Origin of the sequence: Pseudomonas sp. R2-7-07, assembly GCF_003852355.1 — a bacterium.
Lineage (GTDB): Bacteria > Pseudomonadota > Gammaproteobacteria > Pseudomonadales > Pseudomonadaceae > Aquipseudomonas.
Genome location: NZ_CP027759.1, coordinates 5,261,736 through 5,375,871, shown reverse-complemented (window position 1 = coordinate 5,375,871; position 114,136 = coordinate 5,261,736). Strand labels below are relative to the sequence as shown.

104 protein-coding genes, 2 pseudogenes and 1 riboswitch (1 of these 107 running past the window's edge) are annotated in these 114,136 nt (G+C 61.4%); of the genes and pseudogenes, 51 read left to right on the top strand and 55 right to left on the bottom strand.

The features are described 5' to 3' along the window. The 3 genes from C4J86_RS24750 to ahcY all read right to left on the bottom strand — a co-directional run. Positions 1-345 carry the start of a hypothetical protein gene (locus tag C4J86_RS24750; RefSeq protein WP_124364770.1) on the bottom strand. Its footprint begins 738 nt before the window's first position, so the window shows 345 of its 1,083 coding nt (coding positions 1-345); its start codon is at positions 343-345; its stop codon lies off the left edge, out of view. Positions 346-422: 77 nt separating this feature from the next. Further along, positions 423-1,268, bottom strand: a complete 846-nt coding sequence (gene metF / locus C4J86_RS24745) for a methylenetetrahydrofolate reductase [NAD(P)H] (protein ID WP_124372135.1) — start codon at positions 1,266-1,268, stop codon at positions 423-425. A 179-nt stretch (positions 1,269-1,447) separates the two neighbouring features. Further along, positions 1,448-2,857 (bottom strand): adenosylhomocysteinase, encoded by a 1,410-nt coding sequence (gene ahcY / locus C4J86_RS24740; RefSeq protein WP_124364768.1) that lies wholly within the window; start codon positions 2,855-2,857, stop codon positions 1,448-1,450. Between the two features lie 21 nt (positions 2,858-2,878). Continuing rightward, a riboswitch (S-adenosyl-L-homocysteine riboswitch) is annotated at positions 2,879-2,985 on the bottom strand. Positions 2,986-3,183: 198 nt separating this feature from the next. Here ahcY and C4J86_RS24735 point away from each other — a divergent pair. Then, positions 3,184-3,588: an acyl-CoA thioesterase gene (locus C4J86_RS24735; protein ID WP_124364767.1), complete on the top strand. Its 405-nt coding sequence runs from the start codon at positions 3,184-3,186 to the stop codon at positions 3,586-3,588. A 144-nt stretch (positions 3,589-3,732) separates the two neighbouring features. Continuing rightward, a complete protein-coding gene (locus C4J86_RS24730; RefSeq protein WP_124372134.1) occupies positions 3,733-4,623 on the top strand; it encodes a formate/nitrite transporter family protein in 891 nt (296 codons plus the stop codon). An 18-nt stretch (positions 4,624-4,641) separates the two neighbouring features. Here the strand turns inward: C4J86_RS24730 and C4J86_RS24725 are convergent, their stop codons facing one another. Then, on the bottom strand, positions 4,642-5,967 hold the full coding sequence (locus C4J86_RS24725) for a cation:dicarboxylate symporter family transporter (RefSeq protein WP_256681366.1): 1,326 nt from the start codon (positions 5,965-5,967) through the stop codon (positions 4,642-4,644). 34 nt (positions 5,968-6,001) lie between these two features. Next, entirely contained in the window at positions 6,002-6,415 is a 414-nt protein-coding gene (locus tag C4J86_RS24720; protein ID WP_124364765.1) for a VOC family protein, read from the bottom strand. A 91-nt stretch (positions 6,416-6,506) separates the two neighbouring features. Between C4J86_RS24720 and C4J86_RS24715 the strand changes: the two genes are divergently transcribed. Beyond that, positions 6,507-7,388, top strand: a complete 882-nt coding sequence (locus C4J86_RS24715) for a LysR family transcriptional regulator (RefSeq protein ID WP_124372133.1) — start codon at positions 6,507-6,509, stop codon at positions 7,386-7,388. A gap of 20 nt (positions 7,389-7,408) precedes the next feature. Here the strand turns inward: C4J86_RS24715 and C4J86_RS24710 are convergent, their stop codons facing one another. Further along, complete coding sequence (locus C4J86_RS24710) at positions 7,409-8,644, bottom strand: sodium:proton antiporter (protein WP_124372132.1); 1,236 nt, start codon at positions 8,642-8,644, stop codon at positions 7,409-7,411. Positions 8,645-8,832: 188 nt separating this feature from the next. On the opposite strand from C4J86_RS24710, the gene C4J86_RS24705 reads away from it, so the two are divergent. Next, complete coding sequence (locus tag C4J86_RS24705) at positions 8,833-9,219, top strand: MAPEG family protein (protein WP_124364762.1); 387 nt, start codon at positions 8,833-8,835, stop codon at positions 9,217-9,219. A 59-nt stretch (positions 9,220-9,278) separates the two neighbouring features. Here C4J86_RS24705 and C4J86_RS24700 read toward each other — a convergent pair whose 3' ends face one another. Genes C4J86_RS24700 through ubiE form a run of 9 tightly spaced genes read right to left on the bottom strand, consistent with a single transcriptional unit; the run spans position 9,279 to position 15,235 of the window. Continuing rightward, complete coding sequence (locus C4J86_RS24700) at positions 9,279-9,986, bottom strand: 16S rRNA (uracil(1498)-N(3))-methyltransferase (protein ID WP_124372131.1); 708 nt, start codon at positions 9,984-9,986, stop codon at positions 9,279-9,281. Then, positions 9,983-10,774 (bottom strand): twin-arginine translocase subunit TatC, encoded by a 792-nt coding sequence (gene tatC, locus C4J86_RS24695; RefSeq protein WP_124364760.1) that lies wholly within the window; start codon positions 10,772-10,774, stop codon positions 9,983-9,985. The genes C4J86_RS24700 and tatC overlap by 4 nt, the downstream gene beginning before the upstream one ends. Beyond that, the gene (gene tatB, locus C4J86_RS24690; RefSeq protein ID WP_124372130.1) at positions 10,771-11,157 is read right to left on the bottom strand and encodes a Sec-independent protein translocase protein TatB; all 387 of its coding nucleotides are present in this window, start codon (positions 11,155-11,157) and stop codon (positions 10,771-10,773) included. The genes tatC and tatB overlap by 4 nt, the downstream gene beginning before the upstream one ends. A gap of 10 nt (positions 11,158-11,167) precedes the next feature. Next, entirely contained in the window at positions 11,168-11,446 is a 279-nt protein-coding gene (locus tag C4J86_RS24685) for a twin-arginine translocase TatA/TatE family subunit (RefSeq protein WP_124364758.1), read from the bottom strand. Positions 11,447-11,471: 25 nt separating this feature from the next. Beyond that, positions 11,472-11,804 carry a phosphoribosyl-ATP diphosphatase gene (locus tag C4J86_RS24680; protein ID WP_124364757.1) on the bottom strand — a complete coding sequence of 111 codons (333 nt, stop codon included), beginning with the start codon at positions 11,802-11,804 and terminating at the stop codon, positions 11,472-11,474. 2 nt (positions 11,805-11,806) lie between these two features. Next, positions 11,807-12,199, bottom strand: a complete 393-nt coding sequence (gene hisI / locus C4J86_RS24675; protein ID WP_124372129.1) for a phosphoribosyl-AMP cyclohydrolase — start codon at positions 12,197-12,199, stop codon at positions 11,807-11,809. Between the two features lie 41 nt (positions 12,200-12,240). Then, entirely contained in the window at positions 12,241-13,845 is a 1,605-nt protein-coding gene (gene ubiB, locus C4J86_RS24670) for a ubiquinone biosynthesis regulatory protein kinase UbiB (protein ID WP_124364756.1), read from the bottom strand. After that, complete coding sequence (locus C4J86_RS24665; protein ID WP_124372128.1) at positions 13,842-14,465, bottom strand: SCP2 domain-containing protein; 624 nt, start codon at positions 14,463-14,465, stop codon at positions 13,842-13,844. The genes ubiB and C4J86_RS24665 overlap by 4 nt, the downstream gene beginning before the upstream one ends. Beyond that, positions 14,465-15,235 (bottom strand): bifunctional demethylmenaquinone methyltransferase/2-methoxy-6-polyprenyl-1,4-benzoquinol methylase UbiE, encoded by a 771-nt coding sequence (gene ubiE / locus C4J86_RS24660; RefSeq protein ID WP_003171186.1) that lies wholly within the window; start codon positions 15,233-15,235, stop codon positions 14,465-14,467. The genes C4J86_RS24665 and ubiE overlap by 1 nt, the downstream gene beginning before the upstream one ends. Before the next feature lie 144 nt (positions 15,236-15,379). Here ubiE and C4J86_RS24655 point away from each other — a divergent pair, with 144 nt between their 5' ends. From C4J86_RS24655 to C4J86_RS24645, 3 genes are all read left to right on the top strand, one after another. Continuing rightward, positions 15,380-15,655, top strand: coding sequence for a polyhydroxyalkanoic acid system family protein (locus C4J86_RS24655; protein ID WP_124372127.1), 276 nt, complete (start codon positions 15,380-15,382; stop codon positions 15,653-15,655). Positions 15,656-15,760: 105 nt separating this feature from the next. Then, entirely contained in the window at positions 15,761-16,183 is a 423-nt protein-coding gene (locus tag C4J86_RS24650) for a phasin family protein (protein WP_124372126.1), read from the top strand. Between the two features lie 12 nt (positions 16,184-16,195). Beyond that, positions 16,196-17,077, top strand: a complete 882-nt coding sequence (locus tag C4J86_RS24645; RefSeq protein WP_124372125.1) for a phasin family protein — start codon at positions 16,196-16,198, stop codon at positions 17,075-17,077. A gap of 104 nt (positions 17,078-17,181) precedes the next feature. On the opposite strand, the gene C4J86_RS24640 is transcribed toward C4J86_RS24645, so the two are convergent. From C4J86_RS24640 to C4J86_RS24595, 10 genes are all read right to left on the bottom strand, one after another. Continuing rightward, positions 17,182-17,802 carry a TetR/AcrR family transcriptional regulator gene (locus tag C4J86_RS24640; protein WP_124372124.1) on the bottom strand — a complete coding sequence of 207 codons (621 nt, stop codon included), beginning with the start codon at positions 17,800-17,802 and terminating at the stop codon, positions 17,182-17,184. A gap of 28 nt (positions 17,803-17,830) precedes the next feature. Next, positions 17,831-19,513 (bottom strand): class II poly(R)-hydroxyalkanoic acid synthase, encoded by a 1,683-nt coding sequence (gene phaC / locus C4J86_RS24635; protein ID WP_124372123.1) that lies wholly within the window; start codon positions 19,511-19,513, stop codon positions 17,831-17,833. An 89-nt stretch (positions 19,514-19,602) separates the two neighbouring features. Beyond that, positions 19,603-20,448 (bottom strand): poly(3-hydroxyalkanoate) depolymerase, encoded by an 846-nt coding sequence (gene phaZ / locus C4J86_RS24630; protein WP_124368646.1) that lies wholly within the window; start codon positions 20,446-20,448, stop codon positions 19,603-19,605. 149 nt (positions 20,449-20,597) lie between these two features. Further along, positions 20,598-22,277 carry a class II poly(R)-hydroxyalkanoic acid synthase gene (gene phaC, locus C4J86_RS24625; protein ID WP_124372122.1) on the bottom strand — a complete coding sequence of 560 codons (1,680 nt, stop codon included), beginning with the start codon at positions 22,275-22,277 and terminating at the stop codon, positions 20,598-20,600. 248 nt (positions 22,278-22,525) lie between these two features. Next, on the bottom strand, positions 22,526-22,903 hold the full coding sequence (locus C4J86_RS24620) for a gamma-butyrobetaine hydroxylase-like domain-containing protein (protein ID WP_124368644.1): 378 nt from the start codon (positions 22,901-22,903) through the stop codon (positions 22,526-22,528). A 149-nt stretch (positions 22,904-23,052) separates the two neighbouring features. Continuing rightward, positions 23,053-24,390 carry an ATP-dependent protease ATPase subunit HslU gene (gene hslU, locus C4J86_RS24615; RefSeq protein ID WP_124364746.1) on the bottom strand — a complete coding sequence of 446 codons (1,338 nt, stop codon included), beginning with the start codon at positions 24,388-24,390 and terminating at the stop codon, positions 23,053-23,055. 37 nt (positions 24,391-24,427) lie between these two features. Further along, complete coding sequence (hslV, locus tag C4J86_RS24610; protein ID WP_003171209.1) at positions 24,428-24,958, bottom strand: ATP-dependent protease subunit HslV; 531 nt, start codon at positions 24,956-24,958, stop codon at positions 24,428-24,430. 255 nt (positions 24,959-25,213) lie between these two features. Next, positions 25,214-25,915 carry an SPOR domain-containing protein gene (locus C4J86_RS24605; RefSeq protein ID WP_124368642.1) on the bottom strand — a complete coding sequence of 234 codons (702 nt, stop codon included), beginning with the start codon at positions 25,913-25,915 and terminating at the stop codon, positions 25,214-25,216. A gap of 1 nt (position 25,916) precedes the next feature. Beyond that, complete coding sequence (gene argS / locus C4J86_RS24600) at positions 25,917-27,653, bottom strand: arginine--tRNA ligase (RefSeq protein WP_124372121.1); 1,737 nt, start codon at positions 27,651-27,653, stop codon at positions 25,917-25,919. Positions 27,654-27,888: 235 nt separating this feature from the next. After that, entirely contained in the window at positions 27,889-30,108 is a 2,220-nt protein-coding gene (locus tag C4J86_RS24595) for a primosomal protein N' (RefSeq protein WP_124372120.1), read from the bottom strand. 251 nt (positions 30,109-30,359) lie between these two features. Here C4J86_RS24595 and rpmE point away from each other — a divergent pair, with 251 nt between their 5' ends. The 3 genes from rpmE to C4J86_RS24580 all read left to right on the top strand — a co-directional run bounded on the left by rpmE (position 30,360) and on the right by C4J86_RS24580 (position 32,867). After that, on the top strand, positions 30,360-30,596 hold the full coding sequence (gene rpmE, locus C4J86_RS24590) for a 50S ribosomal protein L31 (protein WP_003237330.1): 237 nt from the start codon (positions 30,360-30,362) through the stop codon (positions 30,594-30,596). A 14-nt stretch (positions 30,597-30,610) separates the two neighbouring features. Next, positions 30,611-31,417 (top strand): thermonuclease family protein, encoded by an 807-nt coding sequence (locus C4J86_RS24585; RefSeq protein ID WP_124372119.1) that lies wholly within the window; start codon positions 30,611-30,613, stop codon positions 31,415-31,417. Positions 31,418-31,598: 181 nt separating this feature from the next. After that, complete coding sequence (locus tag C4J86_RS24580; protein ID WP_124364741.1) at positions 31,599-32,867, top strand: malic enzyme-like NAD(P)-binding protein; 1,269 nt, start codon at positions 31,599-31,601, stop codon at positions 32,865-32,867. 198 nt (positions 32,868-33,065) lie between these two features. Here the strand turns inward: C4J86_RS24580 and C4J86_RS24570 are convergent, their stop codons facing one another. After that, a complete protein-coding gene (locus C4J86_RS24570; RefSeq protein ID WP_372239272.1) occupies positions 33,066-35,528 on the bottom strand; it encodes a penicillin-binding protein 1A in 2,463 nt (820 codons plus the stop codon). A gap of 220 nt (positions 35,529-35,748) precedes the next feature. Between C4J86_RS24570 and pilM the strand changes: the two genes are divergently transcribed. The 11 genes and pseudogenes from pilM to C4J86_RS24510 all read left to right on the top strand — a co-directional run bounded on the left by pilM (position 35,749) and on the right by C4J86_RS24510 (position 51,804). Continuing rightward, a complete protein-coding gene (gene pilM, locus C4J86_RS24565; RefSeq protein ID WP_164487788.1) occupies positions 35,749-36,405 on the top strand; it encodes a type IV pilus assembly protein PilM in 657 nt (218 codons plus the stop codon). Then, positions 36,402-36,953 (top strand): PilN domain-containing protein, encoded by a 552-nt coding sequence (locus C4J86_RS24560; RefSeq protein WP_124372115.1) that lies wholly within the window; start codon positions 36,402-36,404, stop codon positions 36,951-36,953. Before pilM ends, C4J86_RS24560 begins: the two co-directional genes overlap by 4 nt. Then, on the top strand, positions 36,950-37,918 hold the full coding sequence (locus C4J86_RS24555) for a pilus assembly protein PilP (protein ID WP_124372114.1): 969 nt from the start codon (positions 36,950-36,952) through the stop codon (positions 37,916-37,918). Before C4J86_RS24560 ends, C4J86_RS24555 begins: the two co-directional genes overlap by 4 nt. A 141-nt stretch (positions 37,919-38,059) precedes the next feature. Beyond that, a pseudogene (locus C4J86_RS24550) lies at positions 38,060-39,313 on the top strand (type IV pilus secretin PilQ); the annotation flags it as partial. Between the two features lie 4 nt (positions 39,314-39,317). Beyond that, the gene (aroK, locus tag C4J86_RS24545; RefSeq protein ID WP_124372112.1) at positions 39,318-39,836 is read left to right on the top strand and encodes a shikimate kinase AroK; all 519 of its coding nucleotides are present in this window, start codon (positions 39,318-39,320) and stop codon (positions 39,834-39,836) included. Positions 39,837-39,961: 125 nt separating this feature from the next. Beyond that, on the top strand, positions 39,962-41,062 hold the full coding sequence (gene aroB / locus C4J86_RS24540) for a 3-dehydroquinate synthase (RefSeq protein WP_124368632.1): 1,101 nt from the start codon (positions 39,962-39,964) through the stop codon (positions 41,060-41,062). Between the two features lie 10 nt (positions 41,063-41,072). Then, positions 41,073-42,644, top strand: a complete 1,572-nt coding sequence (locus tag C4J86_RS24535) for an SPOR domain-containing protein (protein ID WP_124372111.1) — start codon at positions 41,073-41,075, stop codon at positions 42,642-42,644. A gap of 349 nt (positions 42,645-42,993) precedes the next feature. Then, positions 42,994-47,439, top strand: coding sequence for a glutamate synthase large subunit (gene gltB / locus C4J86_RS24525; protein ID WP_124372110.1), 4,446 nt, complete (start codon positions 42,994-42,996; stop codon positions 47,437-47,439). A gap of 32 nt (positions 47,440-47,471) precedes the next feature. Continuing rightward, a complete protein-coding gene (locus C4J86_RS24520) occupies positions 47,472-48,890 on the top strand; it encodes an FAD-dependent oxidoreductase (protein ID WP_003171228.1) in 1,419 nt (472 codons plus the stop codon). A 242-nt stretch (positions 48,891-49,132) separates the two neighbouring features. After that, positions 49,133-50,200 (top strand): uroporphyrinogen decarboxylase, encoded by a 1,068-nt coding sequence (gene hemE, locus C4J86_RS24515; RefSeq protein WP_124372109.1) that lies wholly within the window; start codon positions 49,133-49,135, stop codon positions 50,198-50,200. Between the two features lie 500 nt (positions 50,201-50,700). Continuing rightward, the gene (locus tag C4J86_RS24510; protein ID WP_124364728.1) at positions 50,701-51,804 is read left to right on the top strand and encodes a GlxA family transcriptional regulator; all 1,104 of its coding nucleotides are present in this window, start codon (positions 50,701-50,703) and stop codon (positions 51,802-51,804) included. Here the strand turns inward: C4J86_RS24510 and C4J86_RS27170 are convergent. From C4J86_RS27170 to C4J86_RS24480, 6 genes and pseudogenes are all read right to left on the bottom strand, one after another. Beyond that, positions 51,803-51,922: pseudogene (locus tag C4J86_RS27170) on the bottom strand (outer membrane lipoprotein carrier protein LolA); the annotation flags it as partial. The gene C4J86_RS24510 and the pseudogene C4J86_RS27170 overlap by 2 nt on opposite strands. Beyond that, positions 51,919-52,182 carry a hypothetical protein gene (locus C4J86_RS24500; RefSeq protein WP_124372108.1) on the bottom strand — a complete coding sequence of 88 codons (264 nt, stop codon included), beginning with the start codon at positions 52,180-52,182 and terminating at the stop codon, positions 51,919-51,921. The pseudogene C4J86_RS27170 and the gene C4J86_RS24500, both read right to left, overlap by 4 nt. A 224-nt stretch (positions 52,183-52,406) precedes the next feature. After that, positions 52,407-52,898 carry a thioesterase family protein gene (locus tag C4J86_RS24495; RefSeq protein ID WP_124372107.1) on the bottom strand — a complete coding sequence of 164 codons (492 nt, stop codon included), beginning with the start codon at positions 52,896-52,898 and terminating at the stop codon, positions 52,407-52,409. Between the two features lie 27 nt (positions 52,899-52,925). Beyond that, entirely contained in the window at positions 52,926-53,891 is a 966-nt protein-coding gene (locus C4J86_RS24490) for an L-carnitine dehydrogenase (RefSeq protein WP_124372106.1), read from the bottom strand. A gap of 144 nt (positions 53,892-54,035) precedes the next feature. Next, positions 54,036-54,923, bottom strand: coding sequence for a 3-keto-5-aminohexanoate cleavage protein (locus C4J86_RS24485; RefSeq protein ID WP_124372105.1), 888 nt, complete (start codon positions 54,921-54,923; stop codon positions 54,036-54,038). 72 nt (positions 54,924-54,995) lie between these two features. Next, positions 54,996-55,940 carry a choline ABC transporter substrate-binding protein gene (locus C4J86_RS24480; protein ID WP_124372104.1) on the bottom strand — a complete coding sequence of 315 codons (945 nt, stop codon included), beginning with the start codon at positions 55,938-55,940 and terminating at the stop codon, positions 54,996-54,998. A 193-nt stretch (positions 55,941-56,133) separates the two neighbouring features. Between C4J86_RS24480 and C4J86_RS24475 the strand changes: the two genes are divergently transcribed. After that, complete coding sequence (locus tag C4J86_RS24475) at positions 56,134-57,078, top strand: GlxA family transcriptional regulator (protein ID WP_124372480.1); 945 nt, start codon at positions 56,134-56,136, stop codon at positions 57,076-57,078. Between the two features lie 151 nt (positions 57,079-57,229). Here the strand turns inward: C4J86_RS24475 and C4J86_RS24470 are convergent, their stop codons facing one another. The 3 genes from C4J86_RS24470 to C4J86_RS24460 form a co-directional block, all read right to left on the bottom strand. Further along, positions 57,230-58,378, bottom strand: a complete 1,149-nt coding sequence (locus tag C4J86_RS24470; protein ID WP_124369216.1) for a DDE-type integrase/transposase/recombinase — start codon at positions 58,376-58,378, stop codon at positions 57,230-57,232. Between the two features lie 171 nt (positions 58,379-58,549). Further along, positions 58,550-58,966 (bottom strand): DUF3010 family protein, encoded by a 417-nt coding sequence (locus C4J86_RS24465; protein ID WP_124372103.1) that lies wholly within the window; start codon positions 58,964-58,966, stop codon positions 58,550-58,552. 40 nt (positions 58,967-59,006) lie between these two features. After that, positions 59,007-59,408 carry a lysozyme inhibitor LprI family protein gene (locus C4J86_RS24460; RefSeq protein ID WP_124372102.1) on the bottom strand — a complete coding sequence of 134 codons (402 nt, stop codon included), beginning with the start codon at positions 59,406-59,408 and terminating at the stop codon, positions 59,007-59,009. A gap of 218 nt (positions 59,409-59,626) precedes the next feature. On the opposite strand from C4J86_RS24460, the gene C4J86_RS24455 reads away from it, so the two are divergent. The 6 genes from C4J86_RS24455 to C4J86_RS24430 all read left to right on the top strand — a co-directional run bounded on the left by C4J86_RS24455 (position 59,627) and on the right by C4J86_RS24430 (position 67,380). Next, entirely contained in the window at positions 59,627-60,604 is a 978-nt protein-coding gene (locus tag C4J86_RS24455) for a dipeptidase (RefSeq protein ID WP_124372101.1), read from the top strand. A gap of 52 nt (positions 60,605-60,656) precedes the next feature. Then, positions 60,657-61,187 carry a DUF5943 domain-containing protein gene (locus tag C4J86_RS24450; RefSeq protein ID WP_124368619.1) on the top strand — a complete coding sequence of 177 codons (531 nt, stop codon included), beginning with the start codon at positions 60,657-60,659 and terminating at the stop codon, positions 61,185-61,187. A 15-nt stretch (positions 61,188-61,202) separates the two neighbouring features. Next, entirely contained in the window at positions 61,203-63,263 is a 2,061-nt protein-coding gene (dgcA, locus tag C4J86_RS24445) for a dimethylglycine demethylation protein DgcA (protein WP_124364718.1), read from the top strand. 172 nt (positions 63,264-63,435) lie between these two features. Continuing rightward, entirely contained in the window at positions 63,436-65,379 is a 1,944-nt protein-coding gene (dgcB, locus tag C4J86_RS24440; RefSeq protein WP_124372100.1) for a dimethylglycine demethylation protein DgcB, read from the top strand. Further along, on the top strand, positions 65,379-66,599 hold the full coding sequence (locus C4J86_RS24435; protein WP_124372099.1) for an electron transfer flavoprotein subunit alpha/FixB family protein: 1,221 nt from the start codon (positions 65,379-65,381) through the stop codon (positions 66,597-66,599). Before dgcB ends, C4J86_RS24435 begins: the two co-directional genes overlap by 1 nt. A gap of 10 nt (positions 66,600-66,609) precedes the next feature. After that, a complete protein-coding gene (locus tag C4J86_RS24430) occupies positions 66,610-67,380 on the top strand; it encodes an electron transfer flavoprotein subunit beta (RefSeq protein ID WP_124372098.1) in 771 nt (256 codons plus the stop codon). A 688-nt stretch (positions 67,381-68,068) separates the two neighbouring features. Here the strand turns inward: C4J86_RS24430 and gbcA are convergent. Further along, on the bottom strand, positions 68,069-69,364 hold the full coding sequence (gbcA, locus tag C4J86_RS24425; protein ID WP_124368614.1) for a glycine-betaine demethylase subunit GbcA: 1,296 nt from the start codon (positions 69,362-69,364) through the stop codon (positions 68,069-68,071). A gap of 284 nt (positions 69,365-69,648) precedes the next feature. Here gbcA and gbcB point away from each other — a divergent pair, with 284 nt between their 5' ends. Continuing rightward, complete coding sequence (gbcB, locus tag C4J86_RS24420) at positions 69,649-70,749, top strand: glycine-betaine demethylase subunit GbcB (protein WP_124372097.1); 1,101 nt, start codon at positions 69,649-69,651, stop codon at positions 70,747-70,749. 137 nt (positions 70,750-70,886) lie between these two features. Here gbcB and C4J86_RS24415 read toward each other — a convergent pair whose 3' ends face one another. The 3 genes from C4J86_RS24415 to C4J86_RS24405 form a co-directional block, all read right to left on the bottom strand. Next, a complete protein-coding gene (locus tag C4J86_RS24415) occupies positions 70,887-71,420 on the bottom strand; it encodes a transposase (RefSeq protein ID WP_124372096.1) in 534 nt (177 codons plus the stop codon). 85 nt (positions 71,421-71,505) lie between these two features. Continuing rightward, positions 71,506-71,706 (bottom strand): hypothetical protein, encoded by a 201-nt coding sequence (locus tag C4J86_RS24410; RefSeq protein ID WP_124368612.1) that lies wholly within the window; start codon positions 71,704-71,706, stop codon positions 71,506-71,508. Positions 71,707-71,899: 193 nt separating this feature from the next. Further along, complete coding sequence (locus tag C4J86_RS24405; RefSeq protein WP_057723604.1) at positions 71,900-72,940, bottom strand: low specificity L-threonine aldolase; 1,041 nt, start codon at positions 72,938-72,940, stop codon at positions 71,900-71,902. A gap of 90 nt (positions 72,941-73,030) precedes the next feature. On the opposite strand from C4J86_RS24405, the gene C4J86_RS24400 reads away from it, so the two are divergent. The 8 genes from C4J86_RS24400 (at position 73,031) to fdhA (ending at position 82,950) form a co-directional block, all read left to right on the top strand. Next, positions 73,031-73,759, top strand: a complete 729-nt coding sequence (locus C4J86_RS24400) for a TraX family protein (RefSeq protein ID WP_124372095.1) — start codon at positions 73,031-73,033, stop codon at positions 73,757-73,759. 237 nt (positions 73,760-73,996) lie between these two features. Continuing rightward, a complete protein-coding gene (glyA, locus tag C4J86_RS24395) occupies positions 73,997-75,250 on the top strand; it encodes a serine hydroxymethyltransferase (RefSeq protein ID WP_124372094.1) in 1,254 nt (417 codons plus the stop codon). 22 nt (positions 75,251-75,272) lie between these two features. Further along, the gene (locus tag C4J86_RS24390; RefSeq protein ID WP_010207084.1) at positions 75,273-76,523 is read left to right on the top strand and encodes a sarcosine oxidase subunit beta; all 1,251 of its coding nucleotides are present in this window, start codon (positions 75,273-75,275) and stop codon (positions 76,521-76,523) included. Positions 76,524-76,538: 15 nt separating this feature from the next. Further along, entirely contained in the window at positions 76,539-76,841 is a 303-nt protein-coding gene (locus C4J86_RS24385; protein WP_124372093.1) for a sarcosine oxidase subunit delta, read from the top strand. Beyond that, positions 76,838-79,855 carry a sarcosine oxidase subunit alpha gene (locus C4J86_RS24380; RefSeq protein ID WP_124372092.1) on the top strand — a complete coding sequence of 1,006 codons (3,018 nt, stop codon included), beginning with the start codon at positions 76,838-76,840 and terminating at the stop codon, positions 79,853-79,855. Before C4J86_RS24385 ends, C4J86_RS24380 begins: the two co-directional genes overlap by 4 nt. Before the next feature lie 94 nt (positions 79,856-79,949). After that, the gene (locus C4J86_RS24375; protein WP_124372091.1) at positions 79,950-80,582 is read left to right on the top strand and encodes a sarcosine oxidase subunit gamma; all 633 of its coding nucleotides are present in this window, start codon (positions 79,950-79,952) and stop codon (positions 80,580-80,582) included. 120 nt (positions 80,583-80,702) lie between these two features. Then, positions 80,703-81,560 carry a formyltetrahydrofolate deformylase gene (gene purU / locus C4J86_RS24365; protein WP_124372089.1) on the top strand — a complete coding sequence of 286 codons (858 nt, stop codon included), beginning with the start codon at positions 80,703-80,705 and terminating at the stop codon, positions 81,558-81,560. Between the two features lie 190 nt (positions 81,561-81,750). Then, positions 81,751-82,950: a formaldehyde dehydrogenase, glutathione-independent gene (fdhA, locus tag C4J86_RS24360; RefSeq protein ID WP_057723611.1), complete on the top strand. Its 1,200-nt coding sequence runs from the start codon at positions 81,751-81,753 to the stop codon at positions 82,948-82,950. Positions 82,951-83,089: 139 nt separating this feature from the next. On the opposite strand, the gene C4J86_RS24355 is transcribed toward fdhA, so the two are convergent. After that, positions 83,090-83,548 carry an anti-sigma factor domain-containing protein gene (locus C4J86_RS24355; RefSeq protein WP_124372088.1) on the bottom strand — a complete coding sequence of 153 codons (459 nt, stop codon included), beginning with the start codon at positions 83,546-83,548 and terminating at the stop codon, positions 83,090-83,092. A 125-nt stretch (positions 83,549-83,673) separates the two neighbouring features. Here C4J86_RS24355 and C4J86_RS24350 point away from each other — a divergent pair, with 125 nt between their 5' ends. Next, on the top strand, positions 83,674-84,246 hold the full coding sequence (locus C4J86_RS24350) for a DUF2780 domain-containing protein (protein ID WP_124364702.1): 573 nt from the start codon (positions 83,674-83,676) through the stop codon (positions 84,244-84,246). On the opposite strand, the gene C4J86_RS24345 is transcribed toward C4J86_RS24350, so the two are convergent. Then, positions 84,243-85,130, bottom strand: a complete 888-nt coding sequence (locus C4J86_RS24345) for an acyltransferase (RefSeq protein WP_124364701.1) — start codon at positions 85,128-85,130, stop codon at positions 84,243-84,245. The genes C4J86_RS24350 and C4J86_RS24345 overlap by 4 nt on opposite strands. 171 nt (positions 85,131-85,301) lie before the next feature. Between C4J86_RS24345 and C4J86_RS24340 the strand changes: the two genes are divergently transcribed. The 4 genes from C4J86_RS24340 to creD are packed head-to-tail and all read left to right on the top strand — an operon-like array spanning position 85,302 to position 89,359. Continuing rightward, positions 85,302-85,817, top strand: a complete 516-nt coding sequence (locus C4J86_RS24340) for an ATP-dependent zinc protease (protein WP_372238155.1) — start codon at positions 85,302-85,304, stop codon at positions 85,815-85,817. Between the two features lie 9 nt (positions 85,818-85,826). Further along, positions 85,827-86,495, top strand: coding sequence for a two-component system response regulator CreB (gene creB / locus C4J86_RS24335; RefSeq protein ID WP_124372087.1), 669 nt, complete (start codon positions 85,827-85,829; stop codon positions 86,493-86,495). After that, positions 86,495-87,934 (top strand): two-component system sensor histidine kinase CreC, encoded by a 1,440-nt coding sequence (gene creC / locus C4J86_RS24330; RefSeq protein WP_124372086.1) that lies wholly within the window; start codon positions 86,495-86,497, stop codon positions 87,932-87,934. The genes creB and creC overlap by 1 nt, the downstream gene beginning before the upstream one ends. A gap of 51 nt (positions 87,935-87,985) precedes the next feature. Beyond that, positions 87,986-89,359: a cell envelope integrity protein CreD gene (creD, locus tag C4J86_RS24325; RefSeq protein WP_124372085.1), complete on the top strand. Its 1,374-nt coding sequence runs from the start codon at positions 87,986-87,988 to the stop codon at positions 89,357-89,359. Between the two features lie 174 nt (positions 89,360-89,533). On the opposite strand, the gene C4J86_RS24320 is transcribed toward creD, so the two are convergent. The 8 genes from C4J86_RS24320 to C4J86_RS24285 form a co-directional block, all read right to left on the bottom strand. Further along, complete coding sequence (locus tag C4J86_RS24320) at positions 89,534-90,163, bottom strand: glutathione S-transferase N-terminal domain-containing protein (RefSeq protein ID WP_124372084.1); 630 nt, start codon at positions 90,161-90,163, stop codon at positions 89,534-89,536. Positions 90,164-90,326: 163 nt separating this feature from the next. After that, on the bottom strand, positions 90,327-90,509 hold the full coding sequence (locus C4J86_RS24315; RefSeq protein WP_124372083.1) for a hypothetical protein: 183 nt from the start codon (positions 90,507-90,509) through the stop codon (positions 90,327-90,329). Then, a complete protein-coding gene (locus C4J86_RS24310; RefSeq protein WP_124372082.1) occupies positions 90,506-91,609 on the bottom strand; it encodes a PepSY domain-containing protein in 1,104 nt (367 codons plus the stop codon). The genes C4J86_RS24315 and C4J86_RS24310 overlap by 4 nt, the downstream gene beginning before the upstream one ends. 63 nt (positions 91,610-91,672) lie before the next feature. Then, on the bottom strand, positions 91,673-94,102 hold the full coding sequence (locus C4J86_RS24305; protein WP_124372081.1) for a TonB-dependent siderophore receptor: 2,430 nt from the start codon (positions 94,100-94,102) through the stop codon (positions 91,673-91,675). Positions 94,103-94,312: 210 nt separating this feature from the next. Continuing rightward, on the bottom strand, positions 94,313-95,281 hold the full coding sequence (locus C4J86_RS24300) for a FecR domain-containing protein (protein ID WP_124372080.1): 969 nt from the start codon (positions 95,279-95,281) through the stop codon (positions 94,313-94,315). After that, positions 95,278-95,796, bottom strand: a complete 519-nt coding sequence (locus C4J86_RS24295) for an RNA polymerase sigma factor (protein WP_124364692.1) — start codon at positions 95,794-95,796, stop codon at positions 95,278-95,280. The genes C4J86_RS24300 and C4J86_RS24295 overlap by 4 nt, the downstream gene beginning before the upstream one ends. 182 nt (positions 95,797-95,978) lie before the next feature. Then, positions 95,979-96,686, bottom strand: a complete 708-nt coding sequence (locus tag C4J86_RS24290; protein WP_124372079.1) for a PolC-type DNA polymerase III — start codon at positions 96,684-96,686, stop codon at positions 95,979-95,981. Beyond that, complete coding sequence (locus C4J86_RS24285; RefSeq protein WP_124368596.1) at positions 96,683-98,605, bottom strand: putative nucleotidyltransferase substrate binding domain-containing protein; 1,923 nt, start codon at positions 98,603-98,605, stop codon at positions 96,683-96,685. Before C4J86_RS24285 ends, C4J86_RS24290 begins: the two co-directional genes overlap by 4 nt. Before the next feature lie 246 nt (positions 98,606-98,851). Here C4J86_RS24285 and C4J86_RS24280 point away from each other — a divergent pair, with 246 nt between their 5' ends. Both C4J86_RS24280 and C4J86_RS24275 read left to right on the top strand, forming a co-directional pair. Beyond that, the gene (locus C4J86_RS24280; protein WP_124372078.1) at positions 98,852-99,298 is read left to right on the top strand and encodes a response regulator; all 447 of its coding nucleotides are present in this window, start codon (positions 98,852-98,854) and stop codon (positions 99,296-99,298) included. 129 nt (positions 99,299-99,427) lie between these two features. Next, positions 99,428-99,802: a hypothetical protein gene (locus C4J86_RS24275; protein ID WP_124372077.1), complete on the top strand. Its 375-nt coding sequence runs from the start codon at positions 99,428-99,430 to the stop codon at positions 99,800-99,802. A gap of 67 nt (positions 99,803-99,869) precedes the next feature. Here C4J86_RS24275 and C4J86_RS24270 read toward each other — a convergent pair whose 3' ends face one another. After that, positions 99,870-102,047, bottom strand: coding sequence for a malate synthase G (locus C4J86_RS24270; protein WP_124372076.1), 2,178 nt, complete (start codon positions 102,045-102,047; stop codon positions 99,870-99,872). Between the two features lie 267 nt (positions 102,048-102,314). Here C4J86_RS24270 and C4J86_RS24265 point away from each other — a divergent pair, with 267 nt between their 5' ends. After that, on the top strand, positions 102,315-102,827 hold the full coding sequence (locus C4J86_RS24265) for a glycine cleavage system protein R (RefSeq protein ID WP_124372075.1): 513 nt from the start codon (positions 102,315-102,317) through the stop codon (positions 102,825-102,827). A gap of 222 nt (positions 102,828-103,049) precedes the next feature. On the opposite strand, the gene rarD is transcribed toward C4J86_RS24265, so the two are convergent. From rarD to C4J86_RS24240, 5 genes are all read right to left on the bottom strand, one after another. Next, positions 103,050-103,934, bottom strand: a complete 885-nt coding sequence (rarD, locus tag C4J86_RS24260) for an EamA family transporter RarD (protein WP_124372074.1) — start codon at positions 103,932-103,934, stop codon at positions 103,050-103,052. 171 nt (positions 103,935-104,105) lie between these two features. Next, positions 104,106-105,080, bottom strand: a complete 975-nt coding sequence (locus tag C4J86_RS24255; protein WP_124372073.1) for a serine/threonine protein kinase — start codon at positions 105,078-105,080, stop codon at positions 104,106-104,108. A 167-nt stretch (positions 105,081-105,247) separates the two neighbouring features. Beyond that, a complete protein-coding gene (locus C4J86_RS24250) occupies positions 105,248-107,146 on the bottom strand; it encodes a PhoX family phosphatase (RefSeq protein WP_124368590.1) in 1,899 nt (632 codons plus the stop codon). A 79-nt stretch (positions 107,147-107,225) separates the two neighbouring features. Further along, the gene (locus C4J86_RS24245) at positions 107,226-107,990 is read right to left on the bottom strand and encodes a TOBE domain-containing protein (protein WP_124372072.1); all 765 of its coding nucleotides are present in this window, start codon (positions 107,988-107,990) and stop codon (positions 107,226-107,228) included. A 57-nt stretch (positions 107,991-108,047) separates the two neighbouring features. Then, positions 108,048-108,785, bottom strand: coding sequence for a ComF family protein (locus tag C4J86_RS24240; RefSeq protein WP_124372071.1), 738 nt, complete (start codon positions 108,783-108,785; stop codon positions 108,048-108,050). A 92-nt stretch (positions 108,786-108,877) separates the two neighbouring features. On the opposite strand from C4J86_RS24240, the gene bioB reads away from it, so the two are divergent. From bioB to C4J86_RS24210, 6 genes are all read left to right on the top strand, one after another. Further along, on the top strand, positions 108,878-109,933 hold the full coding sequence (gene bioB / locus C4J86_RS24235; RefSeq protein ID WP_124364680.1) for a biotin synthase BioB: 1,056 nt from the start codon (positions 108,878-108,880) through the stop codon (positions 109,931-109,933). Positions 109,934-110,062: 129 nt separating this feature from the next. Next, a complete protein-coding gene (gene bioF, locus C4J86_RS24230) occupies positions 110,063-111,244 on the top strand; it encodes an 8-amino-7-oxononanoate synthase (RefSeq protein WP_124372070.1) in 1,182 nt (393 codons plus the stop codon). After that, entirely contained in the window at positions 111,237-111,968 is a 732-nt protein-coding gene (locus C4J86_RS24225; RefSeq protein WP_124372069.1) for an alpha/beta fold hydrolase, read from the top strand. Before bioF ends, C4J86_RS24225 begins: the two co-directional genes overlap by 8 nt. After that, entirely contained in the window at positions 111,961-112,773 is an 813-nt protein-coding gene (gene bioC, locus C4J86_RS24220) for a malonyl-ACP O-methyltransferase BioC (protein WP_124372068.1), read from the top strand. Before C4J86_RS24225 ends, bioC begins: the two co-directional genes overlap by 8 nt. Continuing rightward, complete coding sequence (gene bioD / locus C4J86_RS24215) at positions 112,770-113,450, top strand: dethiobiotin synthase (protein WP_124372067.1); 681 nt, start codon at positions 112,770-112,772, stop codon at positions 113,448-113,450. The genes bioC and bioD overlap by 4 nt, the downstream gene beginning before the upstream one ends. A gap of 106 nt (positions 113,451-113,556) precedes the next feature. Continuing rightward, positions 113,557-113,838, top strand: a complete 282-nt coding sequence (locus C4J86_RS24210; protein ID WP_124364675.1) for a pyrroloquinoline quinone biosynthesis protein PqqE — start codon at positions 113,557-113,559, stop codon at positions 113,836-113,838. Positions 113,839-114,136 lie beyond the last annotated feature (298 nt).

Below are 114,136 nucleotides of genomic sequence, written 5' to 3'. Positions count from 1 at the left end.
CGTCAGGGGGGAACGGTGGAAAAACGTGTCGGTGTCGATCAGCAGCGCTACCGGCGACTCTTGCAACACCTGGCGCAGCACAACGTGCTTGGTGCGAAAGTGATAACCGTGGGGTTCACTCCAGCGCTTGCGAGTCGCCTCGTCCAGCGGGCGTACACGCACCGGCAGCAGGCGATAGGGTTCGGGGTTGTCGCTGAAGACCTGGATGTCCACGGCTGCATCAGGGGTGTCCTGCAGGAATGCCAATGCGCTGGCGATGCTGAATACCGCTTCCTGGTGGTAGGTTTCGGCGCCGAAGACGAGGTAGACCAGCTGCGGACGGGAAGAGGAAGACACTGTATTCATGGACTGCGGGGTTCCGTGTGTATGTGAAGCACAAAGGCCCTCGTTTGAACGAGGGCCTTGGCACAACCGGGCAAGCCTTAGCGTGGCAGCTTGAGGTTGTTCCAGATGGCAAGGCTGGGTTCAGCCTGGTTCAGGGTATAGAAGTGCAACCCTGGCGCACCACCTTGCAACAATTGCTCACACATCTCGGTGATGACCTGCTCGCCGAACGCCTGGATGCTTTTGACGTCGTCGCCATAAGCTTCCAGTTGCTTGCGCACCCAGCGTGGGATTTCGGCACCGCAGGCGTCGGAGAAGCGCGCCAGCTTGCTGTAGTTGGTGATCGGCATGATGCCCGGCACGATCGGGATGTTCACACCCATGGCGCGTACACGCTCGACGAAGTAGAAGTAGCTGTCGGCGTTGAAGAAGTACTGGGTGATCGCGCTATTGGCGCCGGCGTTGGCCTTGCGTACGAAGTTCTTGAGATCGTCTTCGAAATTGCGCGCCTGGGGGTGCATCTCCGGATAGGCGGCCACTTCGATGTGGAAGTGATCGTCGCTTTCTTCGCGGATGAAACTCACCAGGTCATTGGCGTAGCGCAGCTCACCGCTGGCCATGCCCATGCCGGAGGGCAGGTCGCCACGCAGGGCGACGATGCGCTTGATGCCGGCGGCTTTGTATTGGGTCAGCAGGCTGCGCAGGTCAGCTTTGCTATCGCCCACGCACGACAAGTGCGGAGCGGCGGGAACTTTGACTTCACTTTCGAGCTGCAGCACGGTGTTGATCGTGCGGTCACGGGTCGAACCGCCGGCGCCGTAGGTGCAGGAAAAGAAGTCGGGCTGGTAGCTGGCCAACTGCTTGGCAGTGGCCATCAGTTTTTCATGCCCAGCATCGGTCTTGGTCGGGAAGAACTCGAAGCTGTAGCGACGGTCTTGGGACATGGTCATACCCTTGGAAACTCATAAAGCCGGGAGATGTACACCGTCAATGTGGGAGGGGGCTTGCCCCCGATAGCGGAGTGTCAGTGAGTAAATATATCGACTGACCCACCGCCATCGGGAGCAAGCCCCCTCCCGCATTAAAGCCCGCTCCCCCACAGGGAGAGTGGGCAGCAGGCATATCAGTAGCGGTAAGCGTGCGGCTTGAACGGACCTTCAACGGTCACGCCGATGTAGTCGGCCTGGGTCTTGGTCAGTTGGGTCACTACGCCGCCGAAGCCGCGGACCATTTCCAGGGCCACTTCTTCGTCGAGTTTCTTCGGCAGTACTTCCACGGTCAGGCGCTCGGCTTTCTGGGCAGGCGACAGGTCGGCGTACTTCTGTTGGAACAGGAAGATCTGCGCCAGTACCTGGTTGGCGAACGAGCCGTCCATGATGCGGCTTGGGTGGCCGGTCGCGTTACCCAGGTTCACCAGACGGCCTTCGGCCAGCAGGATCAGGTAGTCGTCGTTCTGCGGGTCGAAATCGCCCGAGCCGGTACGGTGAACCTTGTGCACCTGTGGCTTCACTTCTTCCCATGCCCAGTTCTTGCGCATGAAAGCGGTGTCGATCTCGTTATCGAAGTGGCCGATGTTGCAGACCACTGCGCGTTTCTTCAGCGCCTTGAGCATGTTCGCGTCGCAGACATTCACGTTACCGGTGGTGGTCACGATCAGGTCGATCTTGCCCAGCAGCGCCTTGTCGATGCTCGCTTCGGTGCCGTCGTTGATGCCGTCGATGAACGGCGAAACTACTTCGAAACCGTCCATGCAGGCTTGCATGGCGCAGATCGGGTCAACTTCGGAGACCTTGACGATCATGCCTTCCTGACGCAGGGACTGGGACGAACCCTTGCCCACGTCGCCGTAGCCGATCACCAGGGCTTGCTTGCCCGACAGCAGGTGGTCGGTGCCGCGCTTGATGGCGTCGTTCAGGCTATGACGGCAACCGTATTTGTTGTCGTTCTTGCTCTTGGTCACCGAGTCGTTGACGTTGATGGCCGGGATTTTCAGCTCGCCCTTGGCCAGCATGTCCAACAGGCGGTGTACGCCGGTGGTGGTTTCTTCGGTCACGCCGTGGACGCGGTCGAGGATCTGCGGGTATTTCTTGTGCAGCAGCTCGGTCAGGTCGCCGCCGTCGTCGAGGATCATGTTGGCATCCCAAGGCGCGCCATCCTTGAGGATGGTTTGCTCCAGGCACCACTCGTACTCGGCCTCGGTTTCGCCTTTCCAGGCGAACACCGGAATACCGGCGGCGGCGATAGCGGCAGCGGCCTGGTCTTGAGTCGAGAAAATATTGCAGGACGACCAACGCACTTCGGCACCCAGGGCAACCAGGGTTTCGATCAGCACGGCAGTCTGGATGGTCATGTGGATGCAGCCGAGAATCTTCGCACCCTTGAGCGGCTGCTCAGCGGCGTACTTGCGACGCAGGCCCATCAGGGCTGGCATTTCGGATTCGGCGATAAAGGTTTCGCGACGGCCCCAGGCGGCGAGGGACATGTCGGCGACTTTGTAGTCGTTGAATTCTGCAGGCGTAATTACAGCGCTCATGAAGAGCCTCCATTCGTAGTGTGCGAATGGGCGCCGTTGTGCGTTTAGTATCAAGCCAGGTGAGCCAGGCCAGACAACGCCCCATCCGAGCCTGACAGGCCAAGCCTGCTGCAGCGCCCCTCGGACAGGTGGCGGGAGAACGGTACCTACGGAAGATGACCGTTTTGAAACGGGGGCGATTATAGCTGTGTATGCGGCACTTCCCAAGCCTTTCTGTCGGCTACATGAGGATCGCTCATGGGGGTGATAGGCAATGGCTCATAGAGCTTGGGCCCGGGCTCTGCCATGATATTGGCCATCATTGGGCAACACGCATTGGAGTGACCATGAACTTCCACACCCGCAAATGGGTAAAACCCGAAGACCTCAACCCCAACGGCACCCTGTTCGGCGGCAGCCTGCTGCGCTGGATCGATGAAGAAGCGGCGATCTACGCGATCGTGCAATTGGGTAACCAGCGCGTGGTGACCAAGTACATCTCCGAAATCAACTTCGTCAGCGCCTCACGCCAGGGTGACATCATCGAACTGGGCATCACCGCAACCGAGTTCGGCCGCACCTCCATCACCCTGACCTGTGAAGTGCGTAACAAAATCACGCGCAAGAGCATCCTGACCGTCGAGAAAATGGTCTTCGTCAACCTCGGTGAAGACGGGCTGCCAGCGCCTCACGGCCGCACCGAAATCAAATACGTGAAGGATCAGTTCGAAGGCGACGGTCTTTCCGAGTAACAGCGTGGCGGTGTAAATACTGTCTTCAAGAATCCGATGGAGTTGGATCAAGGCCTGGAAGATTGCGCTTTAGTTGCCTGGCCACTGAACAGCCACGGTGGCGGCGTGTCGTAGCTACACGCCCCCCTTGGACACCGGAACATCATGGCCACCGACGAAGCAGGCAAAACCCCCAACCTGTCCCACGAAGAGCAGCAGGACGTAGACAAGAACCAGCCGCCCCGCGCCGCGGTGCTGCATGAAATCATCCGTACTCAGGGCGACCAGGAGCTGGAGCGCAACGTCGCGGCGTTGTGGTGGTCTGCCTTGGCTGCCGGGTTGACCATGGGGCTGTCGCTGATGGCCATGGGCTTGCTCAACTCGCGCTTGCCGGACGGCGAAGCGTTCAAGGTCATCGCCAGCTTTGGTTATTGCGCGGGGTTCCTGGCGGTGATCCTCGCGCGCCAGCAACTGTTTACCGAAAACACCCTCACTGCCGTGTTGCCGGTGATGAGCAAACCGACCCTTTCCAATGCCGGGCGCCTGTTGCGGCTCTGGACGGTGGTGCTGGTGGGCAACCTGTGCGGGACCTTGCTGGTGGCTTATGTGATGTTGCACCTGCCGATCTTCGATGCAAAGACCGACCTGGCCTTCCTCGAAATCGGGCGCAAGATCATGGAAAACGATGCCGGCCAGATGTTCGCCAAGGGCATCGTTTCCGGCTGGATGATCGCCACCATGGTGTGGATGATCCCGTCGATGGAAAGCGCCAAGATGTTCATCATTATTGTGATCACCTACCTCATGGCGCTGGGGGACTTTACCCACATCGTAGTGGGTTCGGCGGAAGTGTCCTACCTGGTGTTTGCCGGCGAACTGTCCTGGCATGACTTCTGGCTGGTATTTGCCGGCCCGACCCTGGCCGGCAATATCATCGGTGGCAGCTTCATCTTTGCGTTGATCAGCCATGCGCAGATTCGTAGCGAAGGCAAGGTGCTTTCCGGGGCTCACGTCGGCGCAGCGGAGCAGCGTCCTCAAAGCAAGGAAAAGCAATGATGCAGCCCCGCACAAGGCTCAAATGCGAGCTTTGCGGGGCGTTCCGGGAACCTTCAGGCCTTGGTCCGGTACGTCGGCGAGATTGGCCGCAGGCGTGCTGTCAGGTGCCTTCAATTGGTCTTCCCACCGAGCAATTACCAACGGCGCCAACGCGTTACCCAGCACATTCAATGCCGTGACTGGCATATCCATCAGGCGATAAACGCCTGCAATGATCGCCACGCCCTCTACGGGGAGCCCCGCTGCAGTCAACGTCGCGGTGAGGATGATAAACATGAAGCCTGGCACGCCCGCTGCGCCCTTCGACGTCAACACCATGATCAATATCAGCATCCCCTGATCGGCCAGGCTCAAGTCGATGCCATACGCTTGGGCGATGAACAATGTGCCCAGTGCAGCGAACAGCGATGCGCCATCCAGGTTGAACGAGTAGCCCAACGGGATAACCATGCTGGTAATAGGGCGTGGCGCGCCGTAGCGCTCCATCTTCTCGATCAATTGAGGCATCACCGTCGCTGAGGCGGCACTGCTATAGGCCAGCAGCAATTCACTGCGTATTTCTCGCACCAAATGGAAAAAACCGACACCCACCAATCGAGCGACGGCACCCAATATGCACAGGGCAAATAACAGCACTGCGACATAAGTCGTGCCGATCAGCTTGGCCAACGGCAGCAGGGCACTGAGGCCAAAGCTGGCGACGGTGACCGCTATCAGTCCGAAAATGCCTATCGGCGAGTAGTGCATTACCAGGTGGGTGACTTTGAACATGGTGTCTGAGATGCCCTGCATCACACTGATCAGAGGAGCCTTGCGCTGCTCAGGCAACATAGACAAGGCGCAGCCGAACAGGATGGCGAAAAACAGCACCGACAGCAGCTTGCCCTGGGACATGGCCAACACGATGTTATCCGGCACGATCGCCAATAGCGTCTGGCCCAGATTCTGCGTTGTGCTGTTGGCAGCCAGCCCTGTTACGGGTGTTGGCAAAGTGCTGCCGAATTCCGCGCCCGAGCCGGGCGCGACGACATTACCCACAATCAGGCCGAAGACGATTGCAATACTGGTGATCGTGAAGAAATAAACGAGGGTCTTCACGCCGACACGTCCCAAGGCGGCGGGATTTCCCATGCCGGCAATGCCGACCGTCATGCAAGCGAAGACCAGAGGCACGACGATCATCTTCATCAGCTTGATAAACAGGTCGCCTGCCGGTTGCAGCAGGTTTTCAATGAACCAGGACTTATGTTCGGGAAACTGGTTAAGAAGGATACCGACGATTATTCCGGCTGCCAGACCGATCATAATCCGGGTGACGAGGCTGGTTGGTTTTTTGGTGTTCATGCAGGTGACCCTTATTGTTGTAGTTGTCAGGGGTTTATTGAGCGAACAGTCCAGCGAAGTCCTTGAAGCCTTTCACTTCGATGGGATTGCCGCTGGGGTCGAGAAAAAACATCGTGCGCTGTTCGCCCGGCTCGCCGGCGAAACGAACCACCGGCGGGATCTCGAAGGGCGTGCTCATTTGAGTGAGACGCTCGGCCAGCACCAGCCACTCCTCCAGCGGTAACACCACACCGAGGTGCGGCATCAGCACATGATGGTCCCCCACCAGGCCGGTACGCGTCGTGGGGAAGGGCGTGCCCAGGTGCAGTGAAAGCTGGTTGCCGAAAAAATCGAAGTCGATCCAGGTCTCGCTGCTGCGGCCTTCTGCACAGCCCAAAACATCTCGATAAAAAATGCGCGCCTTGTTTAAGTCATAAACATGGTATGCAGCGTGGAAGGGTCTGTTCATGAGCGGAATCTCTGTAGGGGGATCCTCAAATTAAACAGGCTGCGCATCCGGGTAAAACGGGTTCGCGTTGGTCTGAGCGAAAGGAAAATTTATGGATATTCGATTCCTGAGAAGCCTGGTCGCGGTCATTGAAACCGGCTCCATTGCTGCGGCGGCGCGACGCGAAAACCGTACCGCAGCGGCGATCAGCCAACGGGTCAAGGCGCTTGAGCGGACGCTGGGGTGCACGCTGCTTATGCGCACGGCGCATGCCGCGTGGCCGTCGGACCAGTGCCTGCTGTTGTTACCAAAAATTCAGGCAGTCATCGAGCAGGCGCGCGAGTTGCAGGAGGACCTGAGTCAGGATGGCTTATCGGGAGAGATCAAGATCGGCGCGATTTCAACGGCATTGACCGGCGTCTTGCCAAGAACGATCGAGCGACTGGCACTTTCAGCACCGGAGCTGAAGCTGAAGATCACACCGGGTGACTCCAGAAGCCTCTATGAGAGATTGCTTGCCCGCGAGTTGGACGCGGCGATTCTTGTCAGACCGCCGTTTGAGCCGCCCAAGGCGTTAGCAACCACCTTGTTGCGGGCCGAACCCCTGATTCTGATTGCTCCCGCTGAGTGTGACGCGCAGACCTTCGAAGCATTGCTGCGCGAGCGGCCATTCATTCGCTATGACGCCCGTTCGTGGGGTGGGCAGATTGCCCAGCGTTTCCTGGATGAACAGTCCTTTGCTCCGCAGGTATTGTGTGAGCTGGATGCCTTGGAAACCATCGTCATGCTGGTCGCCCAAGGCATGGGTGTGTCACTGGTACCGCAGTGGTCGGGGATGTCGAGCCGTGGCCTATGTGTCTTGCCGGTCGACGACGCGTCGCGCTATTCGCGGGATCTGGTTGTCATGCACAGCTCGATGCCGCGCCGCCCACTGGCGATGCGGCACCTGCTTGAGCATCTGTGCAGAGCGCCCGTAGGCAAACTTGTGGTGTAGAAATGTAAATGCTCAGGGGCTCACTGCGACTCGGCTACGCGCTTTACGACCCGGCCAATGGTCAAGCCTTGCAACAAGATCGACGACAGCACCACGATATAGGTGATGCTCAGCAATAAGTCGCGCTCCGGGCCCAGCGGCAATGCCAGGGCCAGTGCTACCGAGACGCCACCGCGCAAACCGCCCCAGGTCAGGACGCGGATGGTGCCGCGCGGTACCGTGCGCCAGCGCCGCAGCAGCAGGATCGCCGGGGCCACGGTCAGCAGGCGTGACAGCAGGATCGCCACAGCGAGCAAACTGGCCGCCAATACGTGCAGCCAGTTGAACGGCAACAGCAGCAGTTCCATGCCGATCAGGGCAAACAGCAGGGCGTTTAGCATGTCGTCGAGCAACTCCCAGAAACCATCCAGATAGCGCCGAGTCATGTCGTTCATCGCCAGCTTGCGGCCCAGGTTGCCGATGATCAGCCCGGCCACCACCATCGCAATCGGTGCCGAGACGTGCAGTTCAGTGGCCATCGCCGAGCCGCCGATCACCAGCGCCAGGGTCAGCATGACTTCAATCTGGTGCTGCTCGATGCTCTTGATCATCAGGTATACGAGGTAACCGATCAGCCCACCGAACACCACACCGCCAATCGCCTCATGGGCGAACAGCATGGCCGTGGCGCCTACGGTCGGTGTTTCACCGAGCTGCGCGATGCCCAGCAGGACGGTGAACACCACCACTGCGGTGCCGTCGTTGAACAGCGATTCGCCGACGATCGTGGTTTTCAGCGGTTTCGAGGCGTTGGCGGTACGCAGCACGCCCAGTACCGCAATCGGGTCGGTCGGCGAGATCAGCGCGCCGAACAGCAGGCAATACAGGAAACTCACGTGCCAGCCGAACAGGGCGAAGATGTAGTACGCCAGGCTGCCGATCACCAGGGTAGCGATCAATACGCCAAAGGTCGCCAACAGGCCTATGGGCCAGCGGTAGCTGCGCAGGTCGCTCAAGTTGACGTGCAACGCACCGGCGAACAGCAGGAACGAGAGCATCCAGTTCATCAGCAAATCGCCGAAGTCGATCTGGCCGATCAATTGCTGGATGCGCTCTTCCAGGCCGGGGTAGCCGATGAAACTGAGGCCTTGCAGGATCAGCGAAAACAGCAGTGCAGTGACCATTACGCCGATGGTGGGCGGCAGGCCGATAAAACGAAAGTTCACATAGGTGAGCAGGGTGGTGAGGCAAATGAAGGCGGCGACAAGTTCAAGCATCCGGGGTCCTTGGGACGGGGAAATGTAGGTGCACAGCGTGCGTCGGGACGTTGTTTAGTATAAACAGGTGCCCTTACAGGAAAGAACCTTTCGGCCGATCATGGCTCATAGCTTGAACGTCGGCGCCGATCGGCCTGTGAGTGATGACGCTCTGACTGCCTTGATAAAACCAAAAAAGGGAATGACTGATGACAGTGGCTTTCTGGTGTGTGTTGATCGCAATCTTTCTGCCGTACCTGTGTACCGGTGTGGCCAAGTTCAGCGGCGGCAAGTTCGGGCCGCGGCATAACCACGACCCGCGTGCGTTCCTGGACACGGTCGAAGGCGTTGCCAAGCGTGCCCACAATGCGCAACTCAACAGCTTTGAAGTCACCCCGGCCTTTGCGGCGGCGGTGATCATCGCCCACCTGGCCGGCACGGCCGAGCTGGTGACCATCAATGTGCTGGCGGTGCTGTTCATCACCAGCCGCCTGCTGTACATCATTTGCTACCTGGCGGACTGGGCGCTGTTGCGTTCGCTGGTGTGGGCCGTGGGGATGGCGTTGATCGCGAGTTTCTTCTTTGTCTCGATCTGACGGTTAACGCACATACCTTGTGGGCGCTGGCTTGACTGCGCTGTGCATAGGTTATTGGGTTAGAACAACCGGGCAAGCAAGGCAGTCACGGCGGTTTCCACCCGCAGGATACGTGCGCCAAGCTGCACCGGTTGCAAGCCGGCCTTGGTCAGCAGCTCGACTTCATAGGGTATCCAGCCACCTTCCGGCCCGATCGCCAAGGTCACCGGTTCCTCCAGGCCTCGGGGGCAGGGCGGGTAGTCGCCGGGGTGGCCGATCAGGCCAAGCGTGCCCTCGGCCATGGCCGGCAGGCGGTCTTCAACGAACGGCTTGAAGCGTTTCTCGATAATGATCTCGGGCAGTACCGTGTCCCGCGCCTGTTCCAGGCCCAGGATCAGTTGCTCGCGGACCGCCTGCGGCTCGAGGAACGGCGTTTGCCAAAAGCTTTTTTCCACCCGATAACTGTTGACCAGCACCACTCTCGGTACGCCCATGGCCGCGACGGTTTGCAGCACCCGGCGCAGCATCTTCGGGCGTGGCAGCGCCAGCAGCAAGGTCAGCGGCAGTTTGCTCGGCGGCGGCTGGTCGAAGCTGACCTGCAGCTCGGCCTCGCTGTCTTGCAGGCGCAGCAACTGCGCATTGCCCATCGCCCCGCCAATACGCCCGACCCGCAGGTTGTCACCCACCTCGGCGCGATGCACTTGCTGCATATGCACCAGGCGCCGATCACGCAGGATCACCCGGTCGGCCGCAATAAAATCGGCCTCTTCGAGCAGCAGCAGGTTCACGGCTGGGTCGCTGGCGGCTGGTCGTCGTCGGCAGCCTGATCATCCGGGTGTTCGCCACGCTTGCTGATCAAGCCGCTGAACAGGATGCCGATTTCGAACAACATCCACATCGGCACGGCCAGCAGGGTCTGGGAGAAGATGTCCGGCGGGGTAAGGATCATGCCGACCACGAAGCAGCCGATGATCACGTACGGGCGGATCTTCTTCAGGTACTTCACATTGACCACGCCGATCCACACCAGCAACACCACCGCCACCGGGATTTCGAAGGCCACGCCAAAGGCGAAGAACAGCGTCATCACGAAGTCGAGGTAGCTGGTGATGTCGGTCATCATCTCCACGCCGGCCGGGGTGGCGGCGGCGAAGAATTTGAAGATCAGCGGAAACACCAGGAAGTAGGCGAACGCCATGCCGGTGTAGAACAGCAGGATGCTCGACACCAGCAACGGCACGGCGATGCGTTTCTCATGCTTGTACAGCCCTGGCGCGATGAAGCCCCAGATCTGATGCAGGATCACCGGGATCGCCAGGAACAGCGAGACCATCATGGTCAGCTTCAACGGCGTCAGGAACGGCGACGACACGTCGGTGGCGATCATCGTCGCGCCAGCTGGCAAATACTGGCGCAGTGGCGTGGAGACGAAGGTATAGATCTGCTGGGTAAAGGCGAACAGCCCGGCAAAAATGATGAAGATGGCCGCTACGCAACGCAGCAGGCGGGTACGCAGCTCGGTGAGGTGCGAGACCAGCGGCATGTGCTGGTCGTTTTCCGGTTTATCAGCGCTCATGGGGCTCGCGGCGGCAATGTAGGGTCATGGGGCGCGGGCGACGCAACGGGCGTCGGCGCAGGCTCTGTCGGGGTGGTTGCGGCTGCTGGCGCGATGCTGTGTTCGACTACAGGTTCCGCAGATTTGGCGGGCTCCTGCACGGGCGACAGAATCTTGCGCGTTTCCTGCTCCAACGACAGGATATGTTCGTTGTGCAGCTGCCGACGGATCTCGTCGGCACCGATTTCCCGTTCAACTTCCTGTTTGATCGCGTTGAAACTGCGTTTCAGGCGCCCGATCCACAGGCCGGCCGTGCGTGCTGCACCGGGCAGGCGTTCCGGCCCCAATACCAGCAGGGCCACGAGGCCGACGAGCAGCAGTTCAGAGAAGCTGATACCAAACATTAGTCAGTGCTCACGAGTCTTTGCGGGTCGGCTCTTCGACTTTTTCAGCCTGCACGTCGAAGGTACGACGCTCGGTGATCGGCTGGGCGGCCTGAGGGTGCACCGGTTGGGCTGGCGGAACCGGATTCACCACCGGGTCGGCAGGTTTTTCGTCATCGTTCATGGCCTTGCGAAAGCCCTTGATCGACTCACCCACGTCGGTGCCGAGGTTTTTCAGTTTCTTGGTGCCGAACACCAATACCACCACCACCAGAATGACGATCCAGTGTTTCCAGTCGAAAATACCCATGCTGCAAATCCTCGATAAAAGTTATTCAGGCGGACGGGCGCGAGGCCTTCTCGGCGTGCCCGGACAGGCCGAAGCGACGGTCCAGTTCATCCAGCACGGCCTGTGGATGCTGCCCCAGCTGGGCGAGCATGACCAGGCTATGGAACCACAAGTCGGCGGTCTCATAGATGACATCGCTGCAATCGCCGCTGATCTGCGCATCCTTGGCGGCAATAATCGTCTCGACGGATTCTTCGCCGAGCTTTTCCAGGATCTTGTTCAGACCCTTGTGATACAGGCTGGCGACGTAGGAGCTGTCGGCATCCGCGCCTTTGCGCTCTTCCAGCACCTGGGCCACACGGTTCAGGGTATCGCTCATGTTCAATGTCCTGCCGAATAGATGGCGTGCGGGTCTTTGAGTACCGGTTCCACCACCTTCCATTCGCCGTTCTCGAGCACGCGATAGAAGCAACTGTGACGGCCGGTATGGCAGGCGATGCCGCCGACCTGTTCGACCTTGAGGATCACCACGTCGGCATCGCAGTCCAGGCGCAACTCATGCAGTGTTTGCACATGCCCGGACTCTTCGCCCTTGCGCCACAGTTTGCCACGCGAACGTGACCAGTAGATGGCGCGCTGCTCAGCGGCGGTGAGGCTCAGGGCCTCGCGATTCATCCAGGCCATCATCAGCACGCGCCCGGTCTTGTAGTCCTGGGCAATGGCCGGCACCAGGCCGTCACTGTCCCACTTGATCTCGTCCAGCCAGTCTTTCATGTTCGGCTCCGGCAATTTGCGACAGTGTATAACCGGATGGGTTATCGACGCACGATCAGATAAACGCCCACGGCCACCATGATGCCGGCCGGCCACTGGCCCAGTTGATTCAACGGGCCGCCAATCGCCAGCATGACCCCACCCACCAGATGCGCGGCACCGAGCAGGCGCAGGAACCAGTCATCCTTGCGCTTGCGCCACGGCGGCTCGGGATCCTTGGCGTGCGGCTGGGACATGCGCTCCAGCAAATCGCGGGTCATGTTGGCCAGGTGCGGCAGCTGTTCCATCTGGCTGTGCAGGTTGCCCAGCATGGTTTTCGGGCTCATCCGCTCACGCATCCAGCGTTCCAGGAACGGCTGCGCGGTGTTCCACAGGTCGAGGTCCGGGTACAGCTGGCGGCCCAGCCCTTCGATGTTGAGCAAGGTTTTCTGCAGCAGCACCAACTGCGGCTGCACTTCCATATTGAAGCGCCGCGCGGTCTGGAACAGACGCATCAGCACCTGACCGAAGGAAATATCTTTTAACGGTTTTTCAAAGATCGGCTCGCACACGGTGCGGATCGCCGCTTCGAATTCGTTGAGCTTGGTTTCCGCCGGCACCCAGCCCGAGTCGATGTGCAACTGCGCCACGCGGCGGTAGTCACGCTTGAAAAAGGCGAACAGGTTGCGCGCCAGGTAGTCCTGGTCTTCCGGCGTGAGACTGCCGACGATGCCGCAGTCGATCGCAATGTATTGCGGGCTCCACGGGTTGACGGTGCTGACGAAGATATTGCCGGGGTGCATGTCGGCGTGGAAGAAACTGTCGCGAAACACCTGGGTGAAGAAAATCTCCACGCCGCGTTCGGCCAGCATCTTCATGTCGGTACGCTGGTCGGCCAGGGTGGCGAGGTCGGTGACCTGCACGCCGTAGATGCGCTCCATCACCAGCACTTTGGGGCGGCACCAGTCCCAATACACTTGCGGCACGTACAGCAGTTGCGAACCTTCGAAATTGCGGCGCAACTGGCTGGCGTTGGCGGCTTCGCGCAGCAGGTCGAGTTCGTCGTAGATGGTTTTTTCGTAGTCGGCCACCACATCCACCGGATGCAGCAGGCGCGCATCTGCAGAAAAACGCTCGGCGGCGCGGGCGAGAATGAACAGCCACGCTAGGTCCTGGCCGATGATCGGCTTGAGGCCCGGGCGGATCACCTTCACCACCACTTCTTCGCCGCTCTTGAGCTGCGCGGCATGCACCTGCGCGACCGACGCTGATGCCAGCGGCTCGACATCGAAGCGGCTGAACACCTCGGTGATCTTCTTGCCCAGCTGCTCTTCGATCAGCTTCATCGACACCTGCGAATCGAATGGCGGCACGCGGTCTTGCAGCAGCATCAGTTCATCGGCGATGTCTTCGGGCAACAGGTCGCGGCGCGTCGATAGGATCTGCCCGAACTTGATGAAGATCGGCCCCAGGTCCTGCAATGCCAGGCGCAGGCAGGCGCCTCGGCTCAGCTCCAGCTTTTTACGCGGCAACCAGCGCCACGGCAGCACATAGCGCACCGCCAGCAGGAACCATGGCAGGGGCAGGGCAAACAGCAGGTCATCGAGGCGGTAGCGGATTACGACGCGCTGGATACGAAACAAACGGCGGACGGCGAGCAGCTTCATGCGTTATCGCTTGGATCAAGGGAACGGCTCAGGCGCTCGAAGCGGGCCTCGAGGCGTTCCAGGTCGATTTTGGCCTTGTCGAGCTCACGAAAGCGCGCTTGCGCTTCCCGTTGCCCGACCAGGGTGCGCGATTCTTCGCTCAGGTATTCGGCGAGGTTCTGGTTGAGGCTGGCGAACCCTTGCTGGTACCAGCGCGAACGGCTGCGCAGGTGACCGCTGATCAACTGGGTGGCGACGGGGCCGATCCAGCGTGACAGTTCGTATTCCCAGTCCAGCTCCAGGTCTTGCAGCACGGCGGCCAGGTCCATCAGCACCGCGCTGTCACCTTCCAGCGCCACTTCGGGGCTGTGCAGGATAGCGGTCTTGTTGCGGCTCAGCGCCAGGTGCAACAGGCTGGAGGCTGGCGCACGCAGGGTGCAGTCGGCCTCGGCGGCCCATTGCGTTGCGAGCAGCAGGCCTTCATCGCTGGGCAGGATAAACAACTGCACGGCGGGGCTGCGGCAATCGACGGCGATGACTTTGCCGGTCAGGTGCGCAAGCCGCGCCAGGGCGGTGCTGTCCAGGCGCAAGACACGGTTGAGGCCGTGTTCGACGCTTGCCAGAAGGCCTGCGAGCAACATCAGGGCTTGATGCCGCGGTGCAGGGCGACGATGCCCGAGGTCATGTTGTGGTAGGTCACGCGGTCGAAACCGGCTTCCACCATCATCGACTTCAGGGTTTCCTGGTCGGGGTGCATGCGGATCGATTCGGCCAGGTAGCGGTAGCTCTCGGCGTCATTGGTGATCAGCTTGCCCATCAACGGCATGAAGGCGAACGAGTAGGTGTCGTACACCTTGGACATCAGCGCGTTGGTCGGCTTGGAAAATTCCAGCACCAACAGGCGGCCACCCGGCTTGAGCACGCGCAGCATCGAGCGGATCGCGTCTTCCTTGTGGGTGACGTTGCGCAGGCCGAAGGCGATGGTCACGCAATCGAAGTGGTTGTCGGGAAACGGCAGCTTTTCGGCGTCGGCCTGGACGAATTCGATATTGCCGGCCACGCCCTTGTCGAGCAGGCGGTCACGCCCAACCTTGAGCATCGAGCCGTTGATATCGGCCAATACCACCTGGCCGGTCGGCCCCACGAGCTTGGAAAACTTGGCCGCCAGGTCACCCGTACCGCCGGCGATGTCCAGCACGCGATTGCCGGTGCGTACGCCCGACAGTTCAATGGTGAAGCGCTTCCACAGGCGGTGCATGCCGCCGGAGAGCACATCGTTCATCAAGTCGTACTTGGCGGCTACGGAGTGGAACACCTCAGCGACTTTTTCCGCTTTCTGGCTTTCCGGGACGTTCTTGAAGCCGAAGTGAGTGGTGGGTTCGGCATCGCTGCCTTTGCGCTGATCAGTCATATCGCTGTCACCAAAAGAGAATGCGGGACATGATAATCCCCAGGGCCTGCTTTGTCTTGGCAAGGCTGAAGGTAAGATAGGTGCTTATCGAGACCTTTTGCCGCATCGAAGGTTTCCAGGCACTTATAGAGAGGAGTCATTGCAATGGCCCGTATAACCGTTGAGCGTGAGCATTCCCTGGGTAAAGAAGGCGCCCGGGCCAAGGCCGACCTGCTGGCGCAGAAACTCAAGGATAAATATGGCCTGGAGTCGTCATGGTCTGGCGATACCTTGAACCTCAAGCGGTCAGGCGTTAAAGGCACCGTTCTGGTCGCCGATGATTCATTGCGTATCGAGGTGGAACTGGGCCTGTTGATGTCGGCCATGAGCGGTACCCTCAAATCCGAAATCGAAAAAGCCGTGGATAAGGCATTGGCCTGATGTGATGACGCTTAGGGTGCCGATTCTAATTTTTCACCTTACTTTGTGCCCAAGCCCTCAACTCCTGCGGGCGGTTCCTCCACCCAATTTTGCGTGAGGTGCACCATGGCCAAAGTTATTTTGAAGAAAAAAATCGACAGTCAGACCACTGCCCTGAGTGAGGTCAAAGGCTATGCCCGCAAGATCTGGCTGGCGGGTCTTGGTGCCTACGCCAAGGTCGGCAGCGAGGGTGGCGAATACTTCAAAGAGCTCGTTAAGAGCGGTCAACATGTTGAAAGTAAAAGCAAAAAAGTTGTGGTTGAACAACTTGATGCCGCCAACAGTCAGATTGACCAAGTAACGAGTAACGTCTCCAGCATCAGCCGCCGGGTTGAAGTGCAACTGGATAAAGTTGAAAAAGCTTTTGACACACGTGTTGCAAGTGCCTTGAATCGAATCGGCATTGCGTCTAAACATGACGTGGAGACACTCTCTGCTAAGCTCGAAGAGCTGACGGCATTGCTCGAACGTGTCGCGCGTAAACACTAAGGAGACATCGGGATGGCTGTTAAAAAAACTACTCAGAAAGAAAGCAGCTCGTGGGTCGGGGAAGTTGAAAAATATTCCCGAAAGATCTGGCTTGCTGGTTTAGGCGTGTACTCGAAGGTTAGCAGTGACGGTGGCAAATACTTCGAGACGCTGGTCAAGGACGGTGAAAAAGCCGAGAAGTTGACCAAGAGCACCGTTGGCAAAAAAGTTGATGCGGCCAAGGCCAGCGCAGGTTCTGCCAAGTCGAGCATTTCCGACACTTGGAGCAAGTTGGAAGAAACCTTCGACAAGCGTCTCAACAGTGCTATTTCGCGACTGGGCGTGCCGAGCAAAGCTGAACTGAAAACGCTGCACAGCAAGGTCGACACCCTGACCAAGCAAATCGAAAAACTCACCGGCGCGAAAGCGACTCCCGTGAAGGCGGCTGCTGCAAACCCTGTAGCCAAGCCTGCCGCTAAAACCGCTGCGGCCAAACCCGCTGCGAAAGCCGCTGCCAAGCCCTTGGTTAAAGCTGCCGCCAAACCTGCGGTGAAGGCTCCAGCCAAAGCGGCTGCAAAATCGGCCGCCAAGCCTGCGGCGAAAACTGCAGCTGCCAAGCCGGCCGCCAAGTCTGCTGCAAAACCCGTAGCCGCCAAAGCTGCCGCTAAACCCGCAGCCAAGGCCGTCGCGAAACCTGCCGCTAAGCCTGCAACTGCAAAAGCCGCAGCCAAACCTGCCGCCGCGAAGCCTGCGGCAAAATCCGCTGCTAAGAAGCCAGCGGTAGCGAAAAAACCAGCGGTAGCCAAGCCTGCTGCTGCGGCAACCGCTTCCACAGCCAACTCAGTGTCCGCACCGACCCCCGCTGCTGTGGCCCCGACTGCTACGTCGACGCCGACGCCATCCAGTCAGTCCTGAGTTTTTCCAGGACACAAAAAATGCCCGGCCTGCAGAGGTCGGGCATTTTTTATGGCGCTGTATTTAAAAGATCATTTCCACGCTCCCGCGTGGGAACGATCTGTTCAGTCAGTGTTATCCAGGTATTTGAGCGCAAACCGCTCGGTCGCCTGCCGCGCCGTCGGCAGCAGATGCGGGGCCACCAGCATCATGATCTGGTAAATCACCACCTGCACCTCGCCATCACGGTCGAGAATCCGTTGGTAATCCAGGGAAAACAGCAGCGTCATGGTGATCTGTTCCACCAATTGGCCGAGCGCCTGTGTATCGCTGACCAGTTGCCCCGCCGCCTTCAACCGTGCCAGCAAAGAGGCCAGGGTGCGCTTGAGCGCCGTGAGCAGGCTACGAATGCCTTTCGCCAGCTTCGGCAAACGCCCGGCCAGGTTCGACAGGTCCTGGAACAGGAACCGGTAGTGGGCCATGCGCTCCACGATCAGGTGCAGGAACAGCCAGTAATCCTCGGGCTCCAGTTGCGCGTCGGCGGGCGGATCGAGCAAGGGCGCCAGCTCAGCCTGAAAGCGCTCGAACAACCCAAGCACCAAAGGCTCTTTGCCGTGGAAGTGGTAATAGAGGTTGCCGGGGCTGATCCCCATTTCGTTGGCCACTTCCATGGTCGACACGTTCGGCTCGCCCTTGCGATTGAACAGTAGCAGGGCACACTCAAGGATACGGTCGCGGGTCTTCATCCAGCCTTCTTAAGTGGGATCGTTGAACTCAGCGCACGCGCACGTAGGTGCCTGGCGCCGCTTCCATCGGTGGGTAATTCTGGTTGCCCAGAGCAGTGAGGGTTTCGCGTTGCACGCCCGAACGTTGCTGGACCCACGCCAGCCACTGCGGCCACCAACTGCCTTCGACGTGATGGGCGTCGTAGTACCAGGCGCGCGGGTCGCTGCTCAGCTTGGGGTTCTCGACGTAATTGGCCTTGGGGTTGCCGGGCGGGTTGAGGATGCTCTGGATATGCCCGCTGTTGGACAGCACGAAACGCCGCTCACCGCCCAGCAGTTGGGTGGAGCGATACACGGCGTCCCATGGCGTGATGTGATCGTTGATGCCGGCCACGCTGAAGCTGTCTACCGTGACCTTGCGCAGGTCGACGGGGGTACCGCACACCTCCAGGCCCCCTGGATGGCTCAGCGGGTTGTGCTTGAAGAAATCCAGCAGGTCGCCATGCAACGCGGCGGGCAGGCGCGTGTTGTCGTTGTTCCAGTACAGGATGTCGAAGGCCGGCGGTTCCTTGCCCAGCAAGTAGTTGTTGACCCAATAGTTCCAGATCAGGTCATTGGGGCGCATCCAGGCGAACACCTTGGCCATGTCGCGGCCGTCCAGCACGCCTTTCTGGTAGGAGCGACGCTTGGCGGCTTCAAGGGTTTGCTCATCGGCGAACAACACGGCCGGGCTGTCGATCTGGCTGTCGAGCAAGCTCACCAGATAACTGGCGCTGGCGACGCGCCGCAGCTGGCGCTTGGCTTGCAGGTGGCCTTGCAGCGCCGCAATGGTCAGGCCACCCGCGCAGGCGCCCATCAGGTTGACCTCGCGCGCGCCGGTGATCGCGCGGCAGACGTTGAGCGCTTCCTCCAGCGCGGCCACGTAGGTGGACAGGCCCCACTCGCGATGGCGCACATCCGGGTTGCGCCAACTGACCATGAAGGTCTGCAGGCCGTTTTTCAGGGCGTATTGCACGAAGCTGTTGGCCGGGCTGAGGTCGAAGATGTAGTACTTGTTGATTTGCGGCGGCACCACGAGCAAGGGCTTGGCGTATTGTTTTTCGCTCATGGGCTTGTACTGGATCAGCTCCAGCAGTTCGTTGCGAAACACCACTGAGCCCGGGGTGGTGGCAACGGTCTTGCCCACTTCGAAGGCATGCTTGCTGACCTGGCGCGGCAGGCCGTTGTTGTGCAGCAGGTCTTCGAACAAGTGACTCACGCCGCGCACCACACTGTTGCCGCCGGAATTGAGCAGCTCCTTGATCGCCAGCGGGTTGAGCAGGGTGTTGGACGGGGAGACGGCATCGTTGAGCAGAGTGAAGGCGAAATGTGCGCGAATGCGGTCATCCGCGCTGAGGGCGCTGTCATCAATCCAGTTGCGCGTCTGCTTTTGCCAGCTCAAGTAGGCCTGCAGGCTGCGCCGGTACAGGGGGTTGAGCTTCCAGGTGGGGTCGCTGAAGCGGTTGTCGTTGGGGTTGGGTTCATGCACGGTTTCACCCAGCAACACCCGGCCCAGTTGGCCGCCCAGGGCCAGGGCGTGGCGTGCGGTGTGCATCGGGTTGCGCATGCCATGTGCCGCGACGGTGCGCAGGGTCGACAGCAGATCCTGGCCGCGCAAACCGGTGATCGCATTTTGCGCGTTGATGAACGCAGCAGGGGTGGGCGCCGGGTTCGTCACGGGTCTTTCTCGCATGAGCCAACACTCCTTCGTCAAGCCATCAAAAGGCACGCCAATTCAGAACCATAGTCGGTTCCTGGCAAGTTGCGCGGTGGTGCGATCCTTCACACCGCCGGGCGCGGATGTATCACGGCGCGCAGGCGCTCCTCCTCGAGAAACTTCATGATGATCGGCGCCACGGCTTCCGCCCGGGTGATCAGGAATAAATGGCCGTCATCGATGATGTGCAACTGCGCATTGGGGATGCGCCAGGCGAGCAGGCGCATGTTGATCAGCGGGATCAGCGGGTCGTCGTCCCCGGCCAATACCAGGGTGGGCTGACGGATCTTGTGCAACCAGTGAATGCTGGTCCAGCCCAGCCCCGCGAACAGTTGCCAGTAGTAGCCCAGCTTGCCGGCCGAGCGCACTTTGCTGGCATGTTCGGCGGCCAGCTTGGCATCGCGGCGAAACGAGCCGCCATAAATCATCGGCGCAATACGCACCACGTGGGACGGTTGGATATAACGCCTGGGGCTCGCCATCAGCCACAGCACTTTCGGCTTGCCCGGCACCATCACCGCACCCGCCGCCGTGGCCGCCAGGATCAGTTTTTTGCACCGTTCCGGGTAGTCATAGGCAAACTGCTGCGCCAGTGCTCCGCCCCACGACACGCCCACCGCGTTCACCTGGCCATAGTCCAGGTAATCGAGCATGCGCGCCGTGAGCTTGGCCAGGCCGGGGAAGCGATAGGGCCGGTTGGGCGTGGAGGAACCGCCCACGCCCGGCACGTCGAAGGCGATCACCTCCAGGTCCGGGTCCAGGGCCTGCACGAACGGAAACACCAACTCCAGGTTGGCGCCGATGCCGTTGAAGATCAGCAGCGGCGTCAAGTGCGGCTTGCCCGGTCGTACCGCCGTGCGGATGGCTTGGCCATCCAGGTCGATAGTGCGGAAGATGAACGGTTGCGGCATGCTCAAGCCCTGTGAAGTATTACAGGAGAAATGGGGGCAAAATGTGGGAGGGGGCTTGCTCCCGATGGCGGTGTGTCGGTCAGCACACCTGACACTGATCCATCTCTATCGGGAGCAAGCCCCCTCCCACATTTAGATCTCATTCCAATCTACCGCTCATGTACATAGGTGCCTGGCGCCGCTTCGGCGGCAGCATAGGTCTTACTGCCTAGTGTCGTAGGAGCTTTTTTCAACTTACCCGCCCGCTCCGCCTGCCACACCTGCCAGTGCAGCCACCACGAATCAGTATGCTTGGTCGCGTTTTCCTGCCACTCCAGCGCAGTGCCCCCCAACCCCTCGCTGGTCTGGTAGCGCGACTTGGGATTGCCCGGAGGGTTGAGGATGCTCTGGATATGCCCGCTGCTGGACAGCACGAACTCCACTTTGCCGCCAAACAATTGCGCCGACTTGTAGCAGGATTGCCACGGCGTGATGTGGTCATTGGTGCCGGCCAGTGAATAGATATCGGCCGTGACTTGCTTGAGGTCGATGGGCGTACCGCACACTTCCAGGGCGTTGGCGCGCACCAGCGGGTTGTTCTTGAACAGCTCGATCAGGTCGCCATGGAAGGCGGCCGGCAGGCGCGTGGTGTCATTATTCCAGAACAGAATGTCGAACACCGGCGGCTCGTTGCCGAGCAGGTAATTGTTGACCCAGTAATTCCAGATCAAGTCGTTGGGCCGCATCCACGCGAATACCTTGGCCATGTCGCGGCCTTCAAGCACGCCGGCCTGATAGGAATGGCGCTTTGCCGCTTCCAGCGTCTGTTCATCGACGAACAGCGCCACCTGGGTGTCCAGCGTGGTGTCCAGCACACTCACCAGCAGGGTCAGGGCGTTGACCTTCTTCTCGCCCAGCGCCGCGTAGTGGCCCAGCAGCGCAGTGCAGGTGATGCCGCCGGAGCAGGCGCCCAGCATATTCACGTCCTTGCTGCCGGTAATCGCCCTGATCACATCGACCGCTTCCTTGAGCGCCTCGATATAGGTCGACAAGCCCCACTCGCGCTGGGCCTTGGTGGGGTTGCGCCAACTGACGATAAAGGTCTGCTGCCCATTGCGCAGGCAGAAACGCGCCAGGCTCTTCTCCGGGCTCAGGTCGAATACATAGAATTTGTTGATCTGCGGCGGCACCACCAGCAGCGGGCGTTCGTGCACCTGCTCGGTGGTCGGCTTGTACTGGATCAGCTCCAGCACATCATTGCGAAATACCACGGCGCCGTCGGTGATGGCGAGGGTCTTGCCCACTTCGAAGGCGCCCATGTTGACCTGGCTCGGCATGCCGCCGTTGTGCACCATGTCTTTTGCCAGGTGGGACAGGCCGTCGAGCAGGCTTTTGCCACCGGTTTCAAAGAAGCGTTTAACCGCCGCCGGGTTGGCTGCGCTGTTGGTGGGGGCCATGGCTTCGGTCATCAGGTTGATCACGAAGTGGCCACGGCTGATGTCCTGTTCCGACAGATTGCTGTCGCCGATCCAGTCGTGCAGTTCCTTGCGCCACGCCAGGTAAGTCTGCAGGTAGCGCTTGTAGAGCGGGTTCTGGCTCCAGGCCGGGTCGTGGAAGCGGCGGTCGTCGCTTTCCGGCACCAGCGCCGATTTGCCGAACATCACGTTCTTGAGCTCCACCCCAAAATGGGCGACGTGTTTGACGCTGTGTAACGGTTGCTTGATGGCTTGGGTCAGCACCATCTTCGCCGAGGCCAATAGATCCTTTTTGCGTAACGCGATGATCGGGTTCAACCCCAGGGTGTTTTCCGAGGCCTGGCGTTTCAAGTCATCGTTATTCTTGTTACTCATCTACGACGCTCCATTGTCCGAAAGACGAGTACCGGCGATTGCTGCGCACCCATTTCGATACACGACACCAGCCTGGTACTGCGACTCGGGTGACCGTTGATACCGCATCGTCAAATGCAGGGAACTTGCCAGTTCCATTGGTTACCCGAGTTTAATTTTTTTCGCAAGCAGGCCAATCGTTGGCCACCAGACAGGGCATTCAAGCAGATGAAATTAGAAAATGCCCTCTAAAGAGCAAGAAGCCTGGGCTAGAGCATCAGGCGCACGACCGACTGACTCGGGTCGCGGGTTTTTCCGGCAGCTTTCAGTTCGGCCAGGTAATCCGCCCACAGCGCGTCCTGACGCACGGCCAGTTGATACAGGTAGTCCCAGGTGAACAGCCCGCTGTCATGGCCGTCGTCGAAGGTCAATTTCAGTGCGTACTGGCCGGCCGGTTCCAGCTTGATCAACTTAACGTTGAGCTTGCCAAATTGCAGGATGGGTTTGCCGTGGCCCTGGACCTCGGCGGAGGGTGAGTGCACGCGCAGGAATTCGGCGGGCAACTGGTAAACCTCGTCGGGGCCGTAGGTGAGGCCGAGGGTGTTGGAGGTTTTGTGCAGGTTTACAGCAGTAGGAAACTTGGCCATATGAGGTACTCCTGAATAAACCGGCTTAACAATGTGGGAGGGGGCTTGCTCCCGATAGCGGTGGATCAGTCAGCTTATCTGTAGCTGACCCACTGCAATCGGGGGCAAGCCCCCTCCCACATTTGAAGCAAAGCAGTTCTGTGTGAGGCTTACAGGATATACCGCGACAAGTCTTCGTTCTGCGCCAATTCACCCAGGTGGCTGTTGACGTAATCCGCGTCGATCTTGATCGCCACGCCATTCTGCAAACCAGCCATGTCGCCAGCGCTGAACGACACTTCTTCAAGCAGGCGCTCAAGCAGCGTGTGCAGACGCCGCGCACCGATATTCTCGGTCTTCTCGTTGACCTGCCAGGCAATCTCCGCCAGGCGCTTGATACCGTCTGCCTGGAATTCGATCCCCAGACCCTCGGTTTTCAGCAGCTCACGATACTGCTCGGTCAACGACGCATGCGGCTCGCTGAGGATGCGCTCGAAGTCGCCCGGAGTGAGCGCCTTGAGTTCCACGCGGATCGGCAGGCGACCTTGCAGCTCCGGCACCAGGTCGCTTGGCTTGCTCAGGTGGAAAGCACCGGAGGCGATAAACAGGATGTGGTCGGTCTTGACCATGCCCAGCTTGGTGTTCACCGTGCAGCCCTCGATCAGCGGCAGCAGGTCGCGCTGTACGCCTTCGCGAGATACATCGACACCACCGGAGTTGCCGCGCTTGGCGACTTTGTCGATCTCATCGATAAACACAATGCCGTGTTGCTCGACCGCTTCCAGGGCCTTGGCCTTGAGTTCTTCCTCATTCACCAGGCGCCCGGCTTCTTCGTCGCGCACCAGTTTCAGCGCCTCCTTCACCTTGAGCTTGCGGCTTTTCTTCTTGCCCTTGCCCATATTGGCGAACAGGTTCTGCAACTGGCTGGTCATTTCTTCCATGCCAGGTGGCGCGGAGATATCGACGCCGGACACCTCGGCCACTTCAATCTCGATTTCCTTGTCGTCCAGCTGGCCTTCACGCAGGCGCTTGCGAAACAGCTGACGGGTGTTGGAGTCCGACGATGGCGCGGCGTCTTCGTTGAAACCCATGCGTGCCGGTGGCAGCAAGGCATCGAGGATACGTTCTTCGGCGGCGTCTTCGGCGCGGTGGCTGACCTTGGTCACCTCCTGCTCGCGCAGCATTTTCAACGCGGCGTCGGCCAGGTCGCGAATGATCGACTCGACGTCGCGGCCCACATAGCCCACTTCGGTGAACTTGGTGGCTTCGACCTTGATGAACGGTGCATTGGCCAACTTGGCCAGACGCCGGGCGATCTCGGTTTTACCAACACCGGTCGGGCCGATCATCAGGATGTTCTTTGGCGTTACTTCAACGCGCAACTCTTCGGGCAGTTGCATCCGGCGCCAGCGGTTACGCAGCGCAATGGCAACGGCGCGCTTGGCATCGTCCTGGCCGATGATATGGCGATTGAGTTCATGGACGATTTCGCGGGGAGTCATGGACATAGTGTTTGGCGGCCTCAAGCGGGAATAAGCCTACGGCTTACTCGGCGAGGTCCTGCTCCTCAATGGTCTGGTTGTGGTTGGTGAACACGCAGATATCGCCGGCGATACCCAGCGCGGTCTCGACGATTTCACGCGCCGACAGATCGGTTTTCTTCAACAGCGCGCTGGCCGCAGCTTGTGCATAGCCGCCGCCCGAACCCATGGCGATCAGGCCATGTTCAGGTTCAACCACATCGCCGTTGCCGGTGATGATCAAGGACGCGTCTTTGTTGGCGACCGCCAGCATGGCTTCAAGACGGCTGAGGGAGCGGTCGGTGCGCCATTCCTTGGCGAGTTCGACGGCGGCACGCACCAGGTGGCCCTGGTGCTTTTCAAGCTGGCCTTCGAAACGCTCGAACAGGGTGAAGGCGTCGGCGGTCGCGCCTGCGAACCCGGCGAGCACCTGGCCGTGGTACAGGCGACGCACTTTCTTGGCGTTGCCTTTCATCACGGTATTACCCAGGGAAACCTGGCCGTCGCCGCCCATGACGACTTTGCCGTGGCGACGTACTGAAACGATGGTGGTCAAGGGGAGAGTCTCCACGCAGCGGGGCGAAAATGCCCTGATGGAAACTGATATGGGGGTGGTCGGGATGATTTCAACCTTGGGAGGTCGGGACGGACGAATGGTGTCTATGTGTCTGACATAGGTTCCAGAACACCCCAAAACCAATGTGGGAGGGGGCTTGCTCCCGATAGCGGTGTGTCAGCCAATGAATCTGGTGACTGATACCGCCATCGGGAGCAAGCCCCCTCCCACATTTTGATTGTTGTTGAGCTAGAGTCAGCGGCTCTGGCGCTGTTGTAACAACAGGTTGCTAAACCCTGCTCCGGCCAATTGCTTCTGCGCCACGGTCAACTGCTCGCGGTTGCTGAACGGGCCTACCAGCACGCGATACCAGGTCGCGTCCTTCACCGTGCCGGATTCCACCGTCACCGCTTGACCCAACAGAATGATCTGCGCCCGCACACGATCGGCATCCGCCTGTTTCGGGAACGAGCCCGCTTGCAGGAAGAACTTGGTCACCGGCGCCGCCTTGGTCTCTGCCACTGGAGGTGCCGGCGGCGGGGTGATCCCGGCCAGCGCGGCCTGCGCGCGCGCCGTGTCGATTTTCGCCGCTTCCGCAGGCGTCACCGGCGTGGTCGGCACTTGCGGCGTCGGCAGGGTTTTCTCCGGCACGGCGTCGGGCGGCACGATCACTTCCGATTCCGGCAGCAGTGTGTAGAAATCGTACTTGGGCTTCACCGGCGCCGTCGGGCTTGGTGCGGTCTTGTTGGCCTCGGCGATCTTCGTGGCTTTCTGCTGCTCCTGTTTGACGCGCTTGACGTCATCGCCCTGGCCGGGCTCCAGCTTCATCAGAAATACCACGAATGCGCCGACCGTGAGGCCGATGGCCATCCACAGCCAACCCGGAATCGGCTGCTTGGCCGGGGCCTGATAGCGGCTGGCGCCGCGCTTGGGTGCAGGTTTTTTCTTGGCGGCCAACTTACATGCGCTCCAGAGTTTCCAGGCCCAACAGCTCCAGGCCTTGCTTGAGGGTCCGTCCAGCCAGTGCGGCGAGGCGCAGGCGACTGTGCTTCTGGGCTTCATCGTCGGCGCTGAGGATCGGGCAGTTCTCGTAGAAGCTGGAGAACAGGCCGGCCACTTCGTACAGGTAGGTGCAGAGGATATGCGGGGTGCCTTTCTCGCCGACGCTGTTGAGCACTTCGCCGAACTGCGCGAGCTTGGCGGCCAGTTCCTGCTCCTGGGGCGCGTCCAGCACGATCTGGCCTTCGACTTCGCTGAAGTCCTTGCCCAGTTTGCGGAACACACCGGCCACGCGGGTGTAGGCGTACAGCAGGTATGGTGCGGTGTTGCCTTCGAAGTTGAGCATCAGGTCGAAGTTGAAGCTGTAGTCGCTGGTGCGATGCTTGGACAGGTCGGCGTATTTCACCGCGCCGATGCCTACCACGCGGGCGATGTTGCGCAGGTCGGCCTCGGCCAGCTCAGGGTTCTTTTCCTTCACCAGGCTGTAGGCGCGTTCCTGGGCTTCGGTCAGCAGGTCGATCAGCTTCACGGTGCCGCCGTCACGGGTCTTGAACGGGCGGCCATCGGCACCGTTCATAGTGCCGAAGCCCATGTGTTCCATGTGCATCGGGTGGGTGACGAAGCCGGCGCGGCGCGCCACTTCGAACACCTGCTGGAAATGCAGGGCCTGGCGCTGGTCGACGAAATACAGCGCGCGGTCGGCCTTGAGCACGCCGCTGCGGTAGCGCACGGCGGCCAGGTCGGTGGTGGCGTAGAGATAGCCGCCATCGGCCTTGACGATGATCACCGGCAGCGGTTCGCCGTCGGCGGTCTTGAATTCTTCAAGGAACACGCACTGCGCGCCGTTGCTCTCGACCAGCAGGCCTGCGGCCTTGAGGTCGTTGACCACGTTGATCAGGTCATCGTTGTAGGCGCTTTCGCCCATCACGTCGGCCATGGTCAGCTTGACGTTGAGCAGTTCGTAGATTTCCTGGCAGTGGGACAGCGAGATATCGCGGAAACGACCCCACAGTTCCAGGCATTCCTTGTCGCCCGCTTGCAGCTTGACCACCAGGCTGCGCGCGCGGTCGGCGAACTCTGCGGATTCGTCGAAGCGCTTCTTGGCGGCGCGGTAGAAGTTTTCCAGGTCGGCCAGTTCGTTGCTGGTGATCGGGTTTTCCTGCAGGTACGCCATCAGCATGCCGAACTGGGTGCCCCAGTCGCCCACGTGATTCTGGCGGATCACGGTGTCGCCGAGAAATTCCAGTACCCGCGCCACGCCGTCGCCAATGATGGTCGAGCGCAGGTGGCCAACGTGCATTTCCTTGGCCAGGTTCGGTGCCGACAGGTCGATGACCACGCGCTGGCTGGCGCCGGCTTTGCGTGCGCCGATGCTGGCATCGGCCAGGGCGGCATCCAGGCGCGACGCCAGGGCCTGGGTGTTCTGGAAGAAGTTGATAAAGCCTGGGCCGGCGATTTCGGCCTTGGTGACACTGGCGTCGGCCGGCAGCGCCGCGATGATTTTTTCCGCCAGGTCGCGGGGTTTCATGCCCGCGGGTTTGGACAGCATCATCGCGATGTTGCTGGCGAAGTCGCCGTGGGTCTTGTCGCGAGTGTTCTCCACTTGGATCGCCGGCGACAGGCCTTCAGGCAACACACCTTCGTTGACGAGTTGGGTGAGGGCTTGCTGGATCAGCTGGCGAATGGTGTCTTTCATGGTGTTCTCTTTCGACCGCAAGCGGCGGCGCGCGATGCGCAGGTGGAAAAACTGGGCATTATCCGTGGCGAGGGCGGGCTTGCCAACCGTTCCAGACCTGTGGAGCTGTTTAAGGGCGTTGTGCCCCTGTAGGAGCGAGCTTGCTCGCGAAAAACCCGAGGGCGCCGCGTGAAATCAGGATACCGCGTTATCGTTAACGTTTTTCGCGAGCAAGCGCGCTCCTGCAGGGGACGGCTTAATACAAATCTACCGGGTCTACATCCAGCGACCATCGCACTTGCCGGCCGCTGGGCATTTGCTCCAGGGCAAGCAACCAGCTACTTAATAGCCGATGCAGCGGTGCGCGGGACGTTGCCTGCAAGAGTAACTGCGCCCGATAGCGCCCGGCGCGGCGCTCCATCGGTGCCGGCACCGGGCCGAGCAGTTCGATGCCGCTCAGACCCAGTTCGGCGAGCAAACGTTCGGCGGCGCTGCAGGCTTCGTCGAGAAAACCTTCAGCCTGGCCCGGTTTATGCGCCTCGGCGCGCAGCAGTGCCAGGTGCGAAAACGGCGGCAGCCCGGCGGCGCGGCGTTCGCTCAATGCCTGCTCGGCGAAGGCAAAGTAACCTTGCTCGGTCAGTTGAATCAGTAGCGGGTGGTCGGCCAGGTGTGTCTGGATAATCACCCGGCCCGGCTCTTCGGCGCGCCCGGCGCGGCCGGCGACCTGCACGATCAACTGCGCCATGCGCTCGCTGGCGCGGAAGTCGCCGGAGAATAAACCACCGTCGGCATCCAGGATCGACACCAGGGTCACCCGTGGGAAGTGATGCCCTTTGGCGAGCATTTGCGTGCCAACCAGAATGCACGGCTGGCCTTTCTGGATGGTGGCGAACAATTGGTTCATCGCGTCTTTGCGCGAGGTGCTGTCGCGGTCCACCCGCAGCACCGGGTAATCCGGGAACAGAATGCCCAGGCGCTCTTCGGCGCGCTCGGTGCCCGCGCCGACCGGGCGCAGGTCGACCTTGCCGCATTGCGGGCAGTGGCGCGGCACAGGCTCGACATGGCCGCAGTGATGGCAGCGCAGTTCGCCGTAGCGCTGGTGCACGGTCATGCGTGCATCGCAGCGTTCGCATTCGGACATCCAGCCACAGTCATGGCACAACAGCGTCGGCGCAAAGCCACGGCGATTGAGGAACACCAACACTTGCTGGCCGGCGGCGAGGGTCTGGCCGATGGCTTGCTGCATCGGGCCGGAAATACCGCTGTCCAGCGGACGGCTTTTTACATCCAGGCGCAGGAAACGCGGCTGCTTAGCGCCACCTGCGCGCTCATTCAGGCGTAGCAGGCCATATCGGCCGGTGTAGGCGTTATGCAGGCTTTCCAGGGAAGGCGTGGCCGAGCCGAGCACAATCGGGATGTCTTCCTGGCGTGCGCGTACCAGCGCCAGGTCGCGGGCGTGGTAACGCAGGCCTTCCTGCTGTTTATAGGAGCCGTCGTGTTCTTCATCGATGATGATCAGCCCCGGATTTTTCATCGGGGTAAACAGCGCCGAGCGGGTGCCGATGATGATGTCGGCTTCGCCGTCCCGCGCCGCCAGCCACGACTCCAGGCGCTCACGGTCGTTGACCGCCGAGTGCACCAGCGCGATGCGGGCGTTGAAGCGCTGTTCGAAACGCGCCAGGGTTTGCGGGCCGAGGTTGATCTCGGGGATCAGCACCAGCGCCTGTTTACCGGCTTGCAGGGTTTCGCGGATCAACTGCAAATAGACTTCGGTCTTGCCGCTGCCGGTAACGCCGGCCAGCAGGAACGCGTGGAAGCTGTCGAACCCGGCGCGGATCGCTTCATAGGCGGCGCGCTGTTCGGGGTTCAACGGCAGCTCCGGTTGCGCCAGCCAGTGTTCGTGGCGCGGGTCGGGGGCATGCTTGCGGATTTCCACCTGCACCAGGCCTTTGGCGAGCAACAGGTCGAGGCTGTCTTTGCTCAGCATCAGCTTGCTCAACAGCTGATGGGCGACGCCATGCGGGTGCTGGGCCAGGGTGGCCAGGGCTTCACGCTGGCGCGGGGCGCGGGCGATGCGCGGGTCATCCAGGCGAGCGCCGGGCGTCATCGACCAGAACCGCTCCTGGCGCGCTTCGGCCAGTTCGCCCTGGCGCAGCAGCACCGGCAGCGCCCAGCTCAAGGTATCGCCCAGGCTGTGCTGGTAATACTGCGCGGTCCACAGGCACAACTTGAACAGCGCGGGCGGCAGCGGCGGTGTGGCGTCGAGGATGGCGATGGCCGGCTTGAGTTTTTCGGCGGGCACTTCGCTGTGGTCGGCGACTTCCACCAGGATGCCGATCATCTCCCTGCGCCCGAACGGCACGCGCACGCGCATGCCTGGCTCCAGCTGCGCACGCGGCACGCCGGCCGGGGCCCGATAATCGAACAGGCGGCGCAGGGGCGAGGGCAGGGCTAGGCGCAAAATGGCGTCGGGCACGCGAGAAGTCTCATCTATAAAGGCAGGCGGTGGCGCAGGGGCGGGAGCCTAGCAGACCGACGGTGGAGGTGTCCCGTCTCTGCTGCAGGAAGGAGAGACTTGCGCAGGCGCCGGGATTTTCTGATGAAAGGGAGTACTCGGCCGTCACCGCCGCTTGCGCGATTGAAAAGGTCTGTTAGAATTCGCGGCCTAATTACGTGCGGTATTCGACAATAGTGTCGAGTGGCGGCACGCTAGCCCGAGGAAGTGCCATGAAAGCCGATATCCATCCAGCGTACGAAACCATTGAAGTCACCTGCAGCTGCGGCAACAAGTTCGAGACTCGTTCGAACCTGTGCAAGCCACTGGGTACTGACGTATGCAACGAGTGCCACCCGTTCTACACCGGTAAGCAGAAAACTCTGGACACCGGCGGCCGTGTACAGCGCTTCGCAGATCGCTTTGGTGCTTTCGGCAAGAAGCCTGCTGCTGCTACTCCAGCAGAGTAAGGCTCAAAGGCCTTATGGGCTTTTGCCAGCTGTTGAAAAAGGCGTCCCTTGTGGGCGCCTTTTTTGTGCCTGGGATTTGGTTCGGCGCAGCCCAGGCCCAGGTGTTTTGCCCGGCGCCGGCCTCCGTGGCGCGTGTAGAAGTACAGCGCGTGGTGGACGGCGACACCGTGCGCCTCAAGGATGGCCGCAGCGTGCGGCTGATCGGCCTCAACGCCCCGGAAACTGGCAAGAAGGGCCGCGCTGACGAGCCCTTTGCCATCGCCGCCCGCCAGCGCTTGCTAGCCTTGGTGAGCGCCAGTGGAGGACGCGTCGGGCTGGTGCCGGGTCGCGAGGCCAAGGATCGCTATGGGCGCACCCTGGCGCACCTTTACAGCGCCGACGGCAAGAACCTGGAAGCCCAATTACTGGCCGAGGGCCTGGGTTTTCAGGTGGGTGTCGCGCCCAACGTCGACCTCGTTGCCTGTCAGCAGGCCGCTGAGCACACGGCGCGCCAGGCAGGGCTGGGCCTGTGGCGGCAATCGCCGGTGCAAGGGGTGGCCCGGCTCAAGCAGTCCGGCTTCGCCCTGGTCAGCGGCCGTGTCAGCAAGATCGAACGCAATCGCGGCGGAATCTGGATCGAATTGCAGGGTTCACTGGTATTACGCGTTGCGCCCGATCTGGCCCATCAATTCGACACTGCCATGCTCAATGGTCTGCAAGGCAAGACAATCGAGGCGCGTGGCTGGGTTCAGGATCGCTCTCGGCGGAGTGGGCACAAAAACGACCAGGCACGCTGGCTGCTGCCGATCACCGATCCCGGCATGCTCAAATTAGCGCAATGATAAAAAATTGTAGACATTTTTTAAGTCGATTGTGAACAGTCAAGCCCTTGTATCCCGTGGCTTTAGACTAAAGTACGCCGTTGCAGGGCCTTGACACCTGTGACCGACCAGTCTTGTAGGGGCTTTACGACACGCGTATCCTCGGCGGTCCGTCGACCAACAGTAAAAGCGGAATGCCGATATGTCTGATTTGAAAACTGCCGCTCTCGAATACCATGCCAATCCTCGTCCAGGAAAGCTGAGTGTAGAGCTCACCAAAGCCACTGCCACCGCCCGCGACCTGTCGCTGGCCTACAGCCCTGGCGTTGCCGAGCCCGTACGTGAAATCGCCCGCGACCCCGAGCTGGCGTACAAGTACACCGGCAAGGGCAACCTGGTTGCAGTGATTTCTGATGGCACCGCGATCCTGGGCCTGGGTAACCTCGGCCCACTGGCTTCCAAGCCGGTCATGGAAGGTAAGGGCGTGCTGTTCAAGCGCTTTGCCGGCATCGACGTTTTCGACATCGAAGTCGACTCCGAAAGCCCGCAGGCCTTCATCGACACCGTCAAGCGCATTTCCATCACCTTCGGTGGCATCAACCTGGAAGACATCAAGGCACCTGAGTGCTTCGAGATCGAAAAGGCCCTGATCGAACAGTGCGACATCCCGGTATTCCACGATGACCAGCACGGCACCGCGATCGTTACTGCGGCCGGCATGATCAACGCCCTGGAAATCGCTGGCAAAACCCTGAGCGAGGCGAAAATCGTCTGCCTGGGCGCCGGTGCTGCGGCCATTTCCTGCATGAAGCTGATCATCAGCATGGGCGCCAAGCTGGAAAACATCTACATGGTCGACAGCAAGGGCGTGATCCAGTCCGAGCGCACCGACCTGAACCAGTACAAGGCGATGTTCGCCCACCCGTCCTCCAAGCGCACCCTGGCGGATGCCCTCGACGGTGCCGACGTGTTCGTCGGCCTGTCCGGCCCGAACCTGCTGAGCGCCGAAGGCCTGAAGTCGATGGCGCCGAACCCGATCGTGTTCGCGTGCTCCAACCCGGATCCGGAAATCTCCCCGGAACTGGCGCACGCCACCCGCAGCGACGTGATCATGGCCACCGGCCGTTCGGACTACCCGAACCAGGTCAACAACGTGTTGGGCTTCCCGTTCATCTTCCGTGGTGCCCTGGACGTTCGCGCCAAGCGCATCAACGAAGAGATGAAAGTAGCGGCCGCCAACGCCCTGCGTGAACTGGCCAAGCTGCCGGTGCCGCAGGATGTATGCGACGCTTACGGTGGCGCCAAGCTGGAATTCGGGCGTGAGTACATCATTCCCAAACCAATGGATAAGCGCCTGATCACCCTGATCTCCGATGCCGTGGCCAAGGCTGCCATCGAGACCGGTGTGGCAACCCTGCCGTATCCGAAGAACTACCCGCTCAAAAGCGTGGATGATGTGTTCAACGGCTAAGCCGTTGTAGCGCACCAACAAAAAGCCCCGGCTCTCGCGAGTCGGGGCTTTTTTGTGGCTGATCGTTCCCACGCTCCGCGTGGGAATGCACCCCGTGACGCTCCGCGTCACATGTGCTTGGCCACAAAGCCGTGCGCGCACCCTGGACGCAGAGCGTCCAAAGCGGCGTTCCCACGCGGAGCGTGGGAACGAGCGTCATCAGAACAGATCGATCGGCGCACCTTCATCTGCCGGCAGCGGGCTGCCCGGTGCAACCCCGTTGCCCAGCTCGTTGACCGACGGCGGCGTGTCTTCGCTCTTGAACAGTTCGAAGTAGGCGTTCGGCGTGCTTGGCGAGGCTGCGCGGCCGCTTACCGGGTCGATGCGCAGGCTGAGGATGCCTTCCGGTTCCGGCTGGGTGTGCAGCGGCTTGTCTTTCAGCGCCGCGCCCATGTAACTCATCCAGATCGGCAGCGCGACGGTGCCACCAAATTCGCGACGGCCCAGGCTTTCCGGCTGGTCGTAACCGGTCCATACGGTGGTCACATAGTCGCCGTTGTAGCCGGAGAACCAGGCATCCTTGGATTCGTTGGTGGTACCGGTCTTGCCGGCGATGTCCGCGCGGCCGAGGGCCAATGCGCGTCGGCCGGTACCCTTCTTGATCACGTCTTGCAGGATGCTGTTGAGGATATAGGTGGTGCGGCCGTCCACGATGCGCTCAGCCACTGCCGGTGCTTGCGGCTCGGCCGGCGCGGGGGTATTTGCTGCAGGCGTCGTGCTTGGGGTCGGCTCGATGGTGATGCCGCCGTTGCTAGGTGCGGCAAGACCATCGGTCGCCGCCACACCATTGACCACATCGCCGGGCACCCGTGGCGGGTTGGCAGTGAACAGGGTGTCGCCATTGCGGCTTTCGATCTTGTCGATCAGGTACGGCGAGATTTTGTAACCGCCGTTGGCAAAGGTGCTCCAGCCAGTGGCGATTTCCATCGGCGTGAGGGTGGCGGTACCCAGGGCCAGGGACAAGTTCGGCGGCAGGTCAGACTTGGCGAAGCCAAAGCGGGTCATGTAGTCGATGGTCTTGCCCACGCCCATTGCTTGCAGCAGGCGGATCGACACCAGGTTGCGCGACTTGTACAACGCCTCGCGAATGCGGATCGGGCCGAGGAAGGTGTTGGTGTCGTTCTTCGGGCGCCAGACTTTGTCCAGGTACTCATCGACAAACACGATCGGCGCGTCGTTGACCAGGCTGGCGGCGGTATAGCCGTTATCCAGCGCGGCACTGTAGACGAATGGCTTGAAGCTCGAGCCCGGCTGGCGCTTGGCCTGGGTGGCGCGGTTGTAGTTGCTCTGCTCGAAGGCGAAGCCGCCGACCAGGGAGCGGATCGCACCGTTTTGCGGGTCGAGGGACACCAGGGCGCCCTGGGCGACCGGGACCTGGCTGAATTTCAGGCTGTCATCCGCCTGGCGCTGCACGCGGATCAAATCGCCCACCTGCGCCACATCAGACGGCTGCTTGGGCATCGGGCCCATGCTGTTGGTATTCAGGAATGGGCGCGCCCATTTCATGCTGTCCCACGCCACATGCGCTTCGCCGGTGCGGGTCAGCACTTGCACGCCGTCTTTCTTCACCTGGGTGACGATGGCCGGCTCCAGGCCACTGATGGAGCGCTGTTTGCCCAGCTCGGTGGTCCAGGCGCTCAGGGTCTTGCCCGGCAGGCGCGATTCAGGGCCGCGATAGCCGTGGCGCTGGTCATAGGTGATCAGGCCTTCGTGCAGCGAATGGTTGGCAATTTCCTGCAAGTTGCTTGGCACGGTGGTAGTGACACGGAAACCCTCGGTGTAGGCCTCGCTGCCATACCGGCCGACCATCTCGGCACGCGCCATCTCGGCGATATACGGCGCATTCACTTCCGGCGTCGGCACGTGATAACTGGCGTTCAACGGTTCGGCCACCGCGCTTTCGTAAGCCGCCTGGTCGATCTTGCCCAGCTTGTACATGCGTCCCAGGATCCAATCGCGCCGCTCTTTGCTGCGCGCCGGGTTGGCCAAGGGGTTGAAGCGCGACGGCGCCTTGGGCAGGCCGGCAATCATCGCCATCTGCGCCAGGCTGGCATCACGAATCGACTTGCCGTAGTACACCTGGGAAGCCGCCTCAATGCCGTAGGCGCGGTTGCCCAGGTAAATCTTGTTGACGTACAGCTCGAGAATTTCATCCTTGGTCAGCTGACGTTCAATCTGCAGCGCCAGCAGGATCTCGGTGGCCTTGCGCGAAAAACTGCGCTCGCTGGTGAGGAAGAAGTTCTTCGCCACCTGCATGGTGATCGTGCTGCCGCCGGATTGAATGTGTCCGCTTTTTACCAACTGCGTGGCTGCGCGTACCAGGCTGCTGGGATCGACGCCGTAGTGGTTGGCGAAATTATCGTCTTCGGCCGACAGCAACGCGCTGATGAAATTGGGTGGAATGTCGGCGAAACGGATCGGGGTGCGGCGCATTTCGCCGAACTCCGCGATCAGTTTTTCATCGCTGCTGTAGACCCGCAAAGGAATCTGCAACTGGATACTTCTGAGAGCCTCTACGGACGGCAAACCCGGACTAAGGTAGAGGTAGGCCCCGCTGAGTACGAGCAGCAGCCCGCAGACGATCGCGACAATGGAGTACCCGAAAAACTTCAGCAGACGAATCAAGGCTTTTGGATTTCCAGAGAAATGAAAGAGTTATGCGTCGGGGCATGCATGGCAAACGATGGATCGACCCGGGCAGCAGATAAAAAGCGGGAAAAAACGCTGGGCATTAAAGCATTTTCGCCTTCGGGCGTCATTCGCGCGGCTCAAACAAGTCGACCGAATGCACGCTGCCCGGCGGCAATCAGGCGGTAAGACAGGCAAAGCTTTAGGGAGTTTTATGGGAAAGGGATTTTTCAGTCGCAAACTCGACGTCGTCCTCGGCGTTGACATCAATGACCAGGGTATCAAGCTGGTCGAGCTGGGCCGTTCGGCGCAGGGTTTCAGTATTCAAGGCTATGTCACGCAGGTATTGCCGGCACATGCGGTGGTCGATGGCACATTGCTTGACCTCGATGGCGTAGGGCGGACGCTGCACCAGGCATTAGCCCGCTTGCACAGTGGCACCAGGCACGCGGCCGTCGCGGTGGCGGGCCCTTCAGTCATTACGCGGGTGATCGAAATGGATACGGGCCTGGGCGACGAAGAGATGGCCTGGCAGATACAGATGGAGGCCGACCAGTACATTCCTTATCCTCTGGACGAGGTCGCCATCGATTTTCAGGTGCGCGGGCCGTCGCCCCAGGAAGCGGGGCGGGTCGAGGTGTTGCTGGTGGCGTGCCTGCGTGAGCAGGTCGAGGCCCGCGAGGCGGCGCTGGCCCTGGCCGGGCTGGTGACACAGGTAGTGGATGTCGAAGCGTTTGCATTGGAGCGCGCTTGCCGTCAGGATTTTGCCAGCTTCACGCCGGGTCATCGAGTCGATGGCGCACAATGGGCCGTCGATGCCCAGGGGATGGGAGTGGCTTGCGGGTTAGCCCTGAGGAGTTTCGCTGGATGACACGAATCAATCTTTTGCCCTGGCGCCGAGCACTGGCGGAGCGGCGCCGCAAATATTTCCTGGCACTGTTGCTTGTATTTGCCTGCCTGGCGCTCGCGGCGGTGTGGCTGGCTGACCAAGTGATCGACCAGGCGATAGACCGGCAGGTCACCCGCAATGTGCGCCTGAACGGGGACGTCGCCGTGCAGGACTCACGCATCAAGACCATCGACGACCTGCAGGAGCGAAGCCAGCAATTGGCGCAGCGCATGAAGGTCGTGCAGGACCTGCACGATGCGCGCTCTTCCGGTGCTCGGCTGTTCGATCAGTTGGCTCGTGCAATGCCCGATGGCGTTCATCTGCATGAAGTGGTCGCAAGTGGCGATACGATCAGCATCCGCGGCAGTGCCGACAGCAATCAGGATATCGCCCAGTTGATGCGTCGGTTGGAGGCGTCACAGGGTGGCCACTCCGCGCGGCTCGAGCGGGTGCGGGCAGAGGGCGAGCGCGGCGATCACGAGTTTCAGCTGATGGTGCGTCAGGGGGAAACCATCGAGGCGCAACCATGAGCCTGCCCAGGCTCGACTTTTCCGCGCTCTCCTACAACGCTGCAAAATGGCCCTGGCCTGGGAAGGCCCTGCTTGGCTGTGCGCTGGCCGGCCTGGTGCTGTTGCTTGGAGAGGGGGTTTACCTGGGGGCTTCGCGGGAGCGACTCCACGGCCTCGAGGCGCGGGAACAGGCGCTGCAAGCGCAGCTCGAAGAAAAAACCGGCTTGGCCGCCGAGCTTGAGGCGTACACCGAACAAGTCAGGGCGATGGAAGAGACTGTCGCGGGCCTTCAGGGGCAGCTGTCCGGTGAGTCCGCCGTGCCGGGCTTGCTGGAAGACATCGCTCGGCTGGCGGTTGCCAAAGGCGTCTGGATCGAGGGCGTCGCGGTGCTGGATGAGGCGTCGCTGCCGTTCCATGTCGAGCAGCCCTTGAAGATTGCCGCTACGGGGCCCTATCACGACTTGGCCGCGTTCGTCAGCGCCCTGGGCGGGTTGCAGCGCATCGTCACGGTGCATGACGTGGCGGTGCGGCCTGAAGGGCCATTGTTACGTCTTGACCTGCTGGCCAAGGCGTATCGAAGTGCGTCCCCAGGCGGCAGCGCCCATGCGGTCGTCCCGGCTCCGCGCTTTGTTTATGACTCATCATCCCTGCGCGACCCGTTTCAACGCCCTGCCTTGCAAGCGGAGCACACGCCTGGGCGAGCGGCCCTTGCTCCAGACCTCACTCGGCCTCGCGGGCCGCTGGAGGGCATCGCAATCGAGCAGTTCGCCATGGTCGGTACGCTGTCGGGCGGTGGACGGACCTACGCGCTATTGCGTGCCGGACCGACAGTGCATCGGCTGGCGGTTGGTGACTACCTCGGGCCGGATCATGGCCAGGTCATGTCCATCCAGGACAGTCATGTCGAGCTGATCGAGCGCTTTCCCGATGAACAGGGCCTCTGGCTGGAGCGCCCGCGAACCCTGGTACTGAACGTCAACTCATAACGGAATCAAACCATGAAAAGGATTTTCTCGTGCTTCGGTGTGGCGCTATGGATAGCGTTCACGGCGCCGAAGGCTGCTGCTGTACCCAATCGCCTTGGCCTGATCCACTTGCCGCCGCCCGAAAGCGCATCTTCGGTCGGCTACACCGGCGACAAGCTGAATCTCAACTTCCAGAACATCGATTTGCGCGCAGCGCTGCAGCAAATCGCCGATGTCGCAGGCCTTAACCTGGTGGCCGGTGACGAGGTGCAAGGTTCGATCACTCTGCGGCTCAAGGAGGTGCCTTGGGACCAGGCGCTGGACCTGGTGCTGCAAGCCAAGGGGTTGGACAAACGGGTGAAGGCCGGCGTATTGCTGGTGGCGCCTGCCGACGAATTGGCCGCTCGCGAACTGCTGACGTTGGAGGCGCGCAAGCAGATGGCTGAGCTGGCACCGTTACGCCGGGAGTTGCTGCAGGTCAATTATGCCAAGGCAGCGGACCTGGCCAAGCTGTTCCAGTCAGTGACCGGCTTTGAAGGCGCGACCGACGAGCGCGGCTCGGTGGCGGTCGACGACCGCACCAACAATATCATCGCCTACCAGACTGGAGAGCGGCTGGAAGAACTGCGGCGGATCGTGGCGCAGTTGGATGTGCCGGTGCGCCAGGTGATGATCGAGGCGCGCATCGTCGAGGCCAATGTCGATTACGACAAAGGCCTGGGCGCACGCTGGGGTGGGCGGCTCAATCGCGGCAATTGGAGCGCCGGCGGTATCCCCAAGCCCCAGGCGGACGGCGCGCAGCCACCAGAGAACCCGCCCAGCTCACCCTTCGTCGACCTGGGTTCGCTGACCGGCACCTCGGGCCTGGGACTGGCCTTTATCACCGACAACCTGCTGCTGGACCTTGAGCTGACCGCCATGGAAAAGTCCGGCAACGGCGAAATCGTCTCACAGCCCAAGGTGGTCACCTCGGACAAGGAAACCGCGCGCATCCTCAAGGGCACCGAGATCCCCTACCAGGAATCCACGTCCCAGGGCGCAACCTCGGTGTCGTTCAAGGAAGCCTCGCTGTCATTGGAGGTCACGCCGCAAATCACCCCCGACGATCATGTGATCATGGTGGTCAAGGTCACCAAGGACGAGCCCGACTATCTGAACAAGCTCAACGATGTTCCGCCGATCAAGAAAAACGAGGTCAATGCCAAGGTCCTGGTCAAGGATGGCGAGACCATTGTCATCGGCGGGGTTTTCTCCAATACCCAAAGCAAAGTGGTAGATAAAGTGCCATTTTTAGGCGATGTGCCGTATCTTGGCCGCCTTTTCCGGCGCGATGTGCGGGCGGAGAAAAAATCCGAGCTGCTGGTATTCCTGACTCCGCGTATCATGAATAACCAGGCGATTGCTGTGAGTCGTTGATTCTGTGCGAAATTTGATTCTTGTAGGGCCGATGGGGGCTGGAAAAAGCACCATCGGCCGTTTGCTGGCCAAAGAGCTGCGCCTGCCATTCAAAGATTCCGATAAGGAAATTGAATTGCGCACGGGTGCCAATATCCCATGGATCTTCGATAAGGAAGGCGAGCTGGGCTTTCGCGACCGCGAGCAGGCAATGATTGCCGAACTGTGCGGCTGCGATGGCGTGGTATTGGCCACCGGCGGTGGCGCGGTGATGCGCGATGAAAATCGCCGCGCCCTGCACGCCGGTGGTCGCGTGGTGTACCTGCATGCCTCGGTGGAGCAGCAGGTGGGCCGCACCGCCCGTGATCGCAATCGCCCGTTGCTGCGCACGGCCAACCCGGAAAAAACCTTGCGAGACCTGCTGGCGCTGCGCGATCCGCTGTATCGGGAAATCGCCGATCTGGTGGTGGAAACCGATGAACGGCCGCCGCGAATGGTGGTGGTCGACATTCTTGAGCGCCTGCAACGGCTACCACCCCGTTAAAGCCTGGCCGCAAATGCGCTATTCTCGGCGGCGCGCCATGACCTCGCGGGGTGTGGCGTAGAGCCATCAGGCAGCGTCTGATCCAGGCGTTACCGGTCGTCAAAATATCTTCAACGCGGGGACACATGCAGACACTTAAGGTCGATCTAGGCGAGCGCAGCTACCCGATCCATATTGGCGAAGGCCTGCTGGACCAGCCCGAGCTGCTCGCACCGCATATTGCCGGTCGGCAAGTGGCGATCATCTCCAACGAAACGGTGGCGCCGCTGTATCTTGAGCGTCTGAGCCGCAGCCTGGCGGCGTACTCGGTGATCTCGGTGATCCTGCCCGACGGCGAAGCCCACAAGAACTGGGAAACCCTGCAACTGATTTTCGATGGCCTGCTGAGCGCACGGCATGACCGCCGTACCACCGTGGTCGCCCTGGGCGGCGGTGTGATCGGTGACATGGCCGGCTTCGCGGCCGCCTGCTACCAGCGTGGCGTGGACTTTATCCAGGTGCCGACCACGCTGCTGTCCCAGGTCGATTCGTCAGTGGGCGGCAAGACCGGTATCAACCACCCGCTGGGCAAGAACATGGTCGGCGCGTTCTATCAGCCGCAGGCCGTGCTGATTGACACCGCAACCCTCAACACCCTGCCACCCCGCGAGCTGTCGGCGGGCCTGGCGGAAGTCATCAAGTACGGGCTTATCTGCGACGAGCCCTTCCTGACCTGGCTGGAAGAGCACATGGACGCCTTGCGCGCCCTCGACCAGGTGGCACTCACCGAAGCGATTTCCCGCTCCTGTGCGGCCAAGGCGTTGGTGGTGAATGCCGACGAACGGGAGTCCGGTGTACGGGCCACCCTGAACCTGGGCCACACCTTCGGCCATGCGATCGAAACGCACATGGGCTATGGTGTGTGGCTGCATGGGGAAGCCGTAGCGGCTGGCACCGTGATGGCATTGGAGATGTCGCAGCGCCTGGGCTGGATCAGCGTCCAGGAGCGTGATCGCGGTATCCGTCTGTTCCAGCGCGCCGGTTTACCGGTGATTCCGCCGTCTGAAATGACCGAGGCGGATTTCCTGGAACACATGGCGATAGACAAGAAAGTGATCGACGGTCGACTGCGACTGGTGCTGTTGCGCCACATGGGCGAAGCGGTGGTGACCGACGATTATCCGAAAGAGATTTTACAGGCCACGCTGGGAGCGGATTACCGCGCCCTGGCCCAGCTTAAAGGTTAATAAGATCCCGATGACTAGTTTGCATGCCGACGAGGCGTTCCTCGGCCACTACCACCTGAGCCACGACCCTTTCGCGCCTCGGGTGCCTGGTTTCAAATTCTTCCCTGCCCAGCGCAAGCCGGTACTGGGGCAATTGCACCATCTCGCGCGCTACAGCCAGTTGCTGCTGGTGGTGACGGGGCCGTTGGGCAGCGGCAAGACCTTGCTGCGCCAGGCGCTGGTTGCCAGTACCAACAAGCAATCGGTGCAGAGCGTCGTCGTCTCGGCCCGTGGTGCCGGTGATGCGGCGGGCGTGTTGCGCCAGGTGGCGCAAGCGTTGGACGTGGCCAACCCTGAGCCGAACGCGATTCTCAAACAGGTGGTGCAACTGGGCCTGACCGGCCAGGAAGTCTATCTGTTGGTGGATGACGCCGAGCAGCTCGACGAATCTGCCCTGGAAGCCTTGTTGGCGCTGGCGGCGGGTACCCCGGAAGGACGTCCCCATGTGTTCCTGTTTGGCGAGTCGTCGCTGATCGCCGATCTGGAGCAGATCAGCGGTGAGCAGGAGCTGTTCCACGTCATCGAATTGCAGCCGTATGAAGAAGAAGAGACCCGCGAATACCTGGCTCAACGTCTCGAGGGCGCGGGGGCGGGTATCGAACTTTTCTCCGCTGCGCAGATCTCTGATATTCACGAAAGCTCCGATGGCTGGCCTGGCAACATCAATCAGGTTGCCCGCGATGCAATGATCGAAGCCATGATTGCCAGCCGCTCTGCGGTCAAGCGTCCAAAGATGGGGTTCACTATGCCTAAGAAGCACGTATTGGCTATTTCTGCCGTTGTCGTGGTCGCTGTTGCCGCCGCCTGGTTGATCCCAGGCCGCAGCAAGGCACCAACAACTGCCGGCGCGCCAACCGAACAGGCGCAGTTGCCACTGGGCAAGCCCACGCCAAATGTCGAATTCGCCAACTCCGGCCAACCGACCAACCTGCCGATGGTCGGCCAACCTGTGATGCGCGGCCCGCTGGCCGAAGAAGCCGGTGGCATCTCCGAAGGCGACGACGGCGTGCCGGTGGAAGGCTCCAGCGCGACACCGCCAACCGTGACCACCACCGCGCCACCTGCGGGCGTGCCTGCCGGTACGCCAGCGACTCCCGTTGCACCGGTTGCGCCAGCTGCCAAGCCGACCCCGGCGCCGACGGTTGCCACAGCCAAGCCTGCGCCTGCGCCGGTGACCAAGCCCGCGCCAACGCCTGCTCCAGCGGCCAAGCCTGCGGAAAAACCGGCGGCCACCGTTGCCAAGGCCGGCGCTGCCGGCAGCAGCTGGTACAGCAGCCAGCCCACCGGCAACTTCGTGGTGCAGATACTCGGCACCAGCTCCGAGGCCAACGCCCAGGCGTTCGTCAAAGAGCAGGGCGGCCAGTATCGTTATTTCAAGAAAGTGCTCAACGGCAAGCCGCTGTATGTGATCACCTACGGCAGCTTCCCAAGCCGCGCCGCAGCCGATTCCGCCATCAAGGCCTTGCCAGCGAAGGTTCAGGCTGGTAAACCTTGGCCTCGCACTGTTGCCAGCGTTCAACAAGAACTGGCAACAACTCGCTGAAGATCCGGCGGCCTTACCCAGGCCGCCCTCCCGGCACCTCAAAAAACTACAACAGCGTGCAGCCCTGAAGGCCGCGCGCTTTGTGGTGTCTGCGTCACGGTAGCTTTTGAGTCGTAGCGGTCAGAATTAAAAAAGTTTTGACTAGCACAGCATATCGCTTTAAACCTTTCATAAATGCGACATAGATTTGCGACATTTCGTCGCTAAATTTGTGAGCGTCTGTGACGGTGTGTACAATGACCTCCCTTTTGCCCCCGCTAAGCCGGCGTACGTTCGGCGTGGAAGGTAACCGGTTGAATTGAAAAGAAATTTGCCTCGATATAAGAGGCAGCCTGGTGAGAAAGTGTCTATGAAAGCAGGTCTGTACCAACCCGATGAATTCAAGGATAACTGCGGTTTCGGCCTGATAGCCCACATGCAGGGCGAGCCCAGTCATACCCTTTTGCAAACGGCCATCGAGGCCCTGACCTGCATGACCCACCGCGGTGGGATCAACGCCGACGGCAAGACCGGTGACGGTTGCGGCTTGCTGATTCAAAAGCCCGACCAGTTCCTGCGCGCGGTCGCCAACGAGCACTTCGCCGTCGAACTGCCCAAGCAGTACGCCGTGGGCATGGTGTTCTTCAACCAGGACCCGGTTAAAGCCGAAGCCGCTCGCGAGAACATGAACCGCGAGATCGTTGCTGCCGGCCTGCAACTCGTCGGCTGGCGCAAAGTGCCGATCGACACCAGCGTACTCGGCCGCCTGGCCCTGGAGCGCCTGCCGCAGATCGAACAGGTGTTCATCGCAGGCGACGGCCTGAGCGACCAGGACATGGCGATCAAACTGTTCACGTCCCGTCGTCGTTCGTCGGTGGCCAACGCCGCCGATACCGACCACTACATCTGCAGCTTTTCCCACAAGACCATCATTTATAAAGGCCTGATGATGCCGGCGGACCTCACCGCCTTTTATCCGGACCTGAGCGATGAGCGCCTGCAAACCGCAATCTGCGTGTTCCACCAGCGCTTCTCCACCAACACCCTGCCAAAATGGCCGCTGGCCCAGCCATTCCGCTTCCTCGCCCACAACGGCGAGATCAATACCATTACCGGCAACCGCAACTGGGCCGTGGCCCGTCGCACCAAGTTCGCCAACGACTTGATGGACCTGGAAGAGCTCGGCCCGCTGGTCAATCGCGTGGGTTCCGACTCCTCCAGCATGGACAACATGCTCGAACTGATGGTCACCGGCGGCATCGACCTGTTCCGTGGCGTGCGCATGATCATTCCGCCAGCGTGGCAGAACGTCGAGACCATGGACCCCGACCTGCGGGCGTTCTATGAGTACAACTCGATGCACATGGAACCGTGGGACGGCCCGGCTGGCGTGGTCATGACCGATGGTCGCTACGCGGTGTGCCTGCTCGACCGCAACGGCCTGCGCCCGGCGCGTTGGGTCACCACCACCAACGGCTTTATCACCCTGGCGTCGGAAATCGGCGTTTGGGACTATAAACCTGAAGACGTGATTGCCAAAGGCCGCGTAGGCCCTGGCCAGATCCTCGCCGTGGACACCGAAACCGGGCAGATCCTCGATACCGACGCTATCGACAACCGTTTGAAGTCCCGTCACCCGTACAAGCAATGGCTGCGCAAGAACGCCCTGCGCATCCAGGCGACCATGGAAGACAACGACCACGGTTCGGCTTTCTACGACGTCGACCAGCTCAAGCAATACATGAAGATGTACCAGGTCACGTTCGAAGAGCGCGACCAGGTGCTGCGTCCGCTCGGCGAGCAAGGCTACGAGGCGGTCGGCTCCATGGGCGACGACACGCCGATGGCCGTGCTGTCCCAGCGTGTGCGCACGCCGTACGACTACTTCCGCCAGCAATTCGCCCAGGTGACCAACCCACCGATCGATCCGCTGCGCGAAGCGATCGTGATGTCCCTGGAAGTGTGTCTGGGTGCCGAGCGCAACATTTTCCAGGAATCGCCGGAGCACGCTTCCCGTGTGATCCTCAGCTCGCCGGTCGTTTCCCCGGCCAAGTGGCGCTCCTTGATGACCCTGGAGCGTCCGGGCTTCGACCGCCAGATCATTGACCTGAACTACGACGAGAGCCTCGGCCTTGAAGCCGCTGTGCGCAACGTCGCCGACCAGGCCGAAGAAGCCGTGCGCGCCGGTCGTACCCAGATCGTGCTGACCGACCGTCATATCGCCCCAGGCAAGCTGCCGATCCATGCCGCCCTGGCAACGGGCGCGGTGCATCACCGCCTGACTGAAAAAGGCCTGCGTTGCGACTCCAACATCCTCGTGGAAACCGCCACCGCCCGTGACCCGCATCACTTCGCCGTGTTGATCGGTTTCGGCGCCTCGGCTGTGTATCCGTTCCTTGCGTACGAAGTGCTCGGCGATCTGATTCGTACCGGTGAGGTGCTGGGCGACCTCTACGAAGTGTTCAAGAACTACCGTAAGGGCATCACCAAAGGCTTGCTGAAGATCCTGTCGAAGATGGGCATCTCCACCGTCACCTCCTACCGTGGCGCGCAACTGTTCGAGGCCATCGGCCTGTCCGAAGAAGTCTGCGAGCTGAGCTTTCGTGGCGTGCCGAGCCGCATCAAGGGTGCGCGTTTCGTCGACATCGAAGCCGAACAGAAAGCCCTGGCGGCCGAAGCCTGGAGCCCGCGCAAGCCGATCCAGCAGGGCGGCCTGCTCAAGTTCGTGCACGGTGGCGAATACCATGCTTATAACCCGGACGTGGTCAGCACCCTGCAAGCCGCCGTGCAGCAGGGCGACTACGCCAAGTTCAAGCTGTACACGAGCCTGGTGGATAACCGCCCGGTGTCGATGATCCGCGACCTGTTCAAGGTCAAGACCCTGGACACGCCGCTGGCCATCAACGAAATCGAACCGCTGGAATCGATCCTCAAGCGCTTCGACTCCGCCGGTATTTCCCTGGGCGCCTTGTCGCCCGAGGCTCACGAAGCCCTGGCCGAAGCCATGAACCGCCTGGGCGCGCGTTCCAACTCCGGCGAAGGCGGTGAAGACCCGGCGCGTTACGGCACTATCAAGAGCTCGAAAATCAAGCAGGTTGCCACCGGCCGTTTCGGGGTGACCCCGGAATACCTGGTGAACGCCGAAGTGCTGCAGATCAAAGTCGCGCAGGGCGCCAAGCCCGGTGAAGGCGGCCAACTGCCCGGTGGCAAGGTCAACGGCCTGATCGCCAAGTTGCGCTATGCGGTACCCGGCGTGACCCTGATTTCGCCGCCGCCGCACCACGACATCTATTCGATTGAAGATTTGTCGCAGCTGATTTTCGACCTCAAACAAGTCAATCCGCAGGCGCTGGTCTCGGTGAAACTGGTAGCAGAAGCGGGCGTGGGCACCATCGCCGCCGGCGTGGCCAAGGCCTATGCCGACCTGATCACCATCTCCGGCTACGACGGCGGTACCGGCGCATCGCCGCTGACCTCAATCAAATACGCCGGTGCGCCATGGGAACTCGGCCTTGCCGAAACCCACCAGACCCTGCGCGGCAACGACCTGCGCGGCAAAGTCCGGGTACAGACCGACGGTGGCCTGAAAACCGGCCTCGACGTGATCAAGGCCGCGATCCTCGGCGCCGAGAGCTTCGGCTTCGGCACCGCGCCAATGATCGCCCTGGGCTGCAAATACCTGCGCATCTGCCACCTGAACAACTGCGCTACCGGCGTTGCGACGCAGAACGAGAAGCTGCGCAAGGATCACTACATCGGCACCGTCGACATGGTGGTGAATTTCTTCACCTACGTCGCCGAAGAGACCCGTGAGTGGCTGGCCAAGCTGGGCGTGCGCTCGCTGGAAGAGCTGATCGGTCGTACCGATCTACTGGATATCCTCGAAGGCCAGACCGCCAAGCAACAGCACCTGGACCTGACGCCGCTGCTGGGCAGCGATCACATCCCGGCAGACAAGCCACAATTCTGCCAGGTAGACCGCAACCCACCGTTCGACAAAGGCCTGCTGGCCGAGAAGATGGTCGACCTGGCCGGTTCCTCGATCAACGATGCCAGCGGTGGCGAATTCGCCCTGGATATCTGCAACTGCGACCGTTCCATCGGCGCGCGCGTCTCCGGGGAAATCGCGCGCAAGCACGGCAACCAGGGCATGGCGAAAGCGCCAATCACCTTCCGCTTCAAGGGCACCGCGGGCCAGAGCTTCGGCGTGTGGAACGCCGGTGGCCTGCACATGTACCTGGAAGGCGACGCCAACGACTACGTGGGCAAGGGCATGACCGGCGGCAAGCTGGTGATCGTTCCGCCCAAAGGCAGCGTCTACAAGTCGCAGGACAGCGCCATCATCGGCAACACCTGCTTGTACGGCGCCACCGGTGGCAAGCTGTTCGCCGCCGGTACCGCCGGTGAGCGTTTCGCCGTGCGTAACTCCGGTGCCCACACCGTGGTGGAAGGCACCGGCGATCACTGCTGCGAGTACATGACCGGGGGCTTTGTCGCGGTACTGGGCAAGACCGGTTACAACTTCGGTTCGGGCATGACCGGCGGTTTCGCCTACGTGCTCGACCAGGACAACACCTTCGTCGACAAGGTCAACCACGAGTTGGTCGAGATCCAGCGGATCAGCGGCGAAGCCATGGAGTCCTACCGCAACCACTTGCAGCACGTGCTGGACGAGTACGTCGAGGAAACCGGCAGCGAATGGGGGCGTAACCTCGCCGAAAACCTCGATGATTACCTGCGTCGTTTCTGGCTGGTCAAGCCCAAGGCTGCCAACCTGAAATCGTTGCTTTCCAGCATCCGTGCCAACCCGCAGTGATATGCGCCTGAACAGTTTGATGAGGTTTTAACATGGCTGAACGTCTGAATAACGACTTCCAGTTCATCGATGTCGGGCGCAAAGATCCGAAGAAGAAACTGTTGCGTCAACGCAAGAAAGAGTTCGTGGAAATCTACGAACCCTTCAAACCCCAGCACTCGGCCGACCAGGCCCACCGCTGCCTGGGGTGCGGTAACCCGTATTGCGAATGGAAGTGCCCGGTGCACAACTTCATTCCCAACTGGCTCAAGTTGGTGGCCGAGGGCAACATCCTCGCCGCCGCCGAACTGTCGCACCAGACCAATACCCTGCCGGAAGTCTGCGGCCGGGTGTGCCCGCAGGACCGTCTGTGCGAGGGTGCCTGCACCCTCAACGACGGCTTCGGCGCGGTGACCATCGGTTCGGTGGAGAAGTACATCACCGACACCGCGTTCGCCATGGGCTGGCGCCCGGACATGTCCAAGGTCAAACCGACCGGCAAGCGCGTGGCGATTATCGGTGCGGGCCCGGCGGGCCTGGGCTGTGCCGACGTGCTGGTGCGTGGCGGCGTGACCCCGGTGGTGTTCGACAAGAACCCGGAAATCGGCGGCCTGCTGACCTTCGGCATCCCCGAGTTCAAGCTGGAAAAGACCGTACTGAGCAACCGTCGCGAAGTGTTCACCGGCATGGGCATCGAGTTCCGCCTGAACACCGAGATCGGCAAAGACATCACCATGGAGCAACTGCTCGCCGAATACGATGCGGTATTCATGGGCATGGGCACCTACACCTACATGAAGGGCGGCTTTGCCGGTGAAGACCTGCCGGGCGTGTATGACGCGCTCGACTTCCTGATCGCCAACGTCAACCGCAATCTGGGCTTTGAAAAGTCGCCGGAAGATTTCGTCGACATGAAAGGCAAGAAGGTTGTGGTGCTCGGCGGTGGCGACACCGCGATGGACTGCAATCGCACCTCGATCCGCCAGGGCGCCAAGTCGGTGACCTGTGCGTATCGTCGTGACGAAGCCAACATGCCCGGTTCGCGCAAAGAGGTGAAGAACGCCAAGGAAGAAGGCGTGAAATTCCTCTACAACCGCCAGCCGATCGCGATTGTCGGTGAAGACCGCGTCGAAGGCGTGAAGGTGGTCGAGACCCGTCTCGGCGAACCCGACGCCCGAGGCCGTCGCAGCCCCGAGCCGATCCCGGGTTCCGAAGAAATCATCCCGGCCGACGCCGTGGTCATTGCCTTCGGTTTCCGCCCAAGCCCGGCGCCGTGGTTTGAGCAGTTCGAGATCCAGACCGACAGCCAGGGCCGTGTTGTGGCCCCGGAGCAAGGCCAGTACAAGCACCAGACCAGCAACCCGAAAATCTTCGCCGGTGGCGATATGGTGCGCGGCTCTGACCTGGTGGTAACCGCGATCTTCGAAGGCCGCAATGCCGCCGAAGGCATCCTGGACTACCTGCAAGTCTGACCCCGATCCCCGCTTGAAATGGGATCAAAATGTGGGAGGGGGCTTGCCCCCGATAGCGGTGTGTCAGTCTCAGTATCTGTCACTGAACCACCGCAATCGGGGGCAAGCCCCCTCCCACATTTGATTTGTGTAGGTTCAAGATATTGCTGCAAATCAACCCGATTGACAAAAGGCACGGCGCATTCCGTGCCTTTTGCGTCGCGCTCTGAGAAAATGCCCGCACTTTTTTTGCGGATGCCGACATGACTGCCCTCAAGAACGACCGTTTCCTTCGTGCCCTGCTCAAGCAGCCCGTAGACGTCACGCCCGTGTGGATGATGCGTCAAGCCGGTCGCTACTTGCCGGAATACCGCGCCAGTCGCGCCAATGCCGGCGACTTCATGAGCCTGTGCATGAACCCTACGTTCGCCTGCGAAGTCACGATGCAGCCGCTGGACCGCTACCCGCAGCTGGATGCGGCGATCCTCTTCTCCGATATCCTCACCATCCCGGACGCCATGGGCCAAGGCCTGTACTTCGAGACCGGCGAAGGCCCGCGTTTCAGGAAAGTCGTCAGTACCCTGGCTGATATCGAAGCCTTGCCGATCCCTGATCCGCACAAAGACCTCGGCTACGTGATGGATGCCGTCAGCACCATCCGCCGCGAGCTCAACGGCCGCGTGCCACTGATCGGTTTCTCCGGCAGCCCATGGACCCTGGCCACTTATATGGTCGAAGGCGGCTCGTCGAAAGACTTCCGCAAGACCAAGGCCATGCTCTACGACAACCCGCAGGCCATGCACCTGCTGCTGGACAAGCTGGCGCAGTCGGTCACGTCCTACCTCAATGGCCAGATCATGGCCGGCGCGCAAGCGGTGCAGATTTTCGATACCTGGGGCGGCAACCTGTCGGCGGCGGCGTACCAGGAATTCTCCCTGGCCTACATGCGCAAGATCGTCAGCGGCCTGATCCGCGAACACGAAGGCCGCAAGGTGCCGGTGATCCTGTTCACCAAGGGTGGTGGCCTGTGGCTGGAAAGCATCGCCGACGCCGGTGCCGATGCCCTGGGCCTGGACTGGACCTGCGATATCGGCGAAGCCCGCCGCCGCGTTGGTAACCAGGTCGCGCTGCAAGGCAACATGGACCCGACCGTGCTGTACGCCAAGCCGGAAGCGATCCGTACCGAAGTCGGGCGCATCCTTGCCAGCTACGGCAAAGGCACCGGGCACGTGTTCAACCTGGGTCATGGCATCACCCCGGAGGTGAACCCGGAACATGCCGGCGCGTTCCTGCGCGCGGTGCACGAGCTGTCGGCGCAATATCACGAGTAACACGCAAGACCAATGTGGGAAGGGGTTGCTCCCTCCCACATTTTGACCTGTGAATACATTTCAACGGTGGGTGGAGACTTGCCCCCGATAGCGCCAGTGCAGCCAGCACTGCTCATAAAGTGAACACCCAAGCCTAAAGCGCCACCTTTTAGCGCGTCGCAAATAGATAAGTAGCTCGCGAACGATTTCTCCCTCGACCACCCGTCCCCCGTGCGTTGGGTGACAGACTTCTCCTACGCCCGCAAAGCGCCTTCCCACAAGTGCTACCGATCTGCTCACGGCCCTCTGGCCTTCGGCCTCGTGCGTCATATCCCGCGTTTAATCGGCGGGCTTATATAGACGCATCAACAGGTCGTTTTCAGGATTTGTTGAATGGCCATTCAATTTCAGGCATGGCATTTGCTCTATCAATTCAAAGCCTCTCTCCCTCTCAGGAGATGAGCGCAATAACAAGAGCCTCGCCTGAGGCCATCACCCGCTTTGTGTGAGGAGATACTGCGATGACGTCGTTCAACTCAGGGGCCCAACCCCAGAACCGTGCGCCTCAATCCATCGGCTTTTTGCTGCTGGACAATTTCACGCTGATTTCCCTGGCGTCGGCCGTGGAACCGCTGCGCATGGCCAACCAGCTGTCCGGCCGCGAGTTGTATCGCTGGACCACCCTGAGTGTCGACGGCAACCAAGTATGGGCCAGTGACGGCCTGCAGATCACCCCCGATGCCGCCATGCACAAGGCCCCGGCCCTGGACACGGTGATCGTGTGCGGTGGCGTGGGCATCCAGCGCACCGTCACCCGCGAACACGTGTCGTGGCTGCAAAGCCAGGCGCGTCAATCCCGTCGTCTCGGTGCGGTCTGCACCGGCAGTTGGGCCCTGGCCTGTGCGGGCCTGCTCGACGGTTTCGATTGCAGCGTGCATTGGGAATGCCTGGCGTCGATGCAGGAAGCGTTTCCCCGCGTGGCCATGAGCACACGCCTGTTCACCCTCGATCGCAACCGTTTCACCAGCTCCGGCGGCACCGCGCCGTTGGACATGATGCTGCACCTGATCAGCCGCGACCACGGCCGTGAGCTGTCGGCCGCCATCTCCGAGATGTTCGTGTACGAACGCATCCGCAACGAACAGGATCACCAGCGTGTGCCGCTCAAGCACATGCTCGGCACCAACCAGCCGAAGCTGCAGGAAATCGTGGCGCTGATGGAAGCCAACCTGGAAGAGCCCATCGACCTGGACGAGCTGGCGGTCTATGTCGCCGTGTCGCGTCGCCAGCTGGAGCGGTTGTTCCAGAAATACCTGCACTGTTCGCCGTCGCGCTACTACCTCAAGTTGCGCCTGATCCGTGCGCGGCAGTTGCTCAAGCAAACGCCGATGTCGATCATCGAAGTGGCGTCGGTGTGCGGGTTTGTGTCCACCCCGCATTTCTCCAAGTGCTACCGCGAATACTTCGGCATTCCACCGCGCGATGAGCGTGTAGGCTCCAACACCACCCAGCAGGTGGCGATGCTGCCGATTCCGCAGGCGCTGGTATTGTCACCGTTGTCGGGGCCGATGTCGGCGTTGAGCCAGGCCAGGAATGAGTCGACTTTTGCCAGTGTAAGGCTCTAACTGTAGGAGCGAGCTTGCTCGCGAAAAAAGCAAGAGCGACGCGGGGTAACTGGGGCCCCGCGTCATCGTTGACGATCTTCGCGAGCAAGCTCGCTCCTACAGGGAAGGTGGCTGTCAGGCGCCGCGGTTCTGCTTGAACCGCATCAAAGCCGGCAACAACTGTTTATCGATCGCCTGACGCACCGCCGGCAGAATCGTCGCGCTGCCGCCGTACATCTGCTCAACCATGCCCTTGAGCGCTTTGGCCCGGGCCTCGCTCAAACCGCGTACGGCGCACTCGCAAGCCTGCTCGGCGCTGGCACCGCTGGACACTTCGAAACCCAACGAGCGCAGTTGGCCCAGCAGGTCATCCTGGTCAATCAAATCCGCATGCATCATGACGTTTATCCTGGTGAGGGGAGCGGGGTTCGACCTCGATTCTGGTAGCCGCCCAGGCGGTCGGCAAGGGCAGAATGCTTGAATGCCTCAGATGGCTATGAGGGTGTCGTTTTCGAGCCATGCACCGGGTGCACTTACCGGCACACTGGTCCCAGGCACGCAGCTTGATGGTTTGGTCACCCTCCGGATGCACGGCTCACACAAGGCACTCTGCCCCGATCCAGTCACGGCTGGCTCGGGGCTTTTTTTGCCGGCAAGCCAATGACACGGCCAAGCAGGGCGGGCATTGGTAGCTCGGCCTGTGCGGCGCTGATAGCCGTCAGCCTTTCCAGCGTGGCCTCGGTGAACGGCGTGGCATGCGGCCCTGCCAGGTCGACATGGAGCAGCATCTGTTCGTTGCCAGCCAGTTCCTTGTCATCGTCCACCGGGTGCAGACTGTGATAGAGATGCAGACGCTTGGCGTCGTGGGCGATCAGTTGGGTGCGCACCTCCACCTTGGCACCCAGCTTCACTTCGTGCAGGTAGTTCAGATGCAATTCCAGGGTGAACAGCGAGTGGCCGCTGGCTTCGCGGTTATCACTGTCCAGGCCCAGCATGTCCATCAGTGCGTCGGTGGCGTAGCTGAAGATCAGCAGGTAGAACGCATCGCGCAGGTGGCCGTTGTAGTCGACCCATTCAGGCAGGATTTGAGTGGTGTAGGTTTTCAATGCGGGCATGGATCCAGACTCGGTCAAGAATGTGGGTTATTCGGCGAAGCTCATGCCGTGTTTGGCTTTAGTCACTTTGACTGCCTCCAATACCGCCAGCAGGCAATCATCACGATAGCGCTCCAGCGCCGCAATGCTGTGTTTGCCTAACTGGTCGCGGGTGCCATCGACCACATCGTCGATCAATTTGTCGGTGAGTTCCGGCGCCGGCAAATAGGTCCACGGCAACTGCAATGCCGGACCGAACTGCGCCATGAAGTGGCGCATGCCCGCATCGCCACCGGCCAGGGTGTAGGTGAGGAAGGTGCCCATGAACGACCAGCGCAGCCCGGCGCCAAAGCGAATCGCGTCGTCGATTTCGCCGGTGGTCGCCACGCCATCGTTGACCAGGTGCAGCGCCTCGCGCCACAGCGCTTCCAGCAGGCGGTCAGCAATAAACCCCGGCACTTCCTTGCGCACGTGCAGTGGGCGCATGCCGAGGGATTCATAGACCTTGATCGCGGCCTGGATCGCCTCCGGCGCGGTGTGCTTGCCGCCGACCACTTCCACTAACGGCAGCAGGTAAACCGGGTTGAACGGGTGGCCAACCACGCAACGCTCCGGGTGGGTCGAACCCTCATAGAATTCACTTGGCAATAGCCCGGACGTGCTCGAGCCGATCAACGCATTCGGCTTGGCTGCGGCGCTGATCTTGCTGTGCAAATCCAGTTTCAGCTCCAGGCGTTCCGGGGCGCTTTCCTGGATGAAGTCGGCGTCCCTTACACATTCCTCGATGGTGGCAACAAAGCGCAGGCGCGCCTGGGATGCTCCCGGCGCCAGGCCTTGTTGCTCCAGGGCGGCCCAGGCGTTGGCGACACGTTTGCGCAGGGCCGCTTCGGCGCCGGGCGCCGGGTCCCAGGCCACGACGTCCAGGCCGTGGGCGAGGGCGCGGGACACCCAGCCGCTGCCGATAACGCCGCTGCCGAGGGCGGCGAAGGTCTTGATTTCGGTGATAAAGCTCATTGGCACATTCCTAAAGCGTTCGGTGATCCCTTGTGGGAGGGGGCTTGCTCCCGATGACGGTGTTTCAGTCATGCATCTTTAGGCTGAGCCACCGCTATCGGGAGCAAGCCCCCTCCCACATTTTTGATTTGGTTTCGGCAGGGACTAGCCGCGTTTGGCCAGGCCCATCTTGATGCGGCCTTCCGCCGGGGTCATGACTCGCGCGCCCAGGCGGCTGAGGATTTCACCGGCGCGCTCCACCAACTGCCCATTGGTGGCAAGCACGCCTTTGTCCAGCCACAGGTTGTCTTCCAGGCCGACCCGCACATTGCCGCCCAGCAGCACCGCCTGCGCCGCCATCGGCATCTGCATGCGGCCGATGCCGAAGCCGGCCCACACGGCGTCGGCGGGCAGGTTGTCGACCATGGCTTTCATGGTGGTGGTGTCGGCGGGGGCGCCCCACGGGATGCCCAGGCACAGTTGAAACAGTGGGTTGTCGAGCAGGCCTTCCTTGATCATCTGCTTGGCGAACCACAGGTGGCCGGTGTCGAAAATCTCCAGCTCGGCTTTAACGCCCAGCGCCTGGATACGCTTGGCGCCGGCGCGCAATTGCGCCGGAGTGGACACGTAAATGGTGTCGCCATCGCCGAAGTTCAGGGTGCCGCAATCGAGGGTGCAGATTTCCGGCAGCAATTGCTCGACATGGGCCAGGCGCGTCAGTGGGCCGACCAGGTCGGTGTTGGGACCAAACTCCATGGGGTGCTCGCCACTGCCGATCTCCAGGTCGCCGCCCATGCCGGCAGTGAGGTTGACGATGATGTCGATGTCGGCCTCGCGGATGCGCTCCATCACTTCGCGGTACAGCGCCACGTCGCGGCTGAACTTGCCGGTGTGCGGGTCACGCACGTGGCAGTGCACCACGGTCGCGCCGGCTTTGGCGGCTTCCACGGCGGCGGCCGCGATTTGTTTGGGGGTGACCGGCACGTGCGGGCTTCTGGCGGTCGTGTCGCCAGCACCGGTGAGTGCGCAGGTGATGATGACGTCGTGGTTCATGAGGCGGTTCCTTGCAGGCGTGGGGGTGCTGTTCGCAGCCGGTCGGGGCTGCGAAGCGGTGTCTGGAAAAGGTTATTTAACGGTCAGTTGGAGGTTGGCCGCCGCCGGCTTGCCATCGAAGGTGGTCACACCTTCCAGCCAGCGCGCTTGGTCTTGCGGGTGATCCTTGAGCCACTGCTTGGCCGACTCGATGGGATCCTTGTGATCCAGCAAGGGCTGCATCATCCGGCTCTCATCGGCGGCGGTGAAGGTCAGGTTGGTCAGCAGCTTGTGTACGTTGGGGCACTGCTCGGCATAGGTCGGTGAGGTGACGGTCCACACGGTCGCCCTGCCTTCATTCGGCCCCAGGGCGTCGTCGCTGCCGGTGAGGTAAGTCATCGCCACGTTGACGTTCATCGGGTGCGGCGCCCAGCCGAAGAACACCACGGGCTCCTTGCGCCGTACCGCACGGTCGACTGCAGAGAGCATGGCGGCTTCGCTGGATTCGACCAGTTGGAACTTGCCCAGGCCGAACTGGTTCTTGGCGATCATGGCCTTGATCTGGGTATTGGCGCCCGAACCCGGCTCGATGCCGTAGATCTTGCCGCCCAACTCTTTTTCGAAGCGGGCGATGTCGGCAAAGGTTTTCAAGCCCTTGTCCGCCAGGTAAGTCGGCACCGCGAGGGTGGCGCGGGCGTCTTCCAGGCTCGGTTTGTCGAGCACTTTGACTTGCTTGGCGTCGACGAACGGCGTGATGGTCTGGGTCATCAACGGGTTCCAGTAGCCCAGGAACAGATCCAGGCGCTGGTCGCGAATGCCGGCAAAGATGATCTGCTGGGACGCGCTGGTTTGTTTGGTCTTGTAGCCGAGACCGTCGAGCAGCACTTGGGTCATGGCGCTGGTGGCGATCACGTCGGTCCAGTTCACCACGCCCAGGCGCACGTTCTGGCAGGAAGCGGCATCCGCTGCCATGACGGGGGCGCTCAAAATAGCGCTGACGCTGAGTGCAAGCACGCTGCGGCTGATCAGTCGGTTCATGGTGGAGCCCTCGGCAGGTCGTTATTGTGGGGTCCGGCGTCTTTGCGCGCCGTGCAGCCAAGTTACGTACCTTGAGCAGCGCCGAAACGCACAGCGGCGACCGGCTCTTGCACTGCAGCGACCTGCGCGCTTGAATCCGCCCTTGAACGGGAGTATCACAGTGCCACGCTGGTCGTCCTACGAGAGCGCCATCATGTCCCAGGATTTTTATTTTTTGCTGATGCCGGGGTTCTCGGCGATTGGGTTTATTTCCGCGCTGGAACCGTTGCGGGTGGCGAATCGCTTCCGTGGCGAGCTGTACCGCTGGCATGTCTTGAGCGCCGATGGCGGTGCGGTACTGGCGAGCAATGGCATGTCGGTCAATGCCGACGCCGCGTTGGAACCGCTGAAAAAGGGTGCGACGCTGTTGGTGGTGGCCGGCTTCGAACCGCTGCAGTTCGCCACGCCGACGCTGGATCACTGGCTGCGCCGTCTCGACCACGACGGCGTGACCCTCGGCGCCATCGACACCGGCGCCTGCGTGCTGGCCGAAGCCGGCCTGCTCGACGGCCACCGCCTGACCTTGCACTGGGAAGCCATCGATGCGTTCAAGGAATCGTATCCGCACCTGAGCGTCACCCAGGAACTGTTCGAGATCGACCGCCGTCGCATCACCTGTGCCGGCGGCACCGCGTCCATCGACCTGATGCTCGACCTGATCGCCCAGGCCCACGGCCCTGACCTGGCGATTCAGGTCTCCGAACAGTTCGTACTGGGCCGCATCCGCCCGCGCAAAGACCACCAGCGCATGCAGATCGCCACGCGCTACGGCATCAACAACAAAAAACTGGTGCAGGTGATCGGCGAGATGGAGCAACACACCGAGCCGCCCCTGAGTACCCTGGCCCTGGCCGACGCAATTAAGGTCACCCGGCGCCAACTGGAGCGGCTGTTTCGCCTGCATCTGAACGACACACCGAGTAACTTCTACCTGCGCCTGCGCCTGGAAAAAGCCCGACAACTGCTGCGCCAGAGCGATATGAGCGTGCTGGAAGTGAGCATTGCTTGCGGGTTCGAGTCGCCGTCGTATTTCACCCGCAGTTATCGGGCGAGGTTTGCGAAATGTCCGAGGGAGGATCGGCGACGGGAGGTGGTTTGATCGTTTTTTAGTCAATTATAGTGGCGGCTATAATTTATAGTCGTTTCCATAATTAGGTATAAAAGCGGCCGGCACCGCGGATCAAATGTGGGAGGGGGCTTGCCCCTGTAGAACCGTAGACATCGTTTACAACTGAAACCGGGGACATCGTTTACACATTTGAGGCCTGGACGCGGGTCATACCGCGTCCAAATCTCCCCAAGGGATAATCACATAGGTACAGATCCCAAACATCATCTTCAGCTTCTCTGAGTCCTATCCGTTCCCCAGACAATGCCTCGCTGATAAATACCAACTTGCCGTTCCACTTGATCGACCCGTCCTGTCTGACGCTTCGAACCTTCATTTCGGACGGATACTCCACATCCGGCAAGCATCCTGGGTAAATCCGGGTAGACGGCACATACACGTCCCCTGGACGCTTCATACCGAGCGCTTCATGAGGGCGCACGTAATTGAACTCATGCCTGAAGTGCTCCAGCAAAAGCTGCTGCTCGATTAAGTTTTCTCCTAAGGGCAGCTCCAGTTTCAAGCTACGGTGCATCCGCTCATGGCGACCATTTTGGGCCGGTCTCCCTGGCATGGTGCGCTCCGGATAGATGCCCAGACGTATCCACCAAACTGCCAGCGTGGACATTCTTGCCAGGCCAGGAGAGGCAAACGGAACCCCGTTGTCCGAGCGGATAACTTCGGGCATGCCGTACTCCTGAAACAGTCTCTCAAAGGCGTGTTTAACAGGTTCAGTCTTGATCTTTGAATGAGCCCTGCACGCCAAAATCATCCGGGACGCGTGGTCTGTGATGGTCAAAGGGAAGCACATCTGCGCGTTATGCATTTTGAATTGCCCTTTGTAGTCGGCGCACCACGTCTGGTTAGGTTCGTTGGCCTCGCGCATTGCTACAGGGGAAGTACCGTGTCTGCGCTTGAAGCGCCGCTTTTGGACGAGCCCAAGTCGATCAAGCCATTGGCCTGCTGTACTTGGGGAAGGCCAGGCGATGGAGGGATCTTCAAGTCGCAATAGCTCGAGAAGCTTCTTCGGACCCCATTTATCGTGCGCCTCCTTCATCGCCACCACACGGGCCAGGATTTCATCGTCGGTTTTATTGGGGCTGTTGTGAGGGCGTCGGGACAGTTCGGCTAAAGACTTTAAATCGCCATTGTGCCGGCCGATCCATTTGTCGACGGTAGGCCGACTTACGTTAAAGCGGCGCGCCAGCTGGCTTTTGGTGTAGTTACCAGAAAGCCAGTCAGCGACCAGTCTGATTCGTTGATTCATCGGAGACTCTTGGTTCCAGGGCATGATCAGTTACCTCCTGATCATGCGTATTAACCTGTAAACCATGTCCCCGGTTAGAAATGTAAACGATGTCCCCGGTTTGTACCCCCCGATAGCGGTGGGTCAGCAGCACATAAGTGACTAACACACCGCCATCGGGGGCAAGCCCCCTCCCACAGTAGATTTTGGTGTGGCTTATTTTTTCAGCAGGGCCGAACACGCTGTTTTGTAGGCCTCATGCTGATACTTGTTCAGTGTCGCCGGTAGCTCGACGTTGTGCTTCTTGCTTTGCGCGTTAATGGTCTGCGGCGACAGCAAGGTCACCTCTACCCCCTCCAACAACTGAAACACCCCTTCAATCTTGAACGTGGTCGGGCCACCGGCGAATTCACCTTTCTTGCTGCGCTTCTTGATCGCGATACGGGTGATGGCATTTGCCTGCACGAACGCCTTCACCTGGGCGGCGAAGGCTTTGACGTTTGCGGCTTCGTCGTCATCTTCAAGGGCGATTTTCTTGGTGGCCAGGGCGACGTGGGTCAGCGCCTGGTTGTCCAGGGAAGCGACGGCGATGATGGCTTCGCTGCCTTTGATTTCGATACCGCAGAGAGTCATGAAAAGCCCTGGTTCAGAAGGAAAGTCGCAGGATTGTCGCTTATTCCTGCCCAATCGACTCCAAAAACTCCGACCGCTCGTCACTCATCCGCGCCAGGCAATCATTCAGCGCAATCGCATACGCCTTGGTCCCGGTCACTGCCGGGAAGGTGTCCACCGCGCAATCGGCATCGCGCAGTTTTTCCCACTTCTGCTGGGCATCCTTCAGACGAGCGGTAATGTCGGCGAGCTTGGTCTTGTCGCTGCCGTAGGTGGACCCCATGCGTTCCAGCAGGCCCTGATAGTTGTCTTTCAACAATTGCTCGGCGGTGGTTTTGTTGTAGGTGGCGCATTCCAGGGTTTGCTGGTCGTTCTCGATGCCGTCGCACGGCGTGCTGTCGGTGTCTTCGGCGGCGTGGACGCCGGTTGCGATGAGTGCCAAAGCCAGGAAAATCGATTTCATTGCGCCGTCTCATATCAGGTGATGCGGAATTCTGGCTCAAGCGTAAGACAAAGAACAGCCGCCAGTCAGGCATGTCTACACAGGCTTTGTCGCGGATTGACGCTTTCGGCAATTCCCCTGTCGTTTTTGCACCCGGCTCCGTCGGCCCCTGGGCATATGCTGGCCCCAAAGCGCCGGCAGACGATTCGGCGCATGAATCGCCAATAAGGGGACGCCTGATGAGCCCAGCCGAGTTGCACACCGACAGCATCGTTATCGACGGTCTGATTATTGCCAAGTGGAACCGCGACCTGTTCGAAGACATGCGCAAAGGTGGCCTGACGGCTGCCAACTGCACGGTGTCGGTGTGGGAAGGCTTCCAGGCCACGATCAATAACATCGTCGCCAGCCAGACCCTGATCCGCGAAAACAGCGACCTGGTGATCCCGGTGAAAACCACCGCCGATATCCGTCGTGCCAAGGAGCAGGGCAAGACCGGCATCATCTTCGGCTTCCAGAATGCCCACGCGTTTGAAGACCAACTCGGCTATGTCGAGATCTTCAAGCAGCTCGGCGTCGGTGTGGTGCAGATGTGCTACAACACCCAGAACCTGGTGGGCACCGGCTGCTACGAGCGCGACGGTGGCCTGTCGGGGTTCGGACGCGAGATCGTCGCCGAGATGAACCGTGTCGGCATCATGTGCGACCTGTCCCACGTCGGTTCCAAGACCAGCGAAGAAGTCATACTCGAATCGAAAAAGCCGGTGTGCTATTCCCACTGCCTGCCCTCGGGCCTCAAGGAGCACCCGCGCAACAAATCCGATGAAGAACTCAAGTTCATCGCCGACCACGGCGGGTTTGTCGGCGTGACCATGTTCGCGCCGTTCCTGGCCAAGGGCATCGATTCGACCATCGACGACTACGCCGAAGCCATCGAATACACCATGAACATCGTCGGTGTAGACGCCATCGGCATCGGCACCGACTTCACCCAGGGCCATGGCCAGGATTTCTTTGAAATGCTGACCCATGACAAAGGCTACGCCCGCCGCCTGACCAGCTTCGGCAAGATCATCAACCCGCTGGGCATCCGCACCGTGGGCGAGTTTCCCAACCTCACCGAGACCCTGCTCAAGCGCGGCCATCCTGAACGCGTGGTGCGCAAGATCATGGGCGAGAACTGGGTCAATGTCTTGAAAGACGTCTGGGGCGAATAAGCCAGACACCCACCGGCAACACCACTACGAATTTTTCTGGAGTTAAGTTTCCATGGCCAAGATCGCCCCGCAATTGCCAATCGAAGTCGACAGCGAAACCGGTGTCTGGACCTCCGACGCCCTGCCGATGCTGTATGTGCCGCGCCATTTCTTCGTCAACAACCACATGGGCATCGAAGAAGTGCTGGGTGCCGACGCCTACGCCGAGATCCTCTACAAGGCTGGTTACAAGTCCGCCTGGCACTGGTGTGAAAAGGAAGCCGAATGCCACGGCCTGGAAGGCGTCGCGGTGTTCGAGCACTACATGAAGCGCCTGTCGCAACGCGGCTGGGGCCTGTTCAAGATCCAGGACATCGACCTGGATAAAGGCACCGCCAGCGTCAAGCTGGAACATTCGGCCTTCGTCTACGTGTACGGCAAGGTCGGGCGCAAAGTCGACTACATGTTCACCGGCTGGTTTGCCGGCGCGATGGACCAGATCCTTCAAGCGCGTGGCAGCACCCTGCGCACTGTGGCTGAACAAGTCTACGGAGGCTCCGAAGAGGGCCACGATGATGGTTTGTTCACCGTCAAGCCGTTGTAAGCCGAGGACCGTGCCATGGCTTTCGAAGCAATGTTCCAACCGATCCAGATCGGCAAACTGACCATCCGCAACCGCGTGCTCAGTACCGCCCACGCCGAGGTGTATGCCACCGACGGCGGCATGACCACCGACCGCTATGTGAAGTACTACGAAGAGAAGGCCAAGGGCGGTATCGGCCTGGCGATCTGCGGCGGCTCCTCGGTGGTGGCCATCGACAGCCCCCAGGAATGGTGGAGTTCGGTGAACCTGTCCACTGACCGCATCATCCCGCACTTCCAGAACCTGGCCGACGCCATGCACAAGCATGGCGCCAAGATCATGATCCAGATTACCCACATGGGCCGTCGCTCGCGTTGGGACGGCTTCAACTGGCCGACCCTGATGTCGCCGTCCGGCGTGCGTGAGCCGGTGCACCGTGCCACCTGCAAGACCATCGAGCCGGAAGAGATCTGGCGCGTGATCGGCAACTATGCGAGCGCCGCCAAGCGCGCCAAGGCCGGTGGCCTGGACGGCGTGGAACTGTCCGCCGTGCACCAGCACATGATCGACCAGTTCTGGAGCCCGCGGGTCAACAAGCGCACCGACGAATGGGGCGGCACCTTCGAAGGCCGTATGAAGTTCGGCCTGGAAGTGTTGAAGGCCGTGCGCGCCGAAGTCGGTGACGATTTCTGTGTGGGCATGCGCCTGTGCGGCGACGAGTTCCACCCGGACGGCCTGTCCCACGAGGACATGAAGCAGATCGCCAAGTATTACGACGACACCGGCATGCTCGACTTCATCGGCGTGGTGGGCTCGGGGTGCGATACGCACAACACCCTGGCCAACGTGATCCCGAACATGAGTTACCCGCCGGAGCCGTTCCTGCACCTGGCGGCCGGTATCAAGGAAGTGGTGAAAGTCCCGGTGCTGCACGCGCAGAACATCAAGGACCCGAACCAGGCCACGCGCATTCTGGAAGGCGGCTATGTGGACATGGTCGGCATGACCCGCGCGCATATTGCCGACCCGCACCTGATCGCCAAGATCAAGATGGGCCAGATCGACCAGATCAAACAGTGCGTTGGCGCCAACTATTGCATCGACCGCCAGTACCAGGGCCTGGATGTGCTGTGCATCCAGAACGCCGCGACCTCCCGTGAATACATGGGCGTGCCGCACATTATCGAGAAGTCCACCGGGCCCAAGCGCAAAGTGGTCGTGGTGGGTGCGGGGCCGGCCGGTATGGAGGCTGCACGCGTCGCCGCCGAACGCGGCCATGAGGTGACCCTGTTCGAAAAGAAAGAATTTATCGGCGGGCAGATCACCACCGCATCGAAAGCCCCGCAGCGTGACCAGATCGCCGGTATCACCCGCTGGTTCCAGTTGGAGTTGGCACGTTTGAAAGTCGACCTGCGCCTGGGTGTGGCGGCAGACGCCGAAACCATCCTGGATTTGCGTCCGGACGTGGTGGTGCTTGCCGTCGGTGGGCATCCGTTCATTGAACAGAACGAACACTGGGGCGCTGCCGAAGGCCTGGTGGTGAGCAGTTGGGACGTGCTCGACGGCAAAGTCGCACCGGGCAAGAACGTGCTGGTGTACGACACCATCTGCGAATTCACCGGCATGTCAGTGGCGGATTTCCTTGCAGACAAAGGCTGCCAGGTCGAGATCGTCACCGACGATATCAAGCCGGGCGTGGCCATCGGCGGTACGTCGTTCCCGACTTACTACCGCAGCATGTACCCCAAGGAAGTGATCATGACCGGCGACATGATGCTGGAAAAGGTCTACCGCGAGGGCGACAAGCTGGTGGCGGTGCTGGAGAACGAATACACCGGGGCCAAGGAAGAGCGGGTGGTCGACCAGGTGGTGGTGGAGAACGGCGTGCGCCCGGACGAGGCGATTTATTACGGGCTCAAGGAAGGTTCGCGCAACAAGGGCCAGATTGACGTCGAAGCCCTGTTCGCGATCAAGCCGCAGCCGTGCCTTAGCGAACCGGGTGAAGGGTACTTGTTGTTCCGCATCGGTGACTGTGTGGCCCAGCGTAATACCCATGCTGCGATCTATGACGCCCTGCGCCTCTGCAAGGATTTCTAAGCCGACACCGAGCCAAAGTGGACTCGGTCCAAATGTGGGAGGGGGCTTGCTCCCGATAGCGGTGGGTCAGCTACAGCTATATCAACTGACACTCCGCCATCGGGAGCAAGCCCCCTCCCACATTTCAAGGCCAGTTTCACAGTAGACCTGTGTGGTCTGTGGGAGCTTCACCATGTTGAACACCTTGCTGCCAATTCTTCTATTTGCCGCTTTGGGCCTTGCCGTCCTCGGCGCTCTGCGCCGTGTGAACATGTGGCGCCGCGGGCGTGCCTCCAAGGTCGACCTGCTCGGCGGCCTGTTGGCCATGCCCAAGCGCTACATGGTCGACCTGCACCACGTGGTCGCCCGCGACAAATATATCGCCAATACCCACGTCGCCACCGCGCTGGGCTTTGTGCTGTCGGCGCTGCTGGCGATCCTGGTGCACGGTTTCGGCCTGCACAACCGCATCCTCGGCTACGCGCTGCTTTTGGCCTCGACCTTGATGTTTGTCGGCGCCATCTTCATGTACCTGCGCCGCCGCAACCCGCCTGCGCGTCTGTCCAAGGGCCCGTGGATGCGCTTGCCGAAAAGCCTGATGGCGTTCTCGGTCAGTTTCTTCCTCGTGACCCTGCCGGTGGCCGGCATCTTGCCCGCCGACTTCGGCGGCTGGCTGCTGGCCGCGTTGTTGAGCGTGGGCGTGTTGTGGGGCGTGTCCGAAATGTTCTTCGGCATGACCTGGGGCGGTCCGATGAAACACGCCTTCGCCGGTGCCTTGCACCTGGCCTGGCACCGCCGCGCCGAACGCTTTGGCGGTGGCCGCTCCACTGGCTTGAAACCGCTGGACCTCAGCGATAAAACCGCGCCGTTGGGCGTGGAAAAACCCAAGGACTTCACCTGGAACCAACTGCTCGGTTTCGACGCCTGCGTGCAGTGCGGCAAGTGCGAAGCCGCCTGCCCGGCGTTCGCCGCCGGCCAGCCGCTGAACCCGAAAAAACTCATCCAGGATATGGTGGTTGGCCTGGCCGGCGGCACCGATGCCAAATTCGCCGGCAGCCCCTATCCAGGCAAACCAATTGGCGAACACGGCGGCAACCCGCACCAGCCGATCGTCAACGGCCTGGTGGACGCCGAGACCCTATGGTCATGCACCACCTGCCGCGCCTGTGTGGAAGAGTGCCCGATGATGATCGAGCACGTGGACGCCATCGTCGACATGCGCCGTTACCTCACCCTGGAAAAGGGCGCTACGCCGAACAAAGGCGCCGAAGTCCTGGAAAATCTGATCGCCACCGACAACCCCGGCGGTTTCGCACCCGGCGGCCGGCTGAACTGGGCGGCGGATTTGAACCTGCCGCTACTCAGCGAGAAAGGCAGTGCCGACGTGCTGTTCTGGGTCGGCGACGGTGCCTTCGACATGCGCAACCAACGCACCCTGCGCGCGTTCGTCAAAGTGCTCAAGGCGGCCAAGGTCGACTTCGCCGTGCTTGGCCTGGAAGAACGCGACAGCGGCGACGTGGCGCGGCGCCTGGGCGATGAAGCGACCTTTCAGTTGCTGGCTTCGCGCAATATCCAGACCCTGGCCAAGTACAGCTTCAAGCGCATCGTCACCTGCGACCCGCACAGTTTCCATGTACTGAAAAACGAGTACGGCGCCTTCAACGGCAACTACCTCGTGCAGCACCACAGCACCTTCATGGCCGAGCTGATCGGCGAGGGCGCGTTGAACCTGGGCCAGCACAAAGGCAACAGCGTGACCTATCACGACCCCTGCTACCTGGGCCGCTACAACGGCGAGTACGAAGCGCCGCGCCAGGTGCTGCGGGCCCTGGGTATCGAGGTCAAGGAGATGCAACGCTCGGGCTTTCGTTCACGCTGCTGCGGCGGCGGTGGCGGCGCGCCGATCACCGACATCCCCGGCAAGCAACGCATCCCCGACATGCGCATGGACGACATCCGCGAGACCGGCGCCGAACTGGTAGCTGTGGGTTGCCCGCAGTGCACGGCGATGCTTGAAGGCGTGGTCGAACCGCGCCCGTTGATCAAAGACATTGCCGAATTGGTGGCCGACGCCTTGCTTGAAGATGCGGCACCGGCCAAGGCGCCCAACAAGCGTGAACCTGCGGAGGTGCATTGATGAGCGACATTATCCGCCGCGATCCCCGTGCCGAATGGATCGCCCGTAACCGTCTTCATCCTTTGCACGCGGCGATGCAGCCCGTGCAACAGAGCTGGATGGGGCCCAACGGTGTGATCCGCAAGAACGTGCATGGTGTTGGTTTTATCGGTCCCAATGGGATCAAGCGTATCGACCGCAGTGGCGCCCAGCAGGGCGGTGCAGCCAAGCGTACGGCGGCGGTCGAGGTGCTGGTGCCGCTGCACCAGGTGCCGATGCCGGCGTTCTACATCAACGTGGTGCCGGATATGGTCGGTGGCCGCTTGAGCAGCCACGACCGCGATTTGCTCGGCCTGGCGCGGCAGCTGGCCGGCAACGACGGCGCGGTACTGGCGGTGGTGTTTGGTGAACACAAGGAAAGCGCGTTTGCTACAGCGGGTGTAGACCGCCTGCTGGTGCTGGGCGGTCACGAGTTCGACGGTTATTCACCGGAGCAGCGCGTCCAGGGCCTGCGGGCTGTGGATAACCAGTTCAACCCGCGTCATTGGTTGCTGCCGGACAGCCGCAGCGGCGGCGGCGAATTGGGTCGGCGTTTTGCCGCCAGCCTCAAGGAGCGCCCGGCCACGCGGGTGTGGCAGATCAAAGGCCAGGCTTGCATCGGCCGCGCCGGTGCGGGCCAGGAAGATCTGGCCCGGCCGTTGCCGCGCCTGATCCTCGCGGCCGCCGAATGTGCCGATCCGGTCAGCGACACGCGCCATGAAGTCTTGCCCGTGGAGTTATCCACAACCCTGGCGCGCAGCCTGCCACGTATCGAAGACCTGGGCGCAGTGGCGGTAGACCCCGCTGCGATTCCCATGGCCGAAGCGGAATTCATTTTTTCTGGCGGCAACGGCGTGAAGGACTGGGCGCTGTTCCACCAGACCGCCGCCGCCCTGGGCGCCACCGAGGGCGCGTCACGGGTGGCGGTGGACGATGGCTATATGGCGCGTGATCGCCAGGTCGGCGCCAGCGGCACCTGGGTCACGGCACGGGTGTACGTGGCCGTGGGCATTTCCGGGGCGATCCAGCACCTGCAAGGCATCGGTGCCTGCGACAAGGTGGTGGCGATCAACCTCGACCCGGGTTGCGACATGATCAAGCGTGCCGACCTGTCGGTGATCGGCGAAAGCGCCGCGATTCTGCAAGCCTTGATCGCTGCGGTCGAGGCCCACCGCAACGGCGCCAAGCGCGATGCAGCCTAGGGATATGACCATGACAACCAATGTAATCAGCCTGGTATCCGTCGGCGCCCACCCCACTTCCGGGCGCCCGCGCCGTGCCGAACAAGATGCACGTGCCGTCGAGCTAGGTTTGCAGATGGCTGGGGATAAGTTGCAGGTACTGCACGCCGGCGATATCAGCGAGCCGACCTTGCGCAGCTACCTGGGCATGGGCCTGCCGCAACTGCATGTACTGGAACAGCCGGCGGGCGCCGATGCGTTGCCGGTGTTGAGTGACTATCTACGCGACGCCGGTGCCCAGGTGGTGCTCACCGGCAGCCAGGCGGAAACCGGCGAGGGGTCGGGCATGCTGCCGTTCCTGCTGGCCGAACAACTGGGATGGCCGCTGATTGTCGGCCTGGCCCAGGTGGAGTCCATCGAAAACGGCGTGGCTCACGTGCTGCAAGCCTTGCCCCGTGGCCAGCGGCGGCGCTTGAAGGTACGCCTGCCTTTTCTCGCCACTGTGGATAACGCTGCGCCCAAGCCTCGGCAAAGCGCCTATGGACCGGCGCAACGTGGCGAGCTTGCCGCCCACGAAGTCGAGATCGAACAGGACGAGTTATTCACAGACGCGCTGCTGCAGCCGGCCAAGCCGCGACCCAAGCGCCTCAAGGTGATCAAGGCCAAGAGTGGCGCCGACCGGATGAAGGCAGCGACGGCCAAGGCCAGCGGGGGCGGTGGGCAAGTGCTCAAGGGCGTGAGCCCTGAAGAGGGCGCTGAAGCGATCCTCAAGCTGTTGATAGAAGAAGGCGTCGTACGCTGAACCCCTGTGGGAGGGGGCTTGCTCCCGATGGCGGAGTATTAGTTGATATAGCTGTAACTGACCCACCGCTATCGGGAGCAAGCCCCCTCCCACATTTGGACCTGAGGTTTACCCACAATCGCTGTTGATCCGCCTGTGGATAAGATGTTCGCTGTCGGTTACAGGCCTTATAAACAAAGGCTATCCTCGAACTGCTCAAAATCTGATCAACGCTGGTTTTTACAGCCCTGAAAGTGCTGAACACCCCGATATATGCAGGTTTGACGCGGTTTTCCACAGCGCGAGCAAAGTTGCCCCCAAAGTCTGTTGGTGCTTCTGTGGATAAGGTGTTCGCGTTCCTCTGTAGCCCTTGAGTACCGTGGCTTATAGGCTTTAGATCAAAAAATGATCAAAGCGGGATAAAACCCCTGGCTTTAAATAAGTCACGGATTTTCTTGATTTATTTCCAGGGAAAAAGACAGTTGCCCACAATTGCTGTGGGTGTCTTTGTGGATAAGTTGTTGGGCGAAGGCTGCAGGGCAGGCTTTTAGCGGTCCGCGCGAGAGTTGATCAAATATTGTTCAGCGCCTGGTACAAGTGTGGGAGGGGGCTTGCTCCCGATAGGGATGGATCAGCTTGCACATGCATTGGCTGATACTCCGCTATCGGGAGCAAGCCCCCTCCCACATTTTGATCCACGGCGTGTCAGTTATTCGTGGGCGGCAACGCCTTTGAGGTAGGGCGCGGGCGCGGCACCGAGGTTGTTCAGCATGCGTTCGCTGTACCAATCGACAAAGTTCACCACGCCGAACTCATAGGTCTTGGAGTACGGGCCTGGCTGGTAAGCGGTGGAGTTGATCCCGCGCTGGTTCTCTTCGGCCAGGCGACGGTCCTGGTCGTTGGTGGCGTCCCACACTTGGCGCATGCGCTCCACGTCGTAGTCCACGCCTTCCACTGCGTCCTTGTGCACGATCCACTTGGTGGTGACCATGGTTTCCTGGGCACTGATCGGCCACACAGTGAACACGATGATGTGATCGCCCATGCAGTGGTTCCACGAGTGGGGCAGGTGCAGGATGCGCATCGAGCCCAGGTCGGGGTTCTTGATCCGGCCCATCAGTTTTGCGCAGCCCTGTTTGCCGTCCAGGGTCATCGACACGGTGCCCTTGAGCAGTGGCATGCGCACGATACGGTTGCGCAGGCCAAAACTGGCGTGGGCATAAGGAATCTTCTCGGCATCCCAGGCGGCGGCGGAAGCGGCTACGTGGTCCTTGAACGCCTGGTCGGCGCGCGGGTCGGTGACGTCGTCCCATTCCAGCAAGGTTTTCAGCAGTTCCGGGTGCGACGCGTTGCAGTGGTAGCACTCGCGGTTGTTTTCCAGCACCAGCTTCCAGTTGGCTTTTTCAAACAAGGTGGTCTGGATCGCCACCTTGGTGTTCTCCATGTCGTACGGTTCCATGTAATGGTTCAGGGTCGACAGGAAGTCATCGATGGCCGGTGGGTTTTCGGCCAGGCTGATGAAAATGTAGCCGCCGGCGGTCTTCACGTTCACCGGTTTGAGGCCGTACTGCTTCATGTCGAAGTCAGCGCCCATCTCGGTGCCGGCGAACAACAGGCGACCGTCCAGCTCGTAGGTCCACTGGTGGTAGTGGCAAACGAGCTTGGCGACCTTGCCCTTTTCGCTGGTGCACAAGCGCGAGCCACGGTGGCGGCACACGTTGTGGAAGGCGTGCACCACACCGTCGGCGCCACGGATCACGATGATCGGGTTCTTGCCCACTTGCAGGGTCAGGTAGTTGCCCTTGGTGGGGATTTCGCAGGTCATGCCGGCAATCAACCACTCTTTCTGGAAGATCTCCTGCATGTCGATATCGAACAGCCGCTCATCAGAGTAAAACGGCTGTGGCAGCGAAAAAGTGCGCTCGCGCTCTTGCAGCATCTGCGCGGTGGCCTTGCGTGCGGGTTCCAGCGGATCGCCCAAGCTTAAGGTTGCGGTGACGTCCATCGTGTATGTCCTCATGGCCATTCTGTGTGGCCGGCGAATAGTGGCTACGGTTGGTGCTGTGCAAGGCGTAAAGAAAGTGTCTTTCGTTGGGAGCGAGTGTGGGCCCGGCGTTGCGTCGAACCTTATCCATGGGCGACATGGCCCAATCTGTTCCCGACGCGCAACCCCCTGTCGTTGGGGGCTGGTCGCGGTAAGTATGTGAATGTCGCAGATAGGTAAATGGCGGATTCTCGCGTTACGCAGAATCGCCACCATAAGGCCGAGCCTCGGCGGTGGAGAACAGTATGTCCAACAGCTTCCTGAATCCGGTAACCACCCAGACCTGGGCCAATGGTCGGCACATCGTCCGTTGCGTCAAAGTCATCCAGGAAACCTGGGACGTGCGCACCTTCTGCTTTATGGCCGACCAGCCGATCCTGTTCTTTTTCAAGCCCGGGCAGTTCGTCACCCTGGAGCTGGAAATCGAAGGCCAGCCGATCATGCGCTCCTACACCATTTCCAGTTCGCCCTCGGTGCCCTACAGCTTTTCGGTGACCATCAAGCGCGTACCGGGCGGCAAGGTTTCCAACTGGCTGCACGACACGCTGCATGAAGGCCAGGAGCTGGCGGTGCACGGGCCGGTGGGGCTGTTCAACGCGATCGACTACACCAATCCGAAAGTGTTGTACTTGAGCGGCGGCGTCGGTATCACCCCGGTGATGTCCATGGCGCGCTGGTTTTACGACACCAACGCCAATGTCGACATGGTCTTCGTGCACAGCGCCCGCTCGCCGAAAGACATCATCTACCACCGCGAACTGGAACACATGGCGTCGCGGATCGATAATTTCAGCCTGCACCTGATTTGTGAGAAGCACGGGCTTGGAGAACCCTGGGCCGGGTACCGCGGCTACCTGAACCACAAGATGCTGGAACTGATGGTGCCGGACTTCCTCGAGCGCGAAGTGTTCTGCTGCGGCCCTACGCCGTATATGAGCGCGGTAAAACGCCTGCTGGAAGCCGCCGGTTTCGACATGATGCGCTATCACGAAGAATCCTTCGGCGCGACGCCGCCGGAAGCGCGGGCCGACGCGGTGGAGCAGGCCGAACAAGCCGCTGATGCCCCTGAAGTCGACCTGGCGGACCTGCATCAGGTGGAATTCATTGCGTCCGGCAAGAGCATCCGCGTGGCGCCGGGCGAAACCGTGCATGCGGCGGCGGCCAAGCTTGGCCTGTTGATCCCGAAAGCGTGCGGCATGGGTATCTGCGGCACATGCAAGGTGATGAAGCTGGGCGGCGAGGTGGAGATGGAGCACAACGGCGGGATTACCGAAGAGGACGAAGCCGAGGGTTACATCCTGTCATGCTGCAGTGTGCCGAAGGGCGATGTGCGCATCGAGTTCTGACCCGAGCGCTGGTGACGCGGAGCGTCCAGGGGAGGCATTCCCACGCGGAGCGTGGGAACGATCGATCTTGACCACGCTGATCGTTCCCACGCTCTGCGTGGGAACGCCTCCTGGGACGCTCCGCGTCCCGCCTCTCTTTAGAACCAAGGCTGGATGTTGATCAGCCCTTCCATCCCTGCATAGTTGCGAGCGCTGGAGTACCGCCAGTGTTCTGCGCGGTCCACATAGCCTCGTTTCACGGGGTTGTGATGGATGTAATCAAGCTTCTGACGCATGACGGCCTCGCTGTAGACCAGTTCTGCATGGGAGCCTTCCTGCCAGAGTTGATAAACACGATCTGCCTTGTGCGCACGTTTGCTGAAACGCAGGCGCTGTAACACGCGCTCCGCACCTTTGCTCTGCAGGTCGTCGATGATGGTGCGGGCAGTGAAGGATTTGAATTGGCTGACGCATTTTCCCAAGTCGGGCGCTTGGGCAACGAAGTGCAGGTGGTTTTCCAGCACGACGTAGCCAAACAGGTTTAACGCATGGTTAGTTTGTTGATATCGCCAGCAATCTAAAAGATGGTCCACCAAGTAACTGCGGGTGAAGAGTGGCAGCCACTCCATGACCGTACAGGTTAGAAAGTGCGGCTTTTCGGGCTCGCTGATGACGTAGCGGCTTCTACCCACGTGCTCATCCTTGAGTTGGGGTGGGACGCGGAGCGTCCAGGGCAGGCATTCCCACGCAGAGCGTGGGAACGATCAGTGGGGAGGGTTACTGGGCGTAGATGTGGATGACGAAGTGTTGGCCTGAGGCTGTCATTTCATAGACTTTGTCATAGATCCTGAGCGTTCTGGATGGCTCGCGGATGGTATCGCCGACTTTGGCGTGCTTCCTGAACTCGTCCCAGTCGATGACAGTGGTGCTGTCGGTGCCGTTGCTTTGCAGGGTATTGATGTTGTTTTGATATTCCATGATTAAGCTCTCCATTGGATAGGTATTTCCGGCCGATCATTCGGCAGGTAATAGACCCGAAAGGGGGCAGGTAGCGCTGCGTTTTCCTTCCGGGTTCCAAGAGGCTAGACAACGAAATCACATTGCGCTGCTGTCAGAAATATCAAAAAACAGACTCGGCAATCGGCCAGCACGGGCTGGGCTGATTTCTACTTCAAGCGTTCATCACTTCCCTGATATCGGCCGCCAATTCTCTTACACGCTCTTCCTCGGTATCCCACGCACACATGAAACGTGCGCCGCCTTTGCCGATAAAGGTGTAGAAACGCCAGCCCTTGGCGGTCAGCGCGGCGATGGCCGGTTCCGAGAGTTGCAGGAACACGCCGTTGGCTTGCACCGGGAACATCAGCTCAACGCCGGGAATATCCGCCACCAGGCTGCTGAGCAGTTGCGCGCAGTGGTTGGCGTGGCGCGCATGCTTGAGCCAGGCGTCGTTTTCCAGCAGGCCCACCCACGGTGCCGACAAAAAGCGCATCTTCGACGCCAGTTGGCCGGCCTGTTTGCAGCGGTAGTCGAAGTCTTCGGCCAGCTTGTGGTTGAAGAACAGGATGGCTTCACCCACCGCCATGCCGTTCTTGGTGCCGCCAAAGCACAGCACGTCCACACCGGCCTTCCAGGTCAGGTCGGCCGGCGAGCAGCCGAGGAAGGCGCAGGCGTTGGAGAAGCGTGCGCCGTCCATGTGCAGGTTCAGGCCCAGTTCCTTGCAGGTAGCGCTGATGGCGCGGATTTCTTCCGGGGTGTAGACGCTGCCGACCTCGGTGGCCTGGGTCAGCGTGACGACGCGCGGCTTCGGGTAGTGGATGTCCTGGCGCTTGAGGGCGATTTCGCGGATCGATTCCGGGGTCAGCTTGCCGTTTTCGGTACGTGCGGTGAGCAGCTTGGAACCGTTGGAGAAAAACTCCGGCGCGCCGCATTCGTCGGTCTCGACGTGGGCGGTTTCCGAGCAAATCACGCTATGGTAGCTCTGGCACAGCGAAGACAGCGCCAGGGAGTTGGCGGCGGTACCGTTGAAGGCGAAGAACACTTCGCAGTCGGTTTCGAACAGATTGCGGAAACCGTCGGCGGCGCGGTGGGTCCACTCATCATCACCGTAGGCGCGTTGATGGCCCTGGTTGGCTTGTTCCATGGCGGCCCAGGCTTCCGGGCAGATGCCGGAATAGTTGTCGCTGGCGAATTGTTGGCTCTTGTCGGTCATGGCCCATTCCTGTGGTCGATGTTGGTGCGCACTTTAACCAAGATTGGGAGGGGGGCGCACGCACTGTAAATGCAAAGTCGTTGGGGAATTATGCACGGTACTGAAACGATTCCTGTCGGACGTATCCGCGATGGCGCTTTGGATCTGCTCAAGTGGCTGGCACTGCTGAGTATGGTGCTGGACCACCTGCGCTATGTGGGGTTGAGCCTGGATGGGCTGTACGTGCCGGGGCGCCTGGCGTTCCCGTGGTTTTGCCTGGCGATCGCGGCGAACCTGCATCGCGCGCGCAAGGCGCCGATGAGCGGCCAGTGGCGCTACCTGGGCTGGCTGCTGTTGTTCAGTGTGATCAGCGAGGTGCCCTATCGGCTGTTCATCGAGGATGCCGATACATTGAATGTGCTGCCGACCCTGGCACTGGGCGTGCTGGTTGCCAGGGGATGGCAGCACAAAGCCCTTGTTGATCGAGGATTGGCGCTGCTGGCGCTCGCAATAGGCGCTGTCTTTTCCACACAACTGATGTTCGGTTTTTTTGGTGTATTGCTGCCACTGGCGATGCTGCTGGTATTCAGTCGGCCATGGTATTTCAGTGTATTGCCGGGCTTGGTTTGCGTGGCCGCCAACCAATGGCAGATTTTGCTCAACAGCGGCTCGATCGTTGCGCTGTCCGGGTTGGCCGCGTGCCTGATCGCGCCATTGGCCGGATTGGTCTTGTTGCGACATGCCAAAAGCGCCTCCCCGCCCGCCATGCGCCGTTGGGCATATGGGCTATATCCCGTGCATTTCTTGCTGCTGTTACTCCTTCGCACGGTCAACGCCTAACCCATGTGGGAGGGGGCTTGCTCCCGATGGCGGAGTGTCAGCCACAGCCTATGCAAGCTGATCCACCGCTATCGGGAGCAAGCCCCCTCCCACATTTATTTCTGTGTTGTTTGAGCAATGTCGTAAACGCACCTTTGCGTGGCGTGCGCAGGCATTTGACCTGCACGCGCCAGCCCTACCATCGCATCAAAGGGCCCTGCACGGGCCTCAACAATACGAAAGGCTGGGAGAGACGCGATGTTCAGCAAACAAGACCAGATCCAGGGATATGACGACGCACTGCTGGCGGCGATGAATGCCGAGGAGCAGCGTCAGGAAGATCATATCGAGCTGATCGCGTCGGAGAACTACACCAGCAAGCGCGTGATGGAAGCTCAAGGCAGCGGCCTCACCAACAAATACGCCGAAGGCTACCCGGGCAAGCGCTACTACGGTGGCTGCGAGCATGTGGACAAGGTCGAGGCCCTTGCCATCGAGCGCGCCAAGCAGCTGTTCGGCGCCGATTACGCCAACGTGCAGCCGCACTCCGGCTCGTCCGCCAACAGTGCGGTGTACCTGGCGCTGATCAATGCCGGCGACACCATTCTCGGCATGAGCCTGGCCCACGGCGGTCACCTGACCCACGGCGCCAAAGTGTCGTCCTCGGGCAAGCTGTACAACGCGGTGCAGTACGGCATCAACACCGACACCGGCCTGATCGACTACGACGAAGTCGAGCGCCTGGCCGTGGAGCATCAGCCGAAAATGCTCGTGGCCGGTTTCTCTGCCTACTCCAAGACCCTGGATTTCCCACGCTTCCGTGCGATCGCCGACAAGGTAGGTGCACTGCTGTTCGTCGACATGGCCCACGTCGCCGGCCTGGTGGCCGCCGGCCTGTACCCGAACCCGCTGCCCTACGCGGACGTGGTCACCACCACTACTCACAAGACCCTGCGCGGTCCACGCGGTGGCCTGATCCTGGCCAAGGCCAACGAAGCCATCGAAAAGAAACTCAACGCGGCTGTATTTCCCGGTGCCCAGGGCGGCCCGCTGATGCATGTGATCGCCGGCAAGGCGGTGTGCTTCAAGGAAGCAGCAGAGCCAGGCTTCAAGGCGTATCAGCAACAAGTGATCGACAACGCCCAGGCCATGGCCGAAGTGTTCATCAAGCGCGGCTACGATGTGGTCTCCGGTGGCACCGACAACCACTTGTTCCTGGTCAGCCTGATCCGTCAGGGCCTCACCGGCAAAGACGCGGACGCGGCCCTCGGCCGCGCCCACATCACCGTCAACAAGAACGCTGTGCCGAATGACCCGCAGTCGCCGTTCGTGACCTCGGGCCTGCGCATCGGCACCCCGGCGGTGACCACCCGTGGCTTCAAAGTGCCGCAGTGCATCGAACTGGCCGGCTGGATCTGCGACATCCTCGACAACCTCGGCGATGCCGATGTCGAGGCCAACGTGGCCAAGCACGTGTCTGCCCTGTGCGCTGATTTCCCGGTTTATCGCTGAGCGCGGTTTTGGAGTAATGACTATGCAACGCTACTCAGGCTTCGGCCTCTTCAAGCACTCCCTCAGCCATCACGAAAACTGGCAGAAGATGTGGCGCACGCCGACCCCCAAGAAGGTCTACGACGTGGTCATCGTCGGCGGCGGCGGGCATGGTCTGGCGACCGCTTACTACCTGGCCAAAGAGCACGGCATCACCAACGTGGCCGTGGTCGAGAAGGGCTGGCTGGGCGGCGGCAACACGGCGCGCAACACCACCATCGTGCGTTCCAACTACCTGTGGGATGAGTCGGCGCACCTGTACGAACACGCGATGAAACTCTGGGAAGGTTTGTCTCAGGACCTGAACTACAACGTGATGTTCTCCCAGCGCGGTGTGTACAACCTGTGCCACACCCTGCAGGACATCCGCGATTCCGAGCGTCGCGTCAGCGCCAACCGCCTCAACGGCGTGGATGGCGAGCTGCTCAACGCCAAACAGGTAGCGGACGAGATCCCGTACCTCGACTGTTCGAAAAACACCCGTTACCCGGTCCTCGGCGCCACCGTGCAACGTCGCGGCGGCGTGGCCCGCCACGATGCCGTGGCCTGGGGTTTCGCCCGCGCCGCTGACGCTCTCGGTGTGGACTTGATCCAGCAGACCGAGGTGATCGGCTTTCGCAAGGAAAACGGCGTGTGCATCGGCGTGGAAACCAACAAGGGCTTTATCGGCGCCAAGCGCGTCGGTGTGGTGACGGCCGGTAACTCCGGGCACATGGCGTCACTCGCCGGGTTCCGTTTGCCGATCGAGTCCCACCCGCTGCAAGCGTTGGTGTCGGAGCCGATCAAGCCGATTATCGACAGCGTGATCATGTCCAACGCCGTGCACGGCTACATCAGCCAGTCCGACAAGGGCGACCTGGTGATCGGCGCCGGTATCGATGGCTACAACGGCTACGGCCAGCGTGGTTCGTACCCGGTGATCGAACACACCATCCAGGCCATCGTCGAGATGTTCCCGGTATTGTCCAGGGTGCGCATGAACCGCCAGTGGGGCGGCATCGTCGACACCACGCCGGACGCCTGCCCGATCATCTCCAAGACCCCGGTGCCGAACATGTTCTTCAACTGCGGGTGGGGTACCGGTGGCTTCAAGGCTACGCCGGGCTCAGGCAACGTGTTTGCCGCGAGCCTGGCCAAGGGTGAAATGCACCCGTTGGCCGCGCCATTCTCCATCGACCGTTTCCACAACGGTGCGCTGATCGACGAACACGGCGCTGCGGCCGTCGCCCACTAACAGGAGAAATTTCCTATGTTGCATATCTTCTGTCCTCACTGTGGCGAACTGCGCTCCGAAGAGGAATTCCACGCGTCCGGCCAAGCGCACATCCCGCGCCCGCTGGACCCGAATGCCTGCACCGATGCGCAGTGGGGCGACTACATGTTCTTTCGCGACAACCCCCGTGGCCTGCACCACGAACTGTGGATTCACGCCGCCGGTTGCCGTCAGTACTTCAACGCAACGCGCGACACCCTGACTTACGAAATTCTTGAAACCTACAAGATCGGCGAGAAGCCGCAATTCACCGCCAAGGCCGCTGGAGAGAAGGTATGAGCCAGATCAATCGCCTGTCCAACGGTGGCCGGATCGACCGTAACAAAGTCCTGACCTTTACCTTCAACGGGCAGAGCTACAAGGGCTTTGAAGGCGACACCCTGGCCGCTGCACTGCTGGCCAACGGCGTCGACATCATCGGCCGCAGCTTCAAGTACTCGCGCCCCCGCGGCATCTTCGCCGCCGGCGCCGAAGAGCCGAACGCGGTGCTGCAGATCGGCGCCACCGAAGCCACCCAGATTCCCAACGTGCGCGCCACGCAACAGGCGCTGTACCAGGGTTTGGTCGCCACCAGCACCAACGGCTGGCCGAGCGTCAACAACGACATGATGGGCATCCTCGGCAAGGTCGGCGGCAAGCTGATGCCGCCGGGTTTCTACTACAAAACCTTTATGTACCCGCAGTCGTTCTGGATGACCTACGAGAAGTACATCCGTAAGGCGGCCGGTCTTGGCCGTTCGCCGACCGAAAACGATCCGGACACCTACGACAACTTCAACCGTCACTGCGATGTGCTGGTGGTCGGTGCCGGCCCGGCTGGCCTCGCTGCTGCACTGGCGGCTGCGCGCAGCGGTGCGCGGGTGATCCTTGCCGATGAACAGGAAGAGTTCGGTGGTTCGCTGCTGGATTCGCGCGAAAGCCTCGACGGCAAGCCGGCGACCGAATGGGTTGCCAGCGTCATTGCCGAGTTGAAAGCCCTGCCGGACTTGGTGCTGCTGCCCCGCGCCACCGTCAACGGCTACCACGACCATAACTTCCTGACCATTCACGAGCGCCTCACCGACCACCTTGGCGACCGCGCGCCGATCGGCGTGGTGCGCCAGCGTATCCACCGCGTGCGCGCCAAGCGCGTGGTGCTGGCCACCGGTGCGTGCGAGCGTCCGCTGGTGTACGGCAACAACGACGTGCCGGGCAACATGCTCGCCGGAGCCGTCTCTACTTACGTGCGCCGCTACGGCGTGGCACCGGGCAAAAAACTGGTGCTGTCGACCAACAACGACCACGCCTACCGCGTTGCACTGGACTGGCTCGATGCGGGCCTGCAAGTGGTCGCGGTGGCCGATGTACGCCACAACCCACGCGGCGCGCTGGTTGAAGAAGCCCGCGCCAAGGGCATTCGTATCCTCACCGGCAGCGCCGTAGTCGAAGCGCGTGGCACCAAGCGCGTGAGCGCTGCGCGTATTGCCGCCATCGACGTCAAGGCTCACAAGGTCACCAGCCCCGGCGAGTGGCTGGACTGCGACCTGGTGGCCAGCTCCGGCGGCTACAGCCCGGTGGTCCACTTGGCCTCGCACCTGGGCGGCAAGCCGACCTGGCGTGAAGACATCCTCGGTTTCGTGCCGGGCGAAGCGCCGCAGAAACGCGTGTGCGTCGGCGGTATCAACGGCGTCTACGGTCTGGGCGATTCCCTGGCCGATGGGTTCGAGGGCGGCGTACGTGCGGCCAGCGAAGCCGGGTTCGCCCCGGTTGAAGGCGTGTTGCCGAAAGCCTTGAGCCGTCTGGAAGAGCCGACCCTGGCGCTGTTCCAGGTACCGCACGAAAAAGTTACCGCACGGGCGCCGAAGCAATTCGTCGACCTGCAGAACGACGTGACCGCCGCCGCCATCGAACTGGCTACCCGCGAAGGTTTCGAATCGGTCGAGCACGTCAAGCGCTACACCGCGCTGGGCTTCGGTACCGACCAGGGCAAGCTGGGTAACGTCAACGGCCTGGCCATTGCCGCGCGCTCGCTGAACGTGACCATCCCGCAGATGGGCACCACCATGTTCCGTCCCAACTACACACCCGTGACATTCGGCGCGATAGCGGGCCGTCACTGTGGGCACATCTTCGAACCGGTGCGCTACACCGCGCTGCAAGCCTGGCACGTGAAGAACGGCGCCGAATTTGAAGACGTCGGCCAGTGGAAACGCCCGTGGTATTTCCCGCGCAACGGCGAAGACCTGCACGCTGCGGTCAAACGCGAATGCCTGGCCGTGCGCGACAGCGTCGGCCTGCTGGATGCGTCCACCCTCGGCAAGATCGATATCCAGGGCCCGGATGCCCGTGAGTTCCTCAACCGTATCTACAGCAACGCCTGGACCAAGCTCGACGTGGGCAAGGCGCGCTACGGCCTGATGTGCAAGGAAGATGGCATGGTCTTCGACGACGGCGTCACCGCCTGTCTGGCCGACAACCACTTCCTGATGACCACTACCACCGGCGGTGCCGCGCGTGTTCTGCAGTGGCTGGAAATCTACCAACAGACCGAATGGCCGGACCTCAAGGTGTACTTCACCTCGGTCACTGACCATTGGGCGACCATGACCCTGTCTGGCCCCAACAGCCGCAAACTGCTGAGCGAAGTCACCGACATCGACCTGGACAAGGACGGCTTCCCGTTCATGACCTGGAAAGAAGGCCTGGTGGGCGGCGTACCGGCGCGGGTGTTCCGTATCTCGTTTACCGGCGAGCTGTCGTATGAAGTCAACGTGCAGGCCGACTACGCCATGGGCGTGCTGGAACAGATCGTCGAGGCCGGCAAAAAGTACAACCTGACGCCGTACGGCACCGAAACCATGCACGTACTGCGCGCCGAGAAGGGCTTCATCATCGTCGGCCAGGACACCGACGGCTCGATGACTCCGGACGACCTGAACATGGGCTGGTGCGTAGGCCGTACCAAACCGTTCTCGTGGATCGGCTGGCGCGGGATGAACCGCGAAGACTGCGTGCGTGAAGAGCGCAAGCAATTGGTGGGCCTCAAGCCGATCGACCCGAGCGTGTGGCTGCCGGAAGGCGCACAGTTGGTGTTCGATCCGAAGCAGACGATCCCGATGAAGATGGTCGGCCACGTCACCTCAAGCTATGCGCACAACTCCCTGGGCTATTCGTTTGCCATGGGCGTGGTGAAGGGCGGCTTGAAGCGCATCGGCGAACGGGTGTTTTCGCCCCAGGCCGATGGCAGCGTGATCGAGGCGGAGATTGTGTCTTCGGTGTTCTTTGATCCGAAAGGTGAGCGGCAGAACATCTGATACCTGATCGTTCCCACGCTCCGCGTGGGAATGCATCCCCGGGCGGCATTCCCACGCAGAGCGTGGGAACGATCAATTTAAGACAAGGTGCTTTATGACAGCAGCCAACGTATACCAACAACGCCCCACCACCGGTGCCAAGGCCGAGTCGTCGCTGCATCATGCCGACCTCGCCAGCCTGGTCGGCAAGGGCCGCAAGAATGCCGGCGTGACCGTGCGTGAAAAGAAACTTCTGGGCCACCTGACCATCCGCGGCGACGGCCACGATGCCGCGTTCGCCAGCGGCGTGCACAAGGCCCTGGGCATCGAACTGCCTGGCGCCCTGCAGGTCATCGTCAACGGTGAAACCAGCCTGCAATGGCTCGGCCCGGACGAATGGCTGCTGATCGTGCCAGGCGGCGAAGAGTTCGCTGCCGAACAAAACCTGCGCGCGGCGTTGGGCGACCTGCATATCCAGATCGTCAACGTCAGCGGCGGCCAGCAAATTCTTGAACTCAGCGGTCCGAACGTGCGCGATGTGCTGATGAAGTCCACCAGCTACGACGTGCACCCCAACAACTTCCCGGTGGGCAAGGCGGTGGGCACGGTGTTCGCCAAGTCGCAACTGGTGATCCGTCATACCGCAGAAGACACCTGGGAACTGCTGATCCGTCGCAGCTTCTCGGATTACTGGTGGTTGTGGTTGCAGGACGCCTCCGCCGAGTTTGGCCTGAGCGTTCAAGCCTGATCGTTCCCACGCTCCGCGTGGGAACGCATCCCGGGACGCTCGGCGTCCCAAGAGCGGACGCAGAGCGTCCATGGCGGCATGCCCACGCAGAGCGTGGGAACGATCAAGGAGTCAACCGTAATGAGCCGCGCACCCGATACATGGATTTTAACCGCCGACTGCCCCAGCGTGCTCGGCACGGTGGACGCGGTCACCCGCTACCTGTTCGAGCAGGGCTGCTACGTCACCGAGCACCACTCGTTCGATGACCGCCTCTCGGGCCGGTTTTTCATCCGTGTGGAATTCCGCCAGCCGGGCGGTTTTGACGAGCAAGCCTTTCGCGACGGCCTGGCCACGCGCGGCGAAGCCTTTGGCATGATCTTCGAGCTGACGGCGCCGAACTACCGGCCCAAAGTGGTGATCATGGTCTCCAAGGCCGATCACTGCCTTAATGACCTGCTGTACCGCCAGCGCATAGGCCAATTGTCGATGGACGTGGTCGCGGTGGTGTCCAACCACCCCGATCTGAAACCCTTGGCCGACTGGCACCAGATTCCCTACTTCCATTTCCCGCTGGACCCCAACGACAAGCCGTCCCAGGAGCGCCAGGTGTGGCAAGTGGTGGAAGACACCGGCGCCGAGTTGGTGATTCTTGCGCGCTACATGCAGGTGCTGTCGCCGGAACTGTGCCGCAAGCTGGACGGCAAGGCGATCAACATCCATCACTCGTTGCTGCCGGGCTTCAAAGGCGCCAAGCCCTACCACCAGGCGTACAACAAGGGCGTGAAACTGGTCGGCGCCACGGCGCATTACATCAACAACGATCTGGATGAAGGCCCGATCATCGCCCAAGGCGTGGAGGTGGTGGATCACAGCCACTATCCCGAGGATTTGATTGCCAAGGGGCGCGATATCGAAGGGCTTACGTTGGCGCGGGCGGTGGGGTATCACATCGAGCGGCGGGTGTTTTTGAACGCCAATAGAACTGTGGTGCTTTGACTGACGCCATCGGGAGCAAGCCCCCTCCCACATTTTTAAATTGTGAATACCAGCAAATGTGGGAGGGGGCTTGCCCCCGATGAGGCCCTCAAAAACAACGCAAAAACAGCATCTGCAACCCGAGCACTTAAACGCGCTGCCCACCTAACAGGGCAACGCAGTTCCATAAAAACAACAGCGAGGTGAAAGCATGTCTGGTAATCGTGGTGTCGTGTATCTCGGCAACGGCAAGGTCGAAGTACAGAAAATCGACTATCCCAAAATGCAGGACCCCCGTGGCAGGAAGATCGAGCACGGCGTCATCCTGCGCGTGGTCTCTACCAACATCTGCGGCTCCGACCAACACATGGTGCGTGGCCGCACCACCGCCCAGACCGGCCTGGTGCTGGGGCATGAAATCACCGGCGAAGTGATCGAGAAGGGCAGCGACGTCGAGAACCTGAAGATCGGCGACCTGGTGTCGGTGCCCTTCAACGTAGCGTGCGGTCGTTGCCGCTCCTGCAAGGAAATGCACACCGGCGTGTGCTTGAGTGTCAACCCGGCGCGCCCGGGCGGTGCTTACGGCTATGTCGACATGGGCGACTGGACCGGTGGCCAGGCTGAATACGCGCTGGTGCCTTACGCCGACTTCAACCTGTTGAAACTGCCGGACCGCGACAAGGCGATGGAGAAAATCCGCGACCTGACGTGCCTCTCCGACATCCTGCCGACTGGCTATCACGGCGCGGTCACGGCAGGCGTTGGCCCAGGCAGCACGGTCTACATCGCCGGTGCCGGCCCGGTCGGCCTCGCCGCTGCCGCATCAGCACGCCTATTGGGCGCTGCGGTCGTGATCATCGGCGACGTCAACCCGATCCGCCTGGCCCACGCCAAGGCCCAGGGCTTTGAAATCGCCGACCTGTCCACTGACACGCCGTTGCACGAACAGATTGCCGCGCTGCTCGGCGAGCCGGAAGTGGACTGCGCCGTCGATGCCGTAGGCTTTGAAGCACGCGGCCACGGCCACGACGGCGTCAAGGCCGAAGCCCCGGCCACCGTACTCAACTCACTGATGGGCGTAGTGCGCGTGGCGGGCAAGATCGGCATCCCTGGCCTGTACGTCACCGAAGACCCAGGCGCTGTCGATGCCGCCGCAAAAATGGGCAGCCTGAGCATTCGTTTTGGTCTGGGTTGGGCCAAATCCCACAGCTTCCACACTGGGCAAACGCCGGTGATGAAGTACAACCGCCAGCTGATGCAGGCGATCATGTGGGACCGTATCAACATCGCTGAAATCGTCGGCGTGCAGGTGATCAGCCTGGATGACGCGCCACGTGGCTATGGCGAGTTCGATGCGGGTGTGCCGAAGAAGTTTGTGATTGATCCGCATAAAATGTTCAGCGCGGCGTAAAGCCTTGGGCAAATGTCCCAGCCACTGAAAATCAAATGTGGGAGGGGGCTTGCTCCCGATGGCGGTGGTTCAGTCAGTGCCTCTGTGACTGACCTGCCGCTATCGGGGCATGCCCCCTCCCACAAGGGATTCAGGGTGTTTAGCGTGCGGCCAGCGCACCCTGGTAGACGGTCGGGCCGGTTGGCTGCTTGCTCAGCGAGCCACCCTTGGTCTCCGAACTCACCATCAACTCCACCGGTTTGCTGATGCTTTCCTGCTGACGCGGGTTCAGGCCGATGATGCCTTTGCCATCTTCCGGCAAAAGTCCCAGAGACACAGGCGTGCCGTCTTTGGGGATGGCCCACAGCTCCAGGCTCTGGTCGGGCGCAGGCGCCGTGGCGGCAATCGGCTGTACTTCCAGATAATCCTTGTGCGCCATGATTTGCGCGGCCGGCTGCTGGGTCGTCGTCACCAACGTCGCCGCGGATTTGACGCTGTCCTGGGTGTAGAGCGCGCCGCCGATGCCGGCAGCCACTACGGCACAGGCGCCGATGAACAGACGCGGGCGGCTCCAGAAGGCAGGCTTGTGCTCAATCACTTGGGGTTGGATCGCAGTCATAAGTCTCTTCCTGACAAATTTTGTAGTCAGTTCCTAGACCCGCTTATCCCCGATGGGTTCCGGAACAACCGACGGGATACCCAGTCCAACGCCTGCTTTTGCACCTATCTCCTGAGGTTGTCTTGATGAAGATTTCACGCGGTTTTGCCCTTTCCTGCCTGTTGACCGTGGCCGCCAGCCCGGTGTTTGCCGCAGGCTTCAGCCTTGGCGATGCGGCCAACGCCATCTCCGGGATGCAGGGTGGCAACAACAAAGCCGCCGCCGCTGCTCCAACATCGGAGACGGCCGACCTGCTGACAGCCTTGACCTCTCAACTCAATATCACCCCGGAGCAAGCCGTCGGCGGCACGGGCGCGATGCTGGGCCTGGCGAAGAACAAGCTGAGCAGCAATGACTTTTCCCAGCTGGGCGATAGCGTGCCGGGCCTCGATAAACTGTCGGGTAACAATGCCCTGGGCAGCCTGGGTGCCTTGAGCGGGATGCTCGGCCAGGCCGGCGGCAGCAAGACCAGCGGCCTGGACGGCCTGCTGGGCAACGTGAAAAACACCAATGACTTGAACACCGCGTTCAGCGCCCTGGGCATGGACAGCGGCATGATCGGTCAGTTTGCCCCGGTGATCCTGCAATACCTGGGCGGGCAGGGCGCCGATAGCTCGGTGCTGGGCAAGCTGGCCCAGGCCTGGGGCACCGGCAGCTAAGACTGCTGCGCGCGCAGCTGCTCGATGCGCGCATCCTTCTCCCGCCAGAGCTGGTTGACCCAGTTCTGGACGGTCAGGCGAAACGCCGGATCGTTCTCGTAGTCCCCCTGCCACAACGCCGCGTCCAATTCACGGGTGCGGATATCCACGATCACCTTCGGCACCGCGCCGCTGATCAAATCCCAGAACCCTGGAATCTTTGGCTGTGGATAGACCACGGTCACGTCGAGGACGGCATCCAACTGCTCGCCCAGCGCCGCGAGCACGAAGGCCACGCCGCCCGCCTTCGGTTTGAGCAGTCGGTTAAACGGCGAGTCCTGCTGCTTGCGTTTAGCCTCGCTGAACCGCGTGCCTTCCAGGTAGTTGACCACCGTCACCGGCTGGCGCTTGAACAGCTCGCAGGCCTCTTTGGTGATCTTCAGGTCCTGCCCGGCCAGCTCCGGGTGCTTGGCCAGGTACGCTTTGGTGTAGCGCTTCATGAACGGATAATCCAGCGCCCACCAGGCCAGGCCAAGGAAGGGCACCCAGATCAGCTCTTTTTTCAGGAAGAATTTGAAGAACGGTGTGCGTCGGTTCAGCGCCTGGATCAGCGCTGGAATATCCACCCAGGACTGGTGGTTGCTGATGACCAGGTAAGAGGTGTCGCCCCGCAGGTCTTCACCGCCGCGAATATCCCACTGGGTGGGAATGCACACCGCGAAGATCAGCTTGTCGATCTCGGCCCAGGTCTCGGCGATCCACATCACCGCCGATGACGCGTAGTCGCGCGAGCGGCCCGGTGCCACCAGCTTGAGCAGGGCAAACACCAGCAAGGGGCCGATCAAAATCAGCGTGTTGAGTAACAGCAGCAGTGTGACCAAACAGCCGGTGAGCAGGCGGCGCATAAGCAACTCTTGAAATTCTGTGGGCGGGCAATGATAAGCAAGGTGAGTCTAGAGGCCAAATCGCAAATGGCTGTACGAATGTTTCACAACGTGCCGGTTATGCTCGGTGATCCAACTAAGTGCCGTGCGTGCGGTCTAGAATCCGTCCACTTCTTTCGAGGAAATCATGCCGTGAAATTGCTCCTTGGCGCGTTCGCCCTAGTTTTTCCCGTTATCACCGCCTTGCCCGTGATGGCCGCCGAACCGACCCTCTACGGTCGCTACGAATACATTCAACTGCCGGAAATCGGCCAGACCTTCAAGGCCAAGATGGACACCGGCGCGTTGACCGCCTCGCTGTCGGCCCGCGATATCGAAACCTTCACCCGTGATGGCGACGACTGGGTGCGCTTCCGCCTCGGCGGCAAGGACGCCGACAACAAAGTCTACGAGCACAAGGTCTCGCGCATCAGCAAGATCAAGAGCCGCGCCGACGAAGATGACGACAAGGACGAAGCCAGTGTGGCCAAGCGCCCGGTGATCGACCTGGAGATGTGCCTGGGTGACGTCAAGCGTACCGTCGAGGTCAACCTTACCGACCGCAGCAGCTTCAATTACCCGCTGCTGATCGGCGCCAAGGCCTTGCGTGAATTCGGTGCAGCAGTAAACCCGGCCCGTCGTTACACTGCCGACAAACCGGACTGCTGACGGACCCACATGCCGCATATCCTGATTGTCGAAGACGAAGCGGCGATTGCCGACACGCTGATCTTCGCCCTGCAAGGCGAGGGCTTTAGCACCACCTGGCTGAGCCTGGGCCAGGCGGCGCTGGAGCATCAGCGCCAAACCCCCGCCGATTTGATCATCCTCGACATCGGCCTGCCCGACATCAGCGGTTTTGAAACCTGCAAGCGACTGCGCCGGTTCAGCGAAGTGCCGGTGATGTTCCTCAGCGCGCGCGATGGCGAGATCGACCGGGTGGTGGGGCTGGAAATCGGCGCCGACGATTACGTGGTCAAGCCCTTCAGCCCGCGTGAAGTGGCGGCCAGGGTGCGGGCGATTCTCAAGCGGGTCGGCCCGAATGCGGCGCCTGCGGTGTTCCAGGTCGACCTGGAACGCATGCAGATCCACTATCGCAGCCAGGCACTGAGCCTGACGCGTCACGAATTCCGCCTGCTGCAAAGCCTGCTGGAGCAACCCGAGCGTGTGTTCAGCCGCGAGCAACTGTTGGACGCGGTAGGCGTACCCGCCGACGCCGGCTATGAGCGCAATATCGACAGCCATATCAAAAGCCTGCGCAGCAAGTTGCGCAGCGTGGCCGCCGATGCCGAACCGATCCAGACGCATCGCGGCCTGGGTTACAGCTACAGCCCGAGCCATAGCTGATGCGCCTGGGGCTGCGGATTTTCCTGGTTTACGCGCTGTTTATCGGCCTGACCGGTTACTTTGTGCTCAACACAGTGATGAAGGAAATCCGCCCCGGCGTACGCCAGTCCACCGAAGAAACCCTGGTGGACACCGCCAACCTGCTCGCCGAAATCCTGCGCACCGATGTGAAGAACGGCACCCTCGGCCAGAGCCACTGGCCGCAGGTGCTCAAGGCGTATGGCAATCGTCAGCCGGGTGCGGTCATCTGGGGCCTGCCGAAGAACCAGGTCAACCACCGCATCTATGTCACCGACGCCAAGGGCACGGTATTGCTCGACTCCACGGGCGAGGCGGTGGGCCAGGACTATTCCAGGTGGAACGACGTGTACCTGACCCTGCGCGGTGAGTACGGCGCGCGCTCAACCCGCAACGAAGCGGATGACCCAACCTCGTCGGTGATGCACGTGGGCGCGCCGATTCGCGACGACGGCCGGATTATCGGCGTGGTAACCGTGGCCAAGCCCAATAGCTCGTTACAGCCCTACGTCGACCGCACCGAGCGGCGCCTGCTGTGGTATGGCGCCGGGCTGGTGACTCTGGGCCTGCTGCTGGGCGCACTGTTGTCTTGGTGGCTGAGCGTCGCCCTGAAACGCTTGACCGCCTATGCCGAGGCCGTCAGCGAAGGGCGTCGGGCCGAGTTGCCCCATTACCGTGGCGGCGAGCTCAAGCAGCTGTCCACCGCTGTCGAACACATGCGCACGCAGCTGGAGGGCAAAGCCTATGTCGAACACTACGTGCACACCCTGACCCACGAACTGAAAAGCCCACTGGCGGCCATTCGCGGCGCGGCGGAGTTGCTGCAGGGCGACATGACCCGCGAACAGCAGCAGCGTTTTGTCGGCAATATCGACAGCGAAAGCGCGCGCCTGCAGCAGCTGATCGAGCGGTTGTTGAACCTGGCACAGGTGGAGCAACGCCAGGGGTTGGAAGAACAATCGAGTATCGCGCTGGCCGACTTGGTCGATGACGTACTCAAGGCGCAATGTGCGCGGATCGAAAGCGCCGGCCTGCAGGTCGAGCAAAGTATCGGCGCCGATGTGAGGGTGTTTGGCGAACCGTTCCTGCTGCGCCAGGCCTTGGGCAACCTGCTGGATAACGCCCTGGATTTCACCCCGCCCGGAGGCGAACTGCGGTTCAGTGCGCAGGTGCGGCACAACGACGTTCGGGTGAGCCTGTTCAACCAGGCCGCGCCGATTCCGGATTACGCCTTGCCGCGCCTGAGCGAGCGTTTCTATTCCCTGCCGCGTCCGGCCAGCGGGCGCAAAAGCACCGGCCTGGGCCTTAACTTTGTCGAAGAAGTGATGAAGCTGCACGGCGGCGCGCTGCAGATCGGCAACGTACCGGGTGGTGTGGAGGTGGTGCTGCATCTCCACACAATCTCCACACTGCCCACATAAATCCCCCGCACAGGCTGCCCAGACTCTCCTTATCAAAACAGGGAGAGTCCCATGAACCGCAGCCTGCTTTTCAAACTTGGCGCGATTGCGCTGCTGATCCTGCTGTTGCTGATTCCGTTGCTGATGATCAACGGCATCATCAGCGACCGCCAGCAACTGCGCGACGGCGTATTGATGGACATCGCCCGCAGTTCCAGCTTCGCGCAGCGCCTCACCGGCCCGGTGATGGTGGTGCCTTATCGCAAGACGGTGCGCGAATGGAAACTCAATGAAAAACTCAACAAACGCTACGAAGAAACCCGTGAGGAGCGCGGCCGTCTGTATTTCCTGCCGGAGCGCTTTGAACTCGACGGCCAGGTGCAGACGGAGCTGCGCGCACGGGGCATCTACCAGGCGCGGTTGTTTCATGCCGCCAACCGCATCAGTGGGCGTTTCCAACTGCCTGCACAACTGGGCATCACGGAAAACTTCGCCGACTACCGTTTTGAACCGGCGTTTCTGGCGATGGGCATCAGCGATATTCGCGGCATCGAAAATGCGCTGACGCTGGAGCTGGGCGATCAGCGCCTGGAATTTGCGCCGGGCTCCCTGGTGGACTGGCTGGGAGAGGGCGTGCATGTGCTGCTGCCCGACCAGGACAGCCGGAAACCCGCCACCGTGGATTTCGCCTTTGACCTGCGCCTGCAGGGCACCGAACAACTGCAGGTGGTGCCCGTGGGCAAGACCAGTCAGGTATCACTTGCTTCCAACTGGCCGCACCCAAGCTTTATCGGCAACTTCCTGCCGGCGCAGCGGGAAGTCACCGACAAGGGCTTTACCGCCCACTGGCAAACCTCGTTCTTCGCAACCAACCTCGAGCAGGCCCTGCAAACCTGCCTGGACCGCCAGGGCTGTGATGACTTCAATAACCGCAGCTTCGGCGTGAACTTCATCGACCCGGTGGACCAGTACCTCAAGAGCGAGCGCGCGATCAAATACGCGTTGCTGTTCATCGCGCTGACCTTTGCCGGCTTCTTCCTGTTCGAAGTGCTCAAGAACTTGGCGGTGCACCCCATCCAGTACGCCTTGGTGGGCTTTGCATTGGCGTTCTTCTACCTGCTGCTGTTGTCGCTGTCCGAGCATCTGGGGTTTGCCCTGGCGTACCTGATATCGGCCAGCGCCTGCGTGCTGTTGATCGGCTTCTACGTGTGCCATGTGCTGCGCAGCGTAGTCCACGGCCTGGGCTTTTCGGTGGGCTTGGCGGCGTTGTATGGGTTGTTGTACGGGCTGCTGAGTGCCGAGGATTACGCGTTGCTGATGGGCTCGTTGTTGCTGTTCGGCCTGCTGGGCACGGTGATGGTGCTCACGCGCAGGCTGGATTGGTATGGCGTGGGCAAGCGCAAGACGGCAGAGCCGTTGCAGTTCGATCTGGAGGCGGTGCAATGATCGGGTTGCGCGAGGACCAGCAAATGAAGGCCAGGATGATCGACTTCCTCAATCACACCGCCGCTCAATGTGGGAGGGGGCTTGCCCCCGATAGCGGTGGTTCAGAGAAAAATGAGCGCAATGACACACCGCAATCGGGGGCAAGCCCCCTCCCACATTGGGTCCGTGTGAACATCACGCGGGCGGTTGGGTCTGCTGCATCGAAGGCCGCTGGCTGACCTCGGCGTACCAGGCGGCAAGCCTTGGGTTATCCACGCGCCATTGCAGGTCGGGATGGCGGAAGTCGAGGTAGCCCAAGGCACAGGCCACGCTGATCGCGGCGATGTCGAAATGGCTGGGCAGTTCGGCAATCGCCTCGGCTTCCAGCTCGGCCAGTGCGCGCCGCATTTTGTTGCGCTGCTCGTCCAGCCATTGATCCCAATGTTTCTCCACCGGGCGCATCGCGGTCTCGTAGCGCACCAGCACGGCGGCATCCATGATTCCGTCGGCCATCGAGGCCAGGGTCAGGCGGCGCCAGCGGGCCGAGCCGTCGCGGGGGATCAGCGGGTTGCCGCCGTGCTGGTGGTCGACGTAATCGAGGATCACCCGGCTGTCATGCAGCACTGAACCGTCGGCCAGGCGAAGGGCCGGGATCTTGCCGACCGGGTTGCCTTGCACCACATGCGCGTCCGGGCTGACGGGGGTCGGCATACAGGCATGCAGGGCCACACGGTCCTGCTGGCCGGTCTCGATCAGCAGCACGCGGACTTTGCGCACGAACGGCGACGCGGGGTTGTGGAACAAGGTCATGCTGGGGGCGGACATGGGCATTCCTCGAAATGGGATGTGGCTAGCCTAGAGGCTTGCGCCGTGGCTGGCGAGGGGGATTTTTGGTGGTTTTGAAGGCCTCATCGGGAGCAAGCCCCCTCCCACATTTAACGGCATTCACAATTCAAGTGTGGGAGGGGGCTTGCCCCCGATGAGGCCATCAGCCGCGCCGCTTGAACAACGCCCATGCACCAATGCCAGCAGGAACGCCCAACCCGACCCAACTCAACACATCCCACCCCCCATCCCCCAGCAACGCCGCAAACAACCCGGTGGCGCTGAGCAGGCCAATCCCCAGCGGAATGCCAAACACTTTCCAGAAACTCGACTGCCGGGGCTTCATGCCTTGCCCGCCTTGCGCCGTACGATCCACAGGTAAATGCCGCTAACCAGCACGATGATGGTCAGCACATCCAGCGCCGCCCAGAGGATCTTCATCGGCATGCCGCCGTAGTCACCGAAGTGCAACGGCTGGGACATGCCCATGGCGTCCATGTACCAGGGCCGTGCGGCGATGGCGGTCACGGCCAGGGTGCTGGCGTCGATCAATACCGGGGTGAGCAGATGGGAGGTGAGGTGCGTGCTGCCCTTCATGAACACGGCGTAGTGATGTTCGCTGGAAAAGCGCGTGCCGGGGAAGGCGATGAAGTCCGCTTGCATGCCGGGGGCGGCGTTGGCGGCAATGCTCAGCAGCTCAGTGGCCGGTGCGCGCTGGGTCAGCGGCGGGGCATTTTTATAAGGTTCGATCATGGCGCTGAGGGCGTCCTCGCGCCAGGCGGCGATGATCAGGTCGGCGCAGGCGCTGATCACACCGGTCACGCCCACCACCAGTGCCCACGTCAGGGTGACCACGCCGATCAGGTTGTGCAGGTCGAGCCAGCGCAGGCGAGTGGACTTGTTTTGGCGCACGGTGGCGAACTTCAAGCGGCGCATGAACGGCAGGTACAGCACCGTGCCCGAGACAATCGCCAGCACGAACAGAACCCCCATGAACGCCAGCAACAGCTTGCCTGGCAGCCCGGCGAACATGTCCACATGCAGGCGCAGCAGGAACAGGGTGAGCCCACCATTGGCGGAGGGCATTTCCACCGCTTCGCCGGTACGCGCATCCAGCATGAAGGTGTGGGACGAATTCGGCTCGGTGCCGGCCGTGGCAGCCATGATCGCGATCACACCGTTCTGGTCGTCCTCATCCCACGCCAGGTACTGCATGGCCTCGCCGGGTCGATGGGCCTGGGCCTTGGCCACCAGCTGCTCCAGGTTGAGTTGCGGCGTCTCGGCGGGCATCTGCTTGAGCTGCGGCTCGTTGCCCAGCAGATGGTCGATCTCGTGGTGAAACACCAGCGGCAAGCCGGTTAGGGCGAGCAGCAGCAGGAATACGGTGCAGATCAGGCTGGTCCAGGTGTGGATGAAGGACCAGCGGCGGATGGTTTTGCTTTTCATGTTCTAGCCTTCAGACACACCAAAGCCGCCCCTGTGGGGCGGCCCGGTTGTTAACTCAGCCGATTACCATTGGTAGGTGGCACTGGCGACGACGCTGCGTTGGTCGCCGAAGTAGCAGTAGGAACCGTCACAGGTGGAAATGTAATCCTTGTTGAACAGGTTGGTCGCGTTCACTTTTACCGACGCGCCCTTGAGGCTGTTGTCCAGGCGGCCGAGGTCGTAGTGCACGGCGCCGTCGAATACGGTGTAGGCGTTGGCTTTGCCGGACCAGGTATTGGCCTGGTCGCCATAGGTATTGCCGGTGTAGCGGGCGCCAAAACCGATGCCGAACCCATCCAGTGCGCCGGTATGCCAGGTGTAGTCGGTCCACAGGGAGGCTTGCTGGTTTGGCATCAGTTGCAGGCGGTTGCCTTTGTATTGGCCTTTTTGTACTTCGGACTTGGCCAGGGTGTAGGCCGCGATAACCTTGAGGTTTTCGGTCACGTCAGAGATGGCTTCCAACTCTAGGCCCTTAACCTTTACCTCGCCGGTCTGGTCGGTTACCGAGGCGCCGCCGGACTGGAAGCTGGTGACTTGCACGTTTTTCTGGGTCAGGTCATAGACCGCAGCACTAAGCAAGGTGTTGGAGCCCGGTGGCTGGTATTTGATCCCCAGTTCCCACTGTTTGCCTTCCGTCGGTTTAAACGACTGAAGGGGGTCCACGCTGGCGTTGCTTGCGGGCTGGAATGACTCGGCGTACGAGAGGTAAGGCACTAAACCCGAGTCAAACACATAGCTCAATGCTGCATTGCCACTGAAGTTCTTGCTGCGGTCGGTGTTGGTCGCATCGTTCTTGTTGAAGTACGTGGTGCCTTGATGCACCCAGTCTTCACGACCGCCCAGGGTCAGGCGCCAGTTGTCCAGGGCCATCTGGTCCTGCACGTAAAGGCCGGTCTGCACGGTTTTCTGGTTGTAGTCGTAGAACGCCGTGGAGCGCGCCGGGCGCACGATCGGCTGGCCGTAGACCGGGTTGAAGATGTTCGTGGTGCCGCCGTCGCCAAAAATCGCCAAGTACGAGGTATCGGTACGTTGATGGTCCAGACCGAGCAGAACGGTGTGGTTGACAGCGCCGGTTGAGAAGTCCGCCTGGAAGTTGTTATCGACGGCGAACTGGCTGATGTCCTCGTCCACGTTGGTCGACGAGCGGGTGATGTCGCCATTGGCGTCGGCCGGTGAGAAGGCAAACGAACCCACCGTCAGTTGCTGAAACGCCAACTCGGATTTGGTGTAGCGCAGGTTCTGCTTGAACTGCCAGGTGTCATTGAAGCGGTGCTCGAACGCGTAGCCCAGTGCGTAATAGGTGCGGTCGTAGAAATCGTAATCGGGGTCACCGAGGTTCTTGTGGTGGGAAACCTCGCCCAGCGGCGATTTGATCTTGGTGCCTTGGATCGGCAGGAACTGGCTGGTGGTGCCGGTATCGTCACGGGTGAACTGCGACAGGAAAGTCAGCTTGGTATCGGTGTCGATATTCCAGGTCAGGCTTGGCGCGATGTTGTAGCGCTTGTTGTCGATGTGATCGACCTGGGTACCGGCATCGCGCACCACGCCGCCAAGGCTGTAGAGAAACTGGCCTTCATCATCGATCTTGCCAGTGCTTTCGAAATTGATCTGGCGGTAGTTGTCACTGCCGTATTGCACCTGGATGGCGTGGCTCGATTCTGCGCTGGGACGGCGGCTGACCATGTCCAGCAGGCCGCCCGGCGGAGTCTGGCCGTAGACCGACGAGGCAGGCCCGCGCAGCAGGGCGAGGCGGTCCAGGTTCCAGGTTTCGGCTTTCGGGTTGGCGTACACGCCACGGGACAGTGGCAGGCCGTCGAGGAACTGGGTGGGTTCGAAACCGCGTACGCGCATCCAGTCATAACGGGTGTCGCTGCCGTAGCTGGCGGAGACGATGCCGGGCATGTATTTGACGGCGTCGTCGAGGTTCTGCACGTTGCGATCCTGCATTTGCTCGCGGGTGGCCACGGAGATAGAGCGCGGCGCTTCGACCAGGGCCGTATCGGTCTTCGTGCCGGCGGCGGTGCGTTTCGCCAGGTAACCTTCCACCGGCCCCCACGCGCTCTCATAACTGCCCTGACCAATAATGCTCGTCTCCGGCAGCGCCACGACACCGTCTGCAATCGCCACCAACGTAAACGTCCCGGCGCTGCTCTGCTCCAACTGCAACCCCGTGCCCCGCAACGCTTCACGCAACGCACCCTGGGCGTCGAACTGGCCCTTGACCGGGGCCGAGGTCTTGCCGGCGGCGAGGGCCGGGTTGAGGGTGAGGGCGAGGCCGGCCTGGCTGGCGATCTGGTTCAGGGTGGAGGCCAGTGGGGCGGGCGCCAGGTTGTAGGCGCGCACGCTGGTGGCCTGTTCGGCAGCGATCAGCGGGGTGCTGACCAGCGGGGCACCGAGGGCAATCGCCACGGCTAACAGGCTGGGGCGCAATAAAGTGTCTAGCGTGCGGGACATGGGCGGCTCCTGAATGGAAATATTTCTCAATTGCCTAGGTGCCGGACGAGAATCGGAAAGTGATAGGGCGGGGGTGAAAATATTTTTTGGGTGGTGTTCCTTCAGGGCCTCATCGGGAGCAAGCCCCCTCCCACACTTTGATTTGTAAATACATTCAAAATGTGGGAGGGGGCTTGCTCCCGATAGCGTTCGCCCAGGCACTGCAAAACCCTAAGGCTTACCCTTGACGGTCACCCACCACGGCGTGTGCTGCTCGATCTGCACCGGCAATGTGGGCAATAGCGCATTGAGCGCCAGGGCGGTGTCGTGCAGTGGGAAGCTGCCGGTGATGCGCAGGTCGGCCACGTTGTCATCCACCCCCAGATGGCCGGTGCGATACCGGCCGAGTTCCGCCACCACGTCGCCCAGGCGGGCGTTGTCGACGACCAGCATGCCGCGGGTCCAGGCGTCGGTGGCCGGGGGCACGGCAAGCAAAGGGCCAAGGCCATCGCTGCGCATCAGCACTTGCTGGCCTTGCTTGAACACCTGCTCCTGATGCAGCGCCTGGGGCTGGGCGGCCACCGCCGATTGCAGCACGCTCAGGCGTGTGGCGTGGTCTTCGCGCCTGACGATAAACCGCGTCCCCAACGCCCGCAGGTTGCCGTCGCGGGTTTGGACAGAGAACGGGCGCGCATCGTTGTGGCCGGTCTCGACGAAAATTTCGCCTTCCTGCAACACAATCAAACGGTGCTTATCGTCGAAACGCACGTCAATTGCGCTGTGGGTATTGAGCGTGATTCGGGTGCCGTCAGCCAGCGTGAGTGTGCGCTGCTCGCCGGTGGCGGTACGTTGATCGGCCAGCCAATAGTGGATCGGCACGTACCGTTCACCGGCAAACAACGCCAGCCCAACTACCAGCGCAATGCTCGCCAGGCCACGGCCCAGCTTGCGCATACGCTGGCGAACGCTTTCGCGCGACTGCAACAACGCGGCCCGCGCAGGGCCGCAGGCTACGCTGAAACGCTGGTCGAGCATGCCCAGTTGGCGCCAGGCGCGGGCGTGTTCTTCATCGCTGGCCAGCCATTTGGCGAATTCTTCCTGTTCCACCTCGCTGCCATCGCCTGCGTCGAGGGACAGTTGCCAGGCAATCGCGGCGTCCAGCACGCGGGCCGATACCGGCTTGGAGCTGATCAGCGTCACGTCGGCTCGCCATACAGCGCGATGTAGCACTGGCGAATGCCCTGGGCCAGGTACTGGCGCACACGCGGCACCGACACACCCAGGCGCTGGGCGATTTCTGCATGGGCCATGCCGTCGAGGCGGTTATAGAGGAACGCGGCGCGAGCTTTGCTCGACAGCGTGCCGAGCAGGCGGTCGATGGCTTTGAGGTCTTCAAGGATCAGGTGCTGTTCTTCGGGCGAAGGGTGTTCGCTTTCCGGGATCAGCATCAATTCGGTGAGGTAGGCCTGTTCCAGGGCAGCGCGGCGGAAATAGTCGAACAGCAGGCCCTTGGCTATCGCTACCAGAAAGGCGCGCGGCTCGCGGGGAGCGCGCAGCCCGTCTCGGCCCAGCAGGCGCATGAAGGTGTCCTGGCTGAGGTCTTCGGCGCGGCTCGGGCAGGCTACGTTGCGCCGCAGCCAGGCCAGCAGCCAGCCACGATGGTCGCGATACAACGCGCCAACAAGCTCACTGTGTGGGGGCTGGACCGACGACAAGGCATCACCGAATAAAGTTTAAACTAACGAGAATTATTCGCGATTGTGTCAGAGGCGTGGGATGGGCGCAATTGGCGTCTGTCGGGAGATCGTTCCCACGCTCTGCGTGGGAATGCCGCCCTGGACGCTCCGCGTCCCCTAGAACGACGGCGTGGGAATGCCGCCCGGACGCTCCGCGTCCACTAGAAAGACGGAGCTTGTTTACGCCGCTTCCACTGGGACAAGCGCTCTTGCAGCGCCTGGGGCGTGTCGATGTGTTGCTGGCGCGCACGGCTGAACAGAATCAGCATCAGCTCCGCCGTAGCCAGTGCATCGGCGCTGGCGTGATGGCGCTCGCCCACCTGCAATTTGAAATGGCTGATCCAGTCATCCAGCCCGGCTTCGCGGATGTTCGCTTCAGGGCATAACAGCGGGGCGATATCGGCCACATCGAGAAACGGGTGGGTCAGGCGATAACTCAGGCTGTCCATCAGCGCCCGGCCCAGCATGTGTTGATCGAACGGCGCATGGAAGGCCAGCAGCGGGCTGTCGCCAACGAACGCCATGAAGTCCAGCAGCGCGTCCACCGGGTCGCTGCCGGCCGCGATGGCGCTGGGGCCGAGGCCGTGGATCAACACGCTGGGGCTGAGTTTGGTGGCGGTGCGTTGCAGGGTGCGTTCGAACATCTGCGAGAAATCCACCGCACCGTCCTCGATCACCACGGCGCCGATGGACAGCACCTGGTCACGGTTGAGGTTCAGGCCGCTGGTTTCCAGGTCGACCACCACCCAGCGCTGGCTGCGCAATGTGCCATGGCCCAGCGCCGAGGGCCCGCGCAACTCGGCCAGGCGCTGCTGCTGCGCCGCGTCGAGCCTGGGTTTTTTCGCGCGCAGCCAACTGAACAGGCTCACAGTTGATAGCGCAAGGTCAGGCTGCTTTGCAGGCGCTGGGCCTGACGCAGGGATTCGCGCAGGATGCGGCGGTCCAGATGGTTGAGGCTGTCCGGATCGACGCGGTTGGAATACGGCTGGTTTTCCCGCGTCTGCACCTGGTGCTGCTGCATGCGGGTTTGTTGGATGAAGTGATAGGCCTCTTCATACGCGGCGCCGTCCAGTGGCTCGATCACGCCTTTGGCGACCAACTGGCGCAGCCGCTCCAGGGTGTTGTTGGCATGCACACCGTGGGCCAGGGCCAGCAGGCGCGCACCGTCCACAAACGGCGTGAGGCCCTGCACCTTGAGATCAAGGGTGGCCTTTTCACCGCTTTTGCGCGTCAGCACGAACTCGCGAAAGCGCCCCACGGGTGGGCGTTGGCGCAAGGCATTCTCGGCCAGCATGCGCTGGAACAGTCGGTTATCCGCCACCTGATCCAGAATGCCCTGGCGCAGTTGCTCGCAGCCCTGCTCGTCGCCCCACACCACCCGCAAGTCGAAATAGATGCTCGACCCCAGCAGATTCTCCGGCGTCGCTTCGCGGATGAAGGCGCCAAACCGCCGCGCCCACTCGGCCCGCGACAGGCACAGCTCCGGGTTGCCGGCCATGATATTGCCCTTGCACAGGCTGAAGCCGCACAGCGCCAGGCTCTGGTTGATCTGTTGCGCCAGGGGCAGCAGGCGCTCGCGAATGTCGGCGGCCTCCACGGCGTCTTTGGCCTCGAACAAGATGCCGTTGTCCTGGTCGGTGTACAGCGTCTGTTCGCGGCGGCCTTCGCTGCCAAAACACAGCCAACTGAAGGGCACGCCGGGGTCGCCTCTTTCCGCCAGGGTCAGCTCGATGACACGGCACACGGTGTGATCGTTCAGCAAGGTAATGATGTGAGTGATCTGGGTCGACGAAGCGCCGTGGGCCAGCATGCGCTCGACCAGTTGGCCGATTTCGCCGCGGATCGCCACCAGCTGTTCCACCCGGGACGCGTTGCGGATGGTCCGCGCCAGGTGCACCAGGTCGACGCGCTGCAGGGAAAACAGATCGCGCTCCGAAACCACGCCACATAGGCGCCGGTCCTGCACCAGGCATACATGGGCGATATGCCGCTCGGTCATGGCGATCGCCGCGTCGAACGCGCTGTGGTCCGGGGACAAGAAAAACGGCGCCTGAGTCATATGGCCGGCGATGCCTTGACTGAAATCACCGGTACCGTCGGCCACCACCTGACGCAGGTCACGCAAGGTGAAGATGCCCAGCGGCGCCTTGTGCTCATCGACAATCACAATGCTGCCGACCTGCTGTTCGTGCATCAGCCTCACCGCTTCGCGCAGCGCGGTGTCCGGGCTGCAGGTGACGGGATGGCGCATGGCCAGTTCACCCAGGCGAGTGTTCAAGGAGTATTGGGTGCCAAGGGTTTCCACGGCTTTTTGCTGCACCTGCTGGTTGACCTGGTCAAGCAGGCTGCTGACACCGCGCAGGGCGAAATCCCGAAACGGGCTGGACAGGGCGAACAGCTTGATGAACGCCATCTTGTTCAGTTGCAGGCAGAAGGTGTCTTCGGCGGCTTTGTGCTCGGTGCGGGTGGCGCGTTCGCCGAGCAAGGCGGCGAGGGGGAAGCACTCGCCGGTGGTGATTTCGAACGTGGTATCTGCCGAGTCCGGGCGCTCGCCGACCACGCGGCCCTGCTTGACGATATAAAAATGCTCGACCGGCCCGCCCGACGGTTTGAGGATGCTGTCGCCGGGGCCATAGAAGCGCAGTTGGCACTGTTCCACCAGAAACGCCAGGTGCGCCTGCTCCATCTGATTGAATGGAGGGAAGCGTTGCAGGAATTGCAAAGTGCCATGGATGTTCTGCAACACGGCGGTTTTACCCGCCTGCGTGAAAGCATCAGCTTTACTCATAACAGTGACCGCAGTTTTTTTGTCGTTATCGTGCTGCATGGTCGACTGCCGCACGGCGGGTGCCCATTGGACGTAAGTCTAGGTTGGTGAAACCCACGCAAAACTAAGGAAAAACCTTACATGACTATCGTCCAAAACCCGTAGAACACCCACTAGGCAAACTTTCCGACGAAGTGCACATTGTTCGCCCTCCCGCAGATGTCTGACGAGTGTGCTGCGAGATTGATGAGAATTGCTGAGAACTGTATGTCCGACCACGATATTTTGAGTGATGCCGAGCGCGAGGCGCTGAGCGCCGTGATGCTGGAGCCCGATTTACCGCCCCAACGTGTATTGATCGTGGACGACGACAAGGATGCGCGTGAATTGCTGGCGGAAATCCTCGGGCTGAACGGCATTCGCTGCATGACGGCTGACGGTGGTGAGGAAGCATGGAAATTGTTGAATTCCACCAGCTCCATCGGTTTGCTGATCACCGACCTGCGCATGGCACCGAGCAACGGTTTGGAATTGATCCGAAAAGTGCGCGAGTCGACCCGCGCGGCGTTGCCGATCATCATCATGTCGGGGGACGCCGAAGCGCCGGATGTGATCGATGCCATGCACTTGAGCGTGGTGGATTTCTTGCTCAAACCGATTGATAGCGTGAAGTTGGCGAAGATGGTCAAACGCGAGTTGGGGATGGCGCAGTAGGCGTGGTATTTACCGTCGGTCGGGACTGTCAGATTTCACAGTATCGGCGTTTTGAGGGGGGTTGTTTAATCGTTTGGAGGGTGCTGGTTCGGCATCGGTACCCAATCAAGCGACGAGCAGGAGTTCATCATGAGTAATGACGAAAAACACAGTTCTAATATTAAAGTCGTTGTAGATGGTGAAGATAATAGGTTTAGGCCGGATAGTTTTTCTGGCGGCCCTGCCGGGTTCAGGATGGACGCGAGTTTGGATTCTACGTTTCTGGAACTTGATTACGGTGCTTACGTGACTGAAACCCAAACATTACCGCATACGAAAATCAAGGTGAAAGCTAATAGTCCTTCTGGACAAGAGTTTGGCCATGTAGTTGCAGGTACTCTCCGTGTGGTAGTTCTAGGTAATACGTATACAGGTACGTTTAACGACGTAAAAGTTGACGGAACGGGCGCCGGGGAAGGCTCTACGCTCGTGCTCTCGGGCGATTACGTCATTGTGCGTGCTTAAACTTTGAGAAGCCGCCATATAAAAAGCCCCGGCCATATAGCCGGGGCTTTTATATTTCAGTAGTCAGTTACAAACCATTCCTGGCCTTGAACTCCCGACGCCGACGATGCAACACCGGCTCGGTATACCCGTTAGGCTGTTTAGCCCCTTCAATCACCAGCTCCACCGCTGCCTGGAACGCAATGTTGCTGTCGAAATCCGGAGCCAGCGGGCGGTACAGCTTGTCACCGGCATTCTGCCGATCCACCACTGGAGCCATGCGCTTGAGGCTTTCCATCACTTGGGCTTCGTTGACGATGCCGTGGCGCAACCAGTTGGCGATGTGCTGGCTGGAGATACGCAGGGTGGCGCGGTCCTCCATCAGGCCGACATCGTTGATGTCCGGCACTTTCGAACAGCCGACGCCCTGGTCGATCCAACGGACGACATAGCCGAGGATGCCCTGGGCGTTGTTGTCCAGTTCGTTGCGGATCTCTTCTTCGGACCAGTCGGTATTCTGCGCCAGAGGAATGGTCAGGATATCGTCCACGGATGCGCGCTCGCGCTTGGCCAGTTCGGCCTGGCGCGCGAACACGTCAACCTTGTGATAGTGCAGCGCATGCAGCGCAGCCGCAGTGGGCGATGGCACCCACGCGGTGTTGGCGCCGGCCAGTGGGTGCGCGATTTTCTGTTCGAGCATCGCGGCCATCAGGTCGGGCATCGCCCACATGCCTTTGCCGATTTGCGCACGCCCTTGCAGGCCGGTGCTCAAGCCGATATCGACGTTCCAGTTCTCGTAGGCGCCGATCCATTTTTCCGCTTTCATGGCGGCCTTGCGCACCATCGCGCCGGCTTCCATGGAGGTGTGGATTTCGTCGCCGGTACGGTCGAGGAAGCCGGTGTTGATAAATACCACGCGCTCGCTGGCCGCCTTGATGCAGGCCTTGAGGTTGACGGTGGTACGCCGCTCCTCGTCCATGATCCCGACTTTGAGCGTATTGCGCGGCAGGTTCAGCACGTCCTCGATACGGCCGAACAGCTCGTTGGTGAACGCCGCTTCTTCGGGGCCGTGCATCTTCGGTTTGACGATGTACATCGAACCGGTGCGGCTGTTCTTGCGCGTACTGTTGCCGTTGAGGCTGTGGATCGCCGCCAGGCTGGTGAGCAGGCCGTCGAGGATGCCTTCCGGCACTTCGTTGCCGTCTTTATCGAGGATCGCGTCGATGGTCATCAAGTGGCCAACGTTGCGCACGAACAGCAGCGAACGGCCATGCAGGGTCACGTCGCTGCCATCCACGCCGGTGTAGACGCGGTCAGGGTTCATGGTGCGGGTGAAGGTCTTGCCGCCCTTGGCCACTTCTTCGGCCAGGTCGCCCTTCATCAGGCCGAGCCAGTTGCGGTAGATCACCACTTTGTCGTCGGCATCCACGGCGGCGACGGAATCTTCGCAGTCCATGATGGTGGTCAGCGCGGCTTCCATCAGCACGTCTTTGACGCCGGCCGCGTCGGTCTGGCCGACCGGGGTGCTGGCGTCGATCTGGATCTCGAAGTGCAGGCCGTTGTGCTTGAGCAGAATCGCAATCGGCTCGGCCGCAGGGCCCTGGAAACCGATCAACTGCGCGTCGTCACGCAGGCCGCTGTTGCTGCCGCCCTTGAGGCTGACGATCAGCTTGCCGTCGACGATCTTGTAGCCGGTGGAATCAAAGTGGCTGCCCGCACTGAGCGGCGCGGCTTCGTCGAGGAACGCACGGGCGAAGGCAATGACCTTGTCGCCGCGCACTTTGTTATAGCCCTTGCCCTTTTCCGCGCCGTTGGCTTCGCTGATGGCGTCGGTGCCATACAGCGCGTCATACAGCGAACCCCAGCGCGCATTCGAGGCGTTGAGGGCGAAGCGGGCGTTCATCACCGGCACCACCAGCTGAGGGCCGGCCATGCGCGCGATTTCATCGTCGACGTTTTGGGTCGAGGCCTGGAAGTCTGCGGCTTCTGGCAGCAGGTATCCGATGTCTTGCAGGAAGGCTTTGTAGGCCACCGGGTCGTGGGCCTGGCCGGCATGGGTCTGGTGCCAGGTATCGATCTGCGCCTGGAAATCGTCGCGTTTGGCGAGTAGGGCTTTGTTCTTCGGGGCCAGGTCGTGGATGACCTTGTCGGCGCCGGCCCAGAACTGGTCGGCAGTGATGCCGGTACCGGGAATGGCTTCGTTGTTCACGAAGTCGAACAGGACTTTGGCGACCTGCAGGCCACCGACTTGAACGTGTTCAGTCATTGCTTGCCTCACTCTGCGGAGCTTATGCGCTTTTTCAGATTTTCATTATGTAGTGCACGGTTGGGCATACTACATGATGACTTGCGGTTGTGAAAATTAGACTAAATACGTCGTTTAGCGACCCACTTTGGTCGTACGGTCACAGCGGAGAACCGGATGTTCTCAAAAAACTATTGGATTGTTCCAGATAAATATAAAAATGGTACACGATTTGTTTTCGAGGGCTCCCGGGTCCACCTTGTAGATTGAATTCCAGAGGGCTTCGCCATGGACCATCTTGTACTCACAATTATCGCCGCCGACAAACCCGGCCTGGTTGAGCGCATCGCGCAAAACATTGCCGCCCACGGTGGCAACTGGCTGGAAAGCCGCATGGCCCACATGGCCGGGCAGTTTGCCGGGATTCTGCGTGTCAGCGTTCCCGCAGAGGGTCGTCAGGCATTGGTGGGGGCGCTGGAGGATTTATCCACACACGGCATTCGCGTGTTGGTGGGTGAGGGCAGTTCCGGGCAGGCCTCGGCCTCCAAGCCGATTGTGATGACCCTGGTAGGCAATGACCGCTCGGGCATCGTGCGCGAGATCACTGCGCTGTTGAGCCAGCAGGGTGTCAACCTGGAGCGCTTGAGCACCGATGTGCGCCCGGCGCCGATGAGCGGCGATCCGCTGTTCAACGCCGAGGCCTTGCTGCAGGTGCCGTCGACGTTATCCCTGGAGGCGTTGCAGGCCTCCCTGGAAACCCTGGCGGACGATCTGATGGTGGAACTGCGCGCCGACGAATAACCATGCACAAGGTTATGCATGGAAATCTTGCATGGGCCTGTGGATAACCTGTAGAGACCCGACGCCAGGCCACGCCGCCCGGGGCTCTTCGCCACCTGAGCAAAAAACGAACAGTTTCAACGGCTTGTGCACAAATGGCGGGGATCAGGTTGTGGATAACCTTGGGGTGAATCGCTGCAAGCCACGAAGTCCGTGGCTTGCAAGGGTTTGTACGTTATTTGATCAGCGTTTGCGCATGGTCAGCCAGGCGTCCAGGCTGTAGATAACCAGGCCGGCCCAGATAAAGGCGAAGGCGATCAACGTACTGGGCGCCAGATGTTCGCCGAACAGCAGCACGGCTTCCAGCAGCACCAGCGTTGGCGCGACGTACTGCAGAAAGCCCAGTGCGGTGTAGGGCAAATGCCGTGCGGCGGCGTTGAAACACACCAGCGGGACCAGCGTGACGGGCCCGGCCGCCACCAGCCACCAGGCCTCGGAGGTGCTCCAGAACGGCAGTTGTGCACTGTGCGCCGTCGGGTTGAACAGCAACCACGCGATGGCAATCGGTACCAGCATCCAGGTTTCCACCACCAGCCCCGGCAGCGCTTTGACCGGCGCCTGCTTGCGGATCAGGCCATAGAAGCCAAACGTCAGCGCCAACACCAATGACACCCACGGCAAGCTGCCAACCTGCCACACCTGTTGCGCCACACCGACCGCCGCCAAACCCACCGCCACCCATTGCAGACGACGCAGGCGTTCGCCTAGCAGGAGCATGCCGAGCAGCACATTCACCAGCGGGTTGATGTAGTAACCCAGACTGGCCTCAAGCATGCGCCCCGTGTTCACCGACCACACGTAGGTCAGCCAGTTGGCGGCGATCAGCGAGCCACTGAGGGCGAGGATCGCCAAGCGTTTGGGGTTGTCGCGCAGCTCGCGAAACCAGCCTGGGTGTTTCCACACCATCAACAGCAAACCGCCGAACAGCGCCGACCACAGCACGCGATGCACGATGATCTCGGCGGCGGGCACACTGGCAATGGCTTTGAAATAGAGCGGGAACAGACCCCAGATGACATAGGCGCTCAGGCCCAGGATGTACCCCTTGCGAGGGTTGGCGGCGTGCATTGCAGAATCCTTGCTTAGGCAGCTAACAAAGCGCGATTGTAATTGGGTTTTCCGATCCTTCCCACGCTCTGCGTGGGAATGCCGATTTGGACGCTCTGCGTCTGCTCTTGAATGTGTGACGCAGAGCGTCACCCGATGCATTCCCACGCGGAGCGTGGGAACGATCAGCGGTCAGAACAGTTTCAGCGGCTCTTCATTGAGGGCCGACAGCTGCTCACGCAACGCCAGCACCTGATCGCCCCAGTAGCGCTCGCTGCCAAACCACGGGAAGCTGTGGGGAAATGCCGGGTCTTCCCAACGTCGCGCCAGCCAGGCGCTGTAGTGCATCAGGCGCAGGGCGCGCAAGGGTTCGATCAGGGCCAGTTCCCGTGGATCGAAGTCGTGGAACTCCTGGTAACCGTCCATCAATTCCGACAGTTGGCCCAGGCATTCCTGGCGATCCCCGGCGAGCATCATCCACAGGTCCTGCACCGCCGGGCCCATGCGGCAGTCATCCAGGTCGACGATGTGGAACATCTCGTCGCGGCACATCATGTTGCCGGGGTGGCAGTCGCCGTGCATGCGGATGTTCTTGTGCGGGGTGGCCTTGTAGACCTCTTCCACACGCTTGAGCAGGTCGCGGGCCACGGACTCGTAGGCCGGCAACAGGCTCTTGGGAATGAAGTTGCCTTCGAGCAACGTGGTCAGGGAATCGTGACCGAAGTTCTTCACGCCGAGCGCTTCGCGGTGTTCGAACGGGCAGGTGGAACCCACGGCATGCAAACGCCCGAGCAATTGCCCGAGGCGATAGAGCTGGTCGAGGTTACCCGGCTCCGGCGCCCGGCCGCCACGGCGTGGAAACAGAGTGAAGCGGAAACCTGCGTGTTCGAACAGGCTTTCGCCGTTGTGGATCAGCGGGGCGACCACCGGTACTTCGCAGTCAGCCAGCTCGAAGGTGAAGCGGTGTTCTTCCAGGATCGCTTCGTTGGTCCAGCGCTGGGGCCGGTAGAACTTGGCGATCAGGGGTTCGGAGTCTTCGATGCCCACCTGATACACGCGGTTTTCGTAGCTGTTGAGCGCCAATACACGGGCGTCGCTGAGAAAGCCGATGCTTTCGACGGCGTCGAGCACCAGGTCGGGAGTGAGTGTTTCAAACGGGTGGGCCATGCGAACTCCTGCGCGCAGCAGGGCGCCGCGTCCGGCCGGGTATGGTAACGCACCGGGCTTGAGATAGGTGGGGGCTGTGCTATCGCCATCGGGGGCAAGCCCCCTCCCACACGGAATGTATCCGCAGGTCAAAATGTGGGAGGGGGCTTGCCCCCGATAGCGGTTTGTCAGGCGCCAACAACCCCACCATCATCCCGCCGAATCGCCACCACCGACGAACGCGGCTTGCCGTTCGCCAGGTGCTCCGGCCAGGTCGAGCCCCCGGTTTCACCCGGATGCTGAATGCCCACGAACAGGGTTTTCTGATCCGGCGAAAAGCTGATCCCGGTCACTTCACACGCCACCGGCCCGACCATGAACCGGCGGATTTCTCCAGTAGTTGGGTCTGCGCAGAGCATCTGGTTATTGCCCATGCCGGCGAAGTCGCCTGAGTTGCTGTAGTCGCCGTCGGTGAGGATCCACAGGCGGCCGGCCTTGTCGAAACCCAGGCCGTCCGGGCTGTTGAACATATTTTGCGGGTTGATGTTGGACGAGCCGCCCTTCGGCGAGCCCGCGTGCACGCCGGGGTTGCCGGCGACCACGAACAGGTCCCAGGTGAAGTCCGTGGCACCGTGGTTATCGGCGTCGGCTTTCCAGCGCAGGATCTGGCCATACACGTTCTTTTCTCGCGGGTTGGGCCCGCCCACCGGCTGGCCGTCTTCGCCGCGCTTGGCGTTGTTGGTGAGGGTGCAATAGACCTGGCCATCGGTGGGGCTGACCACGATCCATTCCGGGCGGTCCATGCGTGTGGCTTTCACCACGCTGGCAGCCAGGCGTGCATGAATCAGCACTTCAGCCTGGTTGGCAAAGCCGCTGCTGGCATCGATGCCGTTTTTGCCGTGGGTAAGTTCGACCCATTGGCCTTTGCCCTTGGGGTGATCGGCATCGCCATCGCCCGCGTCGAAGATCGCCACGTACAAGGTCCCGTGATCGAGCAGATCCTTGTTGGCTTTCGGGTTGTTGTGGTCGATCCGATCGCGGCTGACGAACTTGTAGATGAACTCGCCGCGCTCGTCATCGCCCATGTACACCACGGCGCGGCCATCGCGGGTTTCTGCCAGGGCAGCGTTTTCGTGCTTGAAGCGGCCCAGGGCAGTGCGCTTGACCGGAGTGGATTGCGGGTCGAACGGGTCGATTTCCACTACCCAGCCATGGCGGTTGAGTTCGTTGGGGTTCTTGGCCATGTCGAAGCGCGGGTCGTGGGTGTGCCAGTGGATGTCTTTGCTGGCGGCGATCACGCCATAGCGTTTTTGCCCGGCGTCGAAGGTTTGCTGTGGGTCGCTGCTGCCGAAGCAGTCGGTGAAGTTCTCTTCACAGGTCAGGTAAGTGCCCCACGGCGTCTTGCCGTTGGCGCAGTTCTGGAAGGTGCCGAGGGCTTTCTTGCCGGTTTTGTCGGCGCGGGTTTTCAACCAGTCGTGGCCGGCGGCAGGCCCGCTCAGGCGGATCGGCGTGTTGCCGTGGATGCGCCGGTTGTAGCGTGAATCCTGGACGAACTGCCAGGTATCGCCCTTGCGCTGTATTTCGATCACCGAAACGCCTTCGCTGGCCAACGCCTTGCGCACGTCTTCGGCCGATTGCGGCGCGCCGCCATGGGCGTAGAGGTAGCGGTAGTTGGTGTATTCGTTGTTGATCGCCATCAGTGCGCGGCGGTCGTCACCGGGGAAGGGAAACAGGCTCATGCCGTCGTTGTTGTCGCCGAACTGTTGTTCCTGGGCCTCGGCGGTGCCGTTGCCGCTGGGGTCGAAGGCTGGGGCGCGCTTGCTCAAGGGCTGGCCCCAACTGATCAGTACCGAGGCGCTGTAGCCGGGCGGCAGGGTGAGGGTGTCGCTGGTAGCGGCGCCGATGCTGGAAAATCCCAGCAACGGGCTGGCAGAGGCGGCGTTCACGGCCAGTGCGCTGCGGCTGAGCAGGTTGCCGCCCAGGAACATCGCAGCGCCGCACAGGGCGCCGGCGCCGATGAAGCGGCGACGGGTGAGGCCGACCATCTGTTCAAGGTCGGTGGCTTGGTTTTCTTCTAATAAGTTCATGTCAGGCTCCCTACGGTTTTTGCAGATACCTTAAGGAGCGAGCGTGACGAAATTGTTGCAGTTTGATGGCGCGTGCTCGCTACACCGGGGTGCCGAGCAGTACATTGCCGGGGGCGAACTGCACCTGGATCGGCTGGCCTTGCGCGGCATTGAGCGCAGTAAGTGCGGCGGGCTGCGCCAGGGCACACAGCACCTGACCGTTGGGCAGGCCGATGCGCACTTCGCTGGGGCCGTCTTCAGCGTCGAGAACCGCCTCGATCACGCCGCTCATGCAATTGTGTCCAGGTGTTGCGGCTTGCCCGATGGCCAGCAATTCCAACCATCCGGCCTTGATCAGGGCAACCACTTCCACGCCAGCCTCCAGCTCCAGCCGTTGCGTGCTGTCGTGGGTGATCTGTGCATCCAGGTGCAGGCCGCCGGCCAATCGCAGGCGGACTCGGTCATTACGGCCCTGGCGCTCGATGGCGCTGACCTGACCGTGCAGTTGATTGCGCGCACTGGTGCGCAGCATCAGGCGCCCCAGCAGGTTGAAGTCGCGGGCCGCTTCGTCCGTGGCGAGCACTTCGGCTTGCAGCACCTGCAGTCGCTGATAGAGGCGCAGCACGCGCTCACCTTCGGCGGTCAGCCTGGCGCCGCCACCGCCTTTGCCGCCGACGCTGCGTTCCACCAGGGGCTTTTGCGCCAGGTTGTTCAGCTCATCGATGGCGTCCCAGGCGGCCTTGTAGCTCAACCCGGCACTTTTGGCGGCACGGGTGATGGAGCCCTGCTCGGCGATATGCCCCAGCAGGGCAATGCGCTGGGGGCGGCGGATGATGTGCTGGCTGAGCGGTGAGGTCAGGGACATGTGGACACGCTTGGCTGGAATGAGCGGACGTTGCCGCCCAGCGGCACGGGAGTCAAGTCACGTGCCGGGTTTTGGCGTGCGGGCCAGGCAATACACATCGACCTGGCGCGCACCGGCCTGCATCAATAACCGCGCCAGGCTATGGGCGGTGGCGCCGGTGGTCAGTACATCGTCGACCAGCGCCAGATGACGACCCTGCACCCAGGCGCCGGGTGCCAGGGCGAAGGCATTGCGCAGGTTGCGCTTGCGCGTCTTGGCGTCGAGGTCTTGTTGCGCAACGGTTTCATGGGGACGTAACAACAGGTGCTCATCGTAGGGGATGTCCAGGTCGCTGCTGAGCCAACGCGCCAGCATCGCCGCCTGGTTATAACCGCGCTGGCGCAGACGTTTGGGTGGCATCGGCACCGGCAGCAGGCAATCGGGGCGGCTGAGTTCGGCATTCTCGAACCGATGGCGCAGGAATCTTCCGAACAGGCGCCCCAGCAAGTGCCCCAAGGGCCAGCGTGCCTGGTGCTTGAACCGGCTGATCAGGCTGTCCACCGGGAAACTGTAGGTCCAGGGCGCGATCACCTGTTTATACGCGGGCGGTTGTTGCTGGCATTGGCCGCAGACCAACCCGTCCATCGGCAGGGGCAGGGCGCACACTTCGCACTGCTCCATCAGCCATGGCAGCTCGGTTTCGCAGGCGTTGCATAGACAATCGACGCTATCAGCCCGTTCATCGCAGATCAAACAGATTTGTACGTTTTTTAACCAGATGTAAACTTGGTGTTTGTGGGTTGGTTGACAGTGCATGAATCTTCCTTAAATATGCCGAGCATCCGTGTCGTACCTGTGGGTATTGCCCTTCCCGCAGCGTTAGCCAAAGCATAATCAAGGAATCGCCCATGAGCGCCAGCACCTCTGCCACCCTGCGTCACGATTGGTCTTTGGCCGAAGTCAAAGCACTGTTCGTGCAGCCGTTCAATGACCTGTTGTTCCAGGCGCAGACCGTGCACCGCGCGCATTTCGACGCCAACCGCGTGCAGGTATCCACCCTGCTGTCGATCAAAACCGGCGCGTGCCCGGAAGATTGCAAATATTGTCCGCAGTCGGGTCACTACAACACCGGCCTGGAAAAAGAAAAACTGATGGAAGTGCAGAAGGTCCTCGAAGAGGCCGCCCGCGCCAAGGCCATCGGCTCGACGCGTTTCTGCATGGGCGCCGCATGGAAGCATCCATCGGCCAAAGACATGCCCTACGTGCTGGAGATGGTCAAAGGCGTGAAGGCCATGGGCCTGGAAACCTGCATGACCCTCGGCCGTCTCGATCAGGACCAGACCGCCGCGCTGGCTCAGGCTGGCCTTGATTACTACAACCACAACCTGGATACCTCGCCGGAATTCTACGGGTCGATCATCACCACGCGCACCTACGGCGAACGCCTGCAAACCCTGGCCTACGTGCGTGAGTCGGGGATGAAGATCTGCTCGGGCGGCATCCTCGGCATGGGCGAGTCCCTGGATGACCGTGCCAACCTGCTGATCCAACTGGCCAACCTGCCGGAGCATCCGGAGTCGGTGCCGATCAACATGCTGGTCAAGGTGGCCGGTACGCCGCTGGAAAATGCCGACGACATCGACCCGTTCGACTTCATCCGCATGCTGGCGGTGGCGCGCATCCTGATGCCGCAATCCCATGTGCGCCTGTCTGCTGGGCGTGAGGCGATGAACGAGCAGATGCAGGCGCTGGCGTTCTTTGCCGGCGCCAACTCGATTTTCTACGGCGACAAGCTGCTGACCACCGCCAACCCGCAGGCGGACAAGGACATGCAACTGTTCTCGCGCCTGGGCATCTTGCCGGAAGCCCGCGAGGAGCACGCCGATGAAGTGCACCAGGCGGCGATCGAACAGGCCTTGGTGGAGCAGAAAAGCAGCGAACAGTTCTACAACGCCGCTGTTTGACTGAAACCAAATCCCAATGTGGGAGGGGGCTTGCCCCCGATGGCGCTGTGTCAGTCAGCACTTATGTTGACTGAGATACCGCCATCGGGAGCAAGCCCCCTCCCACAGTTTTGACCGAGTTGACCCTGCATGTCTTTCGATCTCGCCGCGCGCCTCGCTGCCCGCCGTGCCGAACACCTTTACCGTCAACGCCCCTTGCTGCAGAGCCCTCAAGGCCCGGAAGTGGTGGTGGACGGCAAGCCGCTGCTCGCCTTCTGCAATAACGACTACCTGGGCCTGGCCAACCATCCGCAGGTGATCGAGGCCTGGCGCGCCGGTGCGTCCCGTTGGGGCGTGGGCGGTGGTGCGTCGCACTTGGTGGTGGGCCACGCCACGCCGCACCATGCGCTGGAAGAAGCACTGGCCGACCTGACCGGGCGCCCGCGTGCGCTGCTGTTTACCACCGGCTACATGGCCAACCTCGGCGCGGTCACGGCGTTGGTGGGGCCGGGCGATACGGTGCTGGAAGACCGTCTCAACCATGCGTCGTTGCTGGATGCCGGCTTGTTGTCGGGGGCCCGTTTCAACCGCTACCTGCATAACGACGCCGCCAGCCTGGCCAAGCGCCTGGAGAAAGCCTGCGGTAACACGCTGGTGGTGACCGATGGCGTATTCAGCATGGATGGCGACCTGGCCGATCTGCCGGCGCTGGCCCGTGAAGCCAAGGCCAAAGGTGCCTGGTTGATGGTGGATGACGCCCATGGCTTCGGCCCGCTGGGGGCCAACGGCGGGGGGATCGTCGAGCATTTCGGCTTGAGCCAGGACGACGTGCCGGTACTGGTCGGTACCCTGGGCAAAGCATTCGGCACCGCCGGGGCCTTTGTGGCGGGCAGTGAAGAACTGATCGAAAGCCTGATCCAATTCGCCCGCCCCTACATCTACACCACCAGCCAGCCACCGGCATTGGCCTGCGCCACCCTGAAAAGCCTTGAGCTGCTGCGCAGCGAACACTGGCGACGCGAGCATCTCAACGCGTTGATCCGCCAGTTCCGCCAGGGCGCCGAACAGATCGGCCTGGCGCTGATGGACAGTTTTACCCCGATCCAGCCGATCCTGATTGGCGACAGCGCGCGTGCCCTGCGCCTGTCGCAGATGCTGCGCGAGCGCGGGTTGATGGTGACCGCGATCCGCCCGCCCACTGTGCCCGCCGGCAGTGCTCGTTTGCGCGTGACATTGACGGCGGCCCACAGCGCGGCGCAGGTGCAGCTATTGTTAAACGCGTTGGAGGCGTGTTTCCGATTGTTGAACGCCACGGAGCCCGAACATGCGTGACCGACTGGTATTGCTGCCCGGCTGGGGCCTCGGGGTGTCGCCGCTGGAGCCGCTGGCTGCGGCGTTGCAGGGCTTGAATGAACACCTGCAGGTGCAGGTCGAGCCCTTGCCGGCACTGGACGGCAGCGAACTGGCCGAATGGCTCGACGAACTGGATGCCACGCTGCCGGACAATGTCTGGCTCGGCGGCTGGTCCCTCGGCGGCATGCTCGCCTCAGAGCTGGCGGCGCGACGCGGCGAGCGTTGCTGCGGTTTGCTCACCCTGGCGAGCAATCCGTGTTTTGTCGCCCACGCTGATTGGCCCCATGCCATGCCCGCTGAAACATTCGACGCGTTCCTCGCCGGCTGCCACGCGGATTCCCAGGTCACCCTCAAACGCTTTGGCCTGTTGTGCGCCAAGGGCGCCGCCGACCCACGCGGGCTGTCGCGGCTGCTGGTCAGTGGAGCACCGAACACGGCGCCCAGCGTGTTGATGCCCGGCCTGGAGTTGCTCGCCCAGTTGGACACCCGCGCCGCTTTGCAGGCCTTTCGCGGGCCACAGCTGCATTTGTTTGCCGGCCAGGACGGGCTGGTGCCGGCTGAAGCCGCCAGTGACCTGCTGGCGCTGCTGCCCGACGTGGAAATCGGCCTGATTGAACAGGCCGGTCACGCTTTTCTTCTGGAAGACCCCAACGGTGTGGCGGGGGCCATCCAGGCTTTTTTGCATGAGTATGCTGATGACTGATCTATCCCATCCTCCTCTGCCGGGCGCCTTGCCGGACAAGCGCCAGGTGGCCGCTTCGTTCTCTCGGGCCGCCGCCAGTTACGACAGCGTGGCCGAGTTACAGCGGGCGGTCGGGCACGCACTGCTCGCTCGGCTGCCGATGAGCCTTGCGCCCCAGTGCTGGCTCGATCTGGGCTGCGGCACGGGCTATTTCAGCCGTGCACTGGCTGAGCGCCTGCCGGCCAGCCAAGGCACGGCGCTGGATATTGCCGAGGGCATGCTCAACCATGCGCGGCCTTTGGGCGGCGCGCAGCACTTCGTCGCGGGGGATGCGGAACGCCTGCCGCTGAAGGCCGACAGCTTCGAGCTGATCTTCTCCAGCCTGGCGGTGCAGTGGTGTGCGAGCTTTGATGCGGTCCTCAGTGAAGCGTTTCGCGTGCTGCAACCGGGCGGCGTGCTGGCCTTCGCCAGCCTGTGCGTAGGCACGCTGGATGAACTGCGCGAAAGCTGGCGCGCGGCGGACGGCCTGGTTCACGTCAACCGCTTCCGCACCTTTGAGGCGTATCAACAGCTGTGCGCCGCCAGTGGTTTTCGGGTGGCGAGCCTGGAGCGACGGGCCCATGTACTGCATTACCCGGACGTGCGCAGCCTGACCCACGAATTGAAAGCCTTGGGCGCGCATAACCTCAACCCAGGGCGCCCGGGAGGCTTGACCGGCCGTGCGCGAATCGCGGCATTGATGCAGGCTTACGAGCAGTTCCGTCAGGCCCAGGGCCTGCCCGCCACCTATCAGGTGGTGTACGCCGTACTGGAGAAACCGCTATGAGCGCCGCTTATTTCATCACCGGTACCGACACCGATGTGGGCAAGACCACCATCGCTGCCGGCCTGCTGCATGCTGCGCGTCAAGCCGGCAACAGCACGGCGGCGGGAAAGCCCGTGGCCTCGGGCTGCCAGGTAACGCCCAAGGGGTTGCGCAATGCCGATGCCCTGGCGCTGCTCGCCGAATGTTCGTTGCCCTTGACGTATGCCGAGGTCAACCCGGTGGCGTTCGAACCGGCGATTGCACCGCATCTGGCCGCCCGCGAGGCAGGTGTCGCGCTCACGGTGCAATCGCTGCTCAAGCCGATGCAGCGGATCCTGGCGCACCAAGCGGACTTCACGTTGATCGAAGGCGCGGGCGGTTGGCGTGTGCCCCTGGCCGACCAGGCTAATCTGTCGGACCTGGCCATTGCGCTCAAGCTGCCGGTGATTCTGGTGGTGGGGGTGCGGCTGGGGTGTATCAGCCACGCGTTGCTCACGGCCGAAGCGATCGCACGAGATGGTCTGTCGCTGGCCGGTTGGGTGGCCAATATCATCGATCCGAAGACCTCTCGTCTGGAAGAGAACCTCGCCACCTTGGCCGAGCGTTTGCCGGCGCCTTGCCTGGGGCGAGTGCCCAAACTCAAGCACGCCGGGGCAGGCGCAGTGGCCGCCTACCTGGAAATGGACCTGCTTGACTGATTTTGGCTATCGCTAAGGCAATATGCCATTAGTGTTTTTAGCGGGCCTTTTGCCAGGATGTCTGGTTCAATTGGCTATCACGATTCTCTAAAGGCAGGCTTGCGCCATGGAAATCTCTGGAAGCAGCGCGTTTTATTCGGGCCTGAGCACCATTCAGGCCGGGCAGAGCCGTGTCGACCAGGCCGCCGGCAACATTGCCAGCGCCGCGACCACCCAGCCATCGGCCGCGCAAAGCGACCGTCTGCAGGCCAATGATCGTGCCCAGGCATCCAATTCGGCGAGCAATATGGTCGAAATGGCTCAGGGCAAGTTTCAAGTGGAGCTGGGGGCGAAAGTCGCCAAGGCTTCGGACGAAATGCTCGGTACGTTGATCGATACTTACGCCTGACCCTTCTGCCTTATGCAATTCAAAATGTGGGAGGGGGCTTGCCCCCGATGGCGATGGGTCAGTCAAAAATATACTGACTGATACTCCGCTATCGGGGGCAAGCCCCCTCCCACATTTTTCCCTGCTTACTCCTGATCAATCCCTGTACTCATTTGTGAAGCGGCAATCCGCCACGGGCTTCGCCGTGCGCGCCATTGACGCGCATCAAGACAAACGGCATCGGGCCGACGCTTGACAACCCCAGGTCGTAAACGTATGTTTCAAACACCTGTTTGACCGCCATCACACACCCACGCGG

Excerpts from the sequence above, each read along its gene's own strand:
- C4J86_RS24320 (WP_124372084.1), bottom strand. The coding sequence starts at position 90,163 with ATGTCCGCCCCCAGCATGACCTTGTTCCACAACCCCGCGTCGCCGTTC.
- C4J86_RS24250 (WP_124368590.1), bottom strand. The coding sequence starts at position 107,146 with ATGAACTTATTAGAAGAAAACCAAGCCACCGACCTTGAACAGATGGTC.
- C4J86_RS24705 (WP_124364762.1), top strand. The coding sequence starts at position 8,833 with ATGACAGTGGCTTTCTGGTGTGTGTTGATCGCAATCTTTCTGCCGTAC.
- C4J86_RS24355 (WP_124372088.1), bottom strand. The coding sequence starts at position 83,548 with ATGACTGCGATCCAACCCCAAGTGATTGAGCACAAGCCTGCCTTCTGG.
- phaC (WP_124372123.1), bottom strand. The coding sequence starts at position 19,513 with ATGCGAGAAAGACCCGTGACGAACCCGGCGCCCACCCCTGCTGCGTTC.
- C4J86_RS24640 (WP_124372124.1), bottom strand. The coding sequence starts at position 17,802 with ATGAAGACCCGCGACCGTATCCTTGAGTGTGCCCTGCTACTGTTCAAT.
- C4J86_RS24315 (WP_124372083.1), bottom strand. The coding sequence starts at position 90,509 with ATGAAGCCCCGGCAGTCGAGTTTCTGGAAAGTGTTTGGCATTCCGCTG.
- C4J86_RS24280 (WP_124372078.1), top strand. The coding sequence starts at position 98,852 with ATGTCCGACCACGATATTTTGAGTGATGCCGAGCGCGAGGCGCTGAGC.
- C4J86_RS24225 (WP_124372069.1), top strand. The coding sequence starts at position 111,237 with ATGCGTGACCGACTGGTATTGCTGCCCGGCTGGGGCCTCGGGGTGTCG.
- C4J86_RS24735 (WP_124364767.1), top strand. The coding sequence starts at position 3,184 with ATGAACTTCCACACCCGCAAATGGGTAAAACCCGAAGACCTCAACCCC.
- C4J86_RS24410 (WP_124368612.1), bottom strand. The coding sequence starts at position 71,706 with ATGGAATATCAAAACAACATCAATACCCTGCAAAGCAACGGCACCGAC.
- ubiB (WP_124364756.1), bottom strand. The coding sequence starts at position 13,845 with ATGAAGCTGCTCGCCGTCCGCCGTTTGTTTCGTATCCAGCGCGTCGTA.
- hemE (WP_124372109.1), top strand. The coding sequence starts at position 49,133 with ATGACTGCCCTCAAGAACGACCGTTTCCTTCGTGCCCTGCTCAAGCAG.
- C4J86_RS24350 (WP_124364702.1), top strand. The coding sequence starts at position 83,674 with ATGAAGATTTCACGCGGTTTTGCCCTTTCCTGCCTGTTGACCGTGGCC.
- hisI (WP_124372129.1), bottom strand. The coding sequence starts at position 12,199 with ATGAAAGACTGGCTGGACGAGATCAAGTGGGACAGTGACGGCCTGGTG.
- C4J86_RS24400 (WP_124372095.1), top strand. The coding sequence starts at position 73,031 with ATGCACGGTACTGAAACGATTCCTGTCGGACGTATCCGCGATGGCGCT.
- C4J86_RS24510 (WP_124364728.1), top strand. The coding sequence starts at position 50,701 with ATGACGTCGTTCAACTCAGGGGCCCAACCCCAGAACCGTGCGCCTCAA.
- C4J86_RS24585 (WP_124372119.1), top strand. The coding sequence starts at position 30,611 with ATGGGCTTTTGCCAGCTGTTGAAAAAGGCGTCCCTTGTGGGCGCCTTT.
- phaC (WP_124372122.1), bottom strand. The coding sequence starts at position 22,277 with ATGAGTAACAAGAATAACGATGACTTGAAACGCCAGGCCTCGGAAAAC.
- C4J86_RS24715 (WP_124372133.1), top strand. The coding sequence starts at position 6,507 with ATGGATATTCGATTCCTGAGAAGCCTGGTCGCGGTCATTGAAACCGGC.
- C4J86_RS24555 (WP_124372114.1), top strand. The coding sequence starts at position 36,950 with ATGAGCCTGCCCAGGCTCGACTTTTCCGCGCTCTCCTACAACGCTGCA.
- C4J86_RS24645 (WP_124372125.1), top strand. The coding sequence starts at position 16,196 with ATGGCTGTTAAAAAAACTACTCAGAAAGAAAGCAGCTCGTGGGTCGGG.
- C4J86_RS24470 (WP_124369216.1), bottom strand. The coding sequence starts at position 58,378 with ATGCCCTGGAACCAAGAGTCTCCGATGAATCAACGAATCAGACTGGTC.
- C4J86_RS24490 (WP_124372106.1), bottom strand. The coding sequence starts at position 53,891 with ATGAGCTTTATCACCGAAATCAAGACCTTCGCCGCCCTCGGCAGCGGC.
- C4J86_RS24680 (WP_124364757.1), bottom strand. The coding sequence starts at position 11,804 with ATGAGCGATACCCTGAACCGTGTGGCCCAGGTGCTGGAAGAGCGCAAA.
- C4J86_RS24730 (WP_124372134.1), top strand. The coding sequence starts at position 3,733 with ATGGCCACCGACGAAGCAGGCAAAACCCCCAACCTGTCCCACGAAGAG.
- C4J86_RS24255 (WP_124372073.1), bottom strand. The coding sequence starts at position 105,080 with ATGGCCCACCCGTTTGAAACACTCACTCCCGACCTGGTGCTCGACGCC.
- metF (WP_124372135.1), bottom strand. The coding sequence starts at position 1,268 with ATGTCCCAAGACCGTCGCTACAGCTTCGAGTTCTTCCCGACCAAGACC.
- C4J86_RS24520 (WP_003171228.1), top strand. The coding sequence starts at position 47,472 with ATGGCTGAACGTCTGAATAACGACTTCCAGTTCATCGATGTCGGGCGC.
- phaZ (WP_124368646.1), bottom strand. The coding sequence starts at position 20,448 with ATGCCGCAACCGTTCATCTTCCGCACTATCGACCTGGATGGCCAAGCC.
- C4J86_RS24380 (WP_124372092.1), top strand. The coding sequence starts at position 76,838 with ATGAGCCAGATCAATCGCCTGTCCAACGGTGGCCGGATCGACCGTAAC.
- C4J86_RS24285 (WP_124368596.1), bottom strand. The coding sequence starts at position 98,605 with ATGAGTAAAGCTGATGCTTTCACGCAGGCGGGTAAAACCGCCGTGTTG.
- C4J86_RS24485 (WP_124372105.1), bottom strand. The coding sequence starts at position 54,923 with ATGAACCACGACGTCATCATCACCTGCGCACTCACCGGTGCTGGCGAC.
- ahcY (WP_124364768.1), bottom strand. The coding sequence starts at position 2,857 with ATGAGCGCTGTAATTACGCCTGCAGAATTCAACGACTACAAAGTCGCC.
- rarD (WP_124372074.1), bottom strand. The coding sequence starts at position 103,934 with ATGCACGCCGCCAACCCTCGCAAGGGGTACATCCTGGGCCTGAGCGCC.
- glyA (WP_124372094.1), top strand. The coding sequence starts at position 73,997 with ATGTTCAGCAAACAAGACCAGATCCAGGGATATGACGACGCACTGCTG.
- C4J86_RS24720 (WP_124364765.1), bottom strand. The coding sequence starts at position 6,415 with ATGAACAGACCCTTCCACGCTGCATACCATGTTTATGACTTAAACAAG.
- C4J86_RS24620 (WP_124368644.1), bottom strand. The coding sequence starts at position 22,903 with ATGGCCAAGTTTCCTACTGCTGTAAACCTGCACAAAACCTCCAACACC.
- C4J86_RS24650 (WP_124372126.1), top strand. The coding sequence starts at position 15,761 with ATGGCCAAAGTTATTTTGAAGAAAAAAATCGACAGTCAGACCACTGCC.
- C4J86_RS24450 (WP_124368619.1), top strand. The coding sequence starts at position 60,657 with ATGGCCAAGATCGCCCCGCAATTGCCAATCGAAGTCGACAGCGAAACC.
- purU (WP_124372089.1), top strand. The coding sequence starts at position 80,703 with ATGAGCCGCGCACCCGATACATGGATTTTAACCGCCGACTGCCCCAGC.
- C4J86_RS24535 (WP_124372111.1), top strand. The coding sequence starts at position 41,073 with ATGACTAGTTTGCATGCCGACGAGGCGTTCCTCGGCCACTACCACCTG.
- creB (WP_124372087.1), top strand. The coding sequence starts at position 85,827 with ATGCCGCATATCCTGATTGTCGAAGACGAAGCGGCGATTGCCGACACG.
- C4J86_RS24345 (WP_124364701.1), bottom strand. The coding sequence starts at position 85,130 with ATGCGCCGCCTGCTCACCGGCTGTTTGGTCACACTGCTGCTGTTACTC.
- C4J86_RS24500 (WP_124372108.1), bottom strand. The coding sequence starts at position 52,182 with ATGATGCATGCGGATTTGATTGACCAGGATGACCTGCTGGGCCAACTG.
- C4J86_RS24455 (WP_124372101.1), top strand. The coding sequence starts at position 59,627 with ATGAGCCCAGCCGAGTTGCACACCGACAGCATCGTTATCGACGGTCTG.
- C4J86_RS24305 (WP_124372081.1), bottom strand. The coding sequence starts at position 94,102 with ATGTCCCGCACGCTAGACACTTTATTGCGCCCCAGCCTGTTAGCCGTG.
- bioD (WP_124372067.1), top strand. The coding sequence starts at position 112,770 with ATGAGCGCCGCTTATTTCATCACCGGTACCGACACCGATGTGGGCAAG.
- C4J86_RS24710 (WP_124372132.1), bottom strand. The coding sequence starts at position 8,644 with ATGCTTGAACTTGTCGCCGCCTTCATTTGCCTCACCACCCTGCTCACC.
- C4J86_RS24390 (WP_010207084.1), top strand. The coding sequence starts at position 75,273 with ATGCAACGCTACTCAGGCTTCGGCCTCTTCAAGCACTCCCTCAGCCAT.
- ubiE (WP_003171186.1), bottom strand. The coding sequence starts at position 15,235 with ATGACTGATCAGCGCAAAGGCAGCGATGCCGAACCCACCACTCACTTC.
- C4J86_RS24495 (WP_124372107.1), bottom strand. The coding sequence starts at position 52,898 with ATGCCCGCATTGAAAACCTACACCACTCAAATCCTGCCTGAATGGGTC.
- C4J86_RS24580 (WP_124364741.1), top strand. The coding sequence starts at position 31,599 with ATGTCTGATTTGAAAACTGCCGCTCTCGAATACCATGCCAATCCTCGT.
- C4J86_RS24685 (WP_124364758.1), bottom strand. The coding sequence starts at position 11,446 with ATGGGTATTTTCGACTGGAAACACTGGATCGTCATTCTGGTGGTGGTG.
- C4J86_RS24725 (WP_256681366.1), bottom strand. The coding sequence starts at position 5,967 with ATGAACACCAAAAAACCAACCAGCCTCGTCACCCGGATTATGATCGGT.
- C4J86_RS24275 (WP_124372077.1), top strand. The coding sequence starts at position 99,428 with ATGAGTAATGACGAAAAACACAGTTCTAATATTAAAGTCGTTGTAGAT.
- aroB (WP_124368632.1), top strand. The coding sequence starts at position 39,962 with ATGCAGACACTTAAGGTCGATCTAGGCGAGCGCAGCTACCCGATCCAT.
- C4J86_RS24310 (WP_124372082.1), bottom strand. The coding sequence starts at position 91,609 with ATGAAAAGCAAAACCATCCGCCGCTGGTCCTTCATCCACACCTGGACC.
- tatC (WP_124364760.1), bottom strand. The coding sequence starts at position 10,774 with ATGAGCGCTGATAAACCGGAAAACGACCAGCACATGCCGCTGGTCTCG.
- C4J86_RS24460 (WP_124372102.1), bottom strand. The coding sequence starts at position 59,408 with ATGAAATCGATTTTCCTGGCTTTGGCACTCATCGCAACCGGCGTCCAC.
- C4J86_RS24560 (WP_124372115.1), top strand. The coding sequence starts at position 36,402 with ATGACACGAATCAATCTTTTGCCCTGGCGCCGAGCACTGGCGGAGCGG.
- tatB (WP_124372130.1), bottom strand. The coding sequence starts at position 11,157 with ATGTTTGGTATCAGCTTCTCTGAACTGCTGCTCGTCGGCCTCGTGGCC.
- C4J86_RS24375 (WP_124372091.1), top strand. The coding sequence starts at position 79,950 with ATGACAGCAGCCAACGTATACCAACAACGCCCCACCACCGGTGCCAAG.
- dgcA (WP_124364718.1), top strand. The coding sequence starts at position 61,203 with ATGGCTTTCGAAGCAATGTTCCAACCGATCCAGATCGGCAAACTGACC.
- pilM (WP_164487788.1), top strand. The coding sequence starts at position 35,749 with ATGGGAAAGGGATTTTTCAGTCGCAAACTCGACGTCGTCCTCGGCGTT.
- C4J86_RS24270 (WP_124372076.1), bottom strand. The coding sequence starts at position 102,047 with ATGACTGAACACGTTCAAGTCGGTGGCCTGCAGGTCGCCAAAGTCCTG.
- C4J86_RS24655 (WP_124372127.1), top strand. The coding sequence starts at position 15,380 with ATGGCCCGTATAACCGTTGAGCGTGAGCATTCCCTGGGTAAAGAAGGC.
- C4J86_RS24665 (WP_124372128.1), bottom strand. The coding sequence starts at position 14,465 with ATGTTGCTCGCAGGCCTTCTGGCAAGCGTCGAACACGGCCTCAACCGT.
- C4J86_RS24465 (WP_124372103.1), bottom strand. The coding sequence starts at position 58,966 with ATGACTCTCTGCGGTATCGAAATCAAAGGCAGCGAAGCCATCATCGCC.
- bioC (WP_124372068.1), top strand. The coding sequence starts at position 111,961 with ATGACTGATCTATCCCATCCTCCTCTGCCGGGCGCCTTGCCGGACAAG.
- C4J86_RS24405 (WP_057723604.1), bottom strand. The coding sequence starts at position 72,940 with ATGACCGACAAGAGCCAACAATTCGCCAGCGACAACTATTCCGGCATC.
- gltB (WP_124372110.1), top strand. The coding sequence starts at position 42,994 with ATGAAAGCAGGTCTGTACCAACCCGATGAATTCAAGGATAACTGCGGT.
- gbcA (WP_124368614.1), bottom strand. The coding sequence starts at position 69,364 with ATGGACGTCACCGCAACCTTAAGCTTGGGCGATCCGCTGGAACCCGCA.
- argS (WP_124372121.1), bottom strand. The coding sequence starts at position 27,653 with ATGAAAGACACCATTCGCCAGCTGATCCAGCAAGCCCTCACCCAACTC.
- fdhA (WP_057723611.1), top strand. The coding sequence starts at position 81,751 with ATGTCTGGTAATCGTGGTGTCGTGTATCTCGGCAACGGCAAGGTCGAA.
- creC (WP_124372086.1), top strand. The coding sequence starts at position 86,495 with ATGCGCCTGGGGCTGCGGATTTTCCTGGTTTACGCGCTGTTTATCGGC.
- C4J86_RS24265 (WP_124372075.1), top strand. The coding sequence starts at position 102,315 with ATGGACCATCTTGTACTCACAATTATCGCCGCCGACAAACCCGGCCTG.
- C4J86_RS24475 (WP_124372480.1), top strand. The coding sequence starts at position 56,134 with ATGTCCCAGGATTTTTATTTTTTGCTGATGCCGGGGTTCTCGGCGATT.
- gbcB (WP_124372097.1), top strand. The coding sequence starts at position 69,649 with ATGTCCAACAGCTTCCTGAATCCGGTAACCACCCAGACCTGGGCCAAT.
- bioB (WP_124364680.1), top strand. The coding sequence starts at position 108,878 with ATGAGCGCCAGCACCTCTGCCACCCTGCGTCACGATTGGTCTTTGGCC.
- C4J86_RS24210 (WP_124364675.1), top strand. The coding sequence starts at position 113,557 with ATGGAAATCTCTGGAAGCAGCGCGTTTTATTCGGGCCTGAGCACCATT.
- bioF (WP_124372070.1), top strand. The coding sequence starts at position 110,063 with ATGTCTTTCGATCTCGCCGCGCGCCTCGCTGCCCGCCGTGCCGAACAC.
- hslU (WP_124364746.1), bottom strand. The coding sequence starts at position 24,390 with ATGTCCATGACTCCCCGCGAAATCGTCCATGAACTCAATCGCCATATC.
- C4J86_RS24435 (WP_124372099.1), top strand. The coding sequence starts at position 65,379 with ATGAGCGACATTATCCGCCGCGATCCCCGTGCCGAATGGATCGCCCGT.
- rpmE (WP_003237330.1), top strand. The coding sequence starts at position 30,360 with ATGAAAGCCGATATCCATCCAGCGTACGAAACCATTGAAGTCACCTGC.
- C4J86_RS24430 (WP_124372098.1), top strand. The coding sequence starts at position 66,610 with ATGACAACCAATGTAATCAGCCTGGTATCCGTCGGCGCCCACCCCACT.
- C4J86_RS24245 (WP_124372072.1), bottom strand. The coding sequence starts at position 107,990 with ATGTCCCTGACCTCACCGCTCAGCCAGCACATCATCCGCCGCCCCCAG.
- creD (WP_124372085.1), top strand. The coding sequence starts at position 87,986 with ATGAACCGCAGCCTGCTTTTCAAACTTGGCGCGATTGCGCTGCTGATC.
- dgcB (WP_124372100.1), top strand. The coding sequence starts at position 63,436 with ATGTTGAACACCTTGCTGCCAATTCTTCTATTTGCCGCTTTGGGCCTT.
- C4J86_RS24240 (WP_124372071.1), bottom strand. The coding sequence starts at position 108,785 with ATGCACTGTCAACCAACCCACAAACACCAAGTTTACATCTGGTTAAAA.
- C4J86_RS24385 (WP_124372093.1), top strand. The coding sequence starts at position 76,539 with ATGTTGCATATCTTCTGTCCTCACTGTGGCGAACTGCGCTCCGAAGAG.
- C4J86_RS24480 (WP_124372104.1), bottom strand. The coding sequence starts at position 55,940 with ATGAACCGACTGATCAGCCGCAGCGTGCTTGCACTCAGCGTCAGCGCT.